At 68.4% G+C, this 110801-nt stretch carries 112 protein-coding genes and 2 riboswitches (1 of these 114 only partly in view); of the genes, 79 read left to right on the forward strand and 33 right to left on the reverse strand.

The genetic code is table 11. The annotated features are described in order from the left end of the window. Positions 1–705, forward strand: the 3' portion of a protein-coding gene (locus tag CBM2588_RS01785) for a type III pantothenate kinase (RefSeq protein ID WP_115679103.1). Its footprint begins 147 nt before the window's first position; 705 of the gene's 852 nt are visible here — the last part of the coding sequence; its start codon lies off the left edge, out of view; the stop codon is at positions 703–705. Between the two features lie 33 nt (positions 706–738). Beyond that, positions 739–951: a hypothetical protein gene (locus CBM2588_RS01790; protein WP_115679104.1), complete on the forward strand. Its 213-nt coding sequence runs from the start codon at positions 739–741 to the stop codon at positions 949–951. Between the two features lie 29 nt (positions 952–980). Here the strand turns inward: CBM2588_RS01790 and rfaE2 are convergent, their stop codons facing one another. The 7 genes from rfaE2 to CBM2588_RS01825 form a co-directional block, all read right to left on the reverse strand. Then, positions 981–1475 carry a D-glycero-beta-D-manno-heptose 1-phosphate adenylyltransferase gene (rfaE2, locus tag CBM2588_RS01795; protein WP_115681360.1) on the reverse strand — a complete coding sequence of 165 codons (495 nt, stop codon included), beginning with the start codon at positions 1473–1475 and terminating at the stop codon, positions 981–983. A gap of 349 nt (positions 1476–1824) precedes the next feature. Further along, positions 1825–2688, reverse strand: a complete 864-nt coding sequence (locus CBM2588_RS01800; protein ID WP_115679105.1) for a ferritin-like domain-containing protein — start codon at positions 2686–2688, stop codon at positions 1825–1827. A gap of 202 nt (positions 2689–2890) precedes the next feature. Next, a complete protein-coding gene (locus CBM2588_RS01805) occupies positions 2891–4168 on the reverse strand; it encodes a patatin-like phospholipase family protein (RefSeq protein WP_115679106.1) in 1278 nt (425 codons plus the stop codon). 31 nt (positions 4169–4199) lie between these two features. Continuing rightward, positions 4200–5048 (reverse strand): PhaM family polyhydroxyalkanoate granule multifunctional regulatory protein, encoded by an 849-nt coding sequence (locus CBM2588_RS01810; protein WP_115679107.1) that lies wholly within the window; start codon positions 5046–5048, stop codon positions 4200–4202. Positions 5049–5113: 65 nt separating this feature from the next. Next, positions 5114–5947 (reverse strand): enoyl-CoA hydratase/isomerase family protein, encoded by an 834-nt coding sequence (locus CBM2588_RS01815; protein WP_115679108.1) that lies wholly within the window; start codon positions 5945–5947, stop codon positions 5114–5116. A gap of 117 nt (positions 5948–6064) precedes the next feature. After that, positions 6065–7045: a fumarylacetoacetate hydrolase family protein gene (locus CBM2588_RS01820; protein ID WP_115679109.1), complete on the reverse strand. Its 981-nt coding sequence runs from the start codon at positions 7043–7045 to the stop codon at positions 6065–6067. 86 nt (positions 7046–7131) lie between these two features. Next, complete coding sequence (locus CBM2588_RS01825; RefSeq protein ID WP_115679110.1) at positions 7132–8130, reverse strand: Bug family tripartite tricarboxylate transporter substrate binding protein; 999 nt, start codon at positions 8128–8130, stop codon at positions 7132–7134. A 180-nt stretch (positions 8131–8310) separates the two neighbouring features. Here CBM2588_RS01825 and CBM2588_RS01830 point away from each other — a divergent pair, with 180 nt between their 5' ends. The 4 genes from CBM2588_RS01830 (at position 8311) to CBM2588_RS01845 (ending at position 11600) form a co-directional block, all read left to right on the forward strand. Then, entirely contained in the window at positions 8311–9144 is an 834-nt protein-coding gene (locus tag CBM2588_RS01830; protein WP_062796236.1) for an IclR family transcriptional regulator, read from the forward strand. Positions 9145–9202: 58 nt separating this feature from the next. Beyond that, positions 9203–10207 (forward strand): DUF3108 domain-containing protein, encoded by a 1005-nt coding sequence (locus CBM2588_RS01835; RefSeq protein ID WP_231942088.1) that lies wholly within the window; start codon positions 9203–9205, stop codon positions 10205–10207. A gap of 65 nt (positions 10208–10272) precedes the next feature. Next, positions 10273–11115, forward strand: coding sequence for an alpha/beta fold hydrolase (locus tag CBM2588_RS01840; protein ID WP_115679111.1), 843 nt, complete (start codon positions 10273–10275; stop codon positions 11113–11115). Between the two features lie 227 nt (positions 11116–11342). Next, complete coding sequence (locus tag CBM2588_RS01845; protein ID WP_012351433.1) at positions 11343–11600, forward strand: BTH_I0359 family protein; 258 nt, start codon at positions 11343–11345, stop codon at positions 11598–11600. Positions 11601–11702: 102 nt separating this feature from the next. Here CBM2588_RS01845 and CBM2588_RS01850 read toward each other — a convergent pair whose 3' ends face one another. After that, positions 11703–12095 (reverse strand): rhodanese-like domain-containing protein, encoded by a 393-nt coding sequence (locus CBM2588_RS01850; RefSeq protein WP_018006652.1) that lies wholly within the window; start codon positions 12093–12095, stop codon positions 11703–11705. Between the two features lie 210 nt (positions 12096–12305). Between CBM2588_RS01850 and CBM2588_RS01855 the strand changes: the two genes are divergently transcribed. The 5 genes from CBM2588_RS01855 (at position 12306) to CBM2588_RS01875 (ending at position 18263) form a co-directional block, all read left to right on the forward strand. After that, positions 12306–13367: a homocysteine S-methyltransferase family protein gene (locus CBM2588_RS01855; protein ID WP_115679112.1), complete on the forward strand. Its 1062-nt coding sequence runs from the start codon at positions 12306–12308 to the stop codon at positions 13365–13367. 18 nt (positions 13368–13385) lie between these two features. Further along, a complete protein-coding gene (metH, locus tag CBM2588_RS01860) occupies positions 13386–16133 on the forward strand; it encodes a methionine synthase (protein WP_115679113.1) in 2748 nt (915 codons plus the stop codon). 262 nt (positions 16134–16395) lie between these two features. Beyond that, positions 16396–16857, forward strand: coding sequence for a hypothetical protein (locus CBM2588_RS01865; protein WP_115679114.1), 462 nt, complete (start codon positions 16396–16398; stop codon positions 16855–16857). Positions 16858–17167: 310 nt separating this feature from the next. Continuing rightward, complete coding sequence (locus CBM2588_RS01870; protein WP_018006648.1) at positions 17168–17800, forward strand: response regulator; 633 nt, start codon at positions 17168–17170, stop codon at positions 17798–17800. Between the two features lie 55 nt (positions 17801–17855). Further along, a complete protein-coding gene (locus tag CBM2588_RS01875; RefSeq protein WP_018006647.1) occupies positions 17856–18263 on the forward strand; it encodes a response regulator in 408 nt (135 codons plus the stop codon). 4 nt (positions 18264–18267) lie between these two features. On the opposite strand, the gene CBM2588_RS01880 is transcribed toward CBM2588_RS01875, so the two are convergent. Then, the gene (locus CBM2588_RS01880) at positions 18268–19671 is read right to left on the reverse strand and encodes a sensor histidine kinase (protein ID WP_115679115.1); all 1404 of its coding nucleotides are present in this window, start codon (positions 19669–19671) and stop codon (positions 18268–18270) included. Positions 19672–20012: 341 nt separating this feature from the next. On the opposite strand from CBM2588_RS01880, the gene CBM2588_RS01885 reads away from it, so the two are divergent. Then, positions 20013–20180, forward strand: a complete 168-nt coding sequence (locus CBM2588_RS01885) for a DUF1328 domain-containing protein (RefSeq protein WP_010812883.1) — start codon at positions 20013–20015, stop codon at positions 20178–20180. A gap of 53 nt (positions 20181–20233) precedes the next feature. After that, a complete protein-coding gene (locus CBM2588_RS01890) occupies positions 20234–20662 on the forward strand; it encodes a DUF883 family protein (RefSeq protein WP_111520520.1) in 429 nt (142 codons plus the stop codon). A 196-nt stretch (positions 20663–20858) separates the two neighbouring features. Here CBM2588_RS01890 and CBM2588_RS01895 read toward each other — a convergent pair whose 3' ends face one another. Next, the gene (locus CBM2588_RS01895) at positions 20859–21179 is read right to left on the reverse strand and encodes a DUF1840 domain-containing protein (RefSeq protein WP_115679116.1); all 321 of its coding nucleotides are present in this window, start codon (positions 21177–21179) and stop codon (positions 20859–20861) included. A 277-nt stretch (positions 21180–21456) separates the two neighbouring features. Here CBM2588_RS01895 and argS point away from each other — a divergent pair, with 277 nt between their 5' ends. The 5 genes from argS (at position 21457) to CBM2588_RS01920 (ending at position 26573) form a co-directional block, all read left to right on the forward strand. Beyond that, positions 21457–23253 carry an arginine--tRNA ligase gene (argS, locus tag CBM2588_RS01900; RefSeq protein ID WP_115679117.1) on the forward strand — a complete coding sequence of 599 codons (1797 nt, stop codon included), beginning with the start codon at positions 21457–21459 and terminating at the stop codon, positions 23251–23253. A gap of 78 nt (positions 23254–23331) precedes the next feature. Beyond that, positions 23332–24057 carry an SPOR domain-containing protein gene (locus CBM2588_RS01905; protein WP_115679118.1) on the forward strand — a complete coding sequence of 242 codons (726 nt, stop codon included), beginning with the start codon at positions 23332–23334 and terminating at the stop codon, positions 24055–24057. A 137-nt stretch (positions 24058–24194) separates the two neighbouring features. Next, entirely contained in the window at positions 24195–24830 is a 636-nt protein-coding gene (locus CBM2588_RS01910) for a thiol:disulfide interchange protein DsbA/DsbL (RefSeq protein ID WP_115679119.1), read from the forward strand. Between the two features lie 101 nt (positions 24831–24931). Beyond that, the gene (locus CBM2588_RS01915; protein WP_115679120.1) at positions 24932–25738 is read left to right on the forward strand and encodes an SDR family oxidoreductase; all 807 of its coding nucleotides are present in this window, start codon (positions 24932–24934) and stop codon (positions 25736–25738) included. Position 25739: 1 nt separating this feature from the next. Further along, positions 25740–26573 carry a helical backbone metal receptor gene (locus CBM2588_RS01920; RefSeq protein WP_115679121.1) on the forward strand — a complete coding sequence of 278 codons (834 nt, stop codon included), beginning with the start codon at positions 25740–25742 and terminating at the stop codon, positions 26571–26573. 5 nt (positions 26574–26578) lie between these two features. Here CBM2588_RS01920 and CBM2588_RS01925 read toward each other — a convergent pair whose 3' ends face one another. Continuing rightward, positions 26579–27655, reverse strand: a complete 1077-nt coding sequence (locus CBM2588_RS01925) for an MBL fold metallo-hydrolase (protein WP_115679122.1) — start codon at positions 27653–27655, stop codon at positions 26579–26581. A gap of 209 nt (positions 27656–27864) precedes the next feature. On the opposite strand from CBM2588_RS01925, the gene CBM2588_RS01930 reads away from it, so the two are divergent. The 26 genes from CBM2588_RS01930 (at position 27865) to CBM2588_RS02055 (ending at position 53104) form a co-directional block, all read left to right on the forward strand. After that, positions 27865–28305, forward strand: coding sequence for a MerR family transcriptional regulator (locus CBM2588_RS01930; protein ID WP_115679123.1), 441 nt, complete (start codon positions 27865–27867; stop codon positions 28303–28305). Positions 28306–28428: 123 nt separating this feature from the next. Beyond that, positions 28429–28905 (forward strand): PaaI family thioesterase, encoded by a 477-nt coding sequence (locus CBM2588_RS01935; protein ID WP_115679124.1) that lies wholly within the window; start codon positions 28429–28431, stop codon positions 28903–28905. Between the two features lie 59 nt (positions 28906–28964). Further along, complete coding sequence (locus CBM2588_RS01940; RefSeq protein WP_025585460.1) at positions 28965–30146, forward strand: isovaleryl-CoA dehydrogenase; 1182 nt, start codon at positions 28965–28967, stop codon at positions 30144–30146. Between the two features lie 122 nt (positions 30147–30268). Beyond that, positions 30269–32092 carry a bifunctional isocitrate dehydrogenase kinase/phosphatase gene (gene aceK, locus CBM2588_RS01945; protein ID WP_115679125.1) on the forward strand — a complete coding sequence of 608 codons (1824 nt, stop codon included), beginning with the start codon at positions 30269–30271 and terminating at the stop codon, positions 32090–32092. Then, on the forward strand, positions 32089–32760 hold the full coding sequence (gene can / locus CBM2588_RS01950; RefSeq protein WP_115679126.1) for a carbonate dehydratase: 672 nt from the start codon (positions 32089–32091) through the stop codon (positions 32758–32760). The genes aceK and can overlap by 4 nt, the downstream gene beginning before the upstream one ends. A 173-nt stretch (positions 32761–32933) precedes the next feature. Then, positions 32934–34112, forward strand: coding sequence for an acetyl-CoA C-acetyltransferase (locus CBM2588_RS01955; RefSeq protein WP_115679127.1), 1179 nt, complete (start codon positions 32934–32936; stop codon positions 34110–34112). Between the two features lie 129 nt (positions 34113–34241). Further along, positions 34242–34922 carry an SDR family oxidoreductase gene (locus CBM2588_RS01960; RefSeq protein WP_115679128.1) on the forward strand — a complete coding sequence of 227 codons (681 nt, stop codon included), beginning with the start codon at positions 34242–34244 and terminating at the stop codon, positions 34920–34922. 31 nt (positions 34923–34953) lie between these two features. Then, positions 34954–36084: an acyl-CoA dehydrogenase family protein gene (locus tag CBM2588_RS01965; protein WP_115679129.1), complete on the forward strand. Its 1131-nt coding sequence runs from the start codon at positions 34954–34956 to the stop codon at positions 36082–36084. A 94-nt stretch (positions 36085–36178) separates the two neighbouring features. Then, the gene (locus CBM2588_RS01970) at positions 36179–36835 is read left to right on the forward strand and encodes a 2-hydroxychromene-2-carboxylate isomerase (RefSeq protein WP_115679130.1); all 657 of its coding nucleotides are present in this window, start codon (positions 36179–36181) and stop codon (positions 36833–36835) included. After that, positions 36832–37518, forward strand: coding sequence for an HAD family hydrolase (locus CBM2588_RS01975; protein WP_115663316.1), 687 nt, complete (start codon positions 36832–36834; stop codon positions 37516–37518). Before CBM2588_RS01970 ends, CBM2588_RS01975 begins: the two co-directional genes overlap by 4 nt. After that, a complete protein-coding gene (locus CBM2588_RS01980; RefSeq protein WP_115679131.1) occupies positions 37515–37952 on the forward strand; it encodes a YchJ family protein in 438 nt (145 codons plus the stop codon). The genes CBM2588_RS01975 and CBM2588_RS01980 overlap by 4 nt, the downstream gene beginning before the upstream one ends. After that, positions 37949–38626 (forward strand): glutathione S-transferase family protein, encoded by a 678-nt coding sequence (locus tag CBM2588_RS01985; RefSeq protein ID WP_115679132.1) that lies wholly within the window; start codon positions 37949–37951, stop codon positions 38624–38626. Before CBM2588_RS01980 ends, CBM2588_RS01985 begins: the two co-directional genes overlap by 4 nt. 61 nt (positions 38627–38687) lie before the next feature. Beyond that, positions 38688–40295, forward strand: coding sequence for a carboxyl transferase domain-containing protein (locus tag CBM2588_RS01990; RefSeq protein WP_115679133.1), 1608 nt, complete (start codon positions 38688–38690; stop codon positions 40293–40295). Positions 40296–40335: 40 nt separating this feature from the next. Continuing rightward, complete coding sequence (locus CBM2588_RS01995; protein ID WP_115679134.1) at positions 40336–41232, forward strand: dienelactone hydrolase family protein; 897 nt, start codon at positions 40336–40338, stop codon at positions 41230–41232. Positions 41233–41284: 52 nt separating this feature from the next. Then, positions 41285–42073, forward strand: a complete 789-nt coding sequence (locus CBM2588_RS02000) for an enoyl-CoA hydratase/isomerase family protein (protein WP_115679135.1) — start codon at positions 41285–41287, stop codon at positions 42071–42073. Between the two features lie 240 nt (positions 42074–42313). Further along, positions 42314–43714, forward strand: a complete 1401-nt coding sequence (gene bioA, locus CBM2588_RS02005; RefSeq protein WP_115679136.1) for an adenosylmethionine--8-amino-7-oxononanoate transaminase — start codon at positions 42314–42316, stop codon at positions 43712–43714. Beyond that, complete coding sequence (bioF, locus tag CBM2588_RS02010; RefSeq protein WP_115679137.1) at positions 43704–44918, forward strand: 8-amino-7-oxononanoate synthase; 1215 nt, start codon at positions 43704–43706, stop codon at positions 44916–44918. The genes bioA and bioF overlap by 11 nt, the downstream gene beginning before the upstream one ends. Further along, positions 44915–45670, forward strand: a complete 756-nt coding sequence (gene bioD, locus CBM2588_RS02015) for a dethiobiotin synthase (RefSeq protein ID WP_115679138.1) — start codon at positions 44915–44917, stop codon at positions 45668–45670. Before bioF ends, bioD begins: the two co-directional genes overlap by 4 nt. A gap of 18 nt (positions 45671–45688) precedes the next feature. Then, the gene (gene bioB / locus CBM2588_RS02020; RefSeq protein WP_092318330.1) at positions 45689–46711 is read left to right on the forward strand and encodes a biotin synthase BioB; all 1023 of its coding nucleotides are present in this window, start codon (positions 45689–45691) and stop codon (positions 46709–46711) included. Positions 46712–46782: 71 nt separating this feature from the next. Then, positions 46783–48813, forward strand: a complete 2031-nt coding sequence (locus CBM2588_RS02025; protein WP_115679139.1) for an acetyl/propionyl/methylcrotonyl-CoA carboxylase subunit alpha — start codon at positions 46783–46785, stop codon at positions 48811–48813. A gap of 190 nt (positions 48814–49003) precedes the next feature. Next, the gene (locus CBM2588_RS02030) at positions 49004–49945 is read left to right on the forward strand and encodes a 2-hydroxyacid dehydrogenase (RefSeq protein ID WP_115679140.1); all 942 of its coding nucleotides are present in this window, start codon (positions 49004–49006) and stop codon (positions 49943–49945) included. A 49-nt stretch (positions 49946–49994) separates the two neighbouring features. After that, positions 49995–50930 carry a hydroxymethylglutaryl-CoA lyase gene (locus tag CBM2588_RS02035; RefSeq protein WP_115679141.1) on the forward strand — a complete coding sequence of 312 codons (936 nt, stop codon included), beginning with the start codon at positions 49995–49997 and terminating at the stop codon, positions 50928–50930. A 25-nt stretch (positions 50931–50955) separates the two neighbouring features. Continuing rightward, on the forward strand, positions 50956–51468 hold the full coding sequence (locus tag CBM2588_RS02040; protein ID WP_115679142.1) for a YbaK/EbsC family protein: 513 nt from the start codon (positions 50956–50958) through the stop codon (positions 51466–51468). Further along, positions 51465–51893, forward strand: a complete 429-nt coding sequence (locus CBM2588_RS02045; protein WP_115679143.1) for a thioesterase family protein — start codon at positions 51465–51467, stop codon at positions 51891–51893. The genes CBM2588_RS02040 and CBM2588_RS02045 overlap by 4 nt, the downstream gene beginning before the upstream one ends. A 21-nt stretch (positions 51894–51914) precedes the next feature. Beyond that, entirely contained in the window at positions 51915–52178 is a 264-nt protein-coding gene (locus CBM2588_RS02050; protein ID WP_115681362.1) for a DUF1289 domain-containing protein, read from the forward strand. Further along, positions 52148–53104 (forward strand): MBL fold metallo-hydrolase, encoded by a 957-nt coding sequence (locus CBM2588_RS02055; RefSeq protein ID WP_115679144.1) that lies wholly within the window; start codon positions 52148–52150, stop codon positions 53102–53104. The genes CBM2588_RS02050 and CBM2588_RS02055 overlap by 31 nt, the downstream gene beginning before the upstream one ends. 118 nt (positions 53105–53222) lie before the next feature. On the opposite strand, the gene CBM2588_RS02060 is transcribed toward CBM2588_RS02055, so the two are convergent. The 6 genes from CBM2588_RS02060 to CBM2588_RS02085 form a co-directional block, all read right to left on the reverse strand. Then, the gene (locus CBM2588_RS02060; RefSeq protein ID WP_115679145.1) at positions 53223–55418 is read right to left on the reverse strand and encodes a TonB-dependent receptor; all 2196 of its coding nucleotides are present in this window, start codon (positions 55416–55418) and stop codon (positions 53223–53225) included. Positions 55419–55577: 159 nt separating this feature from the next. Beyond that, on the reverse strand, positions 55578–55979 hold the full coding sequence (locus tag CBM2588_RS02065; protein ID WP_115679146.1) for a hypothetical protein: 402 nt from the start codon (positions 55977–55979) through the stop codon (positions 55578–55580). Continuing rightward, positions 55969–57252, reverse strand: coding sequence for a GTP-binding protein (locus CBM2588_RS02070; protein WP_115679147.1), 1284 nt, complete (start codon positions 57250–57252; stop codon positions 55969–55971). The genes CBM2588_RS02065 and CBM2588_RS02070 overlap by 11 nt, the downstream gene beginning before the upstream one ends. Before the next feature lie 235 nt (positions 57253–57487). Continuing rightward, positions 57488–57907: an RNA polymerase-binding protein DksA gene (gene dksA / locus CBM2588_RS02075; protein ID WP_010813282.1), complete on the reverse strand. Its 420-nt coding sequence runs from the start codon at positions 57905–57907 to the stop codon at positions 57488–57490. 610 nt (positions 57908–58517) lie between these two features. Further along, on the reverse strand, positions 58518–59609 hold the full coding sequence (locus CBM2588_RS02080) for a CobW family GTP-binding protein (protein ID WP_115679148.1): 1092 nt from the start codon (positions 59607–59609) through the stop codon (positions 58518–58520). Between the two features lie 28 nt (positions 59610–59637). Beyond that, on the reverse strand, positions 59638–60159 hold the full coding sequence (locus CBM2588_RS02085; protein WP_115679149.1) for a Fur family transcriptional regulator: 522 nt from the start codon (positions 60157–60159) through the stop codon (positions 59638–59640). 105 nt (positions 60160–60264) lie between these two features. Here CBM2588_RS02085 and CBM2588_RS02090 point away from each other — a divergent pair, with 105 nt between their 5' ends. From CBM2588_RS02090 to CBM2588_RS02110, 5 genes are all read left to right on the forward strand, one after another. Beyond that, positions 60265–61164, forward strand: a complete 900-nt coding sequence (locus CBM2588_RS02090; RefSeq protein ID WP_115679150.1) for an alpha/beta fold hydrolase — start codon at positions 60265–60267, stop codon at positions 61162–61164. 290 nt (positions 61165–61454) lie between these two features. Next, positions 61455–62441 carry a tripartite tricarboxylate transporter substrate-binding protein gene (locus CBM2588_RS02095; protein ID WP_115679151.1) on the forward strand — a complete coding sequence of 329 codons (987 nt, stop codon included), beginning with the start codon at positions 61455–61457 and terminating at the stop codon, positions 62439–62441. A gap of 222 nt (positions 62442–62663) precedes the next feature. Beyond that, complete coding sequence (gene hslV / locus CBM2588_RS02100) at positions 62664–63200, forward strand: ATP-dependent protease subunit HslV (RefSeq protein ID WP_012351483.1); 537 nt, start codon at positions 62664–62666, stop codon at positions 63198–63200. A gap of 65 nt (positions 63201–63265) precedes the next feature. Further along, positions 63266–64597, forward strand: coding sequence for an ATP-dependent protease ATPase subunit HslU (gene hslU, locus CBM2588_RS02105; RefSeq protein WP_012351484.1), 1332 nt, complete (start codon positions 63266–63268; stop codon positions 64595–64597). Positions 64598–64836: 239 nt separating this feature from the next. Next, a complete protein-coding gene (locus tag CBM2588_RS02110; protein ID WP_115679152.1) occupies positions 64837–65130 on the forward strand; it encodes a hypothetical protein in 294 nt (97 codons plus the stop codon). A 77-nt stretch (positions 65131–65207) separates the two neighbouring features. On the opposite strand, the gene CBM2588_RS02115 is transcribed toward CBM2588_RS02110, so the two are convergent. After that, positions 65208–65819, reverse strand: a complete 612-nt coding sequence (locus tag CBM2588_RS02115; protein ID WP_115679153.1) for a response regulator transcription factor — start codon at positions 65817–65819, stop codon at positions 65208–65210. Next, the gene (locus CBM2588_RS02120) at positions 65816–67210 is read right to left on the reverse strand and encodes an ATP-binding protein (RefSeq protein ID WP_115679154.1); all 1395 of its coding nucleotides are present in this window, start codon (positions 67208–67210) and stop codon (positions 65816–65818) included. The genes CBM2588_RS02115 and CBM2588_RS02120 overlap by 4 nt, the downstream gene beginning before the upstream one ends. Positions 67211–67396: 186 nt before the next feature. Between CBM2588_RS02120 and CBM2588_RS02125 the strand changes: the two genes are divergently transcribed. Further along, on the forward strand, positions 67397–67879 hold the full coding sequence (locus tag CBM2588_RS02125) for a copper chaperone PCu(A)C (RefSeq protein ID WP_115679155.1): 483 nt from the start codon (positions 67397–67399) through the stop codon (positions 67877–67879). A gap of 25 nt (positions 67880–67904) precedes the next feature. On the opposite strand, the gene CBM2588_RS02130 is transcribed toward CBM2588_RS02125, so the two are convergent. Next, positions 67905–68840, reverse strand: coding sequence for a LysR family transcriptional regulator (locus CBM2588_RS02130; protein ID WP_115679156.1), 936 nt, complete (start codon positions 68838–68840; stop codon positions 67905–67907). A 93-nt stretch (positions 68841–68933) separates the two neighbouring features. Here CBM2588_RS02130 and CBM2588_RS02135 point away from each other — a divergent pair, with 93 nt between their 5' ends. Further along, positions 68934–69488, forward strand: coding sequence for a DMT family transporter (locus tag CBM2588_RS02135; protein ID WP_115681363.1), 555 nt, complete (start codon positions 68934–68936; stop codon positions 69486–69488). Here the strand turns inward: CBM2588_RS02135 and CBM2588_RS02140 are convergent. Continuing rightward, positions 69437–69688, reverse strand: a complete 252-nt coding sequence (locus CBM2588_RS02140) for a cysteine-rich CWC family protein (protein ID WP_115679157.1) — start codon at positions 69686–69688, stop codon at positions 69437–69439. The two genes, CBM2588_RS02135 and CBM2588_RS02140, sit on opposite strands and share 52 nt — an antisense overlap. 370 nt (positions 69689–70058) lie before the next feature. On the opposite strand from CBM2588_RS02140, the gene argB reads away from it, so the two are divergent. From argB to metW, 5 genes are all read left to right on the forward strand, one after another. Next, positions 70059–70976, forward strand: coding sequence for an acetylglutamate kinase (gene argB, locus CBM2588_RS02145; protein ID WP_039008462.1), 918 nt, complete (start codon positions 70059–70061; stop codon positions 70974–70976). 72 nt (positions 70977–71048) lie between these two features. Next, positions 71049–71999, forward strand: a complete 951-nt coding sequence (locus CBM2588_RS02150; RefSeq protein WP_115681364.1) for a pyrimidine 5'-nucleotidase — start codon at positions 71049–71051, stop codon at positions 71997–71999. After that, complete coding sequence (gene slmA / locus CBM2588_RS02155) at positions 71996–72658, forward strand: nucleoid occlusion factor SlmA (RefSeq protein WP_115679158.1); 663 nt, start codon at positions 71996–71998, stop codon at positions 72656–72658. Before CBM2588_RS02150 ends, slmA begins: the two co-directional genes overlap by 4 nt. Before the next feature lie 276 nt (positions 72659–72934). After that, the gene (metX, locus tag CBM2588_RS02160; RefSeq protein ID WP_115679159.1) at positions 72935–74116 is read left to right on the forward strand and encodes a homoserine O-succinyltransferase MetX; all 1182 of its coding nucleotides are present in this window, start codon (positions 72935–72937) and stop codon (positions 74114–74116) included. After that, the gene (gene metW / locus CBM2588_RS02165) at positions 74113–74724 is read left to right on the forward strand and encodes a methionine biosynthesis protein MetW (protein WP_115679160.1); all 612 of its coding nucleotides are present in this window, start codon (positions 74113–74115) and stop codon (positions 74722–74724) included. Before metX ends, metW begins: the two co-directional genes overlap by 4 nt. 22 nt (positions 74725–74746) lie before the next feature. Here the strand turns inward: metW and CBM2588_RS02170 are convergent, their stop codons facing one another. Continuing rightward, entirely contained in the window at positions 74747–75175 is a 429-nt protein-coding gene (locus CBM2588_RS02170; RefSeq protein ID WP_115679161.1) for a VOC family protein, read from the reverse strand. An 86-nt stretch (positions 75176–75261) separates the two neighbouring features. Here CBM2588_RS02170 and CBM2588_RS02175 point away from each other — a divergent pair, with 86 nt between their 5' ends. Beyond that, complete coding sequence (locus tag CBM2588_RS02175) at positions 75262–75828, forward strand: TetR/AcrR family transcriptional regulator (protein ID WP_115679162.1); 567 nt, start codon at positions 75262–75264, stop codon at positions 75826–75828. 22 nt (positions 75829–75850) lie between these two features. On the opposite strand, the gene CBM2588_RS02180 is transcribed toward CBM2588_RS02175, so the two are convergent. Then, the gene (locus CBM2588_RS02180; protein ID WP_115679163.1) at positions 75851–76765 is read right to left on the reverse strand and encodes a LysR family transcriptional regulator; all 915 of its coding nucleotides are present in this window, start codon (positions 76763–76765) and stop codon (positions 75851–75853) included. A 111-nt stretch (positions 76766–76876) separates the two neighbouring features. Here CBM2588_RS02180 and CBM2588_RS02185 point away from each other — a divergent pair, with 111 nt between their 5' ends. Then, entirely contained in the window at positions 76877–77764 is an 888-nt protein-coding gene (locus CBM2588_RS02185; protein ID WP_115679164.1) for a DMT family transporter, read from the forward strand. Between the two features lie 113 nt (positions 77765–77877). Then, on the forward strand, positions 77878–78726 hold the full coding sequence (locus tag CBM2588_RS02190) for an acyl-CoA thioesterase (protein ID WP_115679165.1): 849 nt from the start codon (positions 77878–77880) through the stop codon (positions 78724–78726). Between the two features lie 11 nt (positions 78727–78737). Here the strand turns inward: CBM2588_RS02190 and CBM2588_RS02195 are convergent, their stop codons facing one another. Continuing rightward, positions 78738–79997, reverse strand: coding sequence for a muropeptide transporter (locus CBM2588_RS02195; RefSeq protein ID WP_115679166.1), 1260 nt, complete (start codon positions 79995–79997; stop codon positions 78738–78740). Between the two features lie 99 nt (positions 79998–80096). Here CBM2588_RS02195 and CBM2588_RS02200 point away from each other — a divergent pair, with 99 nt between their 5' ends. After that, positions 80097–81074, forward strand: a complete 978-nt coding sequence (locus CBM2588_RS02200) for a M48 family metallopeptidase (protein WP_115679167.1) — start codon at positions 80097–80099, stop codon at positions 81072–81074. A gap of 94 nt (positions 81075–81168) precedes the next feature. Then, entirely contained in the window at positions 81169–83238 is a 2070-nt protein-coding gene (locus tag CBM2588_RS02205) for a S8 family peptidase (RefSeq protein WP_115679168.1), read from the forward strand. A gap of 68 nt (positions 83239–83306) precedes the next feature. Here the strand turns inward: CBM2588_RS02205 and argC are convergent, their stop codons facing one another. Further along, a complete protein-coding gene (gene argC, locus CBM2588_RS02210; RefSeq protein WP_115679169.1) occupies positions 83307–84254 on the reverse strand; it encodes an N-acetyl-gamma-glutamyl-phosphate reductase in 948 nt (315 codons plus the stop codon). 247 nt (positions 84255–84501) lie between these two features. Between argC and CBM2588_RS31455 the strand changes: the two genes are divergently transcribed. Genes CBM2588_RS31455 through CBM2588_RS02220 form a run of 3 tightly spaced genes read left to right on the forward strand, consistent with a single transcriptional unit; the run spans position 84502 to position 85158 of the window. Beyond that, positions 84502–84621, forward strand: a complete 120-nt coding sequence (locus tag CBM2588_RS31455) for a type II toxin-antitoxin system MqsR family toxin (RefSeq protein ID WP_306437245.1) — start codon at positions 84502–84504, stop codon at positions 84619–84621. Between the two features lie 10 nt (positions 84622–84631). Beyond that, positions 84632–84733: a type II toxin-antitoxin system MqsR family toxin gene (locus CBM2588_RS31460; protein ID WP_306437235.1), complete on the forward strand. Its 102-nt coding sequence runs from the start codon at positions 84632–84634 to the stop codon at positions 84731–84733. 26 nt (positions 84734–84759) lie between these two features. Further along, positions 84760–85158, forward strand: coding sequence for a type II toxin-antitoxin system MqsA family antitoxin (locus CBM2588_RS02220; protein WP_115679170.1), 399 nt, complete (start codon positions 84760–84762; stop codon positions 85156–85158). Positions 85159–85166: 8 nt separating this feature from the next. On the opposite strand, the gene CBM2588_RS02225 is transcribed toward CBM2588_RS02220, so the two are convergent. Beyond that, positions 85167–85943: an exodeoxyribonuclease III gene (locus tag CBM2588_RS02225; protein ID WP_115679171.1), complete on the reverse strand. Its 777-nt coding sequence runs from the start codon at positions 85941–85943 to the stop codon at positions 85167–85169. A gap of 27 nt (positions 85944–85970) precedes the next feature. Here CBM2588_RS02225 and pyrE point away from each other — a divergent pair, with 27 nt between their 5' ends. Further along, the gene (gene pyrE, locus CBM2588_RS02230; protein ID WP_172582592.1) at positions 85971–86666 is read left to right on the forward strand and encodes an orotate phosphoribosyltransferase; all 696 of its coding nucleotides are present in this window, start codon (positions 85971–85973) and stop codon (positions 86664–86666) included. 90 nt (positions 86667–86756) lie between these two features. Then, positions 86757–88064, forward strand: coding sequence for a patatin-like phospholipase family protein (locus CBM2588_RS02235; RefSeq protein WP_115679172.1), 1308 nt, complete (start codon positions 86757–86759; stop codon positions 88062–88064). A 19-nt stretch (positions 88065–88083) separates the two neighbouring features. Here CBM2588_RS02235 and CBM2588_RS02240 read toward each other — a convergent pair whose 3' ends face one another. From CBM2588_RS02240 to CBM2588_RS02255, 4 genes are all read right to left on the reverse strand, one after another. Then, on the reverse strand, positions 88084–88893 hold the full coding sequence (locus CBM2588_RS02240) for a polyphosphate kinase 2 family protein (RefSeq protein ID WP_115679173.1): 810 nt from the start codon (positions 88891–88893) through the stop codon (positions 88084–88086). Between the two features lie 96 nt (positions 88894–88989). Further along, entirely contained in the window at positions 88990–89856 is an 867-nt protein-coding gene (gene dapF, locus CBM2588_RS02245; protein ID WP_115679174.1) for a diaminopimelate epimerase, read from the reverse strand. Positions 89857–89908: 52 nt separating this feature from the next. Further along, positions 89909–90802 (reverse strand): lipid A biosynthesis lauroyl acyltransferase, encoded by an 894-nt coding sequence (locus CBM2588_RS02250; RefSeq protein WP_115679175.1) that lies wholly within the window; start codon positions 90800–90802, stop codon positions 89909–89911. Next, entirely contained in the window at positions 90799–91713 is a 915-nt protein-coding gene (locus CBM2588_RS02255) for a lysophospholipid acyltransferase family protein (protein WP_115679176.1), read from the reverse strand. Before CBM2588_RS02255 ends, CBM2588_RS02250 begins: the two co-directional genes overlap by 4 nt. A 277-nt stretch (positions 91714–91990) precedes the next feature. Between CBM2588_RS02255 and metK the strand changes: the two genes are divergently transcribed. Both metK and CBM2588_RS02265 read left to right on the forward strand, forming a co-directional pair. Continuing rightward, a complete protein-coding gene (gene metK, locus CBM2588_RS02260) occupies positions 91991–93154 on the forward strand; it encodes a methionine adenosyltransferase (protein WP_115679177.1) in 1164 nt (387 codons plus the stop codon). A 204-nt stretch (positions 93155–93358) separates the two neighbouring features. After that, positions 93359–94300 (forward strand): Kdo hydroxylase family protein, encoded by a 942-nt coding sequence (locus CBM2588_RS02265; RefSeq protein ID WP_115679178.1) that lies wholly within the window; start codon positions 93359–93361, stop codon positions 94298–94300. 22 nt (positions 94301–94322) lie between these two features. Here the strand turns inward: CBM2588_RS02265 and CBM2588_RS02270 are convergent, their stop codons facing one another. Further along, positions 94323–95687, reverse strand: coding sequence for a coniferyl aldehyde dehydrogenase (locus tag CBM2588_RS02270; protein WP_439897438.1), 1365 nt, complete (start codon positions 95685–95687; stop codon positions 94323–94325). A 317-nt stretch (positions 95688–96004) separates the two neighbouring features. Between CBM2588_RS02270 and CBM2588_RS02275 the strand changes: the two genes are divergently transcribed. After that, a complete protein-coding gene (locus CBM2588_RS02275; RefSeq protein WP_115679180.1) occupies positions 96005–97684 on the forward strand; it encodes a GMC family oxidoreductase in 1680 nt (559 codons plus the stop codon). Here CBM2588_RS02275 and CBM2588_RS02280 read toward each other — a convergent pair. Further along, the gene (locus CBM2588_RS02280) at positions 97681–99351 is read right to left on the reverse strand and encodes an acyl-CoA dehydrogenase family protein (protein WP_115679181.1); all 1671 of its coding nucleotides are present in this window, start codon (positions 99349–99351) and stop codon (positions 97681–97683) included. The genes CBM2588_RS02275 and CBM2588_RS02280 overlap by 4 nt on opposite strands. A gap of 201 nt (positions 99352–99552) precedes the next feature. Beyond that, positions 99553–99654: riboswitch (TPP riboswitch) on the forward strand. Positions 99655–99754: 100 nt separating this feature from the next. Between CBM2588_RS02280 and thiC the strand changes: the two genes are divergently transcribed. From thiC to CBM2588_RS02325, 9 genes are all read left to right on the forward strand, one after another. Then, positions 99755–101635 carry a phosphomethylpyrimidine synthase ThiC gene (thiC, locus tag CBM2588_RS02285; protein WP_115679182.1) on the forward strand — a complete coding sequence of 627 codons (1881 nt, stop codon included), beginning with the start codon at positions 99755–99757 and terminating at the stop codon, positions 101633–101635. A 156-nt stretch (positions 101636–101791) separates the two neighbouring features. Beyond that, a complete protein-coding gene (locus CBM2588_RS02290) occupies positions 101792–102982 on the forward strand; it encodes an FAD-dependent oxidoreductase (RefSeq protein ID WP_115679183.1) in 1191 nt (396 codons plus the stop codon). A gap of 12 nt (positions 102983–102994) precedes the next feature. Further along, the gene (gene thiS / locus CBM2588_RS02295) at positions 102995–103192 is read left to right on the forward strand and encodes a sulfur carrier protein ThiS (protein ID WP_012351522.1); all 198 of its coding nucleotides are present in this window, start codon (positions 102995–102997) and stop codon (positions 103190–103192) included. A gap of 3 nt (positions 103193–103195) precedes the next feature. Next, positions 103196–104029, forward strand: coding sequence for a thiazole synthase (locus tag CBM2588_RS02300; protein ID WP_115679184.1), 834 nt, complete (start codon positions 103196–103198; stop codon positions 104027–104029). Next, on the forward strand, positions 104026–105159 hold the full coding sequence (locus tag CBM2588_RS02305) for a thiamine phosphate synthase (RefSeq protein WP_115679185.1): 1134 nt from the start codon (positions 104026–104028) through the stop codon (positions 105157–105159). The genes CBM2588_RS02300 and CBM2588_RS02305 overlap by 4 nt, the downstream gene beginning before the upstream one ends. Positions 105160–105166: 7 nt before the next feature. Next, positions 105167–105685 carry a GNAT family N-acetyltransferase gene (locus CBM2588_RS02310; protein ID WP_115679186.1) on the forward strand — a complete coding sequence of 173 codons (519 nt, stop codon included), beginning with the start codon at positions 105167–105169 and terminating at the stop codon, positions 105683–105685. A gap of 52 nt (positions 105686–105737) precedes the next feature. After that, positions 105738–105962, forward strand: coding sequence for a type II toxin-antitoxin system RelB family antitoxin (gene relB, locus CBM2588_RS02315; RefSeq protein ID WP_115679187.1), 225 nt, complete (start codon positions 105738–105740; stop codon positions 105960–105962). Next, positions 105946–106215 carry a type II toxin-antitoxin system RelE family toxin gene (locus tag CBM2588_RS02320; RefSeq protein WP_115679188.1) on the forward strand — a complete coding sequence of 90 codons (270 nt, stop codon included), beginning with the start codon at positions 105946–105948 and terminating at the stop codon, positions 106213–106215. The genes relB and CBM2588_RS02320 overlap by 17 nt, the downstream gene beginning before the upstream one ends. A gap of 101 nt (positions 106216–106316) precedes the next feature. After that, the gene (locus CBM2588_RS02325; protein ID WP_115679189.1) at positions 106317–106766 is read left to right on the forward strand and encodes a PaaI family thioesterase; all 450 of its coding nucleotides are present in this window, start codon (positions 106317–106319) and stop codon (positions 106764–106766) included. Between the two features lie 19 nt (positions 106767–106785). Here CBM2588_RS02325 and thiD read toward each other — a convergent pair whose 3' ends face one another. Then, complete coding sequence (thiD, locus tag CBM2588_RS02330; protein ID WP_172583547.1) at positions 106786–107622, reverse strand: bifunctional hydroxymethylpyrimidine kinase/phosphomethylpyrimidine kinase; 837 nt, start codon at positions 107620–107622, stop codon at positions 106786–106788. 1190 nt (positions 107623–108812) lie between these two features. On the opposite strand from thiD, the gene ltrA reads away from it, so the two are divergent. Then, a complete protein-coding gene (gene ltrA / locus CBM2588_RS02335) occupies positions 108813–110537 on the forward strand; it encodes a group II intron reverse transcriptase/maturase (RefSeq protein WP_115679191.1) in 1725 nt (574 codons plus the stop codon). A 69-nt stretch (positions 110538–110606) separates the two neighbouring features. Beyond that, positions 110607–110721: riboswitch (S-adenosyl-L-homocysteine riboswitch) on the forward strand. Positions 110722–110801: the final 80 nt, after the last annotated feature.

Consider the following 110801-nt stretch of genomic DNA (forward strand, 5'->3'; position numbering starts at 1 on the left):
GACGGCGCGCTGCGAACCCTGGCCACCGAACTGCGCGCACTGTGCGCCAGCGGGCCGATGCCGTCGGTGTGGATCAGCAACGTGGCCGGGCCGGTGATTGCCACCGCCGTCGATGCCGCGCTGGCCGACGCCTTCGGCGGCTGCGCGCCGGTGCAATGGGTACGCAGCGCCGCCGCGCATGGCGACCTTGCCAACGGCTATCGCGAACCGACCCAATTGGGCGTCGACCGCTGGGTCGGCGCCATCGGCGCGCACCGCTGGCTGCCGCGCGAAACATTGCTGGTGGTCACCGCCGGTACCGCCACCACGCTCGATATCGTCACCGTCACAGAGGCTGGCCACGCGCGCTTCGAAGGCGGGCTGATCCTGCCGGGGCTGGCGCTGATGCTGGGCACGCTGGCGCGCAATACCGCGCAGCTGCCGGCGCTGGATGTGGGCGAGGCCGGCAGCGTGGCGGGCGCGCAGCGGCGCTGGGCCGACAACACCCACGACGCCATTGCCGCCGGCTGCCTGGCGGCGCAGGCCGGCGCCATCGAGCGCACCTGGCGCGCGCTGGGCGCGCGCGGCGACGCGTCGCGTCCGCCGCGCTGCCTGCTGTCCGGCGGGGCCCGCGGCGCACTGGCCGGGGCGCTCGCGGTGCCGTTCGAGATGCACGATAATCTGGTGCTGCTCGGCCTGCATGCGATGGCCATGGCCGATGCGTGACGACGCTAAGTCCCCACCTCCATCCGATTCCCCATGATCACCCGCTCCCTGCGCATCGCATTGCTGTTGCTGCTGTTCGCCAACGCCGTGCTGCTGGCCGCGGTGCTGGGCGCGTTCGGCGCGCAGCCGCTGTCGGGCTGGTTCGAATCGCCGCGCGAACCGCACCGGCTGGAGCAGCAGGTGCGGGGCGAGCGCATGCGCCTGCAACCGCCGCCGGTCACGCCGGCCTCGGCGCCGGGCGCTTAGTGCGGGCCAAATAATGCAGGCGCGGCGGCTCAGCCGGCCTGGCGCACCTTGGTCAGCAGCTTGGTGGTCGAGCGGTCGTGCAGGAAGGGGATGGCATAGGCCTGGCCACCCCAGCTGCGCACCAGCCGGGTTTCTTCGAGCGTATCGATATCGTAGTCGCCGCCCTTGACGTAGATGTCGGGGCGCACCAGGCGGATCAGCTCCACCGGGGTCTGTTCGCGGAACATCGCCACCAGGTCGACCGACGCCAGCGCGGCCAGCAGCGCCATGCGGTCCGACTCATGGTTGAGCGGGCGGTCGTCGCCCTTGCCCAGCATCCTCACCGAGGCATCGCTGTTGACGCCGACCACCAGGCTCGCGCCCAGCGCGCGCGCCTGCGCCAGGTAGGTGGCATGACCGCGATGCAGGATGTCGAAGACGCCGTTGGTAAACACCAGCGGGCGCGGCAGCGCGGCGATGCGCGCGGCCAGCGCGGCGGTGTCGTCGGCGGGAGTCAGCTTGGATTCGAAGGCGGGTACGGACATGGATCGGGACATGGGATAGGTGGAGGCCGGCACCGTGGCGCAGCCGGCGCGCTTGCCCGAATGGTACCCGTTCTTGCGCGCCGCCCTGGCTGGCGCCATCGCGTGACGGCACTGGCCCGCGGTCCGGCAGCGATGTAGTAACCGGCTACTACCTGCGCGGCGGCTGGCGCGCTTATCATCCGCGGCACCGTATTTCCGGGAACAGGAAAACGGCGTTGCACCCTAGCCGCGAGGGCCGGACGATCCGGCGCGCCGCGGGCCGCATTTGTCGGGAATGCGTGAAGGTAAAACAGCAAGAAAAAAAAGTGCCCCGCTTCGGCGGGGCATTTTCTTGTCCGGACCGGGCCGCTCAGGCTTGCGCGGGGCGGGCCGCGCCGGCGCCTTGCAGGCTGGCGTTCAGCTCCTTGCGGTAGCGGTTCAGGTCCTGCACGCTTTCAAAGGTACGTTCGAACAGCAGCGACATGTTGTGCAGGATCCGTTCGATGACCTTCTTCTCCCAGCCTTCGTCGAAGCGGATCTGCTCGTCGAGCCATTTCTCGAGCCAGTCGGGGTCCGGCAGGCGCGACTGCACCGTGTCGTTGGGGAACAGCGCCTTGTTGACGTGCAGGTTGGTCGGGTGCAGCGGCTTCTCGGTGCGGCGCGCCGAGGCCATCAGCACGCCGATCTTGGCGAAGGCCGCGCGCGCGCTGTCGCCGAACTGCGCCAGGTACTTCTTCATGTAGCGCAGGTAGGCGCCGCCGTGGCGGGCTTCGTCCTGCGACAGGGTGCGGTAGATATGCTTGATCACCGGCTCGGTGTGCCATTCGGCGGCACGGCGGTACCAGTGGTTCAGGCGGATCTCGCCGCAGAAATGCAGCATCAGCGTTTCCAGCGGCGGCGCCGGGTCGAACTCGAAGCGCACCGCGTGCAGTTCTTCCTCGGTCGGCACCAGGTCCGGGCGGAAGCGGCGCAGGTACTCCATCAGCACCAGCGAATGCTTCTGTTCCTCGAAGAACCAGATGCTCATGAACGCCGAAAAGTCAGAGTCGTGGCGGTTGTCGCGCAGGAACATCTCGGTCGCGGGCAGGGCGGACCATTCCGTGATCGCATTCATGCGAATGGTCTTGGCCTGGTCGTCCGTCAGCATGCTGGCGTCGAAGGTCTCCCAGGGGATGTCCTTGTCCATGTGCCAGCGGACGGCTTCCAACGATTTGAACAGTTCGGGGTAGAGCATGGTAAGCCTTTGAAATTACGGGCAGATTCTACCAGATGCGAATTATTCTCTTCTCTCCTTTTTTAGGCCGGAGCGGGGCAAATATGCAACGCCCGGCGGGGTTCGCAGGCGCCTTCTGCATTTTTCCGGGCGATCAGCGCCGCGGCGGCGCGTCAAAGTGCCAGCGCGGGCGCCTCTGCGACCGTCATGTGACGGCGGCAACTCAGGGAGAGACTGCCTGCTCGGCCGCGTGGTCGTCCGTGCCGGGCGCGGCTGGCGCTGTGCCCGGCACGATGCCGTAAAGGAAGGCTGCCAGCTCGTCGGCCTGGGCTTCGGCGTCGCGCTCGCCCAGCGCGATCAGCGCCTGCGTGAAGGCCGGCTCGAACAGCAGGTAGCTGGCGAATGCGGCGCCGCGCGCCTCGGTGCCGCCCAGCGGCGCCAGCAGCGCGCGCACGGTGCGCGGCAACTGCTTCTGGTGCTCGGCGGCGATGGCCTCGATCGGCTCGCTGGGCGCCACCGTCATCACCTGCACCGGGCGCCAGCCCTCGCGGTCGCCGGCCACCTCGGGCATGCGCGCCAGCAGCCGGTTGATATGCAGCAGCCGCTCCAGGTCGGTGTTCAGCCCGTCGAGGAAGATGCTGGCCAGCGCCTGTCCGCCCACCTGCGCCAGCGACGGATAGCCGCCGCCCGGCATGGTGTCGAACCAGCCCGAGCGCTGGCGCGAGGCCGCGCCGATCGCCAGGATGCGCGACGCGCCCAGGTGGATCGCCGGCGACAGCGGCGACATCTGGCGCATGGTGCCGTCGCCGAACCACTCGTGGTGCCCATCGAGTTCCAGCGGCATGGCCGGGAACAGGAACGGGATCGATGACGAGGCCAGCAGGTGGTCCACCGTGATCTGCGCCGGCACCGCGATGCGCTGGCTGCGGTGCCACGGATGGATGCGGTGGTGCGACTGGTAGAAGGTCACGTGGCGCCCGGTGCTGTACGACAGCGCCGTGACCGCGAACGCCTGCAGCGCGCCGCTGTCGAGGCTGGCCTGCACCCGCGCGGGCTCGAACAGCTCGCCCAGCATGCTGCCCAGCGGCGTGTTGTCGAACAGCGCGCGCGGCGCGCGCCGCTGCGTGGCCCAGCCCAGCGCCAGCGTCGACAGCCAGCGCGCCCCCGACACGCCCACGCGCAGCACATCGGTGCGGTAGACCTCGTCGGCATGGATGCTGTGCCAGAGCGCGCCCAGGCTCTGCGCGGCGGCTTCGAAGTCGCCGGCATGGATGGCCAGCCCCGCGCCGTTGATGGCCCCGGCCGAGGTGCCGGCGAGGATGCCGAACGGCAGCGCGGCCTGCGCCTTGCCATGGCGCGCGGCGATGCGCGCCACGCCGTTGAGCACGCCGGCCTGGTAGGCGGCGCGCGCGCCGCCGCCCATCAGGATCAGCGCGGTGGCGGCGGGGTTGGGCGTGGAAGCGGGCGCCGCCGGGGGCAGCGGCAGGGAATCGCGATGCATGGGTGGATGGTGGCGCCGGGCGGCGGCAGGCTCAGTTGGTGACGCTGCCGCCGGCGCCGTTGGTGCTGCCGTTGCCGTTGCCGCTGCCGTTGCTACCACGGCCACTCTCGGCCTCCCGCGCCGGCATGGTCTTGGCCGGCTTCTTGGCAGCCGCTTTCTTCGCCGGCGCCTGCTTTGCCGGTGCCTTCTTCGCCGGTGTCTTCTTCGCGGCAGGGCTGGCGGTACCCGCCGAAGCCGTCTTGCCGGCTGCCGCGGTCTTCGCTTTCTCTGCGCCGGACTGGGTGGTGCCGGCTGGCGTGGCGGCGCCGGCGGCGCCAAAGCCGCCAATGCCGAACGGCACCATGCTGGCCGCCGCGGCGCTGCTGGCAATCTGGTTGAACTGCTGTTGCAGCATGTCCCACCACAGCGCGGCATTGGGCGCCGGAGCGGCATCGGCGTCGCCGGCGGCCGCCTGCGACGGCTCGGCGGCAGGCGGCTCGGGGTGCGCGGCGCTGCCCGTGTCCGCGCTGGTACCGGCGCCGGTATCCGCGCCGGTGCGTTGCGGCGCCTCGGCGCTGGGGGCGTTGGCGGCGCGCGCGACGTTTTCCATCGCCGATTGCATGGCCTCGGGCGACAGCGCGTTGCCGAAGGTCTGCAGCGCCACCAGCGTGGCGCGCTGCACTTCCAGTCCCTGGATGGTGGTGCGCAGCAGGTTGGTATTGAGCTGCAGCCAGCTTTCCACCGCCTTCAGGTCGGCGATGCGCTTGTCGAGGTCTTCCAGGTCCATCGGCGGCGTCATCGCCTGCAGGCCGGGCATCAGGCTGGCGGGGATGCCCGCGCCGCCCCATAGCCGGCGCATGAAGTCGAAGCCGTTGGTGAAATCGGGAATCTGTCCGAACATGGTCGCGCGCTCCGTGTGCGGCGCAGCCCGGTGCCCGGACCTCCGGGAGCGCGGCTGCGTCGTCGTTACCTGAACTGAGGCGGCCGCTTTTCGCGCAGGCTCGCCATGCCTTCGTGCACGTCGGGGCCGGCAAAACCCATGAATTCGAGCGCCAGCGAGGTATCGAAAGCGGGGCCGGCCATGCGCAGCCAGTTGTTGAGGGCGTACTTGGTCCAGCGGATCGCGCTCTGCGACCCCGCCGCCAGCCGGTTGGCCACCTCGAAGGCGCGCGCCACCAGTTCGTCCTCATCCACCGCCAGCGAGACCAGGCCGATCCGCTCGGCTTCTTCGCCGCTGACCGACTCGCACAGCATCAGATAGTACTTGGCCTTGGCCATTCCGCACAGCAGCGGCCACACGATCGCGGCATGGTCGCCCGCGGCCACGCCCAGCCGGGTATGGCCGTCGACGATGCGCGCGGTCTTCGCCGCGATCGAGATATCGGCCAGCAGGCCCGCCACCAGCCCGGCGCCGACGGCCGGGCCGTGCATCGCCGAGACCACCGGCTTGTCGCAGTTGATGACGTTGTAGACCAGGTCGCGCGCCTCGTGCCAGACGCGGGTGCGGGTGTCGAAGTCGTTGGCCATGTCCTCGACCAGCGCCAGGTCGCCGCCGGCGGAGAAGCCCTTGCCTTCGCCGCGGATCAGCGCCACGCGCACCTCGGGGTCGGCGGAGACGTCGCGCCAGATCTCGGCCAGCTCGCGGTGCATGTTGGCGTCGGCGGTGGCCAGCTTCTGGTTGGCCGACTGGGCCGCGCCCATGACGATTTCCAGGATCGGGCCGTGGCGGCGCAGGGTCAGCGCGCGATAGCGCTCGTAGCGCGGGGACAGGGCGGCGGTGTCAGCGGAGGAAGCGTTCATGGGGGCCTTTTCAGTGGACGCCAGGGCGGGCGCCGGAAGCAGGTTAATTTACCAACCGATCGGTCGGTTAATTATATGCAAATCCGGCGCGCGGTTGCGCCCCCGGCCCGCCGGTCCTCAGGCGGCGGCCACCAGCTGGTCGATCGCGCCGAATACCGAATGACCCTGCGCGTCGAACATCTCGATCTTGACCGCGTCGCCGAACTTCATGAATTCGGTCACCGGCTTGCCTTCGTCGATGGTCTCGAGCATGCGCTTCTCGGCGATGCAGCAGTACCCCTTCTTGCGGTCGACATTGGAGATCGTGCCCGAGCCGACGATGCTGCCGGCGCGCACGTTGCGGGTCTTGCAGATATGCGCGATCAGCTGGCCGAAGTCGAACACCATGTCGGTGCCGCAGTCGGGCTGGCCCACCTTCTTGCTGTTCCAGTGCACCGTCATCGGCAGGTGCACCTTGCGCTCGCGCCAGGCCTCGCCCAGTTCGTCGGGGGTCACCGCCACCGGCGAGAACGCCGTCGCCGGTTTGCTCTGGAGGAAGCCGAAGCCCTTGCCCAGTTCGGCCGGGATCAGGTTGCGCAGCGAGACGTCGTTGGCAAGCATCACCAGCCGGATGGCCTCGCCGGCCTGCTCCGGGGTGGCGCCCATCCTCACGTCGCCGGTGATCACCGCCACCTCGGCCTCGAAGTCGATGCCGAAGGCCTCGCTGGCGCAGACGATGTCGTCATGCGGGCCCAGGAAATCGTCGGAGCCGCCCTGGTACATCAGCGGGTCGGTCCAGAACTCGGGCGGCATCTCGGCGCCGCGCGCCTTGCGCACCAGCTCGACGTGGTTGACGTAGGCCGAGCCGTCGGCCCACTGGTAGGCGCGCGGCAGCGGCGCCATGCAGTCCTTCGGCGCGAACGGGAACGGATGCCGTGCGCGGCCGCCGTTGAGCGCGTCGTACAGGTCCTGCAGCTGCGGTGCGTAGAACTGCCAGTCGTCGAGCACGGTCTGCAGCTTGCCGGCGATGTCGGTGGCGAAGTGCGCGGTCTTCAGGTCGCGCGACACGACCACCAGCTGGCCGTCGCGCGAACCGTCCTTCAGGGTTGCGAGTTTCATGGGATGCGGTAGGGATCGAGGGCGCCTGCCGGGCAGGCGCGGTGGGCGCTAGTATGGGCGCTAGTCTAACGCGGCGCGCGCGCCGCTCAGTCGACCGTGATGCCCTTGGCCTTGATCAGCTTGCCCCAGCGCTCGGCCTCGGCGCGTGCATAGCTGGCGAATTCCTCGGGCGTGCTCGAGACCGCTTCGACGCCCACGCCTTCCAGCTTCTTCTGCACCTCGGGCGTCTTCAGCGCCTTGACCAGCTCGGCGTTCAGCCGCGCGACCACGGCCTTGGGCGTGCCGGCCGGCGCCACCATGCCTTGCCAGGCGTAGGCCTCGAAGCCGGCCACGCCGCCTTCGGCGACGGTCGGCACACTCGGCAGCACGGAGAGGCGCCTGGGCGTGGCCACGCCCAGCGCGCGCAGCTTGCCGGCCTGAACGTTCTGCTGGCCCGAGGCCAGGTCCAGGAACATCAGGTCGACCTGGCCCGCGAGCAGGTCCTGCACCGCGGGCGCGGCGCCCTTGTAGGGCACGTGCGTCATCTTGACCCGGGTCTGGTCCATGAACAGTTCCATCGCCAGATGGTGCGGGCTGCCGGCGCCCGGCGAGGCAAAATTGACCTTGCCCGGATTCTTCTGCGCATAGTCGATCGCTTCCTTGAGCGTGCGCGCGGGGAAGTTCGGGTTGGCTACCAGCACCAGCGGGAAGCGCGCCAGCTGGCCGATATGGACGAAGTCCTTGTCGGCGTTGTACGGCAGCTTCTTGTACAGCGACGGATTGGCGGCCAGCGTGGCGGTATCGGCGGTCAGCACGGTGTAGCCGTCGGGCCTGGCATGCGCCACCGCATCGGCGCCGACGATGGTGGCGGCGCCGGGCCGGTTGTCGATCACCACCTGCTTGCCCAGCGCCGGCGAGATCGCCTGGGCCACGGTGCGCGCGACCACATCGGTGCCGCCGCCGGCGGGGTAGGGCACCACCCAGCGGATCGGCTGCGACGGCCAGCTGTCGGCGCGCGCGGGTGCGCTCGCGGTGCACAGCAGGGCCAGCAGGGGAACGGCGCCGAGGGCGGCAAGGACGGGGCGGAAGTAGCCAGGGGGGCGCATCGGTGGTCTCCATGGTAAAACGGGGCCCGGCTCGGCGGGCGGCACGTGCGCCGCGCCGGACAGGTCTGTGGCGAAGAAAGTCTACCGAGCGCTTAAAAATTGGTAAATCGATTTCGCTATAGTAAATTTACCTAGGATTTTTCCCTCCCCCAGCCAGCAAGCACAGGCCCTGCCACCCGCATGTCAGAGATCGAAGAAGAAGACGCCAAGCTGCGTTCCGGCATCCAGTCCATCGAGGTGGGCTTCAGGCTGCTGCAGGCGCTCGCGGCATCGCCGCGCGCGATGATGCTGCGCGACCTGGCCGCCGCAGCAGACATGAACCCCGCCAAGGCCCATCGCTATCTGGTCAGCTTCATGCGGCTGGGCGCGGTGGCGCAGGACCCCGTCAGCGGGCGCTATGACCTGGGGCCGTTCGCGCTGCAGCTGGGGCTGGCCGGGCTGAACCGTCTCGACCCGGTCAAGAAGGCGCGGCCGATCCTGTCGCAGCTGCGCGACGAGCTGGACCTGACCGCCGGCATCGCGGTGTGGGGCAACCACGGTCCCACGGTGGTGCACTGGGAGGAATCCAGCCACCCGGTCACGGTCAGCCTGCGCCTGGGTGACGTGATGCCGATGCTCAACTCCGCCACCGGCCGGCTCTACGGTGCCTATCTGCCGCGCAAGCAGACCCTGCCGCTGATCGAGCGCGAGCTGGGCGCGCGCGGCCATGACGGCGTGCCCGACATGCCGCGCACGCTGGCCGACTACGATGCGATCTGCGCCGAGGTGCGCGCGCACGGCGCCGCGCGCACGCTCGGCGGCGTGCTGCCGGGCATCAATGCGTTCTCGATGCCGGTGTTCGACGCCAACGGCCATCTCGCCATGGGGCTGATCGTGCTGGGCGCGCAGAGCATATTCGATGCAGAATGGGGCGGTACGATGGATCGCCGTGTACGCGCCATCGCCCAACAGCTCTCATCGGAACTCGGCTACCTTGGTGCCGCCACGCCGGCCGGACAAACCGGCCCCGCCTGAACCTGACGCCCGGCGCGGCGCGGATTCCCGCGTCTGGCGCCGGCGCCGCTGGATCTTTGTGATTGCGCTGGTGCTGCTGGTCCACCTGCTGGCGGTGGTGGGCCTGGTGCGCATGCCCGGGCCGCTGATCCCGGTCGATGTCAGCGATACCCCCACGCTGGAAGCCGTGCTGCTGCCGCCGCCGGCGCCGCCAGCCCCACCCAAGCCAAGACCGATCGCGCGCGCGCCGCGCCCGCAGCCCAAGCCCGCGGCACCGCAGCCTGAACCGGAAGTTCCCGCACCCGAGCCGGCGCCACCGCTCGCCACCAGCCCGCAGGGCGCTACCGAGATGGCCGCCGGCAGCGGCGGCGAAGGCAGCGCGGCCGCGCCCGCAGCCGCCGCCGCGCCGGCCCCGTCCGGCGGCCCGCAGGGCGGTGTCAACGGCGTGCGCTACAGCGCGCCCCCATCGGCGACCATGCATTACGCCAGCTTCGTCAACGGCGTGCAGAACCCGGACGGCCTGATCCGCTGGGAGCAGGACGGCGGCCGCTACCGCCTGGCGGTCGAGACCCGGGTGCTGTGGTTCCGCTTTGCCTTCCAGAGCAGCGGCGCGCTGGCCGAGCAGGGGCTGTTGCCGGAACGCTACGAGGAGCGCCGCCGCAACAAGGTCGAGGCCTCGCGCATCGACACCGCGGCCGGCACCGTGGCCTTTGCCTCGGGCGCGCAGGCGCCGTTTCCGCCCGGCGCCCAGGACCGCTTCAGCGTCTTCCTGCAACTGGTGGGGCTGGTGCGCGGCAATCCCCAGCGCTATGCCACGCCCGGTGTGACCGAAGCGTTCCAGGTGGCCGACACCCGGGATGTGGAGCCGATGCAAGTGCAGTATGTTGGAGAGGTCGAGGTCGACACCGGCCAGGGCGTGGTGCGCGCCAAGCACTTTGTGCGGCTGCCGCGCCGCGCCAACGACCGGCGCCGCGTCGAGGTCTGGCTGGCGCAGTCGCTGGGCTGGATGCCGGTGCGGTTGCGCCAGACCGAGCCCGACGGCACCCAGATCGACCTGGTGTACCGCGGCAGGGAAGGACCGTAGCGCCGCCGGTTCGCGCCGCCGGTCCGACCATATCCACGCAGGCTTGACCGAAAGGAGACCCAGCCATGACCGTTGCCACGCCGCCCACCGAAACCCGCCGCATCCATGCCGACGGCGCCGACCTGCACGTGCGCCTCGACGGCGCCGACGGGCCCTGGGTGATCATGACCCATGCCCTGGCGGCCGACCATACCCTGTGGGACCTCACCGCCAGGCACCTGGCCGGCCGCTACCGCGTGGTGCGCCCGGACCTGCGCGGCCATGGCGCCAGCGATGCCCCGCTCGGCCCCTACACCATGACGCGCCTGGCCGACGACGTGGTGGCCGTGATGGACGCGCTGCAAATTCCGCAGGCGCACTTCTGCGGCATCTCGGTCGGCGGCATGATCGGGCAGAGCATGGGGCTGCGCCATCCGGAGCGGCTGCTGTCGCTGACGCTGGTTGCGACCAACAGCCAGACGCCGATGGAAGCCCACCCGATGTGGCACAACCGCATCGGCCAGGCCGAGGCCCACGGCATGGCGGGACTCGCCGATGCCACCCTCGGGCGCTGGCTGACGCCGGCGTTCCATGCGTCCCATCCGGACGAAGTGTTGCGTATCCGCGACATGTTGGTGGCGACTCCGGTACGTGGATACGTGGGTGTGGCCGAGGCCATCATGGCTTTCGACCTGGCGGGCGCGCTTTCCCGCATCCATTGTCCTACGCTGGTAGTAGCGGGCGAGCAGGACCAGGGCGCCACCGTGGCGATGGCACAAAGCATTGCCGCGGCGATCCCCGGGTCACGGCTCGAAGTGGTGCCGCAAGCGGCGCACCTGGTGCACGTGGAGCAGCCGGAACGCTTCCACGCCGCGCTGGACGCCTTCCTGGGGAGCGCCGCATGCGGGGGCCAGTGCGACGTTCCGTGACAAGCAACACACTGATGTTCCAGGCTCAAGAAACTTGTTGCATTGGCCGATGCCCAATTCATGTAAGGCAGAAAATCGTGGCAACGTGGTGACAGGCACTCAATAACTTGATTTCCCGCCGGTCACCCCAAGTTTGGAGGTAAAGCCGCGGCGCCCCCCTCATGGCAACAACTGAGGCAAGAACCACAAGGGCGAGCCGCCCATCCATGACGCCCAGGAGGTGTGCCATGCAAATGATCTACAACAGCGACAACTACTGCATCGTCGAGTTCGGTGCGGATGTCGAGCAAGCGCCGCTCGAATTCGGCGGCTACGAAATCGTCGACAAGAACCTGAAGCGCGAGATTTTCCTCGGCGGCCAGCTCGCCGAAAGCTTCCGCGCCGACGTCAAGCGGCTGATCGAAAGCGAGCCGTCGGTGGAGGAGGTCGATGACTTCCTCGGCAAGTTCGACAACGTGATGACGCACCCGCTGGTGATGCACTGAGCGGCCACGCCGGGCCGGCGCCCCGAGCCGCCGCCCGCCCGGTTTCGCGACGAGGACCAAGCCCGCTTCGGCGGGCTTTTGCTTTCTTGCGGCCGCAATGGCTCAGTACTGTTCCCAGGGCAGCCCGTCGTGGCGCCAGCCGTTGAGCGTATTGCGGTGGCGCTCCGCGTCGAGGTCGCCCTCGAAGCCGTGCAGCACAAAGCGGACGTTGGAAAAACCCGCGCCCTCGAGCGCGCGGGCCGCGGCGGACGAGCGATTGCCGCTGCGGCAGATCAGCAGCACCGGCCGCGCCGAGGCCTGCCCGGCGAGCTTCTTCACCATCTGCACGAAATGCGGGTTGACCTCCCAGTCCGGGCCGTCGTTCCAGGGCACGTTGTGCGCGCCCTTGGGATGGCCGACGAACAGGTATTCCATTTCGCTGCGGCAGTCGATGAAGAGCGTCTCGGGCGATTGCGCCAGCAAGGCGTGGGCGTCGGTCGGGGACAGGTGTTGCATGGTCGGAAGAGGCAGTGAAGCGGCGCGGCGCAGGCCGCCGGACGGTGATGTTTACGCCTCTCAGTGTAGGCGCCGGAGCGTCCGGCAGGCAACCGACGGCGCCCGCAAGGCCTTGATACACCTGATAAAATCGCACCTCCTTGGCCGCCATCGGCCACCGCGGCCTACCGTCGAAGCTCCGCCGGCCCCGCCTTTCCAGAGTTCCCCGCCATGAGTGCCCCTGAATCCCGCGCGGCCGCACCGCGCCCCTACACCCGGGCTGCCGAGCTGCCCCGGCTGCTGCAAGAACGCATCCTGATCCTGGATGGCGCCATGGGCACCATGATCCAGCGCTACAAGCTGAGCGAGGCCGACTACCGCGGCGAGCGCTTCGCCGAACACAAGGTCGACGTCAAGGGCAACAACGAACTGCTGCTGCTGACGCGCCCGCAGGTCATCAGCGAGATCCACGAGCAGTACCTGGCCGCCGGCGCCGACCTGATCGAAACCAATACCTTCGGCGCCACGCGGGTGGCGCAGGAAGACTACAAGATGGCCGAGCTGGCCTACGAGATGAACGTCGAGGCCGCGCGCCTGGCGCGCGCTGCCTGCGACAAGTACAGCACGCCCGACAAGCCGCGCTTCGTCGCCGGCGCCTTCGGCCCCACGCCCAAGACCGCCAGCATCTCGCCGGATGTGAACGACCCCGGCGCGCGCAACGTCACCTTCGAGGAATTGCGCGAGTCGTACTACGAACAAGGCAAGGCACTGCTCGAAGGGGGCGCCGACGTGTTCCTGGTCGAGACCATCTTCGACACGCTCAACGCCAAGGCCGCGCTGTTCGCCATCGACCAGCTGTTCGAGGACACCGGCGAGCGCGTGCCGGTGATGATCTCCGGCACCGTGACCGATGCCTCGGGCCGGATCCTGTCCGGGCAGACCGTCGAGGCGTTCTGGAACAGCTTGCGCCATGCGCGGCCGGTGACCTTCGGCCTGAACTGCGCGCTGGGCGCGACGCTGATGCGCCCCTACATCGCCGAGCTGGCCAAGATCTGCGACGCCGCGGTGTCGTGCTACCCCAACGCGGGTTTGCCGAACCCGATGAGCGACACGGGTTTCGATGAAACCCCCGAGGTCACGTCGTCGCTGGTGGAAGAGTTCGCTGCCTCCGGGCTGGTGAACCTGGTGGGCGGCTGCTGCGGCACCACGCCCGAGCATATCGCCGCCATCGCCCAGCGCGTGGCCGACAAGAAACCCCGCAGCTGGCCCGGCCAGTATCGCGACGCCGCCTGAGCCCGAGAGCCTGACAACATGAGCGAGAACAAACTGCCCCCGCGCCCGATGCGCCTGTCCGGCCTGGAGCCCTTTACCATCGACGACGACACGCTGTTCGTCAACGTCGGCGAGCGCACCAACGTGACCGGCTCCAAGGCCTTCGCGCGCATGATCCTGAACGGCCAGTTCGACGAGGCGCTGGCGGTGGCGCGCCAGCAGGTCGAGAACGGCGCGCAGATCATCGACATCAACATGGACGAGGCCATGCTGGACTCGAAGGCCGCGATGGTTCGCTTCCTGAACCTGATCGCGTCCGAGCCCGACATCGCGCGCGTGCCGATCATGCTGGATTCGTCCAAGTGGGAGGTGATCGAGGCCGGCCTGCAATGCGTGCAGGGCAAGCCGGTGGTCAACTCGATCTCGCTGAAGGAAGGCGAGGAACAATTCCGCCACCACGCCGAGCTGATCCGCCGCTACGGTGCGGCCAGCGTGGTGATGGCCTTCGACGAGAAGGGCCAGGCCGATACCTTCGAACGCAAGACGGAGATCTGCAAGCGCAGCTACGACATCCTGGTCAATGAAGTCGGCTTCCCGCCGGAAGACATTATCTTCGACCCGAACATCTTCGCGGTCGCGACCGGCATCGAGGAACACAACAACTACGCGGTGGACTTCATCGAAGCCACGCGCTGGATCAAGCAGAACCTGCCCTACGCCAAGGTCAGCGGCGGCGTTTCCAACGTGTCGTTCTCGTTCCGCGGCAACGACGTGGTGCGCGAGGCGATCCACACCGTGTTCCTGTACCACGCGATCGGCGCGGGCATGGACATGGGCATCGTCAACGCCGGCCAGCTCGGCGTGTATGACCAGCTCGATCCCGAGTTGCGCGAGCGCGTGGAAGACGTGGTGCTGAACCGCCGCGAGGACTCCACCGACCGCCTGCTGGAAATCGCCGACCGCTACAAAGGCGGCGGCGCCAAGAAGGAAGAAAACCTGGCCTGGCGCGGCACGCCCGAGCAGCCGGTGCCGGTGGGCGAACGCCTGGCGCACGCGCTGGTGCATGGCATTACCACCTTCATCGTCGAAGACACCGAGGAAGTGCGGCAGCAGGTCGCCGCGCGCGGCGGCCGCCCGATCGAGGTGATCGAAGGCCCGCTGATGGACGGCATGAACATCGTCGGCGACCTGTTCGGCGCGGGCAAGATGTTCCTGCCGCAGGTGGTCAAGAGCGCGCGCGTGATGAAGCAGGCGGTGGCGCACCTGCTGCCCTTCATCGAGGAAGAAAAGCGCCTGCTGGCCGAGGCCGGCGGCGACGTCAAGGCGCGCGGCAAGATCGTGATCGCCACCGTCAAGGGCGACGTGCACGACATCGGCAAGAACATTGTCTCGGTGGTGCTCCAGTGCAATAACTTCGAAGTGGTCAACATGGGCGTGATGGTCCCGTGCAACGAGATCCTGGCCAAGGCCAAGGTCGAGGGCGCGGACATCGTCGGCCTGTCCGGGCTGATCACGCCGTCGCTGGAAGAAATGGCCTACGTCGCGTCCGAGATGCAGCGCGACGACTACTTCCGCGTGAAGAAGATCCCGCTGCTGATCGGCGGCGCCACCACCTCGCGCGTGCATACCGCGGTCAAGATCGCACCCAACTACGAAGGCCCGGTGGTGTACGTGCCGGATGCCTCGCGCTCGGTCAGCGTGGCGTCGAGCCTGCTGTCCGACGAAGGCGCGGCCCGGTACCTGGACGAGCTGAAGAGCGACTACGAGCGCATCCGCACCCAGCACGCCAACAAGAAGGCCACGCCGATGGTGACGCTGGCGCAGGCGCGCGCCAACAAGACGCCGATCGACTGGAGCGGCTACGTGCCGCCGAAGCCAAAGTTCATCGGCCGCCGCGTGTTCCGCAACTACGATCTGGCCGAGCTGGCCAACTACATCGACTGGGGCCCGTTCTTCCAGACCTGGGACCTCGCCGGCAAATTCCCCGACATCCTCAATGACGAGATCGTGGGGGAATCGGCGCGCAAGGTGTTCTCGGACGGCAAGGCCATGCTGTCGCGCCTGATCCAGGGCCGCTGGCTGAGCGCCAACGGCGTGATCGCGCTGCTGCCGGCCAACACCGTCAACGACGACGATATCGAGATCTACACCGACGAGAGCCGCAGCAAGGTCGCACTGACCTGGCACAACCTGCGCCAGCAGAGCGAGCGCCCGGTGGTCGACGGCGTGCGCCGCCCCAACCGCTGCCTGGCCGACTTCGTTGCACCGAAGGACAGCGGCATCGCCGACTATGTCGGCGTGTTTGCCGTGACCGCGGGCCTGGGCGTCGACAAGAAGGAGGCGCAGTTCGAGGCGGACCACGACGACTACAGCGCGATCATGCTCAAGGCGCTGGCCGACCGCCTGGCCGAGGGCTTCGCCGAATGCCTGCACGAGCGCGTGCGCAAGGACCTGTGGGGCTATGACGCCGCCGAGGCGCTGAGCAACGACGAGCTGATCGCCGAGAAGTACCGCGGCATCCGTCCCGCGCCGGGCTATCCGGCGTGCCCGGAGCACACCGTCAAGGGGCCGATGTTCGAGTTCCTCGACGCGGCCGAGATCGGCATGGGCATTACCGAGTCGCTGGCGATGACGCCGGCGGCCTCGGTCAGCGGCTTCTACCTGGCGCATCCCGAGTCGACCTACTTCACCATCGGCAAGATCGGCCAGGACCAGCTCGACGACATGGCGGCCCGCCGCCATGAGGACCGCGCCGCGCTGGCGCGCGCGCTCGCGCCCAACCTGTAACCGGGTGCGACGCCCGGGCGGCAGCGGCGGCGGCGATGCGCCGCCGCCAGCCCTTTGATGCAGCAGGAAAAGCGCAGCGAATGGCCCGCACGGCGCCGCCAGGGTGGCGTGCGGGCCGCCTCACAACTCCTTACAGTGCCTTTCAACTGCTCACAGACCGCCGCAGTCCGGCTCCCTAGACTGAGGGCTCGATACACGCAATCACCAGCGTGATCACCGCGGCGAATGTTTCGCCGTGGGGCATCCTGAAAGGAGTCTGTCCATGAAGAAACTGCTGCTCTCCCTGTCCGCACTGTCGATCGCCGCGGCTTCCTCGCTGGCCATGGCCCAGGGCACCGGCGCTGCCGTCGGCGCCAAGGCCGATGTCGGTGCCTCGGTGACCACGCCCGCGCCCGCCGCGGCGGCACAAGGTGGCCTGAACGCCGTCGGCGGCGCCGCCACGGGTGCCGCGGGCGCGGCCGAGAAGGGCCTGTCGACCGCCGGCGCGGCGACCGACAAGGGCCTGTCGGCAGCGGGCACGGCGGCTGACAAGGGCCTGTCGACCGCGGGCGCCGCCGTCGACAAGAGCGCCGGCACCGCCGCCGACGCCACCGGCTCGGCCAAGGCAGAGGCGGGCAGCAAGGCCAAGCATGGCAAGCACGCCGCCAAGTCGACCAAGAAGTCGAAGGCCGACGCGAACGTGGGCGTCAGCGCCGGCGCGGAGGCTGGCGCGAAAGCGCAGTAAGCACCCGGATAGTCGCTTGCAGTACTAGCCCCAGCCTCTACCGGTGCATGGCCGCGCCGGGCTCCCTCCAGGGAAGTTCACGGGCCTGACGCGCCGCAGCAAAGCGGGACGGATCCTATCCGTCCCGCTTTGCTTTTGCGGCTGCCGCGGCGTGCCCGCGGCTGGCCTTGCCGCCACGCCGCATTGTCAGCCTGACACCGACAGCCTGAGCGCGCGCGCGGCACTACAATGACAGCATCGCAAGCGGTTCCGCCTGCACCCGACGTGCACCGGGCCGAAGTGCTGGTCCGTTAAACCCGTGGAGCCCCACATGATCCGCGTCCTGATCGCCGACGACCACGAGATTGTGCGTGCCGGGCTGCGTCAGTTCATTTCCGAAGAACCCGATATCCAGGTGACCGGCGAGGCCGGCAGTGGCGACGAAGTCATGGCGCAGCTGCGCGATGCCGAGTTCGACGTGCTGGTGCTGGACATCTCGATGCCGGACCGCAACGGCATCGACGTGCTCAAGCTGATCCGCCAGCGCAAGCCCGACCTGCCGGTGCTGATCCTGTCGACATACCCGGAAGACCAGTACGCGATCAACCTGATCCGTGCGGGCGCCTCCGGTTATCTGACCAAGGAAAGCGCACCCGACGACCTGGTCAAGGCAATCCGCACGGTGGCGCAGGGGCGCCGCTACGTCAGCGCCACGGTGGCCGACCTGCTGATCGGCGGGCTCGACAAGCCGACCGAGCAGCCGGTGCACCAGATGCTGTCCGAGCGCGAGTTCCAGATCTTTTGCAAGCTTTCACGCGGGCAGTCGGTATCGGTGATCGCCGACGAGCTGTTCCTCAGCGTCAAGACCGTCAGCACCTACCGTTCGCGCATCCTGGAGAAAATGGGCATGAAGACCAACGCCGACCTGACCTACTACGCGATCAAGAACGGCCTGGTGGAATAGCAGTTCAATCGCGGCCCCGCGCGGGCCGCCCCGGAAGGGACCCGCAATACAAAATATGTCGGAGCAGGATTCGAACACTTCCTACCGGGCGCTGAACGTGCTGCTGATTGAAGATTCGGCGGTCCTGCGTGGCATGCTGCTCGAATACCTGAAGGATTTCCCGTTTATCGAGAACGTCGACTGGGCCGATACCGAAGCCCTGGCGCTGCGCCTGCTCGGCGCCGGCAAGTACGACGTCGCCATCGTCGACCTGCAGTTGCGCCAGGGTAACGGCATCAACGTGCTGCGCGCGATGCAGCGTGCCGGCACCGGCACCGTGCGCATCGTCTACACCAACCATGCCCAGCTCGAAATGTACCGGCGCCAGTGCGCCGAGGCGGGCGCCGACTATTTCTTCGACAAGTCCCTGGAGCTGGAGCAGGTGTTCCGCGTGATCGAGGAACACGCCGCGCCACAGGGCTGACGCATCAGGCGCGTGCCGGCTCGGGACTTTCGGGTTCTTCTGCGGGCGCCAGCACGGAGGTTGTCAACGGCACTTCGATGCGGATGCGCACGCCGGCATCCGGCGACGAATCGATCTGCATGCTGCCGCCCAGCGCCGTGACGCGCTGCTCCATCCCCAGCAAGCCGTGGTGCCCGGCCTGGTTGCCGGCGTCGAAGTCCGGCGGCAGGCCCTTGCCGTCGTCGCGCACGGTCAGCGTCAGCAGTTCGCCCTGGCACGCCAGCGACACCTCGACGTGCCGGGCCTCGGAGTACTTGCTGGCATTGGTCAGCGATTCCTGCACGATGCGGTACAGCGCGATCGCGGCTTCGTCGCGCAGCGCCGGCAGGTCTTCGGGCACGCTGACCTCGGTCTCCCAGTTATTGCGCGCGCCCACTTCCTCGACCAGTTGAGTGACCGCCGCGCGCAGGCCCAGGTTGAGCAACACGGTGGGGCGCAGGTCCTCGATCAGGCGGCGCTTGATCTGGATGCCCTGGTCCACGTGCAGCATCACGCGCGTCAGGCGCTCGGCGGCCATCGGCTGGTCCGCCTGTACCTTGCGGCGCACCCAGTGCAGGTCCAGCTTGATCGCCGTCAGGATCGCGCCCAGCTCGTCATGCAGTTCGCGCGCGAGCCGGGTCTTCTCGTCTTCGGTCACGCGCTGCAGGTGGCCCGCCAGCGCCGACAGCTGGCGCGTACGCGCGCGCACCTTGCGGTCCAGCCGCACGCTTTCCTCTTCCAGCTGCGTGCGCACCGCCTCGGCCATCGCCAGCCGCTTGGCGTGGCCGATGCCGACCGCCATCAGCAGGATGATGTTGATCGCCGTGAGCAGGCCGATGCCGTAGCGCGACAGCTGCACGTCGTTCTCGGCGCCCTCGAGCCGGTGCGACACCGCGCCGGCCTCGCGCGCCTGCAGCTGGTCGAGCCCGCGGCGCGCGTTGTCCATGGTCTGCTTGCCGTAGTCGGTGCGGATCAGGTCCAGCGCCACTTCCAGGTCGCGCTTGCCGTACACCAGCGTCAGCGCCATCTCGTTGAGCTTGCTGTTGACCAGCTTGGAGGTGTCGCCGAACTGCTTCAGGCCTTCCGGGTCATTGGCGTAGCCCGCGCGGATCTGCGCCATCAGCTCGGCGATGCGCGGCAGCGCCTTGTAGTACGGCTCCAGGTAGCTTTCCTTGCCGGTCAGCAGGAAGCCGCGCTGGCCGGCCTCGGCATTGACCAGCTCGCCGTTGAGCGCGGCCAGCTCGGTCTGCAGGCGCTGCGAGCGGATCACGTCGGTATAGCTTTCACGCAGGCGGATATTGCCGGTTTCCGACGCCACCAGCACCGCCAGGGTCAGCAGGATGCCGCCCGCCAGCAACAGCGTGTGAGGGAGAAATGACTGCTTGAACATGGGGCAATTCCTATCGAGAAGGCGCGCTCGCCCGCCGCGGCGCCAAGGGAGGGCCCATGGAATCACATCGACCGCCATGGGTCAACCCGCCGCCGGTTTTAGAGTCGCACTTTGCGCCGGCGCCGCAGCCTCATTGCGTGCACGGCAAGCGCTGCGCGAAGCCCGCGTGGCGCGCGGCAGGCGTTGTAGGACTTGGCTGACAGTGGAATCGGCTGCCTGTCGGTATTGGCACGAAGCGTGTCTTTCTACGATGAGGCTATGAGCTTGCACCCGTTGGCGCAAGCCTCACATGGGCCCAGCCAGTGCGCCTGGCCTGGTCCGAAATCTTCGGGAGCCTAGCCATGCTGCAATATGCACTCGTATTTTTCGTCATCGCCCTGATCGCCGCCATTTTCGGCTTCGGCGGGATTGCCGCCGGCGCCGTGGAAATCGCCAAGATCCTGTTTTTCATCTTCCTGGTCGTGGCGCTGGTCGCCGCGGTGATGGGACTCGTTCGCAGGGGACGATAACGCCGGCGCAAGCCGGCATCAAGCCCTCGTCGACCCGAACCTGAGGAGACCGTATGCTGACGCAGAACCCTAAAGTCCGTAAGGAACTGAACCACCTGTCCGACAGTGCCGACAGTGCGATCCGCCATATCAAGCATGCCGCGCGCGATACGCGCGAGGCGGCGGCGCCGGTGTCCAGCGAAGTCAAGTCGCTGATCTCGCAGCTCGAGCACACCATCCAGGTGCTGGCGCGCGAGGGCTCCGCCGAGAGCCTGCAGGCGGGCCACCGCCTGCGCGAGCGCGCCAGCGACATGGCGCATCGCCTGCGCGCCCAGACCGCTGACGGCATGATGCGCGCCCGCGAACGCGTGGATGGCGCGGTGGTGCAGGCCCAGCACCGCGTGGCCGAATCCCCGCTGAAGGCGGTGGCGATCGCCGCCGCGGTCGGCGCGGTGATCGGTCTGCTGCTGGCCAACGGCCGGCACCATGCCGATGAGGAATAGCCGCGCGGATTCAGCAGACAAGACCTGACGCGGAGACCCGGCTGGCGCGCCAGCCGGGCTCCGCCGGAATTCCCCCCTTTCCGGAACCCTCGTCCGGAAGCCCGGTCGCCAGTTGTGGTGCCGGGTGTTTTTTTATCCGCGGAAAGCGCAGCACCGGCGCGGCGCCGCTCGGCGTCCGCCGGCCGGCAGGTATCGCTCAGACCCCCCAGAGGACATTGGCCCCTTCGCGCTGCGAGGCACGCAGCATGTCGAGGAACGGATAGGCACGCTGCCCCAGGTGCAGTGGTTCTTCTTCGTCTTCGCCGGCATCGGGTTGGGTCTCGACCGCAGTGTCGGCAGGATGGGCGCGCGCATCGGCCACGGCTGCCTCGAGCTTGTGGATCGCGTGCGGCAGTTCTTCGACGGTGATCACCCCCCGTTCCCCGAGATGCTTGCCGATGATGCCCAGGAGCGTCACGGCCAGATCCTTCATCATGATCAGGTCCTGCGCGGCGTGGGATTTGAAGGTGATCAGCATGATGGTTTTTCCTTTCACGGAGAACGGTGGGCGGCGTCCCCGGGGCGGGATGCCGCGCCGGTTCGGGCACGGTCTGGCGCGGCCGCCGGAGCGGATTGTGGTCCGTGGCCGTCCTTGCGCATGATGTCAGCATAGCACCTGATAAAATTGCGCGTTTCCGATTCCCATGCCTGTCACGCGGCGCGGCGTTGATTCGCCGTCACTTGCCGTGGTCGTGGCGCCGGCGCGGCCCGCGGGGCCTGCGCCTGAATACCAGCCCACAGGGCTTCCGACATCCATGCTGCCTGTTCAGACCTCCAATCTTGCCGCCGCGTTCACCGATGCCGTGCGCGCGCTCGCCCCGGCCGATGCCACCTTGCCCGCGGTCACCTTCGAGCGGCCCAAGGTGGCCGCCCATGGCGACCTCGCCTGCAATGTCGCGATGCAGGTCGCGCGCGCGCTCAAGAGCAATCCGCGCGAGCTGGCGCAGCGCATCGTCGCCGCGGTGCAGGCCGACGCGCGCGCGCAGGACCTGGTCGCGACCATGGAGATCGCCGGCCCCGGCTTCATCAACCTGCGCCTGACGCCGGCGGCCAAGGCCGAGGTGTTGCGCGCGGTGCTGAACCAGGGCGACCACTACGGCGCGCGCGAGCGCGGCGTGCACGGCCAGGTGCTGGTGGAGTTCGTCTCGGCCAACCCGACCGGTCCGCTGCACGTCGGCCACGGCCGCCAGGCGGCGCTGGGCGATGCGCTCGCCAACCTGCTGTCGTGGCAGGGCTGGCACGTGCACCGCGAGTTCTACTACAACGACGCCGGCGTGCAGATCCAGACCCTGGCGCTGTCGGTGCAGGCGCGCGCGCGCGGCCTGAAGCCGGGCGATGCCAGCTGGCCGGAAGCCGCCTACAACGGCGACTATATCGCCGATATCGCCGCAGACTTCCTCGCCGGCAAGACCGTCAGCGCCTCCGACGGCGAGCCGGTGACCGCGTCGGGCAACGTCGACGACATCGACTCGATCCGCAAGTTCGCCGTGACCTATCTGCGCAACGAGCAGGACATCGACCTGCAGGCCTTCGGCGTCAAGTTCGACCGCTACTACCTGGAGTCGTCGCTGTACAGCGACGGGCGCGTCGACGCCGCGGTGCAGTCGCTGATCGGTAAAGGCAAGACCTACGAGAGCGAGGGCGCGCTGTGGCTGCGCACCACCGACGACGGCGACGACAAGGACCGCGTGATGAAGAAGAGCGACGGCACCTATACCTACTTCGTGCCGGACGTGGCCTACCACACCACCAAGTGGGAGCGCGGCTTCACCAAGGTCATCAACGTGCAGGGCAGCGACCACCACGGCACCATCGCGCGCGTGCGCGCCGGCCTGCAGGGCCTGGACATCGGCATCCCGCAGGGCTATCCCGACTACGTGCTGCACAAGATGGTGACAGTGATGAAGAACGGCGAGGAGGTCAAGATCTCCAAGCGCGCCGGCTCCTACGTCACCGTGCGCGACCTGATCGAATGGTCCAACGGCCAGGATGACACCTGCGAGACCATCCGCGGCTGCCTGGAGCAGGGCGTGGCCGACTGGCCTGCGCACTTTACCCGCGGCCGCGACGCGGTGCGCTTCTTCCTGCTGTCGCGCAAGGCCGATACCGAGTTCGTGTTCGATGTCGACCTGGCGCTCAAGCAGAGCGACGAGAACCCGGTGTACTACGTCCAGTACGCCCATGCCCGCATCTGCTCGATCTTCGAGTCGTGGGGCGGGGCGGACTGGGAAGCGCGCCTGCCCGAGCTGGCCGGCGCCGACCTGGCCGCCGTGACCGGCGCCGAGGCCAGCGCCCAGGCGCTGGCGCTGGGACAGCGCCTGGCCGAGTTCCCGGACATGCTGTCGGCCGCCGCGTCGGAACTGGCGCCGCACGCGGTGGCGTTCTACCTGCGCGACCTGGCCGGCGACTTCCACGCCTTCTACAACGCCGACCGCGTGCTGGTCGACGACGAAGCCGTGAAGCGTGCCCGCCTGGCGCTGCTGGCCGCCACGCGCCAGGTGCTGCGCAACGGCCTGGCGGTGATCGGCGTGTCCGCCCCGCGCCGCATGTAAGCGCGCAGCCGGCGCCCGGCCCGGTGCGGCCGGCGGCGGCACTGGCTCTATAATCCCGGCATCACCGAAGAGGACTTCATGCAACAGCAACGCAAGCGCGAGTCGCGCAATGTCCGCCGCAGCCAGCAGCGCGGCGGTACGTTCCTGGGCCTGGTGCTCGGTCTGATCGTCGGGCTGGCCATCGCCGTGGTGGTCGCCCTGTACATCACCAAGTCGCCGACGCCGTTCCAGCAGAAACACGCCCCCCGGCCGAGCGAGCCCGGCAACGTCACCAGCCAGCTGCCGGCCCCGGCCCAGCGCGCCGACGAAGGCCCGAGCGACCCGAACAAGCCGCTGTGGAGCAAGACCCCGGCCAAGCCGGTGGGCCAGGCGCCGGAGCCCGAGCCCAAGCAGAACGGCCAGCCGCCGGTGGCGACCCGCCCGGCGGAGAAGCCGCTCGACAAGCCGCTGGACAAGCCCGTCGAGAAGCCGGCTGACAGGCCGGCTGACAAGCCGCTCGCGACCAAGCCCGCCGAGAAGCCGGTGTCCGACCCGATCGCCGAGATCGCGCAGGCCGACGCGCACAAGGTGGGCTACCTGCTGCAGGTGGGCGCGTTCCGCTCGTCGGACGATGCCGACCGCCAGAAGGCCAACCTGGCGATGCAGGGCTTCGAGGCCCGCATTACCGAGCGTGACGTCAACGGGGTCAAGATGTACCGGGTGCGCCTGGGGCCGTTCAACCGCATCGAAGACATGAACAAGGCACGCGACCGGCTGCAGTCGTCCGGTTTCGAGGCCTCGGTGATCCGCTTTACCAAGCAGTAGGCGGCGCCGCTTAATACCCGGTAACCGCCGCAACACCGCAGCAACAGGTTCCCGCCAGATGCGGCGGGCGCACCGATGAACCGGGTGCCGCCGCCGCTGTCATACGCTCATCGTCCAAACCGCAAGGCCGTTCTCAAATGAAAAAACTCGCCGCACTGTTCGCCATGTTCGCCGCCGTGGGCGGCCTGCTGATGTCCGCCCCGTCGCAGGCGGCACCCACCGAAGGCAAGGAGTACCAGGTCCTGAAGACGCCCCAGCCGGTCGCGGCGGGCAAGATCGAGGTGACCGAGTTCTTCTGGTATGGCTGCCCGCACTGCTATGACTTCGAGCCCGACCTGGAAGCCTGGGTCAAGAAGCAGGGCGGCAATGTGGTGTTCAAGCGCGTGCCGGTCGCGTTCCGCGACGACCTGCTGCCGCACACCAAGATCTTCTACGCGCTGGAAGCCATCGGCAAGCTCGACGCCATGCACAACAAGGTCTTCAGCGCCATCCACGTGGACCGCAAGCGCCTGACCGACACCAACGAGATCGCCGATTTCATGGCCAAGAACGGCGTCGACCGCAAGGCCTTCGTGGATGCGTACAACTCGTTCACGGTGACCACCAACGCGCAGCGCGCCAACAAGATCGCCGACGCCTACAAGATCGACGGCGTGCCGACCGTGGTGGTGCAGGGCAAGTACGTGACCTCGCCGTCGATCGCCGGCAACAAGCAGGGCGCGGTGCAGACCATGGATTACCTGGTGGAGCAGATCAAGGCGAAGAAGCTTTGATTGGCTGAAGGTTTGCTCCCAGGCAGGGGGCAAGGACCTGTGGCAAGCCAAACGGCTGGTATCCTGTACCAGCCGTTTTTTTATTCAGAGTTTCCGCCCTCATGCGTCCCCTCAAAGTCTTCCTCACCGGCGCCTCCAGCGGCCTGGGCCAGGCGCTCGCGCGCGAATACGCCGCGCAGGGCGCCATCCTTGGCCTGGTGGCGCGGCGCGAGGACGCGTTGCGCCAGTTCGTGGCCACCTTGCCCAACCCGGGGGCGGTGCGCATCTATGGCGCCGACGTGCGCGACGCCGACGCAATGGCACGGGCGGCGGAAGACTTCGTCGGCCAGTTCGGCTGCCCGGATGTGGTGATCGCCAATGCCGGGGTCTCGGTCGGCACCGTCGCCAGCGAGCGCGAGGACCTGGACGCCTTCCGCCAGGTGATGGAAACCAACTGGTTCGGCGTGCTGACCACCTTCCAGCCCTTCCTGCATGCGATGCAGGCGCGCGAGCCCGGCCACTTCGGACGGCGCGGCACGCTGGTGGGCATTGCCAGCGTGGCCGGCGTGCGCGGGCTGCCGGGGGCCGGGGCCTACAGCGCTTCCAAGTCGGCGGTGATCAAGCTGCTCGAAAGCCTGCGGCTGGAGCAGCGCCGGCACGGCATCCGCGTGGTTACGATCGCGCCCGGCTATATCCGCACGCCGATGACCGCGCACAACCCTTACCGCATGCCGTTCCTGACCGATGCCGACGTGTTTGCGCGCAAGGCCGTGCGTGTGATCGCGGCGGGCCGGCGCTTCCGCGTGATCCCGTGGCCGATGGGCGTGGTGGCGGCGCTGCTGCATGTGATGCCGCGCTGGCTGTACGACGCGCTCGCCGCGGGCGCGCCGCGCAAGCCCCGCCGTGCCGACGCACCCCGGGAGCCCTGAGATGTGGCGCGACGCCATCGGCCAGCAGCATGCCGCCGCCACCGGCGTGGTGCGGATCGCCTCGCTGGTGCCGTCGGTGACCGAGCTTTTGTTCGCGCTCGGGCTGGCGCGGCAGATGGTGGCGCGCACCGGCTTCTGCATCCACCCGCAACCGGCGGTGCGCGCCGTGCCCAAGGTGGGCGGCACCAAGGACGTCAACGTGGCGCGGCTGCGCGAGCTGGCGCCCACGCATGTAGTGGTCAATATCGACGAGAACCGGCGCGAGACCGTGGATGAGATCCGCGGCTTCGTGCCCAACGTGATCGTCACCCATCCGTGCGCGCCCGAGGACAACCTCGGGCTGTACCGGCTGCTGGGCGGCATCTTCGGCTGCCATGCCGAGGCCGAGTCGCTGTGCGCGGCGCTGCAGGCGCAGCTGGATGCGATCCGCGTGCGGCCGTGGCCGGCGCGCCGCGTGCTGTACGCGATCTGGCAGGACCCGTGGATGACGGTGTCGCGCGACACCTATATCAGCCGCATGCTGGCGCTGGCCAACTGGCAGACCTGGCCTGGCGGCACGGATACCATGCAGGCCTGCGAAGGCGGCGACTGCAGCCGCCCCAATGCGCCCGGCGAGCGCTATCCGACTTTCCGCTGGAGCGACGCGCTGGTGCGCGAGCTCGACCTGGTGTTGCTGTCGACCGAGCCCTACCGCTTTACCGAAGACCACGCCGACGCGCTCGAGCGCCAGCTGGGCAAACCGGTGCTGCTGGTCGACGGCGAGATGCTGTCGTGGTACGGCAGCCGCGCCGTCGACGGGGTGCGCTACCTGGCGGCGCTGGCGGCCGCCAACTGACGCGCTCAAGCGGCGCGGAAGCGGATCACGCCGTCGTCGCCGGTTGCGCGCACCAGCTCGCCGCGGTGCCACAGGCAGTGCAGGTGGGCCAGCGACTCGCCCATGGCGAAGGTCATCTGGTGGATGTCGAACTGGCGCTTGAAGATCACGCTGACGATGTCGTGCGCGCTGCAGGGTTTCTCGCGGCACGCCTCCAGCGTTTCGGCGAGGCGGTCGGCATGGTGTTCGCGCAGCTGCATGATGCGGGTATGCAGGTTGCGGAACGGACGGCCGTGCGACGGCAGGATCAGCACGTCCTGCGGCAGCGGCTCGTACTTGCCGAGCGAGTCCAGGTAGAGCTGCAGCGAATTGGCCTCGGGCTCCATGTCGAACACGCTGACATTGGTCGAGATGCGCGGCAGCACCATGTCGCCGGAGATCAGCACATTGGTGGCGGCGTTATGCAGCGCCACGTGCTCGGGCGAATGGCCGAAGCCGGTGATCACGCGCCAGCCGGAGGTCGCCGCGTCGGTGCCGATGCGCACCGTGTCGCCTTCCATCAGGCGGCGATATTGGGTCGGCAGGTCGGGCACCAGCGACGGGTAGTAGGTCTTGCGCGCGCGCAGCTTTTCCTGGCTGTCGGGATCGGTCAGGCCGTGCAGCGCGAAATGCGCGGCGGCCGCCTCGCCGCCGGCGCTGGAGCCGGCCCCGGTGCCGCTGCCCATCACCCGCGCGCTCATGTAGTCGCCCAGGCTCATCCACAGGCGCACGTCGAAACGCCGGCACAGCCAGTGCGCCAGGCCGACGTGGTCGGGGTGGCTGTGCGTGACCAGCACGCGCACCACCGGCAGGCCTTCCAGCTCGTTGGCGAAGATGGTTTCCCAGTGCGCCTTGATGGTGTCGTTGGTGATGCCGCAGTCGACGATGGTCCAGCCCTCGCGTCCGTCCAGGCGGTCGCGCAGCAGCCACAGGTTGATATGGTCGAGCGCGAACGGCAGCGGCATGCGCAGCCAGTAGACGCCGGGCGCGACTTCCTGCTTGGTGCCGGGCGCCGGCATGGTATCGCCGAACGGGTATTGGAGCTGGTGTTCGAGTGCGTTCATGAGGAGTCTCGTGGTCGAAGCCTGGCGGCGGGGCGCGGGCTTTCTCGTTCTGCCGGCACGTCCCCATGGTGCGCGAGGGGGCCGTGCAAGCACCGGTTGCCAGCCGATCTGGTTGACGCTAACGTAAACGTCAATCATACGGTTCGTTTCCATCTTAAGCGAAAACTTGACTTCGCAACGAACGACCGTTCACTTTCTTTGGTCAGGCCATGTCAGCGACGCCAGCGGCGGCTTCCGCCACCTACACCATTACCGATCTCGCGCGTGAGTTCGACGTCACGCCGCGTGCCATCCGCTTCTACGAGGACCAGGGCCTGCTATCGCCCCAGCGCGAAGGGCCGGGCGGACGCAAGCGGATCTACAACGGCCGTGAGCGGACCCGGCTCAAGCTGACGCTGCGCGGCAAGAGGTTGGGGCTTACTCTCAACGAGATCCGCGAGATCCTTGATCTGTATGAATCGCCGCGCGATACCGCGCCGCAACTGGACCGGTTCCTGGTCGCGCTCGCCGCCCACCGCCGTACGCTCGAGCGCCAGATGGAAGACCTGCAGGCGCAGCTGGCCGAGATCGACCAGCACGAGCGCCAGTGCAGGGCCTTGCTAGCGGCGCAGAGCGGCGACGATGCGCAGGACAAGACCCATGCCGCCTGAGCGGCACTTGTGCACGCTTCGGTGCGATCCGGCATTGACGTTTACGTAAACGTAAATAGAATAGCCGGACAGCGCGTTGGCCGTGCGCTGTCCGTCCAGACAGGCCCCACACCGGAATCCGCCATGACCGCCTCCATCGCCCATGCCGTGCCCGCTGAACCGGAACCGCTGTCCCCCGCGCGGGCCGACGCCATTGCCACCAGCTTCTCCCGCCAGGGGCTGATGCGCACCTTCGGCGCCGAGCTGGCGCGCGTGCAGCGCGGCGAGGTCGAGCTGGCGATGCCGTGGTCCGAGGGCGTGACCCAGCAGCACGGCTTTTTCCATGGCGGCGTGGTCGGCGCGCTGGCCGACAGCGCTTGCGGCTATGCCGCGCTGACGCTGGTTGGCGAAGAGGAGGCGGGCCTGACCGCCGAGTACAAGATCAACCTGCTGTCCCCCGCCCAGGGCGAACGCCTGGTGGCGGTGGGGCGGGTGCTCAAGCCCGGGCGCACGCTGATCGTGGCGCAGGGCGATGTCTACGTCGAGCAGGAAGGCCGCCGCAAGCCGGTGGCGACCATGCTGATGACGCTGTGCGTGGTCAAAACGCTGGGCCACGTCTGAACCGATCGATCCGGCAACCCCGGAACCACCCGACACACCGATTCCAACAGGAGACCATCATGACTGAATTGCCAGGCCTGAAATTCGATCTGGGCGAAGACATCGAAATGCTGCGCGGCGCCGTGCGCGACTGGGCCCAGGCCGAACTGGCCCCGCGCGCCGGCGAGATCGACCGCACCGACCAGTTCCCGATGGACGCCTGGAAGAAGATGGGCGACCTCGGCGTGCTCGGCATTACCGTGGCCGAGGAATACGGCGGCGCCAACATGGGCTACCTGGCCCACATGATTGCGATGGAGGAAATCAGCCGCGCCTCGGCCTCGGTAGGGCTGTCGTACGGCGCGCATTCCAACCTGTGCGTGAACCAGATCCACCGCAACGGCACGGCCGCGCAGAAGGCGAAGTACTTGCCGAAGCTGGTGTCGGGCGAATGGATCGGCGCGCTGGCGATGAGCGAGCCCAACGCCGGCTCTGACGTGGTCAGCATGAAGCTGCGCGCGCAGCTGAAGGGCGACCGCTACGTGCTGAACGGCACCAAGATGTGGATCACCAACGGCCCGGACTGCGACGTGCTGGTGGTCTACGCCAAGACCGAGCCCGAGCTGGGCGCGCGCGGCATGACCGCCTTTATCGTCGAGAAGGGCATGAAGGGCTTCTCGGTGGCGCAGAAGCTGGACAAGCTGGGCATGCGCGGTTCGCACACCGGCGAGCTGGTGTTCGAGGACGTGGAAGTGCCGGTCGAGAACATCCTGGGTGCCGAGAATGGCGGCGCGAAAGTGCTGATGAGCGGCCTGGACTACGAGCGCGCGGTGCTGTCGGGCGGCCCGGTCGGCATCATGCAGGCGTGCATGGACGTGGTCACGCCGTATATCCACGACCGCAAGCAGTTCGGCCAGAGCATCGGCGAATTCCAGCTGATCCAGGGCAAGGTGGCCGACATGTACACCACGCTGCAGGCGGCGCGCAGCTACCTGTACACGGTCGGCAAGAACCTCGACGCGCTCGGCAGCGACCACGTGCGCCAGGTGCGCAAGGACTGCGCCGCGGTGATCCTGTACACCGCGGAAAAGGCGACCTGGATGGCGGGCGAGACCGTGCAGATCCTGGGCGGCAACGGCTATATCAACGAGTACCCGGCCGGGCGCCTGTGGCGCGACGCCAAGCTGTACGAGATCGGCGCCGGCACCTCGGAGATCCGCCGCATGCTGATTGGGCGCGAGCTGTTCGCGGAAACGATGTAACGGAGCGCGGGGACGCCGGAATCACCTCCGGCATCCCCGGACATCCGGGGCCCTGGCCCCGAACCCATTTACAATCTCACTACCCGTCGCAAGACCGTCAAGCAGTCGTCCCCCGTCGACCCATGTCCCACTTCCCCAAACTGCTCTCCTCGCAGATTGCCTACGATGTGGCGAGAACGATGCTCGACGGGTTCGACAAGCACTACCGCCTGTTCCGCGAGGTCAGCCACCAGGCCAAGCTGAAGTTCGAGGCCGGCGACTGGCACGGGCTGCAGCAGATCCAGCGCGACCGCATCGCGTTCTACAACGAGCGCGTGCGCGAATCCAGCGTGATCCTGGAAGACGAGTACGACGCCGAGAACATCGAGGACGAGATCTGGCAGCAGATCAAGCTGCACTACATCGGGCTGCTGACCAACCACCACCAGCCCGAGCTGGCCGAGACCTTCTTCAACTCGGTCTGCACGCGCATCCTGCACCGCTCGTACTTCAACAACGACTTTATCTTCGTGCGCCCGGCGATCTCGACCGAGTACATCGAGAACGAGGAATCGCCGACGCGCCCGACCTTCCGCGCCTACTACCCGGGCAGCCGCGACGGCATGGCCGCGTGCTTCGAGCGCATCGTCCACAACTTCCAGCTGGAGCGCCCGTTCGAGGACCTGCAGCGCGACATCGGCTACGTGGTGCGCGCCGTCGGCGAGCATTTCGGCGACTTCCGCATCGCGCCGAATTTCCAGATCCATACGCTGTCGTCGCTGTTCTTCCGCAACAAGTCGGCCTTCATCATCGGCCGCATCCTGAACGGCGACCGCACCTTCCCGCTGGCGATCCCGATCGTGCACGGCCCTTCGGGCAAGCTGGTGCTCGACACCGTGCTGCTGAAGAAAGAGCAACTGCTGATCCTGTTCTCGTTCACGCACTCCTACTTCATGGTCGACATGGAGATCCCGTCGGCCTACGTGACCTTCCTGCGCGACATCATGCCGCGCAAGCCGCGCGCGGAAATCTATACCTCGCTGGGCTTGCAGAAGCAGGGCAAGAACCTGTTCTACCGCGATTTCCTGCACCACCTGCAGCATTCGTCGGACAAGTTCATCGTCGCGCCCGGCATCCGCGGGCTGGTGATGCTGGTGTTCACGCTGCCGTCGTACCCGTACGTGTTCAAGGTGATCCGGGACTTTTTCCCGGCGCCCAAGGAAACCACGCGCGAACTGGTCAAGTCGAAGTACCAGCTGGTCAAGCAGCACGACCGCGTCGGCCGCATGGCCGATACGCTGGAATACTCCGACGTGGCCTTCCCGCTGTCGCGCTTCGACGATGCGCTGGTGCGCGAGTTCGAGCAGCACGCGCCGTCGATGATCGAATACCAGCGCGCCAAGGACGGCGGCGAAGAGATCGTGGTACGCCACGTCTATATCGAGCGCCGCATGACGCCGCTGAACATCTACCTGCAGGAAGGCTCCGACGCGCAGGTCGAGCACGGCGTGATCGAATACGGCAACGCGATCAAGGAGCTGATCGCCGCGAACATCTTCCCGGGCGACATGCTGTACAAGAACTTCGGCGTCACGCGCCACGGCCGCGTGGTGTTCTACGACTACGACGAGATCGAGTACCTGACCGACTGCAACATCCGCCACGTGCCGCAGCCGCGCAACGAGGAAGAGGAGATGTCGGGCGAAGTCTGGTACACCGTGCGTCCGCACGACATCTTTCCCGAGACCTTCCGCACCTTCCTGCTGGGCGATGCGCGCGTCGGCGCGGCGTTCCTGCGGCACCATGCGGATTTTTTTGACCCTGCCATGTGGCAGAGCCACAAGGACCGGCTGCTGGCCGGACATGTCCATGACTTTTTTGCCTATCACCCTGCCGAGCGATTCATCAACCGCTACGGCGCTGTCCCTGAACTGCCTGCCGCCGACCCTGCAAGGAGAGTCGCATGAATGACGCCATCGCCCAGCTGTTCCGCAACAACCGCGACTGGGTCGACCGCGTCAATGCGGAAGACCCCGCCTTCTTCACCCGGCTGGCCAACCAGCAGGCGCCGGAATACCTGTGGATCGGCTGCTCCGATTCGCGCGTGCCGGCCAACCAGATCCTGGGGCTGGCGCCGGGCGAGGTGTTCGTCCACCGCAATATCGCCAACGTGATCGCGCACAGCGACCTGAACGCGCTGTCGGTGATCCAGTTCGCGGTGGAAGTGCTCAAGGTGCGCCATATCACGGTGGTGGGCCACTACGGCTGCGGCGGCGTCAAGGTCGCGCTCAAGCGCGAGCGCATCGGCCTCGCCGACAACTGGCTGCGCCATGTGCGCGACGTGGCCGACAAGCACGAGTCCTACCTCGGCACCATCCTGCGCGAGGAAGACGCCCATACCCGGCTGTGCGAGCTCAACGTGATCGAGCAGGTCAACAACGTGTGCCAGACCACCGTGATCCAGGACGCCTGGGCCCGCGGCCAGGTCATCACCGTGCACGGCTGGATCTACGGCGTGTCCGACGGCCTGCTGCGCGACCTCGGCATGGCCGCCAGCAACAACGACGAGCTGCACGAGCAGCTGGCCGCGGCCTACCGCCAGTACGGCGAGCCGCCGCAGGCGTCGATTCGCTGAACTGAAGCTCTCATGCCATACAACTTAATGATGGCGCCAAAAACTTCGTCGTCCCCGCGAAGGCGGGGACCCAGCGACTTTGTCCCCGAAGGGGACGTGAAAGACGCTGGATTCCCGCTTTCGCGGCAATGACGGTGGTGATTTACGTTGCACACAAAGCCAGGAGACCCGACATGGAAGAGATCGTCATCGTTTCAGCCGCGCGCACGCCGATGGCTGCGTTCCAGGGCGAATTCGCCAGCGTCACCGCGCCGCAGCTTGGCGCCGCCGCCATCCGCGCGGCGGTCGAGCGTGCCGGCCTGAAGCCCGAGCAGGTCGAAGAAGTGGTGTTCGGCTGCGTGCTGCCCGCCGGCCAGGGCCAGGCGCCGGCACGCCAGGCCGCGCTGGGCGCGGGCTTGCCGCTGAGCGTGGGCTGCACCACCGTCAACAAGGTGTGCGGCTCGGGCATGCGCGCGGCCATGACCGTCTATGACGGCCTGGTCGCGGGCTCGTTCGACGTCGCCATTGCCGGCGGCATGGAGAGCATGACCAACGCGCCGTACCTGATCCCGAAGGGCCGCGGCGGTTATCGCATCGGCCACGGCATGATCTACGACCACATGATGCTGGACGGCCTGGAAGACGCCTACGACAAGGGCCGCGCCATGGGCACCTTCGGCGAGGACTGCGCCGCCAAGTACGGCTTCACGCGCCAGCAGCAGGACGAATTCGCGATGGAAAGCGTGCGCCGCGCGCAGCAGGCCACCGAGAACGGCGATTTCCGCTGGGAGATCGCGCCGGTGACGGTATCGGGCAAGGGCGGCGACACGGTGATCGATACCGACGAAGGCCCGCGCCGCATCAAGCTCGACAAGATCCCGTCGCTCAAGCCTGCGTTTGCCAAGGACGGCACCATCACCGCCGCCTCGTCGTCATCGATCAACGACGGCGCCTCGGCGCTGGTGATGATGCGCGCCTCCACCGCGAAAGCGCTGGGCCTGCAGCCGATCGCCCGCATGCTGGGCCACACCACCCATGCGCAGGCGCCGGGCTGGTTCACCACCGCGCCGGTGGAGGCCATCGCCAAGCTGTACCGCAAGCTGGACTGGAACACCGACAGCGTCGACCTGTTCGAGATCAACGAGGCCTTTGCGGTGGTGCCGATGGCCGCCATGCACGACCTCAAGATCCCGCGCGACAAGGTCAACATCCACGGCGGCGCCTGCGCGCTGGGCCACCCGATCGGCGCCTCGGGCGCGCGCATCATGACCACGCTGATCGGCGCGCTGCGCAAGACCGGCGGCAAGCGCGGCGTGGCGAGCCTGTGCATCGGTGGCGGTGAAGCAACGGCGGTGGGGATCGAGATCCTGTAACGCGGGCTCCGCTCACCGCTTGTTTTCCCCCTCTCCCGCAAGCGGGAGAGGGAGTAAGACCAAGGCAGTTTGCTGAACCCGCAGCCGGCGTTACCGGACGCCGGCCAGTTCCAGAAAGGAGGCCCACCCTTGCCAACCGCCCTGATCCTCGGTGCCTCGCGCGGCATCGGCCTTGAATTCGTGCGCCAGTACCGTGCCGACGGCTGGCGCGTCATCGCGGCGGCGCGCACGCCCGAAGGCGTCGGTGCCCTGCAGGCGCTGGGCGCCGAGGCGCACCAGGCCGACCTGTCCGATGCCGGCGCGGTGGCAGGCCTGGGCTGGAAGCTCGATGGCGAGGCGCTCGACGTGGCGGTCTACAACGCCGGGGTGATGGGGCCGCGCACCGAAAGCGCGCAGCCGGTCACGCCGCCGGAGTTCGACCGCGTCATGCATGTCAACGTGCTCGGGCCGATGATGGCGCTGCCCTTGCTGCTGCCCTATGTCGAGGCCGGGCAGTCCGGTCATGGCGGGGTGCTGGCGGTGCTGTCCTCGCGCATGGGCAGCATCGGCGCGATGGAGCACAGCACCAGCTGGCTGTACCGCGTCAGCAAGGCGGGCGCCAACGCCGCGCTGCGCGCGGTGGCGCTGGATGCGCGTCACGCCACCTGTGTCGCCCTGCACCCGGGCTGGGTCAAGACCGACATGGGCGGCCAGGAAGCCGACCTGACCGTGCAGCAGAGCGTCAAGGGCATGCGCCAGGTGCTGGCCAGCGTCAAGCGGCGCGACAACGGCACCTTCCACAACTACGACGGCACGCCCATCCCCTGGTAAGGGCGCCCGCACACCTGAACCCAGAACCGACATGCTGCTGACCCCCGAACAGGAAATGATCCGCGACGCCGTGCGGCAGTTCGCGCAGGAAGTGATCGCGCCGCAGGCCGCGCAATGGGACCGCGACAAGACCTTTCCCAAGGACGTGCACCGCGAGCTGGCGGCGCTGGGCGCCTACGGCGTGGCGGTGCCGGAGCAGTATGGCGGCGCCGGCCTCGATTACCTGTCGCTGGCGCTGATCCTGGAAGAGATCGCGGCCGGCGACGGCGGCACCTCCACCGTCATCAGCGTCAACAACTGCCCGGTATGCAGCATGCTGATGTCGTTCGCCAGCGAGGCGCAGAAGCAGCAGTGGCTAGTGCCGCTGGCGCGCGGCCAGATGCTGGGCGCGTTCTGCCTGACCGAGCCGCACGTGGGCTCCGATGCCGCGGCGCTGCGCACCACGGCTGTCCGCGACGGCGACCACTACGTGCTCAACGGCGTCAAGCAGTTCATCACCAGCGGCCAGAACGCCGACGTGGCGATCGTGCTGGCGGTGACCGACAAGGCTGCCGGCAAGCGCGGCATCAGCGCCTTCATCGTGCCGACCTCGACCCCCGGCTACGTGGTGGCGCGGCTCGAGGACAAGCTCGGCCAGCATTCCTCTGACACCGCGCAGATCCTGTTCGAGGATTGCCGCGTGCCGGCCGCCAACCTGCTCGGCGACGAGGGCGGCGGCTACAAGATGGCGCTGTCGGGGCTGGAGGGCGGCCGCATCGGCATCGCCTCGCAGAGCATCGGCATGGCGCGCGCCGCGTTTGAAGCGGCCCTTGCGTATGCCAAGGAACGCGAGAGTTTCGGCCAGCCGCTGTTCCAGCACCAGGCGGTGCAGTTCCGCCTGGCCGAGATGGCCACCCGCATCGACGTCGCGCGCCAGATGGTGTGGCACGCCGCCGCGCTGCGCGATGCCGGCCGCCCGTGCCTGAAGGAAGCGGCGATGGCCAAGCTGTTCGCCAGCGAGATGGCCGAGCGGGTCTGCTCCGACGCGATCCAGGTGTTCGGCGGCTACGGCTATGTCAGCGACTTTCCGGTCGAGCGCATCTACCGCGACGTGCGCGTGTGCCAGATCTACGAGGGCACCAGCGACATCCAGAAGATCCTGATCGCGCGCGCGCTGGCCTAGCGCCGCCATTTGCGCGTACGATGGGCAGGCGTGCCGCGCCGGCGTCACGTCTTCCCGCATCCGGACCTGCCACCACAAGAATAGGGCCCCCGACATGACCGCAGCGATCGACTTCTACTTTGATTTCTCTTCGCCGTACGGCTACTTCGCCAGCACCCGTATCGACGACCTGGCGCAGAAGTACGGGCGCAACGTCGCCTGGCATCCGATCCTGCTGGGCGTGGTGTTCAAGACCACCGGCGCGTCGCCGCTGCCGCAGCTGCCGCTCAAGGGCGACTACAGCTGGCGCGACTTCGAGCGCACCGCGCGCTTCCACGGCATCGACTACAAGCGCCCCACGCATTTCCCGCTGCCGACCACGCATGCCGCGCGCGCCATGCTGTGGCTGCAGAACCATCACGGCGACGACCTGGCCGCGGCCTTCGCCAGGTCGGTGTACCGCGCGCTGTTCGTCGACGACATCAACATCGCCGAGCCGGCCGAGATCATGAAGCTGGCCGAGCCGCTGGGCGTGGACGTGCAGGCGCTCGATGCCGGCGCCACCAGCTACCAGATCAAGGACCAGCTCAAGGCCGAGATCGAGGTGGCGATGGCCAAGGGCGTGTTCGGCTCGCCCTTCGTCATCGTCGACGGCGAGCCGTTCTGGGGCTTCGACCGCTTCGACCAGATCGAGGCCCACCTGAAGAGCCGCCGCCAGACCGAGCTCCGCGCCGTGCCCAACCCCGATACCAAGGAAAAGAAACCCGCATGACTGCAGCAACCCCCGGCCATTCCGGCCGCTTCGATTGTGTGATCTTCGATTGCGACGGCGTGCTCGTCGACAGCGAGCCCATCGTCAACCGCGTGCTCAACCAGATGCTGAACGAGCTCGGCATCGAGATCTCGCTGGAAGACTCCACGCGCCTGTTCCTGGGCCGCGCGGTGCGCGAAGAGCTCGACATGATCGAACGCATGCGCGGCGCGCCGCTGCCCGAGAACTGGCTGTCGACCTGGCTGGCGCGCCGCAACGCCGTGCTGGAAGAAGAGGTCGCGGCGGTGGCGCATGTGCGCGAGGCGATCCGCGCGGTCGCCGCCACCGGCATGCCGGTGTGCGTGGCGTCGGGCGCGGACCGCGTCAAGGTCAAGCTGCAGCTGACCAAGACCGGGCTGGTCGAGCTGTTCCAGCAGGACCAGCGCGAGCATATCTTCTCGGCCACCGAGGTGGCGCGCAGCAAGCCCGCGCCGGACGTGTACCTGCTGGCCGCTCGCACCATGGGCGTCGAGCCCGCGCGCTGCGCCGTGGTTGAAGACAGCCCGACTGGCGTGACCGCGGGCGTGGCGGCCGGCATGACGGTGTTCGGCTATGCCGCGCGCAACGACGCCGCGCAGCTGCGCGAGGCCGGCGCGCGCACCATCTTCACCGATATGCGCGAACTGCCGGAGCTGGTGGGATGACGGCGAAAGCGGCAGGCCGCCTGCCCAAGGCTGGACCGGTGCCGTGCCCGTGCGGCAGCGCGGACTATGCCGCCTGCTGCGGCCGCTTCCATCGTGGCGAGGCCCTGCCGCCCAATGCCGAGGCGCTGATGCGCTCGCGCTACAGCGCCTATGTGCTGAACGACATGGAATGGCTGCGCCAGACCTGGCATGCATCCACCTGCCCGGCCGACCTGGTGCCCGACACCGCGACGCGCTGGCTGGGCCTGGCGGTCAAGGCGCATGCGCAGCAGGACGACACGCATGCCGAAGTGGAATTCGTGGCGCGCTACAAGGTCGGCGGGCGCGCCTGGCGGCTGCATGAGCGCAGCCGCTTTGTGTGCGAGGCGCGCGCCCCGGGCGAGGCGCCGCGCTGGCTTTATGTGGATGGCGACATCATCGGGGAGAGACCATGAGCATCGACAAGCAGAACGAGCCCGAGTACCTGCTGTATTGCTTCGCCCAGTCCGGCAACGCCTACAAGGTGGCACAGCTGCTGGAAACCGTCGGCGTGCAGCGCGGCCAGTCGTTGTGGCGCGCGCGCTTCGTCGATTTCTTCAACGGCGAGACCCGCACCCCGGAATACCGCGCCATCAACGTGATGGGCGAGGTGCCGGTGCTGGAATTCGGCGGCCAGCGCCTGTCGCAGTCCGGCGCCATCCTCGAGACGCTGGCCGCGCGCCTGGATGCGTTCGTCCCGCGCAACGAAGCCGAGCGCGCCGAGGTGCTGCGCTGGCTGCTGTTCGACAACCACAAGTTCACCTCGTACACCGCCACCTACCGCTTCATGCGCACCTTCGCCAGGTCGCCCGACCCGGCCGTGCTGGAGTTCTTCCGCGCGCGCTGCGAAGGCGCGTGGAACGTACTGAACGCGCACCTGGACGGACGCGACTTCGTGCTGGGCGAGCGCGCCACCATCGCCGATTTCTCGCTGGCGGGCTACGTCTTCTTCGATGACGAGATCGGCGTGCACTGGCGCAAGGAATATCCGCATATCCACGCGTGGACCGAGCGCTTCCGCGCCTTGCCGGGCTGGAGGCATCCCTATGAGCTGATGCCCGGGCACCCGTTGCCCAAGGCAGCCGGCTGAGGCCGGCCGCGGCAGGACGGCGGCAGGCGGCGCACAACCCTATCTGGCAAGAGACTCCGAGATGCCCACGCTCGCAAGCAAACTGAACGCCCGCTCCGAATCCTTCAAGGCCAATGCCGAGTCCATGCGGGCGCTGGTGGCCGACCTCAAGGAAAAGATCGCCAAGCTGGCCGAAGGCGGCGGCGCGGCCGCGCGCGACAAGCACCTGGCGCGCGGCAAGCTGCTGCCGCGCGAACGCGTTCAGCAGCTGCTCGATCCCGGCACGCCGTTCCTCGAGCTGTCGCAGCTGGCCGCGTACGACATGTACGACGATGCCGCGCCCGGCGCCGGCATCATCACCGGCATCGGCCGCGTGGCCGGGCAGGAATGCGTGATCGTCTGCAACGACGCCACCGTCAAGGGCGGCACGTATTACCCGATGACGGTCAAGAAGCATGTGCGGGCGCAGGAGATCGCCGAGGAGAACCACCTGCCGTGCATCTACCTGGTCGATTCCGGCGGCGCCAACCTGCCCAACCAGGACGAGGTCTTCCCCGACCGCGACCACTTCGGCCGCATCTTCTACAACCAGGCCAACCTGTCCAAGCGCGGCATCCCGCAGATCGCGGTGGTGATGGGCTCGTGCACCGCGGGCGGCGCCTACGTGCCGGCGATGAGCGACGAGTCGATCATCGTCAAGAACCAGGGCACCATTTTCCTGGGCGGCCCGCCGCTGGTGAAGGCCGCCACCGGCGAGGAAGTCAGCGCGGAAGACCTCGGCGGCGCCGACGTGCATACGCGGCTGTCCGGCGTGGCCGACTATTTCGCGCAGAACGACCATCATGCGCTGAGCCTGGCGCGCAATATCGTGCAGCACCTGAACCGGCGCAAGCCGGACCAGATCCGCCTGCACGAGCCGGTCGAGCCGCTGTACCCGGTGGAAGAGCTGTATGGCGTGATCCCGACCGATACGCGCAAGCCGTACGACGTGCGCGAGGTGATCGCGCGCCTGGTCGACGGCTCCGAGTTCGACGAGTTCAAGGCCCGCTACGGCACCACGCTGGTGTGCGGCTTCGCGCGCATCTGGGGCTACCCGGTGGGCATCGTTGCCAACAACGGCATCCTGTTCTCGGAGTCGGCGCTCAAGGGCGCGCACTTTATCGAGCTGTGCTGCCAGCGCAAGATCCCGCTGGTGTTCCTGCAGAACATCACCGGCTTCATGGTGGGGCGCAAGTACGAGAACGAGGGCATCGCGCGCAACGGCGCCAAGATGGTGACCGCGGTGGCTACGGCGCAGGTGCCCAAGTTCACGGTGATCATCGGCGGCTCGTTCGGTGCCGGCAACTACGGCATGTGCGGGCGCGCGTATTCGCCGCGCTTTCTGTGGATGTGGCCGAACGCGCGCATCTCGGTGATGGGCGGCGAGCAGGCCGCGAGCGTGCTGGCGACGGTGCGCCGGGACGGCATCGAAGCGAAAGGCGGCCAGTGGAGCGCGCAGGAGGAAGACGCCTTCAAGCAGCCGATCCGCGACCAGTACGAGCACCAGGGCCATCCGTACTACGCCAGCGCGCGGCTGTGGGACGACGGCGTGATCGATCCCGCGCAGACCCGCACGGTGCTGGGGCTGGGCCTGTCGGCCAGCCTCAACGCGCCGATCGACGAGATGAAGTTCGGCGTGTTCCGCATGTAAGCATGTCAATCTGCGCCGACCTGATATTGCCTGACTGCTGATGCGCCGCACCGCCCGCCTGTTTCACCGCCTTGTCCTGGCCACGGCGCTTGCCGTGCTGGCGCCGCTGTGCGGCCATGCGCAGATGGCGGACGGCAACGGCCAGTCGGCGGCGCGCGTGCGCTTCCAGGAGCAGGTGGTGATGCTGCCCAAGGCCGCGATCCCGTCGCGCATCGACCTGGAAGCGACGGTGTTCAAGCCCGCCGGCGCGGGGCCGTTCCCGCTGGTGGTGATCAACCACGGCAAGGCGCCGGGGCGGCCCGGCATGCAGGGGCGCGCGCGCTTCCCGGCGCAGAGCGTGGAGTTCCTGCGCCGCGGCTACGTGGTGGTGCTGCCGATGCGGCAGGGCTTTGCGCGCTCGGGCGGTGCCTATATCGGCGGCAGCTGCGACATCGAGACCAACGGCATGATGCAGGCCGACGACGTCGTCGCCACGCTCGACTACATGGCGACGCAGCCCTATGTCGACATGGAACGCATCGTCGTGATCGGCCAGTCGCACGGCGGGCTGACCACCATGGCCTTCAGCACCATCGCCTATCCCGGCGTGCGCGGCGTGGTCAACTTTGCCGGCGGGCTGCGCAACCTGAACTGCCCCGACTGGGAAGAGCGCCTGGTCGATGCCTTCGCCGCCTATGGCAGCGCGGCGCGCTACCCCTCGCTGTGGGTCTATGGCGAGAACGACAGCTACTGGCCGGTGCCCTTGCCCGGCCGCATGTTCAACGCCTTCAAGGCGCGCGCCAGCGGGCCGGCCGCGCAGGCCCGGCTGGTCGACGTGGGCGAGTTCGGCGCCGACTCGCACCGCCTGTTCAGCGCGCGCGAAGGCATCCCGGTGTGGCTGCCGGAGGTGGGCGACTTCTTCCGCTCGCTGGGGCTGCCCTTCGATCCGGGCACCTGAGCCGCATCATCCCTATCCGCTATATGCGCCATATCCGCCAACGGAGCGAACCATGGAATTCACTGCCCTGACCGTCAATATCGCCAACCACGTCGCCACCGTCACGCTGAACCGGCCCGACGTGCGCAACGCCTTCAACGAGACCGTGATCGCCGAACTGACCGGCGCCTTCCGCGCGCTGGGCGACATGGACGAGGTACGCGCCATCGTGCTGGCCGGCAACGGCCCGGCCTTCTGCGCCGGCGCCGACCTGAACTGGATGAAGAAGATGGCGGGCTACTCCGACGACCAGAACCGCGCCGATGCGCTGACGCTGGCGCAGATGCTGCACACCATCTGGTCCTGTCCGCGCCCGGTGATTGCGCGCATCCAGGGCGACACCTATGCCGGCGGCATGGGCCTGGTGGCCGCGTGCGATATCGCGGTGGCGGCCGAGCACGCGCATTTCTGCCTGTCCGAGGCGCGCCTGGGCCTGCTGCCCGCCACCATCAGCCCGTACGTGATCCGCGCCATGGGCGAGCAGGCCGCGCGCCGCTATTTCATCACGGCCGAGCGCTTCGACGCGGCCGAGGCGCTGCGCCTGGGCCTGCTGCATGCGGTGGTGCCGGCCGAGGCGCTCGATGCCAAGGTCGCCGAACTGACGGCCGCGCTGGTGGCCAACAGCCCCAACGCCGTGCGCGAGAGCAAGCGGCTGGTGCAGGACATCGCCGGGCGCGTGATCGACAACGACCTGCTGGCGGATACGGCCGACCGCATCGCGAAGATCCGGGCGTCGGAAGAGGGGCGCGAAGGGGTGAAGTCGTTCCTGGAGAAGCGCACGCCGTCGTGGCGGCCGGCTTGAGTTCAAATAAAGGCGGCGCGCGATTGCGTGAAGATGGCGGCACGCTAGCCCCAAGCGCAGCGCTTCTTGCCGGCAACGTTCGCCAAATCCTGCCAAAGCTGCGCTAACGGGGAAAAGCCCGCGCGATTGCCAAGCCGCGGAAGTCGTCCCTACCATGACCCTCCCAATCCGCCCGCGACCCTCGCGCCGGCCGGCCCTGCCGGCAGCGCCGGCGCGGACGGCCAACCAAGGAGGGCTATCTTGGACCACCTGTCCCTTTCCCCAGGCAGCGGCGCGGCCGGCCTCGGCCAGCGCAGCCGCGCCGCTGTCTGGCACCCGTGCACGCGCCTTCGTCCTGACGACGACGCCGTGCCGCTGGCGATCGTGCGCGGCGAAGGCCCGTGGCTGCACGATGCCGACGGCCAGCGCTACTTCGACGCCACCAGTTCCTGGTGGGTCAACCTGTTCGGCCATGCCAACCCGCGCATCAACGCCGCGCTGGCGAGCCAGCTGGAGACGCTCGAGCACGTGATGCTCTCGGGCTGCACGCACGCGCCCGCGGTGGAGCTGGCCGAGCGCCTGTCGGCGCTGACCGGCGGCGCGCTGGGCCATGTCTTCTACGCCTCGGACGGCGCCTCGGCGGTCGAGATCGCGCTGAAGATGAGCTTCCACTACTGGCGCAACACCGGCCTGCCCGCCAAGCGCGAGTTCGTCTGCTTGCGCCACGGCTACCACGGCGAAACCGTGGGCGCGCTCGCCGTGACCGACGTGGAGATTTTCCGCGACGCCTACGACGCGCTGATCCGCCGCGCGCATGTGGTGATGTCGCCCGATGCGCGGCAGGCCCGGCGCGGCGAGTCCGCCGCCGACGTGGCGGCGCGCGCGCTGGCGGAGCTGGAGGCGCTGCTGCGCGAGCGCGCCGGCGCCATTGCCGCGCTGATCGTCGAGCCGCTGGTGCAGGGCGCCGCCGGCATGGCGATGCATGACCCGTCCTACCTGGATGGCGTGCGCGCGCTGTGCGACCGCTACCGCGTCCACCTGATCGCCGACGAGATCGCGGTGGGCTGCGGGCGCACCGGCACCTTCTTCGCGTGGGAGCAGTCGCGCGGCACCGAGGCGCCGCTGCCCGCGCATGCGTGGCCGGATTTCCTGTGCCTGTCCAAGGGCATCAGCGGCGGCTACCTGCCGCTGTCGCTGGTGCTGTCGCGCCCGGAGATCCAGCGCGCCTTCGTCGCCGACGAGCTGGCGCGCAGTTTCCTGCATTCGCACTCGTACACCGGCAACCCGCTTGCCTGCCGCGCGGCGCTGGCCACGTTGGACCTGTTCGCGCAGGACGATGTGCTGGCGCGCAACCGGGAGCGCGCGCAGTGGCTCGCCGACGGCATGGCCGCGCTGGCCGCCGACGCGCGCGTGCGCCATGTGCGCCAGCGTGGCCTGATCTGGGCCGCCGATGTTTGCGACGACGTTGCCGGCGCCGACTTTGCCGCGCGCTTCCACCATGCCGCGCGTGCGCGCGAGCTGCTGGTGCGCCCGATCGGCAATACGCTCTACGTGATGCCGCCCTACGTCTTCGACGCCGCGCAGGCACGCTGGCTGGGCGAACAGATGCTGGCCACGCTCGACGACGTGACCGCGGGCAAGGAGGTACGCCATGCTGCTTGAACAACTGAAGCAGGCCGCCGAACAGCGCCATGCGCTGGCACTGACGCGCCGCCGCCGCATCGCCCACACCGCCTGCGCGCCGCACCAGGCCGTGGGCGAGGACGGGACCGGGCCGGAGTCGCTGCTGACCTTCTGCAGCAACGACTACCTCGGCCTGGCCAGCCACCCGCAGGTCATCGCCGCGCTGGTGGAAGGCGCGCGGCGCTATGGCGCCGGCAGCGGCGCCTCGCACCTGGTCAGCGGCCATTCGCTCGCGCACGCGCAGCTGGAAGCCGAACTGGCACGCTGGTTCGCGCCGTACATCGCGCAGGCGCGCACGCTGTACTTCTGCACCGGCTACATGGCCAACATGGCGGTGCTGACCGCGCTCGGCGCGGCCGGGGCCACGCTGTTCTGCGAGTCGCTCAACCACGCGTCGCTGATCGACGGCGCACGGCTGGCGCGTGCCGACGTGCAGCGCTATCCGCATTGCGACAGCGCTGCGCTGGAGGCGCTGCTCGCGGCCAGCACCAGCGCCCGCAAGCTGATCGTCACCGACAGCGTATTCAGCATGGACGGCAACGTCGCGCCGCTGCGCCAGCTGCTGGCGCTGGCCGAGCGTTATGACGCGTGGATCGTCGTCGACGATGCGCACGGCTTCGGCGTGCTCGGCGAGCAGGGACATGGCGTGCTGGAGGCGCTCGGCCTGTCGTCCGAACGCTTCATCTACATCGGCACGCTCGGCAAGGCGGCCGGCGTGGCGGGCGCCTTTGTCGCCGCGCACGAAACCATCATCGAGCACCTGGTCAACACCGCGCGGCCGTATATCTACACCACCGCCGCGCCGCCCGCCGTCGCGCATGCGCTGCTGGCCAGCCTGGCCATCATCGAAGGCGACGAGGGCCGGCAGCGCCGGGCCCAACTGGCGCGCTGCATCGCGCTGCTGCGCGAGGGCCTGGCCCAGCTGGCCGCCATTGCGGGCTGGACCCTGGGCGACAGCCAGACCGCGGTGCAGCCGCTGATCGTCGGCGACAACGGGGCTGCGCTGGCGCTGTCGGCCACGCTGGAGGCCGACGGCATTCGCGTCGGCGCGATCCGTCCGCCGACCGTGCCGGAGGGCACCGCGCGGCTGCGCATCACGCTGTCGGCGGCGCACACTGAAGCCGACGTGCAGCGCCTGCTCGATGCGCTGGCTGCCGCGGTGGCGCAGCGGGAGGCCGCATGAGCCCGCACGCGCCCGTCCCGCCCATTGCACCGTTCGCCTGCTTTGTCACCGGCACCGATACCGGCATCGGCAAGACCCACGCCAGCGCCACGCTGCTGCATGCGCTCCATGCCGCCGGCTACCGCACCGCCGGCATGAAGCCGGTGGCCAGCGGCAGCGAATGGCGCGACGGCCACTGGCATAACGACGACGTGGCGCAGCTGCGCGCCGCCAGTTCGGTCGCGGTGCCGCTGGGCCAGACCTGCCCGTTCCTGCTGCGCACGCCATGCTCGCCGCACCTGGCCGCCGCGCAGGAAGGCGTGCGCATCACGCGCGCACCGATCCGCGCCGCCTTCGACGCGCTGCGCCGCCAGGCCGACGCCGTGGTGGTGGAGGGCGTGGGCGGCTTCAACGTGCCGCTCGACGCTGGCGCGGTGCGCTGGAACACCGCCGACCTCGCCGTGATGCTGAGCGTGCCGGTGGTGATGGTGGTCGGCATCCGGCTCGGCTGCCTGAACCATGCCGTGCTGACCGCCGAAGCCATCCGCGCGCGCGGCCTGCCGCTGGCCGGCTGGATCGCCAACCGGGTCGACCCGGACATGCTGCTGGCCGACGAGAACATCGCCACGCTGCGCGCATCGCTCGACGCGCCCTGCCTGGGCGAGCTGCCCTGGCAACTGGCGCCCGCCTCCGCCGCGGACCGGCTCGACCTCGCGCCGCTGTTGGCCGCCGCCACTCGTTACCAGGCCGAGGCCGCCGGCCTGGCTGCCTGAACAAAAATTCCATTGATCATGACCCAAGCCCACACCGTTACCACCATCTCCGCCGAATCGCTGCGCCAGACCGCGCGCCAGCATGCCTTGCCCGACGACGCCAAGTGGCGCGTCGATGACGTCGCCGCGCTGTTCGCGCTGCCGTTCAACGACCTGCTGTTCCGCGCCCAGCAGGTGCACCGCGAACACTTCGACGCCAACACCGTGCAGCTGTCGACGCTGCTGTCGATCAAGACCGGCGGCTGCGAAGAGGACTGCGGCTACTGCCCGCAGAGCGCGCACCACGACGCCGGCGTCAAGGCCGAGAAGCTGATGGCGCTGGAAGAAGTGCTGGACGCCGCGCGCGCGGCCAAGGCCAATGGCGCCACGCGCTTCTGCATGGGCGCCGCCTGGCGCAGCCCCAAGGACCGCCACCTGGAGCCGGTGATGGATATGGTGCGCGAAGTCAAGGCGATGGGGCTGGAGACCTGCGTCACGCTGGGCATGCTCAAGGCCGAGCAGGCGCAGCAGCTCAAGGAGGCGGGGCTGGACTACTACAACCACAACCTCGACACCTCGCCCGAGTTCTACGGCAAGATCATCACCACGCGCACTTACCAGGACCGGCTCGACACCATCGGCCACGTGCGCGACGCCGGCATCAACGTCTGCTGCGGCGGCATCGTCGGCATGGGCGAGTCGCGCGAGGCGCGCGCGGGCCTGATCGCGCAGCTGGCCAATATGGACCCGTATCCCGAATCGGTGCCGATCAACAACCTGGTGCAGGTCGAGGGCACGCCGCTGGCCGGCACCGAAGCGCTGGATCCGTTCGAGTTCGTCCGCACCATCGCGGTGGCGCGCATCACCATGCCGCAGGCGATGGTGCGCCTGTCCGCCGGCCGCGAGGCCATGGACGAAGCGCTGCAGGCGCTGTGCTTCATGGCCGGCGCCAATTCGATCTTCTACGGCGAAAAGCTGCTGACCACCGGCAACCCGCAGGCCGACCGCGACCGTGCGCTGCTGGCCCGCCTCGACATCCGCGCCGAGGGCTACGCGGGATGATGTGACAGGAAAGTGCCCGCTGGACGGCGCGCCGCCGTAATATCCCGGTTAGGGGATAACAAGGAGGGCGCATGTTCAACAAGATCCTGATCGCCAACCGCGGAGAAATCGCCTGCCGCGTGGCCGCCACCTGCCGCCGCCTGGGCATCCGCACCGTCGCGGTGTATTCCGATGCCGACGCCGAGGCGCGCCACGTTGCCTTCTGCGACGAGGCCGTGCATATCGGCGGCGCCGCCGCGCGCGACAGCTACCTGCGCGCCGACCATATCATCGAGATGGCGAAGGAGACCGGCGCCCAGGCCATCCACCCGGGCTACGGCTTCCTGTCCGAGAACGAGGCCTTCGCCGAGGCCTGCGCCGCGGCGGGGCTGGTCTTCATCGGCCCGCCTGCCTCCGCCATCCACGCGATGGGCAGCAAGAGCGCGGCCAAGCAGCTGATGGAAAAGGCGGCGGTGCCGCTGGTGCCGGGCTACCACGGCGAGGACCAGGACCCGGCGCTGCTGCGCCGCGAGGCCGACCGCATCGGCTACCCGGTGCTGCTCAAGGCCAGCGCGGGCGGCGGCGGCAAGGGCATGCGCGTGGTCGAGTCCGGCGACGGCTTCGAGGCCGCGCTGGCGTCGGTCAAGCGCGAGGCCAGCGCCAGCTTCGGCGACGACAAGGTGCTGGTGGAGAAGTACCTGACCCGTCCGCGCCATATCGAGATCCAGGTGTTTGCCGATACCCACGGCAACTGCGTCTACCTGTTCGAGCGCGACTGCTCGGTGCAGCGCCGCCACCAGAAGGTGCTGGAGGAAGCGCCGGCGCCGGGCATGACCGAGGAGCGCCGCCGCGCCATGGGCGAGGCGGCGGTGGCCGCGGCCAAGGCGGTTGGCTACGTCGGCGCCGGCACGGTGGAGTTCATCGCCGATTATTCCAACGGCGAGGACGGCTCGTTCTACTTCATGGAGATGAACACCCGCCTGCAGGTGGAGCACCCGGTGACCGAGATGATCACCGGCCAGGACCTGGTCGAATGGCAGCTGCGCGTCGCCGCCGGTGAGCCGCTGCCGCTGGCGCAGGAGCAACTGCGCATCGACGGCCATGCGCTGGAAGCACGCATCTACGCCGAGAATCCCGACAAGCAGTTCCTGCCGTCCACCGGCACGCTGCGCTTCCTGCGCACGCCGCCGGCGGTGCAGTTCATGCGCGGCGAGGATGCCCACGGCCCGGCCGGCGTGCGCATCGATGCCGGCGTGCGCGAGGGCGATACCATCAGCCCGTTCTACGACCCGATGATCGCCAAGCTGATCGTCTGGGGCAAGGACCGCGACGAGGCGCTGGCGCGCATGCGCCAGGCGCTGGCGGCCTATCACGTGGTGGGGCTGTCGACCAACGTGGCCTTCCTGCAGCGGCTGGTCAAGTCGGAGGCGTTCCGCACCGCCGATCTCGACACCGGGCTGATCGCGCGCAACGAGGCGGTCCTGTTCCCGCCGCCCGCGCCGGTCGGCATGGAGCTGATCGCGCTGGCAGTGGCGGCGCTGTTGTATCGCGAGGCGCGCGAATTGCGCATCGATGCCGCCGATCCGCACTCGCCGTGGACCCACGCCGGCGCGTGGCGGCTGAACGGCGGCGTGTCGCGCAGGCTGCGTTTCGGCTATGGCGAGCAGGTGCTCGACGTGAAGCTGGACAGCAATGCGCGTGGCAGCACCCTGATCTACGCCGACCAGGCCGCGCCCTTTGCCTATACCTGCCAGGCCGACGATCTTCGCGTCAACCTCGGCACGCGGCGCACGCACGGGCAGGTGCATGCCGATGGCGATACCTTCCACGTCTTCTACGCCGGGCGGCATGTGAGCCTGGCGTGGCTCGACCCGCTCGCCCACGCGGGGGAGACCGAAAGCGAGGGCGGCAAGCTGACCGCGCCGATGCCGGGCAAGGTCATTGCCGTGCTGGTCGAGGCCGGCAGCACGGTCACGCGCGGCGCGCCGCTGCTGGTGATGGAGGCGATGAAGATGGAGCACACCATCAGCGCGCCGGCCGACGGGGTGGTCAGCGAAATCCTCTACGACGTGGGCGAACAGGTGGCGGAAGGGGCCCAGTTGCTGGCGTTCGAACGGAACTAGGCAGGCAGCCAACGGCATCCGGCGGCGCGCGCCGCGTCACGGCGCGGCGCCGCTCATGACTTTGGGCGGCGCAGGCAAGGCATCCGCCGGTGCGGTCCCGCGCGCGCGACGCCGTGCTCCGCCATGCGCCCCCGCGGCGCATTCCTCTGCCAAAATAGCCCTTTGCACCACCAGAGTCGCTGGAGACATCATGAAGTTGCAGTTGTACGTTCCCGATGGCCGTTACGATCCCTGGATCGAAGGTTTTGCCCAGGCGCTGCCCGAAGCCACCTGCGTGACCTGGGACGACAGCCGCGGCGAATCCGCCGATTACGCCGTGGTCTGGCGCCCGCCGGTCGAGATGCTGCGCGGCCGCACCGACCTGAAGGCGGTGTTCAACCTGGGTGCCGGGGTCGATGGCATCCTGCGCCTGCGCGACGAAGATCCGCAGGCGCTGCCGGCCGGCGTGCCGATCGTGCGGCTGGACGACGCCGGCATGGCGGCGCAGATGGCCGAGTACGTCACCTCGGCCGTGCTGCGCTATTTCCGCCGGCTGGACGACTACGCCGCCCAGGCGCAGGCCGGCAAGTGGAAATTCCTCAAGCCGCACCGCCGCGCGGATTTCACCATCGGCGTGATGGGGGTCGGCACGCTCGGCACGCATATCGCCCGCACGCTGGCCGGCTTCGGCTTCCCGGTGCGCGGCTGGAGCCGCAGCGCGCGCGCCGTCGAGGGCGTGGTGGGGTTCCATGGCGATGCCGGCCGCGCGCCGTTCCTGGACGGCCTGCGCGTGCTGGTCAATGTGCTGCCGCTGACGCCGCAGACCGAGAGCATCCTGAACGGCGAACTGTTCGGCAAGCTGGCGCAGGGTGCCTACGTGATCAATGTCGCGCGCGGCCAGCACCTGGTCGAAGCCGACCTGCTCGCGGCGGTGCAGGCCGGCCAGGTCGCGGGCGCCACGCTGGACGTGTTCCGCACCGAGCCGCTGCCATCCGACCACCCGTTCTGGCAGGAGCCGCGCATCACCATTACCCCGCATATCTCGGCGCTGACGCTGCGCGAGGACAGCATCGCGCAGATCGCCGGCAAGATCCGCGCGCTGCGCGCCGGCCAGCCGATCGCTGGCGTGGTCGACCTGCAGCGCGGCTACTGACCCGCCATACCCGCCCCATACCCCACCGGATAAACGACAGGAGACAGCCATGACCATGCCTAACTACGTGAAGATCGTTGAAGTGGGCCCGCGCGACGGCCTGCAGAACGAGAAGGCAATGGTGCCGACGGACGTGAAGGTCGCGCTGATCAACCAGCTGACCGACGCCGGCTTCGTCAATATCGAGGCCGCCTCGTTCGTGTCGCCCAAATGGGTGCCGCAGATGGCCGACGGCGCCGACGTGATGGCGCGCATCCAGCGCCGCGCCGGCACGCTGTATTCGGCGCTGACGCCCAACATGAAAGGCTTCGAGGGCGCGATCGCGGCCGGCGCCGACGAGGTGGTGATCTTCGGCGCGGCCAGCGAGGCGTTCTCGCAGAAGAACATCAACTGCTCGATCGCCGAGTCGATCGCGCGCTTCGCGCCGGTAGCGGCGGCGGCCAAGGAGCAGGGCGTGCGCCTGCGCGGCAGCATCTCGTGCGCGCTCGGCTGCCCGTACCAGGGCGAGGTGCCGGTCAGCTCGGTGGTCGACGTGGTGCGGCGCATGCGCGAACTGGGCTGTGACGAGATCGACATCGCCGACACCATCGGCGTGGGCACGCCAGTGCGCGTGCAGGAAGTGATGCGCGCCGCGGCGGCGGAGTTTGCGCTGGACCGGATCTCCGGCCATTTCCACGACACCTACGGCCAGGCCCTGTCCAACATCCTGGCCAGCCTGGAAGTGGGCGTCGCGATCTTCCATGCCTCGGTCGCGGGCCTGGGCGGCTGCCCCTATGCCAAGGGCGCCACCGGCAACGTCGCCACCGAAGACGTGCTCTACATGCTGCATGGCATGGGCATCCACACCGGCATCGACCTGGAAGCGGTGGTGCGCGCCGGCGACTACATCTCGCAGGCGATCGGACGCGCCAACAGTTCGCGCGTGGGCCGCGCCCTGCTGACCAAATGGGCCGCCGCCAGCGACGCGGCGCCGGCCTGCGTGTAAAGCGCGGCGGCAAACAGGAGAACGCATGACGATGCCTGATGAAGCGCTGCCAGAGTCCGCGCAGCGCGTGGCCGAACTGCTGGCCGGTCTGGGCCACGACCGGCCCGTGGTGATGCTGCCGGCGACCGGCAGGACCTCGGCCGAGGCTGCCGCCGGGCTGGGCTGCAGCGTGGCCGAAATCGCCAAGTCCATCATTTTCCGCCGCGTCGCCGACGATGCGCCGGTGCTGGTGATCGCCAGCGGCAGCAACCGCGTCGACGAGGCCAAGGTGGCCGCGCGCGTGGGCGCGCTGGGCAAGGCCGACGCGCGCTTCGTGCGCGAGAAGACCGGCTATGCCATCGGCGGCGTCTGCCCGATCGGCCATGCGGTGGCGCCGGTGATGCTGCTGGACCAGGACCTGTTCCGCTATGACAGCCTGTGGGCCGCGGCCGGCCATCCGCACGCGGTGTTCAACCTGACCCCGCACCAGCTGCAACAGATGACCGGGGCCGAAGTGGCCGATGTCGCGCTCGCGGCCATGCCCGGAGCCGCGGCATGAGCCCGGACCTGCGCCCCGGCCTGGCGTTCACCTGGCAATACACGGTGCCGCCCAAGGCCACGGTGCCGCGCCTGTATGACGATATCGCGGGGTGCGCCGAGATGCCCGACGTGCTGGCCACCGGCTACCTGGTCGGCATCATGGAGTGCGCCTGTCTGCAGATGCTGCGCGAGCACCTGGACTGGCCGCGCGAGCAGTCGCTCGGCACGCTGGTCAGTTTCTCGCACCTGGCGCCGACGCCGCCGGGCATGACGGTAACGGTCAGGGGCGAGCTGGTCGAGGTGGACGGGCGCCGCCTGCGCTTCCAGCTGAGCGCGTGGGACGGCGAGGACAAGATCTCCGAGGGCGTGCACGAGCGCCACCTCATCGACGCCGGCCGCTTCAACCAGAAGGTCGCGGCCAAGGCCGCGCGCGCGGCGGCCTGAGTGGCGAGCGCGCGCAACGCCATGGCTACGATGCCCCGCTCGCCCGGTGCGCTCGCCGCGGAATTGGCCAGGCAGGCCGACGCCGCGATGCAAGCCACCCCGGTGCCGTCGCCGTGCCGCAACGTCTGCCGCATGGACCCGTCGAGCGGCTATTGCGAGGGCTGCCTGCGCACCATCGAAGAGATTGCCGGCTGGTCGTCGGCCGGCGACGAGGACAAGCGCCGCATCTGGGCGCAGCTGCCGCGGCGCGCCGCATGGCTGGCGGGCGAGGAGGCATCGTCGTGAGCGAAAGCACCGTGCCGCGCTTGCCGGCCACCATGCGCGTGTTCGAGCGTGGCTGGCTGTCGGCCAACAACATCCTGTTTGCGGAAGGCGACGATACCGCGCTGGTCGACACCGGCTACGTCACCCACGCGCCGCAGACGGTGGCGCTGGTGGCCTCGGCGCTGCAGGGCCGGCCGCTGGCACGCGTGATCAATACCCATCTGCACTCGGACCACTGCGGCGGCAATGCCGCGCTGCAGGCACGCTGGCAGCCGCGCACCGCGATCCCCGCGGCCGAGGCCGGGGCCGTGGCGGCGTGGGATACCGATGCGCTCAGCTACAAGGCCACCGGCCAGCAGTGCGACCGCTTTACCTTCGACAGCGTGCTCAACGACGGCGACACGCTGCGCCTGGGCGGCATCGACTGGCAGGTGGTGGCGGCCCCCGGCCATGACCCGCACGCGGTGATGCTGTTTGCGCCCGCCGAGCGCATCCTGATTTCTGGCGATGCGCTGTGGCAGAACGGTTTCGGCGTGATCTTTCCGGAACTGGAGGGCGAGAGCGGCTTCGCCGAACAGGCGGCCGTGCTGGCGCGCATCGCGCAGCTCGACGTGCGCGTGGTGATCCCCGGCCACGGCAGCGTGTTCACCGACGTCGCCGCGGCGGTCGAACGCGCGCAGGGACGCCTGGCGTACCTGAGCGCCGACCCGGCGCGCAATGCCGCGCATGCGGTCAAGGTGCTGGTGAAATTCAAGCTGCTGGAAGCGCAGCGGATGACGCTGGCGGCATTGGCCGCGTGGATGGAGGCGGCGCCGCTGATGGCCCACATGCGCGAGCGCTTTATGCCGGGGCAGCAGATGGCGGAGATCTGCGCGCAGACGGTGGGGGCGCTGGCGCGGGTGGGGGCGGCGCAGGTCGAGGGGGAGTGGGTGGTGAATCGGGATTGATTGCCCGCCGATGCCGCGCTTCATGGCGAGGGATCCGTCGCTCCTGCTGGTTTGCTCCCTCTCCCGCGCGCGGGAGAGGGAGCACACAAGCGGGATGCGTGGCCTCGCGGCAGGCCGGTCAGAACGACGTCCTGAACCCCACCTTCACACTCCTGCCCGCCAGCGGCGCGATATCCCGCAGGATCGATGCCGAGTTGCGCGCGTCCTGGTTGGTCAGGTTGTCGCCGCGCAGGTACACCAGCGTTTGCGTGCCCGCCACCTTGAACTTGTAGGTCAGCGCCAGGCTCAGCAGCGTGTAGGCATCGGTAGGCGTGTCGTTGGACGGCACGCGCGTCTGCTTGGCCGCGTAGGTGACATCGACGCGCGCGCCCCAGGGCCCGGCGCCATACACCAGCGCGCCGCCCAGGCGCAGCGGCGCCAGCCGCGGCAGTGGTTCGCCGGTGTCGCGGTTTTCGCCGCGCACGTAGTCGGCGCGTGCCTCGAAGTCCAGCGTGTCGCTGCTGGTCAGCATCTTCTGCAGCAGGCGCGTCTTGCCTTCGGCCTCGAAGCCGTACAGCGTCGCCGGCACGCCCAGGTACTGGAATTCGGGCAGCGCATCCGGGCTGCCGACCGCGACCACGTCGCCGGCCTCGTCGCGTGCGCGGCCGGTGGCGCTGAGCGCGAGGTAGTTGGCAAAGCGGCTGTAGTAGCCCGACACGCCGGCGCTGTGCGCGCCTGACTTGAAGCGCACGCCCAGGTCGATCGAGGTCGCGCGCTCCTTGTTGGCGTTGGGGTTGCCCACTTCCCAGGCGCCGGTGGCGACATGGGGGCCGTTGGCGTACAGCTCGTAGAAGGTCGGCGCGCGTTCCGTGTAGGACAGGTTGCTGGTCAGCGACCACGCCGGGTTCATCTTGTACAGCAGGCCGGCCGAGGCGCTGGTGGCGTTGAAGCTGCGGCTGGCGTCGGCGAAGCGGTCGTTGCCGTTGGCGCTGGCCTTGACGCTGCTGTGGTCGAGCCGGCCGCCGAAGTTCAGCTTCAGGTCGCCGCCGGCGGTCAGGGGCAGTTCCTCGAATACGAACAGCGCGGCATTGTCGGTGTTGGTGCTGGGCACGAAGGCCTCCTCGCCCAGCGCCGAGAAGTTGGTGTGGCCAAACTGCGTGCCGACCACGCCGGTCAGGTTGCCGATCTTGGCGTGCCGGGCCTCGAAGCGCGCATCCCAGCCGCGGTTCTTGAAGATCGTGCCGGTTTCGCCGTCCTCGATTTCGCGGTGCTCGTAGTCGGTGAAGCTGACCTTGCCCTTGACCGACTCGAGCCAGCCGCCGGTGTTGCCGGCCAGGTTGCGCGCCTCGCCTTCCAGCGCGAAGCGGTCCTGCTTCATCTTCAGCCGCACCGCGTCCTCGGCGGGCGTGCCGTAGTCGTTGCGGTAGGCGCTGTAGTTGGCGCCGAGGAAGCCATCGGCCCAGGTGTAGGAACCGCCCAGCGAGCCGCCCTGCTGGTCGGCGCTGGTATTGGGCAGGCGCCCGTAGGGCTCGGCCTCGCCTTCGGGCAGCGGCTCGGCGTTGCGCAGGCGGTCGCTGCGCGCGTAGCCGGGGATGCGCAGGTCGCTGGTCTTGCGCGCGAAGGCGTCGGCGTGGACGGCAAACTTGCCGTTGCCTGCCTCGATCAACGCGCTGGCGTTGCGGGCCTGGTCGCCGCCGGCGGTGGCGCTGGCATCGACCGCGCCACCTACGCCTTCGATCGGCTCCTTGGGGATGCGGTTGTCGATCACGTTGACCACGCCGCCGATGGCATTGCCGCCGTACATCAGCGCCGCCGGGCCGCGCACGACTTCGATGCGCTCGGCCACCAGCGGATCCACCGGCACGGCGTGGTCGTAAGACAGCGTGGACGCGTCGACCGTGGTGCCGCCGTTCTGCAGCACCTTGATGCGGTCGCCGTCGAGCCCGCGGATCACCGGCCGGCTGGCGTTGGGGCCGAAGTAGGTGGACGATACCCCGGGCAGCTTGTCGAGGGTCTCGCCCAGCGTGCTGGCCTGGCGCACCGCCAGCGCGTCGCCGCCCAGTGTGGAGACCGGCGCCACCATGTCGTTCAGGTCGCTGCCCAGCGGGTTGGCGGTGACCACGACTTCGCGCAGCGTGGCCCCGGCCGGGGTGGCTGGAGCGGCGGCGGGAGCGGCATCGGCGGCCGGCGCCGCGGCGGTTTGCGCGAGCGCGGCGGGCGCTGCGAAAGCGGCGGCCAGCGTGGCGGTCAGGGAGGCGGCAAGCGCCGCCAGCGGGGTCAGGCGCGGGGCGGCAGGCTGGGTGTAACGGCGGGCGGTGTAACGGTTCTTCGACATGGCGCGCGGAGCAATGCAGTGGCGATCGGCCCGGCTGGCACGGCGGCGTCCGGCCAGGCACGGCGCGCCCGCGAGGGGCGTGGCGGCGCGGCCGGAAGGGCGCGTGTTCAGCTCGGAATGCGTAAGACGGCGGGTGCGCGGCGCTGGCCGCGTCCCGGATCAGGCGAGGGCGATGGCCGGCGCCGGCGGCGCGCGCGACTGGAACGGATGAGAAGAGGGCAGGTCGGGCCAGCGCCAGGCCAGGCTGGCCGGCTTGACCGGCTTGCCGAAGGCAAGCTGCAACGGCGGCAGCTTGCCGCAATGCGTGTCGGCGACGGTGGCGCCATCGAACAGCACGCACGAGTGCCCGCTGAAGGCCTGCGCCAGCGGGTGCGGGTCAGTGTCGGACGCGGCGGTGGTGTCGGCAACCGCCGGGGCGCCAGCCGGTGCCAGCAGGCCGCCGTGGACGATACGGTGGGTCAGTCCGGCATGCTGGGCCAGCAGCAGGCACAGCGCCAGCCACAGCGCGGACCAGAGGCCCGGGCCGTGCGCGCGCAGGCGGGCGAACCAGTCAGTGCGCATGGGGATGGCGGCCCGGATGGCCGTGATCGTCGGCGGGATCGCCGCAGCCGCAGTCGTCGCCATGGCTGTGATCGTGGCCGTGATCGTGATCGTCGTCGAAATCATCGACCCAGGCCGGGAACGGGTCCGGATACGCGGCCCAGGCCTCCACCCCGGCGGCGATCTCGGCATCGCTCAGCAGGCAGGCGTCGAGACGGGCCTGGAGCGCGGCATGGTCCAGGTCCAGGCCGATCAGCACCAGTTCCTGGCGGCGGTCGCCGAATGGCGCCGGGGCGCCGCCGTCATGCATGTCGGCTTCGACTTCCGCGCGCTCGGCGGCGTCGGCCGGCCATTCGGCCGGGTCCAGCGCCGCCCACCAGGCGCCGGCGCCGCCATGGCGGCAGACGCCGCCGGACTGGTTCCAGTCGCCCGCGGTCTCCATGCGGCTCGCCAGCCAGAACAGGCCTTTGGAGCGCAGCACGCTGCCGTGCTCGCGCAGCCATTCGGTATGGATCAGGTTGGCGAAGCGTTGCGGGTGGAACGGGCGGCGGCGGCGGTAGACCAGCGTGGAGACGCCGCTGGCGGCGTCCGCCGCGGGCGCCTCGCCACGCAGCGCGGCGAGCCAGCCGGCGCCATCGGCGGCGGCTTCGAAATCAAAGCGGCCGGTGCCCTGCACGCGTCCGGGCGGCACCTTGCCGAAGCTGGCCTCGACGATGTCGGCGCGCGGGTTCAGCGCCTGCAGTGCTGCGCGCAGCCGCGCCAGCTCGGCGGCGCCGACGAGGTCGGCCTTGTTCAGCACGATCACGTCGCAGCCTTCGATCTGCGCCACCAGCACTTCGGCCACGGTGCGGTCGTCGTCCTGGTCGTGCGCCAGGCCACGGTCGGCGAGGAACTCGGCTTCGTTGAGGTCGCGCAGCACGGTGGCGGCATCGACCACGGTCACCAGCGTATCGGGCTGCACGGCCGCGTCGGGCCCCGCGCCATGCTCGGCCTCGAACAGGAAGCCTTCGGCGATCGCCAGCGGCTCGTCCAGGCCGTCGGCCTCGACCAGCAGCGCGTCGAAACGGCCCGTGGCGGCCAGCCTTGCGGCTTCGGCGAGCAGCGGCTCGCCCCACGGCAGCAGCGTGGCCTCGCAACCGGGCGGCACGGGCGCCAGTGCTTGCCCGTCCTGCGCGCCGCAGACCAGCACGCCGACACGCCCGCCGGCGCCATGCGCGAGCAGGTGGTTCAGCAGCGAGGTCTTGCCGGCGCCGGCAAAACCGGACAGCACGGTGACGGGCAGGCGATCAGCCATGGCAGCAGCAGGGAATGTGGAGGAGGCAACGCAGCGCGCAAAGGTCGCGGGCGCGTTGTTGCAACAAGGTTGCGAATTTACCAGAAAGGCCGCGGCGGCAACAGCCGGATGATTCTCAATGTCAGGCCGTGGTCCTGGCGCGACAAGGGCTGGTGCGCGGCCCAAAAAACAAACGGCCCGGATACCCGGGCCGTCATGTTGCGCAGGCTGCGCCGGCTGGCCGGCGCGCCGTGCTTCAGTCGCCGAACAGCTTCTGGCGCAGTTCGCGGCGTTGCTGCGCTTCCAGCGACAGCGTCGCGGTGGGGCGCGCCAGCAGGCGCGGCACGCCGATCGGCTCGCCGGTTTCTTCGCACCAGCCGTAGTCGCCGGACTCGATGCGCTGCAGCGACTGTTCGACCTTCTTCAGCAGCTTGCGCTCGCGGTCGCGCGTGCGCAGTTCCAGCGCGTGTTCTTCCTCGATGGTGGCGCGGTCGGCCGGGTCCGGCACGATCACGGTTTCGCGCAGGTGCTCCGTGGTCTGGTCAGCGTTCTTCAGGATTTCGTCGCGCAGCTGTTCAAGGCGGTGCTTGAAGAAGGCGAGCTGCGCTTCGTTCATGTAATCCTTGTCGCTCATCTTCAGGATTTCAGCTTCAGTCAGAAGTTTGTTGCTGCTCATGGTTGCTGCTGATTCTCTTGTTGATGCGGCCGGCGGCGTCTCAGTCCGCGCGGGTGCGCTGTCCGCGCGCTTGCGCGCCACGGTTGTTTCACTCTGGCTGGCTGCAGTCTTGCTGCTTCGCGGGCCTCCCTTCCTTGCGCCCGCTTCGGCGTTCGCCGTACTGCCGCGGGGAGCGGGCGCGGCCTTCACAGGCTGCGCCTTGAGCGTCTCTGCCGCTGCACTACCAGTCTTGCTGCGGCTTTCTTTGGTCTTCGTTGCGGCTGTCATGGGGACACCTCTCTCTCGCGTCAGTCAGTGACGGCGCGCGTCGGGGTACCCCAAGCGGAACAGGCGGTCTCCGCACGAAGCACTGCGACCGCACCTGCTGGCGGCCTGCCTCATGCTGACGACAACCGCCGCCCTGCAAGTCCACCGGCAAGCGGTGGACCGGACACCGGCGGCGGGAAAAAGGTGCGCCACCGGTATCAAATCCGGCCTATTGTACTTGAACAAATTTTTCGGAGATATGGGGAAAACCGGCTGGCGCTTCGGTATTTCCCCGGTACCCCGAACGGGGGGCAGCCGCGCGGCGGTGTCGGAAGGGATGCCGCCCATGGGACGGCAGGCGCACTCAGGCCAGGCAGTTCTCCAGGCCTTTGAGGATGGCGTCGCGGGGCAGGTCCACGCCGATGAACACCATGCGCGTGCCCGGGGTTTCGTCTTCCCACTTGGCACCGATGTCGCTGCCCATCAGCTGGTGAACGCCCTGGAACACCACTTTGCGGTCCACCCCCTCCATATATAGTACGCCCTTGTAGCGCAACAGTTTTTCCCCGTAAACCGCGAGGATTCCGGACAGGAATTCTTCCAGCTTGCCGTAGTGGAACGGCTTGTCGCTGCGGAACACGAACGACGCGATGCGGTCGGTGTGATGATGGTGGTGATGGTGGTCGTGCGCATGGCCGTGGGCGTGCCCATGGTCGTGGCCGTGATCATGGCCGCAGTCGGCGCCGCAATGCTCGCCGTGTTCGTGGTCATGGTCGTGGTCGTGATCGTGTTCCTCGGCGCGCAGGAATTCGGGGTCGATCTCGAGCTTGGCGTTCAGGTTGAAGCCGCGCAGGTCGAAGATGGTGTCGATCGGGGCCTCGCCGAAATTAACCAGGCGGATCGGCGCGCGCGGGTTCATATGCAGCAGGCGGTGGCGCAGCTCGGCCACGTCGCCTTCGCTGACCAGGTCGGACTTGGTGATGAAGATGGCATCGGCAAAGCCGACCTGGCGCTGCGCCTCTTCCTGCTGGTCCAGCTGCAGGTGGGCATGCTTGGCGTCGACCAGCGTGATCACTGCGTCTAGCAGGTAGCGCGAGGCGATTTCCTCGTCCATGAAAAAGGTCTGCGCCACCGGGCCCGGGTTGGCCACGCCGGTGGTCTCGATCACCACGCGGTCGAAGTCGATCTCGCCGGCGTCGCGGCGCGTCAGCAGCGTCGACAGCGCCTGCACCAGGTCACCGCGGATGGTGCAGCAGATGCAGCCGTTGCTCATCTGCACGATCTGCTCGCGGCCATCCTGTACCAGGATCTCGTTGTCGATGTTCTCTTCGCCGAACTCGTTCTCGATCACGGCGATCTTCATGCCGTGCTGCTCGTTCAGGATGCGCTTGAGCAGGGTGGTCTTGCCGCTGCCGAGGAAGCCGGTCAGGATCGTGACCGGAATCAGTTTGGACATTGTTGGTTCTCCGGGAAATGAGTGCCGGTCAGTGGGCGGTGCGCGAACGCTTGCCGCACTCGGCGCAGACGCCGTTCACGGTCAGTTCGACATGTTCGATGGCAAAGCCGCTGGGCACGCGCGGCGCGGCCGGCTGCGCCGGGGCGGCGGCATCGTCCAGGCAGAAGGTGCGGTCACAGCGGGTGCAGTGGAAATGGCTGTGCTGGCGATGCTCCTGCGCGCGCGCGGCCTCGTGCTCGACCAGGCTGAAGCGGAACACGCGGTCGTTGCCGGCGCGCTTCTGCGCCACGCCCTGGTCCACCAGCCAGTCCAGCACGCGGTAGACGGTGACGCGGTCGATGGTCTCGCCGGCCTCGGGCAGCCGGTCGATCACGGCCTGGTGCGTCAGCGCCTCGTCGCTGCCGATCAGGCACGCCAGGATGCACAGCCGCGGCTGGGTCACGCGCGCGCCCAGCCGGCGCAGGCGCTCATGGGCGGCCTCCAGGGCCGCCGGGGTCGGGATTGCCGGTTCCGGCGCCATGGCCGGCCGGTCCGGACTGGGACGGGTCATGGCCGGATTTAACCATAGCCCTACGGTTGTTGCAATTCAGTTGCGTCAGCCGCGACGGCGGATTGCGCCTATGATCGGCACAGGACCACCTGAGCGGAGACCCCCATGCTGAATGACGCGAGCGCGCTGCTGTTCCCGAATTTCGAACCGTTCCGGCAACAGGTCGGCGAGGTCGAGATCGCCGGGGTGCGGGGCGGCTCGGGGCCGCCGCTGCTGCTGCTGCACGGCCACCCGCAAAGCCACCTGATCTGGCACCGGGTGGCGCCCGCGCTGGCAGACCACTTCACCGTGATCGCCACCGACCTGCGCGGCTACGGCAGCAGTGCGGCGCCGCCCGGCAATGCCGGCCACGAGCGCTACAGCAAGCGCACCATGGCGCAGGACCAGGTGGCGCTGATGGCGGCCCTCGGTTTCCATCGCTTTGCGCTATGCGGCCATGACCGCGGCGCGCGCGTCTCGCACCGGCTCTGCCTGGACCACCCCGAGGCGGTCAGCCGCGCCATGCTGCTCGACATCGCGCCCACGCTGGCCATGTACGAGCGCACCAGCATGGCCTTTGCCGCGGCCTACTGGCACTGGTTCTTCCTGATCCAGCCGGCGCCGTTCCCCGAGACCCTGATCAATGCCGAGCCCGATTTCTATATCCAGAAGCTGATGGGCCTGCGTCACGCCGGCCTGGCGGCGTTCGCGCCCGACGCGATGGCCGCCTACACCGCGGCAATGCGCGACCCGGCGCGCGTGCACGCCATGTGCGAGGACTACCGCGCCGCCGCCACCATCGACCTCGAGCACGACCGCGCCGAGCGCGAGGCCGGGCGCCGCCTGGCGCTGCCGCTGCGCGTGCTGTGGGGCGAGCACGGCGTGGTGGCGCGCTGCTTCGAGCCGCTGGCGCTGTGGCAGGAGGTGGCCGCCGACGTAAGCGGGCGCGCGCTGCCCTGCGGCCATTACATCCCCGAGGAAGCCCCCGACCCGCTGCTGGAGGAAATGCTCGGTTTCTTCCGCTAGCCGGCGGCGGCTGTCGCGAAACGCGGACTTTGTGGGCGATTGCTGCCATAACTTTCCCGTTTCACGCCATATGCCGCGGATTGCAGGCGGGTTAGCCCCTATACCTGGGCATTGTCTGGTGTTGCTAACATCATCCTCGCCCTTGCGGTTTACGGCAGCGGCAGCGGCGCCAGCCGGTCACGGTGCAAACGCGGCGAGTGAGACCGCGCCAGAGTTCCCCGCGCGAGCAGGGCTCCAGCCGGCGGCAAGGCATTGCATGACGGGTATTGAAGGAACCAGGAGAAGAGAGCATGAAACGAGTGGCAAAGACGATCGCGGCCGCGCTGGCAATCGGCGCGATGGGCATGGCGGCAGGCGCGTACGCGCAGGAATTCCCGGGCGGCAAGCCGATTTCGGCCGTGGTGCCGTTCTCTGCGGGCGGCCCGACCGACAAGGTCTCGCGCGAGTTGACCGCGATCATGTCCAAGCACCTTGGCGCGACCATCGTGATCGAAAACCTGGGCGGCGCCGGTGGCACCATCGGCGCCAAGAAGGTGGCCCAGTCCAAGAACGACGGCCACACCGTGCTGATCCACCATATCGGCATGGCCACGGCCCCGGCGCTGTACCGCAACCTGGGCTTCGATCCGCTCAAGGACTTCGAGATGGTCGGCGAGATCGCCGACGTGCCGATGATCCTGGTCGGCAACAAGTCGCTGCCGCCAAACAGCTTCAAGGAACTGCTGCCGTACATCAAGGCCAACGCTGCCAAGTTGTCGCTGGCCAATGCCGGCATCGGTTCGGCCTCGCACCTGTGCGGGCTGCTGTTCCAGAGCGCGATCCAGACCGAGCTGACCACGGTGCCGTACAAGGGCGCGGCTCCGGCGCTGACGGATATCCTCGGCGGCCAGGTCAACCTGCTGTGCGACCAGACCACCAACCTGGCTGGCCACCTGAAGGCGCATTCGGTCAAGGCGTACGCCGCCATGCAGGCAAAACGCGTGGAAGCGTTCAAGGACGTCCCGACCGCGGCGGAGCAGGGCATGCCCAATGTGGAAGTCAAGGTCTGGCACGCCATGTACGCGCCCAAGGGCACGCCCAAGCCGGTGATCGACAAGCTGTCGGCCGCCCTGCAGAAGGCCGTGGCCGACCCGGCGTTCCGCGCCAAGATGGCCGAGCTGGGCGCCGAAGCGGTGCCGGCGCAGCGCGCCACGCCTGAATCGCTGCGCACCTACCTGAGCGCAGAGATCAACAAGTGGACCCCGGTGATCAAGAAGGCCGGCGTCTATGCGGATTGATCCGATGGAGTGATGCATGCGGCGCGCTGGCCTGCCGGCCGGTGCGTTGTGCCGAAGGGCCATGCCTTGCGCATGGCCCTTTTTGTTTGCGGGGCGGCGCGACCAGCGGTGGCGGGCATCCTATATTGGTCAGACTGCCGCCGCCGGCGAGGTGCGCGACAGGCCTTGAAACCGTGCCGGGGCGTCGCCAACTACGGTCCTGACATATTCACGGAAGCCACCATGGAACAGTATCACGGCACTACCATCGTCAGCGTCCGCCGCGGCAATCAGGTCGCGCTGGGCGGTGATGGTCAGGTCACGCTCGGCAATATCGTGATGAAGGGCACCGCGCGCAAGGTGCGCCGCATCTACAACGGCAAGGTGCTGGTCGGGTTTGCCGGCAGCACCGCCGACGCTTTCTCGCTGCTGGACCGCTTCGAGGCCAAGTTGGAGAAATACCAGGGCAACCTGACCCGCGCCGCAGTCGACCTCGCCAAGGACTGGCGCTCGGACCGCGCGCTGCGCCGGCTGGAGGCCATGCTGATCACCGCCGACCGCGACACCACGCTGGTCATCACCGGCAATGGCGACGTGCTGGACCCCGAGGGCGGCATCGCCGCGATCGGTTCGGGCGGCGCCTATGCGCAGTCGGCGGCCAAGGCGCTGATGGAAAACACCGAGATGGCGCCGAAGGACGTGGTCGAAAAAGCGCTGACCATCGCCGGCGAGCTCTGCATCTATACCAACACCAATTTCGTCATCGAGACGCTGGAATAAGCCGCTGGCACCAGCGGGGGCCGGCGTACGCCCCCCGCGCACCGCGCCCCAACTGAACGGATACCATGTCGCACACCATGACCCCGTCGGAAATCGTTTCCGAACTCGACAAGCACATCATCGGCCAGAACAAGGCCAAGAAGGCCGTGGCGGTGGCGCTGCGCAACCGCTGGCGCCGCCAGCAGGTGGCCGAGCCGCTGCGCCAGGAAATCACCCCCAAGAACATCCTGATGATCGGCCCGACCGGCGTCGGCAAGACCGAGATCGCACGGCGCCTGGCCAAGCTGGCCGACGCGCCCTTCATCAAGATCGAGGCGACCAAGTTCACCGAGGTGGGCTATGTCGGCCGCGACGTCGACACCATCGTGCGCGACCTCGCCGAGATGGCGATCAAGCAGACGCGCGAATCCGAGATGAAGAAGGTGCGCACCAAGGCCGAGGACGCCGCCGAGGACCGCCTGCTCGACGTGCTGCTGCCGCCGCCGCGCGATATCGGCTTCTCGCAGCCGGAAGAGAAGGATTCCAACACGCGCCAGGTGTTCCGCAAGAAGCTGCGCGAAGGCCAGCTCGACGACAAGGACATCGAGCTCGAGGTCTCCGCCGGCATGCCGAGCATGGACATCATGGGCCCGCCGGGCATGGAAGACATGACCGAGCAGATCCGCACCATGTTTGCCGGCCTGGGCCAGGGCAAGAAGGCGCGCCGCAAGATGAAGGTCAAGGAAGCGTTCAAGCTGCTGATCGACGAAGAGGCCGCCAAGCTGGTCAATGACGAGGAACTGAAGCACAAGGCCATCGCCAACGTCGAGCAGAACGGCATCGTGTTCCTGGACGAGATCGACAAGATCGCCAGCCGCAGCGATATCGGCGGCGGCGAAGTGTCGCGCCAGGGCGTGCAGCGCGACCTGCTGCCGCTGGTCGAGGGCACCACGGTCAACACCAAGTACGGCATGATCAAGACCGACCATATCCTGTTCATCGCCTCGGGCGCGTTCCACCTGTCCAAGCCGAGCGACCTGATCCCCGAGCTGCAAGGCCGCTTCCCGATCCGCGTGGAACTGGAATCGCTGTCGGTGCAGGACTTCGAGGCTATCCTGACGCAGACCGATGCCAGCCTGACCAAGCAATACCAGGCGCTGCTGAACACCGAGGAGGTCAACCTGGTGTTCGCGCCGGACGGCATCCGCCGGCTCGCCGAGATCGCGTTCTCGGTCAACGAGAAGGTCGAGAACATCGGCGCGCGCCGGCTCTACACGGTGATGGAGCGGCTGCTGGAGGATCTGTCGTTCCATGCCAGCAAGTCGTCCGGCGAGACCGTGACCATCGACGCCGCGTACGTCGAGGAACGCCTGGGCGACCTCGCCGGCAACGAGGACCTGTCGCGCTACGTGCTGTAAAGCCCGCGGCATGGCAAAACGAAAGGCGCACTGCGGTGCGCCTTTTTGAAAGGCGCACCGCAGTGCGCCTTTTTTCATGTCCGTGCGTTTCCACCTGCCACATCGCGGTAAGGCTCGTAAGCAATGGTAAGCCCGCTGGCCGGCGTGGCCGGGCGATGCGACCCTTGCGCACCTTGACGGTCGATTGACCGGTGCGGGAGCCACCGCATCCCCCTCAACCCACTGGCAGGAGAAATCACATGGTCCATTACAAGACCCGCCGGGTGGTGCTCGCCACGGGCGGCCTGCTGGCCGCGCTGGCCGCCGCAACGGCCTTCCTTTGCATCCGTCCGGCGATGCCGGCGGCCGAAGCCGCGCAATCGGGCACCCTGGGCGCGGCCGCCGCCGCGGCGGCAACGCTGGCGCTGGATTCGGGCGCGCTGTTCACGCTGGCGGACCGCCATGCCGGCGATGCCATGCGCATCGCCGACAGCGGTGCGCCGCCGGACGGTGCCGACGGCCTGGACTGGGACTACGTCCAGTTGCGCCTGTAGCGCGGCGCCATGCCACGCCATGCAAAAGGCCGCGCACGTGCGCGGCCTTTTGCATTGGGGAACCCCGTTCAGCGCCTTCAGCGTGATACCGGCCGCTTGCCCAGCTTGCGCTGCAAGGTGCGCCGGTGCATGTTCAGCGCGCGCGCCGTCGCGGAGATATTGCCGCCATGCTCGGCCAGCACGCGCTGGATATGTTCCCACTCCAGCCGCGCCACCGACAACGGCACCGGTTCTTCCAGCGCGGCCTGCGCCGCGTCTTCCGACACGCCCGCCATCAGCGCGGTCAGGATCGAATCGACATTGGCCGGCTTGGCCAGGTATTCATCGGCGCCTTGCTTGACCGCCGCCACCGCGGTGGCGATGCTGGCGTAGCCGGTCAGGATCAGGATGCGCGCGTCGGGCAGGGCCTGCCGCAGCGGCGCCACCAGCTGCAGCCCGGACTCGGCGGGCGCGGTGCTGCCGGCTTCGGGCGGCGGCTCCAGGTGCAGGTCCAGCGTGACGTAGGCAAAGTCGGTGCGCGCCGCCAGCGCCAGCGCGGTGCGGCCGTCGTGCGCCACCGCCACGGCATAGCCGCGGCGCGTCAGAGCGCGCGCCAGCGTGCCGGCAAAGACTTCGTCGTCGTCGATCACCAGGAAGGGCGTGCCGGCCGGTGCGGTGGCTTCGGGTACCGGGGTAAGGGGTTCGGTCATAACGCAGAAGGCATGGTGGCGGTGGCGGCCGCGGAGGTGGAAAGCGTGGAGAGCGCGGGCAGGCGCAGTTCGGCGACGGTGCCGCCGCCCGGGCGGTCATGCCAGGCGAGTTCGCCGCCCATCTGGCGGGCGGCGCTTTGCGCCAGGTACAGGCCGATGCCCTGGCCGCCATGCTGGCTGGCCACCGGGGTTTCGCCGAGCTGGCCGCGCAGCGCTTCGGGGATGCCGTCGCCGTGGTCGGCAACGCGGAACGACAGCCATGGCGCGGTATTGCCGGGGGCCATGGCGATCTGCAGCTGCAACGGCTGCGCGCCGCGGCTGGCGGCCTGCTGGCTGCGCGCGGCGTTGTCCAGCAGGATGGTCAGGATCTGGCCCACGCGCGCGGTTTCCACCGCCTGCGCGCCGGCGCCCGGCGTGGCCACGGCCTGCAGGCTGGCATTGGGATGGCGCAGCTGCCAGCGCTCGGCAAACGCCGGCAGCCAGCCGTCGATGCGCTGCGGCGCCAGCGTGGCCGGGTCTTCGCGCAGCCGCGCCAGGGTCGAGCGGCACAGCGCCAGCTGCTGCTCCATGGTCTGCAGGTCGGGCAGATAGCCGCTGATGGCGGCGGCGCCGCGGCCGGCGTCGGAGGCATCGGCGCGCAGCTCGCCGGCAATCACCGCCAGCGTCGCCAGCGGCGTGCCGATTTCATGCGCCACCGCGGCGGCCTGGCCGTTCAGGTCCTCGACGCGCGCTTCGCGCAGCAGCTGCTCGCGCGCCAGGTTCAGCTGCGCCTCGCGCTGGCGCAGCACGCCCGACAGGCGCGCCACGAACAGCGCGATCATCACCGCGCTGGCGACGAAGTTCAGCCACATGCCGGCCAGGTGGTAGGTCACCGCGTTGTCCGGGTTGTGCAGGTCCAGCGGCACGTACTCGATCAGCAGCACCGTGTAGCAGGCCAGCGCGTACAGCGACAGCGCAATCACCTGGCGCCACGGCAGGATGGCCGCGGCGATGGCCAGCCCCGGCAGGTAGAACGAGACGAACGGGTTGGTGGCGCCGCCGGTGTAGAACAGGATCGCCGACAGCGCGGTCAGGTCGACCAGCAGCTGGCCCATCAGCTCGGCCTCGCCGGGCGCGCTGTTGCGCCGCGTGTGCTGGCGCAGCCGCAGGCCGGTGAGCAGGTTGAACAGCGCCTGCAGCCCCAGCACCACCAGCAGCGGCGTGTAGGGCAGGCGGATGCCGGCAATCGGCTCGCACACCAGCACGGTCAGCGCCTGTCCGCCCAGCAGCGCCCAGCGCAGCCAGAACAGCCGGCGCAGCGTCACCTGGCCATGGCGTGCCGAACTGCCGGCCGGCAGGGGCGACAGGAACGGGAAGTCAGGCAGGCGGGTCACGGCTGGGGCGGTGCGCATGGCGCGAGTGTATCAATGCCGCCGCGGGGCGCCGGCGCGTGCGACACCTTGCCGCATTGGCGCGTTGCCGCGCCGGCTGCCAGACTGGCTGGTTGCGTTGTCGATCGCGCGTGCCGGGCGGCTACGGCGGGCTCGGGCATGGGCGGTCCCCGCATGGTCTAATGTCTGCTTTCAGGAGAGCCTTTGATGCAAGCCAAATTCCGCCCGGCCACGCTGGCCGCTACCTTTGCCCTGGCCGCCACGCTGGCATCGGGCGCCGCGCTGGCGCAGGTCGATGTCAGCAGCGCCTGGGTGCGCGGCACGGTGCCGACCCAGACCGCTTCGGGCGCCTTCATGGTGCTGCACGCGCACCAGGACGCAAAGCTGGTCGGCGTCTCGTCGCCGGTGGCGTCGGCCGAGCTGCACGAGATGAAGATGGAAGGCAACGTGATGCGCATGCGCCAGATCAAGTCGCTGGACCTGCCCAGGATGCAGAACGTCGAACTGAAGCCGGGCGGCTACCACGTGATGCTGATGGACCTGAAGGCCCAGCTCAAGCCCGGCGATACCGTGCCCATCACGCTGAAGATCGAGCAGGGCGGCAAGGTGATCGAGCAGAAAGTCACGGCCGAAGTGCGCAGCATGGTGCCGGGCGCCGCCAGCGGCGGCCACGGCGAGCACAAGCACTGACCGGCGGCCGGCCCGCGCCGGGGCGTCAGCCGCGCAGGCTGATCGGCTCGTCCGCTTCCGGGCTCGACGCCGCCGCCAGCACGCGCTCGCGCAGCCAGGCGTGGGCGGGATCGGCCTCGGTGCGCTGGTGCCAGATCATGCTGAAGGTGAAGTCGTCCAGCGCGAACGGCGGCGCGAACACGGCGTAGCGCGGATCGTCTTCCAGCGCGGCCAGGCTGCGCCGCGCGGTGGTCAGCACCAGGTTGGTCCCGGCGATCAGCGCCGGCGCCACGCTCCAGTGCGGCACCACGCAGGCGATCTTGCGCCGTCCCCCCAGCTTGGCCACGGCCGTGTCGATCGCGTCCATGCGTTCGCTGTGGGTGGCGACCAGCACGTGCGAGCGCGCCAGGTAGGCCACCTGGTCGAGCCGGCCGGTATCGCGCACGGTGGCGGCATCGACCGCGCAGGCATAGCTTTCGCGGAACAGCTCGGCGGACTGCACGCCTTCGGGCTGGTGGCTGAACACCCCCAGCGCCATGTCGATCTCGCCATCGGCCACCTGCGCGGTCATGCCCTCGCGGCTGGCCTGCGACACCACCAGGTCGATATTGGGCGCGGCCTTGCGCACCGCGCGCAGCAGCCGCGGCAGCACCACCAGCGCGCCGTAGTCGGACATCGCCAGCCGGAAGCTGCGCCGCGCGGTGGCCGGCTGGAAGCCGCTCGGCCCCAGCAGGATGCGCACCTGCGCCAGCGCCTCGGCCAGCGGCCCCGACAGCTCGTGCGCGCGCGCGCTCAGCACCAGCCCGCCCTTGCCGCGCACCAGGATCGGGTCGTCGAGCAGCTGCCGCAGCCGCCCGAGCGCATGGCTGACCGCCGGCTGGCTCAGGTGCAGCCGCAGCGCGGCGCGGGAGATATGGCGCTCCGCCAGCAGCGCTTCCAGCACCACCAGCAGGTTGAGGTCGATTCCGCGTAGGCTATTCATTCGGCGAATATTAAACGTACGAAAGCAGAATTGGAAATTCGCAAAGCGATATTTCAAACTGCTGGCATCGCATCTTGCCCTATGGAGCGCGCCATGTCAGGCACCCAGCTGTCGTTTTCGATCCCGGCATCGCTCTGGCTGCCGCTTGGCACCGCCGTGCTGGCCGGTGCCGCGATCCCGTTCCAGGCCGGGGCCAACGCCACGCTCGGGCGCATGCTTGGCCATCCGCTGTCGGCCACGCTGGTGTCGCTGCTGGTCAGCCTGCTGGCGCTGCTGCCGGTGCTGTGGCTGATGCGGGTGCCGCTGCCGTCGCCGGCGGCGCTGGCGCAGGCGCCGGCCTGGCTGTGGAGCGGCGGGGTGCTGGGGGTGTTCTATATCTCGGCCGCGCTGATCATGGCGCCCAGGCTGGGCGCCGCCGGCTTCATTGCCGCGGTGGTGGCCGGGCAGGTGCTGGCCGCGCTGCTGGTCGACCAGTTCGGCCTGGCCGGGTTTGCGGTGCGCGCGCTGACGCCGACGCGGGTGGCCGGCGCCGCGCTGATCGTGGCCGGGATGCTGGCGATGCAGTGGGACAGCGGCGCGGCCGTTGCGCCGGCGCGTCAGCCGGCCGCTGGATCGGGTACGGAAGCGGGTGCGGATTCCGGCGTCTGACCATCCCGCCGCGCCGCCAGGCACGCCGGACACAGGCAGTGCTGGCCCGGCACGATGTGCCGCGCCGGCAGCAGCGGCTGGCTGGCGCACCAGCACTCGGGCAGTCCTGCCACATAGCCGCAGACAAAGCCTGCGCCGCAGCGGCTGCAATGTTCGACCGGTCGCAACTGCCCGGTCAGCACCGCGGTGGCGTCGCTCATGGCCGCCTCCGCGGTGCTGGCGTCATGGACTGGATTCGGTCGGGCGAGCGAAAGGTGGCTGCTGACATGATGGCAAGTCTTGGGGAACACTGCGCCTCGGTGCAGGCCAAACGGCTGAGACGGCGGGCCGGGAAGCCGCGCGCTTGTTGCATCGACGGAACGCGCCGGTGCCCCGCAGGCCGCTTGCAGCCGCTTCGCCGTGCCCGGTTGGGCCGGCGCGCTTTCGCCCCGCGCGGTTTCTTGTAAAATCGGCGCCTGCCGTGGCCGGATGGCGCACTTTCGGGCGATCCCCGGGGGCGATCCGTCGGGCTTCCCCCCGGGGACGCGGCGGCTTAGCCATCATACCTGTTGATTCTCACGGATGTCCCCCATGAACGCCGACAACCCTGGGCCTGCCGCGACCGCGGTGGCCGCCATCGCTCCCGCACTGAAGGCCGAGATCCTCGCCGAGGCCCTGCCGTATATCCGCAAGTTCCACGGCAAGACCATCGTGGTCAAGTACGGCGGCAATGCCATGACCGAAGAGAAGCTCAAGCACGGCTTCGCGCGCGACGTGATCCTGCTCAAGCTGGTCGGCATGAACCCGGTCGTGGTGCACGGCGGCGGCCCGCAGATCGACGAGGCGTTGAAGAAGGTGGGCAAGGTCGGCACCTTCGTGCAGGGCATGCGCGTCACCGACGAAGAGACCATGGAAGTGGTCGAGTGGGTGCTGGGCGGTGAAGTCCAGCAGGACATCGTGATGCTGATCAACCAGTACGGCGGCCAGGCCGTCGGCCTGACCGGCAAGGACGGCGGCCTGATCCGCGCCAAGCGCCTGCAGATGCCCGACCGCGAGAACCCGGGCGCGTTCATCGACATCGGCTACGTCGGCGACATCGAGGCGATCAACCCGGCGGTGGTCAAGGCGCTGCAGGATGACGCCTTCATCCCGGTGATCTCGCCGATCGGCTTCTCCGACGACGGCCAGGCCTACAACATCAACGCCGACGTGGTCGCCGGCAAGATGGCCGAGATCCTCAAGGCCGAGAAGCTGGTGATGATGACCAACATCCCGGGCGTGATGGACAAGAAGGGCAACCTGCTGACCGACCTGTCCGCGCGCGAGATCGAAGAACTGTTCGCCGACGGCACCATCTCGGGCGGCATGCTGCCGAAGATTTCGTCGGCGCTGGACGCGGCCAAGAGCGGCGTGCATTCGGTACACATCATCGACGGCCGCATCGAGCATTCGCTGCTGCTGGAAATCCTGACCGAGCAGGCCTTCGGCACCATGATCCGCTCGCACTGAGCGGAGCCCCGCAGCGGCGCCGGCCACGGCCGGCCGCTCCGGCATATCCCACCACCTTCCGAGTTGCCCGGCGTGCCTTCCAGTCTTTCCTCACCGCGCCGTGTCCGCGCTCGCCTCCGCCGCCGTCCCGCGGGCGATACCTCGGGCGGCACGGTCTGGCTGTTCGATCTCGACAACACGCTGCACGATGCCTCGCACGCGATCTTCCCGGCGATCAACCGGCTGATGACCGCGTACGTGGCGCGCGTGCTCGGCTGCGACGAAGCCACCGCCAGCCGCGTGCGCGTGGACTACTGGCAGCGCTACGGCGCCACGCTGCTCGGCATGATCCGCCACCACGGCGTCGACCCGGCGGACTTCCTGCGCGCCGCGCATGAGTTCCCGGCGCTGGCCGAGATGGTACGGGTCCGGCGCGGCCTGGCCGCGCACCTGCTGCGCCTGCCCGGGCGCAAGATCCTGGTCACCAACGCGCCGCAGGACTATGCGCGCGCGGTGCTGGAGATCGCCGGCATTCGGCACTGCTTCGAGCGCGTGGTGGCGATCGAGCAGATGTGGGTGCACGGGCATCTGCGGCCCAAGCCGGACCGCCGCATGCTGCGCCGGCTGCTGGCGCAGGCCCGCATCGCGCCGCATCGCGCGGTGCTGGTCGAGGACACGGTGTCGCATCTCAAGCGCTACGCCGGCACCGGCATCCGCACCGCGTGGGTGACGGGCTACCTGCGCACGGTCGCGCCTTCACGACCGCACAGGGTGCCCGCCGCGCCCGCCGCCGCGCATGACGACGGCAGCCGCCGCGACGCCGCGGTGCGCTCGACGCTGCAGGCCGAGGACCGACGCCATGCCGGCCACGCCGTGCAGGAGCGCTCGGTGACGCTGGTGGCCGCCGAGACCCAGGCGCCGCAGGCGCAGCCCGACAACGTGCCGCGCGTGCGTGCGCGCGTGCCGAACCGGCCGGCCTATGTGGACATAAAAGTACAATCGATGCATCAACTCCAACGACGAATGCGGAGAACCGGGTCATGACGCAAAGCAACGGGCGCGAACCAGAGGCGGTCATCGCGGGCAGCGAGCCGGACGCCGACCAGCAGCGGGCGGCGCCGGCGCGCAAGCGTCCGCGCCCCGGCGAGCGCCGCGTGCAGATCCTGCAGACGCTGGCGACCATGCTGGAACACCCGCGCGGGGAGAAGATCACCACCGCGGCGCTGGCCGCGCGCCTGAGCGTGTCCGAGGCGGCGCTGTACCGGCATTTCGCCAGCAAGGCGCAGATGTACGAGGGGCTGATCGGCTTTATCGAGCAGACCGTGTTCGGCCTGATCAACCAGATCACCGACAAGGAAGAGCACGGCCTGCGCCAGGCGCATGCGATCGTGCGCATGCTGCTGTCGTTCGCGGAAAAGAACCCGGGCATGACGCGCGTGCTGACCGGCGAGGCCCTGGTGGGCGAGCACGAACGGCTGCAGGAGCGCATCAACCAGGTGGTGGACCGCATCGAGGCGTCGCTGCGCCAGTGCCTGAAGGTGGCGGTGACCCAGGCCGCGTTTCCGGCGGATGCCGATATTCCCGCGCGCGCCGCGCTGATCATGGCGGCGGTGCAGGGCCAGTGGCACCGCTATGCCAAGAGCGGTTTCCGCAAGTCACCGTCGGACCATGCCGACGCGCATCTGCGCGTGCTGCTGGGCTGAATGCAACCAGCCGGGCCGATTGCTCTATAATTGCCCGGTCGCGCCGATTTGATGACTGGCTTGCGGGCGCGCGGCAGCCACGGACAGGGTTCCGATGGCTCGCCACTATAAATGCGGCTAAAGAGGTTGGGTCGGCGCCCCATGCCACCACGGCAGTGGATGGCGCCGGCACGCGGAATCCCGCAGGGAATCCAGCGAATCCCGACTTGGCTGCGACGCTTGATACGCAAATGCCGGTCGGGTTTTTTTATGCCCGTTCGCCACGGGCCGGATTCCATGACTGATGTCGCCCTGCCGACCGCCGCGCCTGCCGCGTTCGACCTGCCGCCGGATTCGGTCGGCGTGGTCGCGCCGCAGCGCATGCACTTTGCCGAGCCGCTGAAGCTGCGCAACGGCTCGTCCATCGCCGGCTACGACCTGATGGTCGAGACCTACGGCACGCTCAATGCGGACCGCTCCAACGCGGTGCTGGTCTGCCACGCACTGAACGCCTCGCACCATGTCGCGGGCGTCTATGCCGAAGACCGGCGCAACGTGGGCTGGTGGGACAACATGGTCGGTCCCGGCAAGCCGCTCGATACCAACCGCTTCTTCGTCATCGGCATCAACAACCTGGGCTCGTGCTTCGGCTCGACCGGGCCGATGAGCCTGAACCCGGCCACCAGCGCACCCTATGGCGCGTCGTTCCCCGTGGTCACGGTGGAAGACTGGGTCAATGCGCAGGCGCGCGTGGCCGACGCGTTCGGCATCACGCAGTTCGCCGCGGTGATGGGCGGCAGCCTGGGCGGCATGCAGGCGGTGGCCTGGAGCCTGATGTACCCGGAGCGCCTGCGCCATTGCATCGTGATCGCCTCCACGCCCAAGCTGTCGGCGCAGAATATCGCCTTCAACGAAGTGGCGCGCAGCGCGATCCTGTCGGACCCGGATTTCCACGGCGGCAACTACTACGCGTACGGCGTCAAGCCCAAGCGTGGGCTGCGCGTGGCGCGCATGATCGGCCATATCACCTACCTGTCGGACGAGGACATGGCCGAGAAATTCGGCCGCGAGCTCAAGAGCGAGGACATCCGCTTTTCGTTCGATGTCGAGTTCCAGGTGGAAAGCTATTTGCGCTACCAGGGCGACAAGTTCGCCGAGTACTTCGACGCCAACACCTACCTGCTGATCACGCGCGCGCTCGATTATTTCGACCCGGCGCTGGCTTACGGCGGCGACCTGACACGCGCGATGGCGCAGACCCAGGCCAGCTTCCTGGTGGCCAGCTTCGGCACCGACTGGCGCTTCGCGCCCAGCCGCAGCCGCGAGCTGGTCAAGGCGCTGCTGGACAACAAGCGCCCGGTCTCGTACGCCGAGATCGACGCGCCGCACGGCCACGATGCCTTCCTGCTCGACGACCCGCGCTATCACAACCTGATGCGCGCCTACTACGACCGCATCGCGGAGGAGATCGGCGCATGAACGCCCTGGCCAATCCCAATATCCTGGCCCTGCGCCCCGACTTCCGCGCGATCGCGCGCTGGATCGAACCCAATTCCACCGTGCTCGACCTGGGCTGCGGCGATGGCAGCCTGCTGCGCGTGCTGCAGGACGAGCTCGAGGTGCAGGCCTACGGCATCGAGATCCGCGACGAAGGCGTGCTGGCCTGCGCGCAGAAGGGCGTGCATGTCATCCAGCAGAACCTGGAGGGCGGGCTGGCGCTGTTCGAGGACAAGAGCTTCGACACGGTGATCCTGTCGCAGACGCTGCAGACCATCCACAACACCGCGCAGGTGCTGCGCGACACGCTGCGGGTCGGGCGCGAGTGCATCGTCTCGTTCCCGAACTTCGGCTACTGGCCGCACCGCCTGTCGGTGTTCCGCGGGCGCATGCCGGTGTCGGAGTCGCTGCCTTACCAGTGGTACAACACGCCCAACGTGCGCGTGCTGACCATCAGCGACTTCGAGGCGCTGGCGCCCAAGGTCGGCCTGCGCGTGCTCGACCGCGTGGTGATGCACGAGGGCGTGACCGTCAACTGGGGCGTCAACTGGCGCGGCAGCCTGGCGGTGTACCGGGTCTGCGCGGCCTGAGCCGGTCGAGCGGGTTGCGCGCCTAGCCCGGCAGCGCGCCGGCCTGGTACTGCGCCGCGAATTCCGCCGACGGCGGGATAGGCTTGATGATGTCGATCAGCACGCCGTTGGGATCGGCGGTAATGAAGTGCCGCTGGCCGAAGGCTTCGTCGCGCAGTGGCTGCAGGATCGGCAGGCCCGCCGCGCGCAGCCGGTCATGGACCACATCCGCATCTTCCACCTCGAAGTTCAGCAGCAACCCTTGCGCGCGCTGGCCGCGGGCCGGCGGGGGGATGGTGTCGTGGGTGCCGTCGAGCACGGCGAGGCTGACTGACGGGTCATCCGCCAGTTGCAGGTGCACGTACCAGTCGCTGGCGAACAGGGCAGTAAAGCCGAAATGCTGTTGATAGAACGCGGCCGTCCCGGCCACGTCGGCAGTCATGATGACCGGGTAATAGCTGGTGACTTTCATGATGGCTTCCCTCGTCTCAAATACATGCAGCCTGTATGTAAATAGATATTAAGATACAGGCTGCATGTTTGCAAGGAATCCGAAGCGTGTCCCGAACCAACCGCGAGCGTACCGAAGCCACCCGCCAGGCGCTGACGGAGGCCGCGCGTGCCCTGTTCGTCAGCCGTGGCTACGGCGACACGTCGACGCCTGACGTCTGTGCCGCCGCCGGCATCACCCGCGGCGCGCTGTACCACCACTTTGCCGACAAGCGCGACCTGTTCCGCCATGTGCTGGCCGAAGAAGCCGCGGCCGTCGCCGCCGATATCGAAGCCGCCACGCCGGCGGGGCAAGACCCTGCTGGGGCATTGCTCAGCGGGGCGCAGGCGTATCTGCAGACAATGACGGTGCCCGGCCGCACCCGCCTGCTGCTAGTGGAGGGGCCGGCGGTGCTGGGATTGCGCGAGATGCTGGCCCTCGACGAAGCCAACGCCGCCCGCACCCTGCGCGAGGGGCTGGAGGCAGCGGGCGTCGATGCAGACGGCGTGGCGCCGCTGCTGTCGGCGGCGTTCGACCGCGCCGCGCTGGAGATCGAAGCCGGCGCCGATGCCGGCCGCGTGCGCGACGCGATGCTGTGGCTGCTGCGCCGGGTGCTGGGGCAGACCGGGGGCTAGCACTCCGTGCCCCAGCGGATCGTCACCGCGGCGCGTCGCCGGCGCTGCCCGCCAGGTGGTCGACAAAGGCCCGCACCTTGGGCGGAACATGCCGCGTCGGCGTGTACACCGCGTATGCCGTGCCGATGTAGGGCTCCAGGATGTCCCAGTCGCCCAGCACGGTGACCACACGCCCCCGCTCCAACGCATCGCCCAGCGAGAAATCCGGCACCAGCCCGATGCCGGCATCGCGCTCCACCATGCTCATGATCGCCAGGCTGTTGTTGAGCGTCAGCCGCGGCGGGATGCGGACCTCCACCTTGTCGCCGCCGGACTGGGGGCGCAGGGTCCAGCGCTCGCCGAAATTGCCGTAGCCCAGGTACAGGCAGCGCGCGGCCGGCAGGTCGGCCGGCGTGGCCGGCGCGCCGTGGCGTTCCAGATAAGCGGGCGAGGCCACCAGCCGGTAGCGCACCTCGCGCAGCGGCCGCGCCGCCAGGCCCGGGGCCAGTTCGCGCGCGATGCGCACGGCCACGTCCAGGCCCTCTTCCACCAGATCGACCATGCGGTCGGCCAGCGTCAGTTGCAGGTCCAGTCCCGGATACTTCGCCAGCAACGGCGGCAGCCGCGGCGCCAGCCAGGCTTGCCCGAACGACACCGGCGCGCTCACGCGCAGCACGCCGTGCGGCGCGCCGCCGTGCTCGCCGGCCAGCGCGGTGACCTCGCGCGCCGCGGCAGTCATGCGCGCGCACGCGGCGTAGACCGACTGGCCCAGCTCGGTCAGCGCGAACGCGCGCGTGGTCCGCTGCAGCAGGCTTGCACCGAGCCTGGCTTCGAGCCGGGAGACATGGCGGCTGACCGCCGACGGCGTCATGCCAAGGTCCTGTGCGGCGGCCGAGAAGCTCCCGCACTCGACCACGCGCGCGAACACCGACATCGCATTGAGTGGCGTATCAAGCATGCTTAACCCCTCGTTTTTGACCTGTAGTCAAATACTAATTGAGGTCTGGCTGCATTGTTGACTTTGAAGACGAGTGAAACAATGCTGGCATTAGCTAGACCGGAGTTCCTCATGCCTTCGCAACAACCCCAGCGCGGCGGCGCCTGGCGCATGGTGGCAGCCATGATGCTGTCGGGCACCATCGGCTGGTTCGTGGTAACCAGCGGCCAGCCGCCGCTGGATGTGGTGTTCTTCCGCTGCCTGTTCGGTGGCGCCGCGCTGCTGGGCGTGCTGACCTTGCAGCGCGGCTGGGTGCGCATGACCCGCGCCCAGGCCGGCTGGCTGGCGCTGGGCGGAATCACGCTGGTGCTCAACTGGCTGGCGCTGTTCTCGGCGTACGCGTACAGCGGCATCGCCATCGCCACGGTGGTCTACCACACCCAGCCGTTCTTCCTGCTGCTGCTGACGTCGGTGCTGCAGCGCGAGCCGTTCCCGTTCGCGCGGCTGCCATGGCTGCTGCTGGCCTTTGCCGGCGTCATGCTGATCACCGGGCTGGAGCACGGCGCGGGCGGCGCGTCGATGCTGGCCGGCATTGGCCTGGGACTGCTGGCGGCACTGCTGTACGCCGTGACCACGCTGGCCACGCGGCGGCTGCAGGCGATCCCGCCCGGCCAGATCGCCGGCCTGCAGATGGTGCTGGGCGTGCTGATGCTGGCACCGCTGGCGCATCCGGCGGCGGGCAGCTATGGCGGCGGCACCTGGGCGGCGCTGCTGGCGCTGGGGCTGGTGCACACCGGCGTGATGTACACGCTGCTGTATGGTGCCTTCCAGCGGCTGTCGGTGGTGTCCATTGCCACGCTGTCGTTCATCTATCCGCTGGTCGCGATCGTCATCGACGTGATGGTGTTCGGCGTAGTGCTGGGGCCGTTGCAGGTGGCCGGCATGGCGCTGGTGCTGCTCGGGGTGGTTGCCAACCAGCTCGGCTGGGCGCTGCCGTTGCGGCGGCGGGCGCAGGGATGAGGCCCAGGGCACGGCCAGCGGAAGGCCGCGCTTGACCGGAGCGCTGACTACGGTTAGTGTAGGCAGCTAAGCGAACGATCGTTCTATTCCAACGAGACCAGCCTGCTTCCGCCATGTCCACTGCGCCCCAGATCCACGCCGACGCTGCCGCAAGCCAGCTCCATCCCTTCGACGACGCGCTGGCGCTGGCGCCGGCCGGCGAACACCGCTTCCAGGGCCGCACCACGCCGGCGTACTGGAACATGATCGGGCCGTTCGGCGGCATCACGGCCGCCACGCTGCTGCAGGCGGCGCTGGACCATCCGCAGCGCCTGGGCGAGCCGGTTTCACTGACCGTCAACTTTGCCGGCCCGATCGCCGAGGGCCCGTTCGAGATCGAGGCGCGCCCGGTCCGCACCAATCGCTCGACCCAGCACTGGACCCTGGAACTGCGCCAGGGCGATGCCGTGACCACCACCGCCACCGCGATGTTCGCGGTGCGGCGCGACACCTGGGCCTGCGACGAAGCGGTGATGCCGGACGTGCCGGCCGCCGACGTGCTGCCGACCATGGGCGGGTTTGCGCCGGTGCGCTGGCTCAAGGCTTACGACATGCGGCCGGTGCGCGGCGCCAAGCCAACCGCGGAGGCCGGTACCGAGCACCCGGACAGCCTGACCCAGTTCTGGCTGCGCGACGCGCCGGCGCGCACGCCGGATTTCGCCGCGGTGGCGGCCTGGGCCGACAGCTTCTACCCGCGCATCTTCCTCAAGCGCGCGGGCTTCGTGCCGGCCGGCACGGTGTCGATGACCACGTATTTCCATGCCGACGCGGCCACGCTGGCCGCGCTGGGCGACAGCCATGTGCTCGCCAGCGCGCAGGCGCAGGTGTTCCGGCAAGGCTTTTTCGACCAGCGCGCGCAGCTGTGGAGCGCCGCGGGCGAGCTGATCGCCACGTCGCACCAGATCGTCTACTACAAGGAATAGGCCCGGCCCGCTCAGGCCACCGCTTCGCGCGCCTGAGCCTCGTAGCGGTGCACGGTGTGGCGCATCGCCCAGAGCAGCATCACGCCGGGCAGCGCCACCGCCACGGTGCCCAGATAGAACGGCGCCCAGCCCCAGGCTTCGACCATATAGCCCGACGTCGGCCCCACGTAGACCCGGCCCACCGACGCCAGCGCCGACAGCAGCGCATACTGCGTGGCCGAGAACGAGCGGTTGCACAGCGTCATCAGCAGCGCGACGAAGGCCGCCGTGCCCATGCCGCCGCACAGGTTCTCGACCGCGATGGTGGCGCCCATGGTCCACAGGTGCGGCGGGGTCACCGCCAGGATCCAGTAACCGAGGTTCGACACCGCCTGCAGCACGCCGAACAGCATCAGCGAGCGGTACAGGCCCAGGCGCACCATCAGCGTGCCGCCGAACAGCGCGCCGAGGATGGTCGCGGCCAGCCCCAGGGTCTTGTTGACGATGCCGACCTCACCGGCGGAGAAGCCGGCGCCGCGGATCAGGAAGGTTGTCGACAGGCTGCCGGCGAAGGCGTCGCCGAGCTTGTACAGCACGATCAGCAGCAGCAGCCACCAGGCCCCCGGGCGCGCGAAGAAGTCGCGCAGCGGGCCCACCACCGCCTCTTCCAGCGAGCGCGGCGCGCGCGCGGGCACGTCGGGCTCCGGCGCCCACAGCAGCGTGACGATGCCCACGCCCATCAGCGCCGCCATCAGCAGGTAGGTCTGTTGCCAGCCCAGCACGCGATCCGCCAGCCACAGTGCCAGGCCGCCCGAGACCAGCATCGCCAGCCGGTAGCCCAGCACCTTGACCGCCGCGCCGGCGCCGCGCTCCGCCGGGCGCAGCACGTCGGTGCTGTAGGCGTCGAAGACGATGTCCTGCGAGGCCGACAGGAACGCCACCAGCGTGGCCAGCGCCGCCAGCATCCACAGCGCCTGCTGCGGCGGGCAGAACGCCATGCCGGCGATGCCCAGCACCAGCCCGACCTGGGTCAGCAGCAGCCAGCCGCGCCGGCGCCCCATCAGCGGCGGGGTGTAGCGGTCCATCAGCGGCGCCCACAGGAACTTGAAGATATAGGCTTGGCCCACCAGCGAGAAAAAGCCGATGGTCTTGATGTCCAGCCCTTCGACCGTCATCCACGCCTGCAAGGTGCCCGAGGTCAGCGCCAGCGGCAGGCCGGAGGCGAAGCCCAGCATCAGCATGGCGCCGATGCGGCGGTTGCGGAAGATATCGAGATAGGTCTGGAAATTCATGGGTGGGGCAGCCGTGTGCCGCCCGTGCGGCTGCGCGGGCGCCGTGTATTATTGCACCACCTGTTTGCCCACTCTCCGATTGCGCCCAAGGAATCGCCCATGCGTCGCCGCCTGCAAGGTGTTCAGCGTCTCTATCGACAGCGTCGACTGCGGCTGGCCCGTGCGCTGGCGCTGGCCGCGGCCGTGCTGCCGCTCGGCTGGAGCGTGCCGGCGCCGGCGCAGCCGCAGGACGGCAGTGCCGGCGGCATCCGGCTGAATCCGGGCGGCTCCGCGGTGCGCAACATCGTGCCGGCCGAGGTGATCGAGCAGCAGGCCGTGCAGGAGTACGAGCAGCTCAAGCAGGAGGCCATCGCCAAGCGCGCGCTGGCTCCCGACAACCATCCGCAGCTGGTGCGCCTGCGTGCCATAGGCAAGCGGCTGCTGCCGCAGACCGCGCGCTGGAACGAGCGCGCGCGGCAATGGCAGTGGGAGATCAACCTGATCGGCTCGAAGCAGGTCAATGCGTTCTGCATGCCGGGCGGCAAGATAGCGGTCTATACCGGGCTGCTCGACCAGCTCAAGCTGACCGATGACGAAGTCGCCATGGTGATGGGGCACGAGATCGCGCACGCGCTGCAGGAGCATGCACGCGAGCGCGCCGCCAAATCCGAGATCACCAACCTCGGCGCCAACGTGATCTCGCAGCTGTTCGGCTTCGGCAACCTCGGCAATATGGCGCTGGGCACGGGCGCGCACCTGCTGACGCTGCGCTTTTCCCGCTCGGACGAGTCCGAGGCCGACCTGATCGGCATGGATGTGGCCGCGCGCGCCGGCTACGATCCGCGCGCGGCGGTGTCGCTGTGGCAGAAGATGGGCAAGGTCTCGCAGTCCGGCGCCGAATTCCTGTCGACCCATCCGTCCGGGCGCAGCCGCATCGCCGACCTGGAAAAGCACTTGCCCGAGGTGCTGCCGCTGTACGCGCGCGCGATCCACACCACGGTGGACAAGCTGCCGCCCTACCGCCCCAATATGACGGGGCTGGGCGATGCGCCGGTGGATGCCGGCGACGAGGACCGGCAAAAGCCGCTGAAGCGCTGAACGGCGTTGCGGCCCGCCGCGCCGCATTCCGCACAGCGCCTTGATGGCCTGAAGCCGGCGCCGGGAACAATGCGACAACCGCAGGGGGGCCCGCATGAGCCTGAACCGCATGAGCCCGTCGGAACGGCGGGCCGCGTATCTGCTGATCTTCGCCGGCTGCGAGGCCGAGCCCGACCGCTTCACCAGCGACCTGCCGGTCAGCTCCGAAGTCTGGTTGCTGTATGCGTCCGGCGAATCGTTCGAGGTGCCGCGCGGCCTGCTGCTGACCCCGCACCACGGCGCCGGCATCGCCGCGCTGCGTGCCGCGGTGCTGCGGCGCCTGCCCGCGCTGGCCGGGCCGGCAGCGGACCAAGCCGGCCCGCGCTTCCTTGCCGCCAATGAATCCCATCTGCTGGCGCAGATCGATTTCTTCGACATGCTGCGCCTGCTGCCGCTGACCGCCTGGTGGCAGCGCGAAGTGCGCGCGCCGATGGCCGGCATCAGGTGGACGCCCGCCGCGCGCCGCGCGCTGGCGCTGAGCCTGACCGGCGATGCGCTGGTGCGCTGGCTGGGCGAGTCGGTGCTGGCCCATGTCGGCAGCGAGGCGGCGCTGGCGCGCTTCAAGGACATCGGCTACACCGCGGCGCGTACCCGCTTCGGCGGTCTCGCCGCGCCGGCCGGGCAAGCGCTGGGGCGGCTGGTCAATGTGGCCGCGCAGTACGTCGCGCTGACGCTGCTGGGGCTGCGCGACGACAGCTTCCCGCCCGGGGGCCTGACGCGGCGCGTCACCCAGGCCAGCCGCCAGGTGCTGGAGACGCTGTGGGAGTGCCTGCGGGAGGACCATGTGGAAGGGCCAGCCACGCCGACAGCCGGCATGGCCGCCGGAGACGTCGCCGCTGCCGCCGCCATCTCGCCGCTATGGCGCATCTCGGCCAACCGGCCGGCCGAGCACGCCGTGTTCGCCTCGCGCAAGACCGTCAAGGCCGATGCGGCCATCCGCGTGTTCGATACCGGCGGGCAGGGCGTGCGCTGGGCCGTGATCGATTCCGGCATCGACGCGCGCCATCCGGCCTTCTTCGATCCGCTCAAGCTCGACGGGCCGCTGCCGGTGCGCGACGGGCTGATCGCGCCGCGCCTGTCGCGCGTGGTCAGGACGCTGGATTTCACGCGCCTGTCGGCGATCACCAGCGGCCGCCTGCCGCCCATGCCCAAGGGCAAGCGCGGACCCGGCGAGGCGGAACTGCGGCAGCGCATCGCCGCGATTGCCGAGGACCTGGCGCATGGCCGCATCATCGACTGGTCGGTGATCGAGCCCCTGCTTGAAATCAGCCACGATGACCCGGCGCAGTACGTTGCGCCGGGCGGCAGCCACGGCACGCATGTGGCGGGCATCATCGGCGCCGGCTGGCCGTCGTCGACCTACCTGGCGCGGCCAGACCCCATGCCGCTGCCGCCAGAGCTGATGGAGGCCGGCGATGTCAGCGGCATCTGCCCGCGCATCGAACTGCTCGACCTGCGCATTTTCGATGCGCAGGGCAGGGGCGACGAGTTCGGCATCCTGGGCGCGCTGCAGTATGTGCGCTGGCTCAACCAGAGCCGCGACCGGCAGTCGGTGCATGGCATCAACTTGAGCGTGGCGTTGCGCCACGACGTGCGCAGCTACGCCTGCGGCAGCACCCCGGTGTGCGTCGAGTGCGACCGCCTGGTGGCCAGCGGGGTGGTCGTGGTGGCCGCGGCCGGCAACTATGGCTACGACGAGGCCTTCGCCGCCGAGCACATGGGCGCCGGCTTCCGCGGCCAGACCATTACCGATCCCGGCAACGCACGGGCCGTGATCACGGTGGGCGCGACCCACCGCACCGATCCCTACCGCTTCGGCATTTCCTACTTTTCCAGCCATGGCCCCACCGGCGATGGCCGCATCAAGCCCGACCTGGTCGCGCCGGGGGAGAAGATCACCTCGACCGTGCCCGGCGGCACGCTGGCGTCGATGGATGGCACCAGCATGGCGGCACCCCATGTGTCCGGGGTCGCGGCGCTGCTGCTGTCGCGCAACAATGAACTGATGGGCCAGCCCGAGACCGTCAAGAGCATCCTGTGCGCCGCCGCCACGGACCTGGGGCGCGAGCGCGCCTTCCAGGGCGCCGGGCTGGTCGACGCGCTGCGCGCGCTGCAGCGGGTGTAGCCCGACGCCGCGGCGGGCAACAAAAAAGCCGGCAGTGCCGGCTTTTTGATGTGCGGGAATGGCTGGCCTCAGGCGCGCAGTCCGCTGGCCTCGTCGGCGCCCACATGCACGTTCATGCATTGCACCGCGGCGCCGGCCGCGCCCTTGCCCAGGTTGTCCAGGCGCGCCACCAGGTTCAGGCGCTCGGCATTGCCGAACACGAACAGGTCGACGCGGTTGGTGTCGTTGTTGGCCTGCACGTCGAAGAAACCGCCGTCGAGGTTGTCGGCGCTGTTGTACGGCATCACGCGCACGAACTGCTCGCCTTCATAGTGCTGGCGATAGATCTCGACGATCTGCTCGGGGCTGACCTTGCGCGCCAGCCGCTCGGCAAACACCGGCACCGTCACCGCCAGGCCCTTCAGGAAGTTGCCGACGATGGGGTTGAAGATCGGCGCCTGGGCCAGGCCGGCCTGCACGCGCATTTCCGGCAGGTGCTTGTGCTCCAGGCCGAGCGCGTAGGGACGCGGGCTGTTCAGCTTCGGGTTACCGCCGGCTTCGAACTCGGCAATCATCGACTTGCCGCCGCCGCTGTAGCCGGTCAGCGAGAACGCCGACAGCGGGTAGTCGGCCGGCAGCACGCCGGCATCCACCAGCGGGCGCACCGCCAGCACGAAGGCGCTGGCGTGGCAGCCCGGCACCGCGATGCGCTTGCTCGCGCGGATCTTGTCGCGCTGGCCGCGCGCCAGTTCGGGCAGGCCGTAGGCCCAGTTGTCGGCGGTGCGGAACGCGGTGCTGGCGTCGATCACGCAGGTGTTGGGGTTGGTTACCAGCGACACCGCCTCGCGCGAGGCCACGTCGGGCAGGCACAGGAAGGCGACGTCGGCGGCGTTCAGGAAGCGTGCTCGTTCGGCCGGGTCCTTGCGCTTGTCTTCGGCAATGCGCAGCAGTTCCACGTCGGCACGACCGGAAAGATAGTCAAGCAGCCGGAGACCGGTGGTGCCTTCCTGACCATCGACGAACACTTTGAAAACCATGGCTGACTCACTCAATGAAGTGCGGGGGAATGCTTTGGATATGAGAAATCTCCCCTGCCGGGCGCTGTGGGGAACCTGCATTGTAGCGGGGATGGGGGCCGATCGCAGGGGTTTGTACGGATTGGAATTATTGCGATTGGCACAGTTCAGAACTTGCTGGCGTTAACCAAATGGGTTAGTTTGCATGGAGAAGGGAACAGCGCATTACAGCCTGGCGGAAGTGCGTGCACTTCTCGAGGCGGGACGAATGAGGCTGACTCGTACTGCTTACGATGGAGCGAACCAGATGGGGCTGAATAAGCGAAGTGTGCGTGACATACTTCTGCAACTTGCCCCCCGGGACTTTTACAAGAGCATGAGCCTATGAGGATCACACGGTGTGGCAGGACGTCTATCGGCCTATCACACCGAATGGCGCCTTGTATGTGAAGCTCATAGTCACCGATGGCGTTTTGGTCGTTTCATTCAAATTCAGGTAGTTCGCAGAGCAAGGAGGAACGGTCAGATGAAGTGCCCGGAATGTGGCGGCGCCGAACTCGTGGATGGACTGCGAGACGTGCCCTATACATATCGTGGCGAGACCACGGTAATTCGCGATGTCAGGGGGGATTGGTGCCCGAGGTGCGGAGAAGGAGTCATGCCCATGCATGACGATTCACTGGGCGAAGCGATGCTCGCCTTTAACAAGCAAGTCAACGCCAAATACCTGGACCCCACCTTCATCACTGAGGTTCGCAAAAAGCTCCGCCTTGATCAGCGCGAGGCAGCCGAAATATTTGGCGGGGGCGTCAATGCATTTTCTCGGTATGAGACGGGGCGAACCATGCCGCCGCTGGCGCTGATCAAGCTGCTGAAAGTGCTGGACCGCCACCCCGAACTGCTAGCGGAAGTCCGGGCGGCCTGAAGCTATGGTCAGAGCGGAAAGTTATAGTCGATCGACAGCGGCGCGTGGTCGCTGAACTTCTCGTCCTTGTAGATCGAGCACAGCTGCGCCGTGTCCGCGATCTTCGGCGTGGCGAGGTGGTAGTCGATGCGCCAGCCCACGTTCTTCGCGTACGCCTGGCCACGGTTGCTCCACCAGGTGTACTGGTCCGGGCGCGGGTCCAGCTTGCGGAACACGTCGACATAGCCGTGCACGTCGAACAGCTCGCCGATCCAGGCTCGTTCCTCCGGCAGGAACCCTGAATTCTTCAGGTTGCCCTTCCAGTTCTTGATGTCGATTTCCTTGTGCGCGATGTTGACGTCGCCGCACAGCACGATTTCGCGGCCGCTCGCCTTCAGTTGCAGCAGGTGCGGCAGGAACGCTTCCATGAAGCGGAACTTGGCCAGCTGGCGTTCCTCGCCGCTCGAGCCGGACGGCACGTACACCGAAATCACCGCCAGATGCGGATACTGCACTTCCACATAGCGGCCCTCGCTGTCGAATTCGGTGTTGCCGAAGCCGGTGATGACCCGCTCGGGCTTGTGGCGCGTATAGAGGCCGACGCCGCTATAGCCCTTCTTCTCGGCGTAATGGAAAAAGCCGTGGTAACCGTGTGGCGTCAGGAACGCTTCCGTCATGTCGGCGGCCTGCGCCTTCAGTTCCTGCACACAGACCATGTCTGCGTCCTGCTTGCCCATCCAGTCGAAAAAGCCCTTCTTCGACGCGGAGCGGATGCCGTTGAGGTTGGCGCTGATAATCCGTAACATTCGGGGAAATTTTGAATTCAGAGAGAAATGATGACGCAGCAGAATCCGCCCGCGGCGACAGCCGGTACTGACCTTAGCCAGACCTTTATCCGCTTTGCGCTCGACGCGGGCGTGCTGTCGTTCGGCGAGTTCGTCACCAAGGCCGGCCGCAAGTCGCCTTACTTCTTCAATGCCGGCCTGTTCAACCAGGGCGGCATGCTGGGCCAGGTGGCGCAATTCTATGCGAAAACCCTGCTGGCCTCGGGCGTGCAATTCGACGTGCTGTTCGGGCCGGCGTACAAGGGCATCACCCTGGCGTCGGCGACGGCGGTGGCGCTGGCCGGCATGGGACGTGATGTCGGCTTCGCCTACAACCGCAAGGAAGCCAAGGACCACGGCGAAGGCGGCACGCTGGTGGGGGCCAAGCTGCAGGGCAAGGTGGTGATCGTAGACGACGTGATCTCCGCCGGCACCTCGGTGCGCGAATCGGTCAACCTGATCCGCGCCGCCGGTGCCGAGCCGGCCGCGGTGCTGATCGCGCTGGACCGCATGGAAAAGAGCGGCACCGCCGAGCAGGTCGGCACCCATTCGGCGGTGCAGGACGTGCAGCGCGAATTCGGCATCCCGGTGATCGCCATCGCCAGCCTGAAGGACCTGCTGGCCTATCTCGACGCCTCGCAGGATCCGGCGCTGGGCGCCTCGCGCGAGGCCGTGGCGGCCTATCGTCAGCGTTACGGCGTCTGAAACCGTTGAAGGAACCGGGCGCTGGCAGCCAGCGCCCGGGGCGTGGCCGGTAGGCACACGGCTGACTTTCGGACTGGGAGGGAGCGCGGCGTGGCGGCAAAGGAGCGGCAGGAACGGGCAGTGCGGCAGGCGGCAACGCCATCCCCAACGGCGGAGTCTGCCGGCAACGGCGATTCGCTGGCCGAGCGCGGCGCCCAGGTGCGGCCGCGCAAGCCGGTGCGCAAGGCGGCCAAGGCCCCGGACCGGCCGGCGCACGAGGCCTATGCCGTGCGCGCGCTGGTGCTGCAGGGCGGCGGCGCGCTGGGTGCCTACCAGGCCGGCGTGTACCAGGGCCTGGCCGACGGAGGCATCTTTCCCAACTGGGTCGCCGGCATTTCGATCGGTGCCTTGAACGCGGCCATCATCGCCGGCAATCCGCCGCAGCGCCGGGTCGAGCAGCTGCGGGCGTTCTGGGAGCACATCTGCGCGCAGCCGTGGCTGCCCAGCCTGTCGTACACCTGGTTTGCCGATGAAGCGGCAAGCTGGCCCGAGCCCATGCGGATCTGGTTCGACGGCCTGCACGCGGCGCGCGCCATGCTGGAGGGCCAGCGCGGCTTCTTCCAGCCGCGCAGCTGGGCGGCGCTGATGTCGCGCTACTCGGACCCGACCCATGCCAGCTTCTACGACACCAAGCCGCTGAAGGCCACGCTGGAGCGCTTTGCCGACTTCGACCTGATCAACCATCGCCCCGACCTGATGCGGGTCTCGGTGGGCGCGGTCAATGTGCGCACCGGCAACTTCGCCTACTTCGACAATACCCGCGACAAGCTCTGCGCCGAGCATTTCATGGCCTCGGGCGCGCTGCCGCCGGGGTTCCCGGCGGTGGAGATCGATGGCGAATACTACTGGGACGGCGGGCTGGTCTCGAACACGCCGCTGGCCGAGGTGCTGACGGCGCAGCCGCGGCGCGACGCGCTGATCTTCCAGGTGGACCTGTGGAGCGCGCGCGGCAAGCTGCCGCATGACCTGATCGACGTGGCCGAGCGCCAGAAGGACATCCAATATTCCAGCCGCACCCGGGCCATCACCGACTATATGCGCGAGCAGCAGAACCTGCGCCGCATGCTCAACGAGGTGATGGCGCTGGTGCCGCAGTCAAAGCGCGACAACGACTGGTACCGCCGTGCCGCGGAGCAGTCGTGCGATGCGCGCCGCAACGTGATCCAGCTGATCTACCGCGACAAGTCGTTCGAGAACCTGGCCAAGGACTACCAGTTCGGTCCGCTGACCATGCATGAGCACTGGACCAGCGGCTTGGAGGATATCCGCCAGACGCTGCGCCATCCGCAATGGCTGGCCATGCCCAGCCGCGAGCAGCCCTTCGTCACGCACGACGTGCATCGCGGCAACGGCGGCTGAGCACGCCGCGCGCGCCGGCTCAATCGACGTTGATCTTGGCCAGTTCCGGACGCGCCGGCGGATAAGCCGGCTTCAGGTCCTCGAAGACCTTGGTGATGATCTCGGCCACCATCAGGTTGCGGTGCGTCTTGGAATCGGCCGGCACCACGTACCAGGGGCAGTCGGGCGTGCTGGTCGCCATGATGGCCGCCTCGTAGGCATCCATGTAGGCCTTCCAGTGCTTGCGCTCGGCAAGGTCCTGGGTATCGAACTTCCAGTGCTTCTCCGGGTCCGCCAGCCGTGCCTCGAGCCGTGATTTCTGCTCGTCGCGCGAAATATGCAGGAAGCACTTGACGATGGTGGTGCCGGTCTCGGTCAGCATCGCCTCGAATTCGCGGATCTGGCGGTAGCGCCGTTCGCATTCGGCGGCGTCGATCCAGTCGTGCACGCGCGTGATCAGCACGTCTTCGTAGTGGCTGCGATTGAACACCACGATCTCGCCCGACTTCGGCACCTGCAGGTGGATGCGCCACAGGAAATCGCGCGCCAGCTCCTCGGGCGATGGCGCCTTGAAGCCCACCACGCGGATGCCCAGCGGATCGAAGCTGCGGAACACGCCGCGCACGGTGCCGTCCTTGCCGCTGGTATCCATGCCCTGGAGCACCACCAGCAGCTTGCGGCGGTGCTCGGCATAGAAGATGTCCTGCTGCGCGTCGAGGGCGTTGCTCAACTCGATGATGCGGGCCAGGTCTTCCTCTTTCTTGCCGCATGACAGCGGCTTGCTGCCCGGGTCGAAGTCGGCAAGGCGGAATCGCTTGCCCGAGGTGATGCGGAAATCGTCCAGCGGCATGGGCGCTCCATTCGCGATGATCTGCGGGATCAGGGAATCGGGCGCCCCGGGGACTGCGCTGCAGGGGAGGGAAAAAGGGGCGCGCAGCCCCTATGGTCAGGCCGGCAGGGCCGCCAGGTCAATGCTGCCTTCGAACACAGTGGTGGCCGGGCCGGTCATGCGCACGGGTTCGGCGTCGCCGTCCCAGGCAATGGTCAGCTCGCCGCCATGGGTGTGGACCCGCACCGGTGAATCCAGCAGGCCGCGCCGGATGCCGGCCACCACCGCCGCGCAGGCGCCGGTGCCGCAGGCCAAGGTTTCGCCGGCACCGCGCTCGAACACGCGCAGGCGGATGGCGTGGCGGTCCTCGACCTGCATGAAGCCGGCATTGACGCGGTTGGGGAAGGCCGGATGGTGCTCGATCACCGGGCCGTCCTGCAGCACCGGGAAGTTCTCGACATCGTCCACCAACTGCACCGCGTGCGGGTTGCCCATCGACACCGCCGAGATCCATTCGGTGCGGCCGTTGACCTCGAGGCCGTACAGCGTGTCGACGCCCTCGGCACGCGTCGGCAGGCCCGAGGCGAGGAACGGCACGCGCGCCGGTTCCAGCTCGGGCGCGCCCATGTCGACCGTGACCTGGCCATCGTCCTGCAGCGTCAGCGTGATCACGCCGTTCATGACCTCGACGCGCACCGAACGCTTGTCGGTCATGCCCTGCTCGGTGACAAAGCGCACGAAGCAGCGCGCGCCATTGCCGCAGTGCTCGACCTCGCTGCCATCGGCATTGACGATGCGGTAGCGGAAATCGACGTCCGGGCGCGTCGGCTTCTCGACGATCAGGATCTGGTCCGCGCCCACGCCGAAATGCCGGCTGGCCAGCGCGCGCCACTGGGCCGGGGTCAGGTCGATCTGCTGGTGGATGCCATCGAGCACGACAAAGTCGTTGCCCGCGCCATGCATCTTGGTGAACTTGAGTTTCATGGTGGGGATTGTAGCGGCGCGGCGCCGGACGTGCCGGCGCGCTCAGTAGCGCTCAGTAAATCTCGGGCTCGCCCGGCAGGCGGTGCTTGAAGCGCTTGTGGACCCAATAGTACTCAGGCACGCGCGGGCGGATGCAGTCCTCGAAGAAGGCATTCATGCGACGCGTGTCGTCGGTCACGCTGGCGCCCGGGTAGTGCTCCCACGCCGGCAGCACGCGCAGCACATAGCCCTGGTAGTCGGGCAGCATCTCGGTGTAGATCGGCACCACCCTGGCGCCGGTCAGGCGCGCCAGCCGCGAGACCGAGGTCAGCGTCAGCGCCTGCACGCCGAAGAACGGCACGAATTCCGAGTCGCGCTCGCCGAAGTCCATGTCGGCGATCAGCTGCAGCGCCTCGCCCTTCTTCAGGCAGCGCAGGATGTCGCGCGCGCTGTCGTTGCGCGAGATCATGTTGGCGCCGAAGCGCCCGCGTGCCTGCTTGAGGAAGCCGTCGAACAGCGCGTTCTTCTGCTTCGTGTAGAGCGATGCGCCGGAGCGGCCGACATGCTCGCGCAGGTGGATGGTGAGCCGGATCGCGCCGGCTTCGACGCCCGCCAGGTGCAGCGTCACCAGGATGTGCGGCGTGCCGTCGAGTCCGACCAGCCCGGCCTGGTCGTCGATCTGCACCCAGCGGCGCATCTGCGCCTCGCTGCCGGTCCAGAAGATGCCGCGCTCGGCAAAGCTGCGGAACAGCAGGCGGAAGCTCTGGCGCGACAGCGCGTCGATCTCGGCCTCGGTGCGGTCCGGGAAGCACAGGCGCAGGTTGGCCTGCACCACCTTGCGCCGCTCGCTCGGAATCCGGTACAGCAGGCTGCCCAGCGCCTCGCCGAAGCGCGCGACGAAGGGGTAGGGCAGTTTGCCCAGCACGGTCAGCAGGCCGATGCCGAGCCACGTGAACACACGGCTCATGAAATCGATCGATCCGTCGCCGGCTCGGAATCCGTGCCCTCGGTAGCCCGCGTGTCCGGGGTGCCGGGAGTGCCCGCTCCGGCGGGTTGCTTGTAGCGGTTGTAGCCCCACAGGTATTGCGTCGGGCACAGGCGCACCAGTTCCTCGATGGTGCGGTTGATGACCGCGGCGGCGTCGGCCGGATCGGCCGGCAGCATGCCGCCGTCCTCGATCACGCGCAGATGGCCGCGGTAGCCGGCGCCGCGCGGCAGCCGCTCGGCGAAGATCGCCACCACCGGCGCGCCGGTCAGCTGCTGCAGCCGGTGCACCAGCGCCATCGTATAAGCGGGCTTGCCGAAGAACGGCGCCCAGTTGCCTTCGCCGCCGCTGGGCACCTGATCGGGCAGGATGCCCACCGCCTGGCCGCGCTTGAGCGCCTTCACCAGCATGCGCACGCCGCGCGGCGTGGCCGGCGCCATGTGCATGTTGGGTCGGGTGCGCATCTTCTCGATCCAGTCGCGCAGCCACGGCTGGTGCGGCGGCTTGAACAGCGCGGTCACCGGGCGGTGCAGGGCGTGGGATTGCGGCAGCACCTCGAAGCAGCCCAGGTGCGGGGTCAGGATGATGATGCCCTTGCCGCGCGCCTGCAGGTTGGCCAGTTCGGGCCACAGGTGGTCGTCGAAGCCGTACAGCTTCGCGCCGATCCTGCGGCGGCTCCAGAAGTAGGGCATCTCGATGATCATGCGCCCGGCCGAGCGGGCGGCCTCGTCGATCATCGCCTCGGTGGCGTCGGGGAAGGCGAGCCTGAAGTTTTCCCGCAGGCGCTGGCCATAGCGGCCCGGCAGACGGGCGATCAGCAGGCCCAGCGCGCCGCCGGCGGCCTGCAGCAGCCGCAGCGGAAAACGGGAGATCAGCCAGAATAAAAAAGTCATCAGGCGTGGAAGAAGGGTCCAGGCAAGTCCGCCGCCGGGTCTGTGCCGGGATAGACGGGCAGGCAGGCGTTGGTCCGGCATGCCGGCAAGGTGTCGTACCGCACGCCTGTGGCGCTGCAACGACGCCTGCAGGCGCGTATAATAGCGTGTATCGCCGAGTTAACTGACAACTTGCGGGGCGATGCGGCTCTAACCGGGCTGCCTGAAATACCGCTAAAGCGTCGCCGCCATGAACCGAACAGGCTGGCACGCAATAGCCAACCTGGAGAATAAGTTCGTGGCAAACGACTTCCTTTTTACTTCGGAATCCGTCTCCGAAGGCCATCCCGACAAGGTCGCCGACCAGATTTCCGACGCCGTCCTGGACGCCATCCTGGCGCAGGACAAGTATGCGCGTGTGGCAGCTGAGACGCTTTGCAACACCGGTCTGGTGGTGCTCGCCGGGGAAATCACCACGACCGCCAACGTCGACTATATCCAGATCGCGCGCGACACCATCAAGCGCATCGGGTACGACAACACCGATTACGGCATCGACTACAAGGGCTGCGCCGTGCTGGTGGCCTATGACAAGCAGTCGCCGGATATCGCCCAGGGCGTCGACCGTGCCTCGGACGACTACCTGAACCAGGGCGCCGGCGACCAGGGCCTGATGTTCGGCTACGCCTGCGACGAAACCCCGGAACTGATGCCGTTCCCGATCTACTACGCGCACCGCCTGGTCGAGCGCCAGTCGCTGCTGCGCCGCGACGGCCGCCTGCCCTGGCTGCGCCCGGACGCCAAGTCGCAGGTCACGGTGCGCTATGTCGACGGCAAGCCGCACAGCGTGGACACCGTGGTGCTGTCGACCCAGCATTCGCCCGACATCACCCAGGCGCAGATCCGCGAGGCCGTGATCGAGGAGATCATCAAGCCGGTGCTGCCGGCCGAGATGCTCAAGGAAACCAAGTACCTGGTGAACCCGACCGGGCGCTTCGTGATCGGCGGGCCGCAGGGCGACTGCGGCCTGACCGGGCGCAAGATCATCGTCGACACCTACGGCGGCGCCTCGCCGCACGGCGGCGGCGCGTTCTCGGGCAAGGACCCGTCCAAGGTCGACCGCTCGGCCGCCTACGCCGCGCGCTACGTGGCCAAGAACGTGGTGGCCGCGGGCCTGGCGCGGCAGTGCCAGGTGCAGGTCAGCTACGCCATCGGCGTGGCGCGGCCGATCAACGTGACGGTCTATACCGAAGGCACCGGCAAGATCCCGGACGCCAAGATCGCGGAACTGGTGCAGGAGCATTTCGACCTGCGCCCGAAGGGCATCGTGCAGATGCTGGACCTGCTGCGTCCGATCTACGAGAAGACCGCGGCCTATGGCCACTTCGGCCGCGAAGAGCCGGAGTTCTCGTGGGAAGCCACCGACAAGGCGGCTGCGCTGCGCGCCGCGGCGGGCCTGTAAGCGCCGCCGCCCGCGTCAGTCGTCCTGACGGCAAGCCCCGCCGGTCCGCAAGGGCCCGCGGGGTTTTTTAACGCGGGTTTGATCCTGGACCAGTTGCCGCGTGACGCCGGCGCCACGGCCGGCGCTCGGAGTAAAATTCCGGCACGCCATGCCGCCGCCGCGGCGGCCACCCCCAAACACTGGTAACCGTTCCCAGAGGATGCCATGTCCGAAGCGCCTGTCCTTGCCCCGTCGTCCCTCGCCCGGCCTCCTGCCGCCGGCCAGCTCGACCTGATCCGTCCGCAGCCCTATACGGAGTGGGCGCCCGAGGTCAGCGCCGAAGCGCGCGCCACGCTGCGCCGCGAGCTGGAGCAAGGCGCGGTACTCTACTTCCCCAACCTGAAGTTCCAATTCCAGCCGGGCGAAGAGCGCTTCCTCGACGCCCGCTATTCCGACGGCAAGTCCAAGAACATCAATCTGCGCGCCGGCGACACCGCGGTGCGCGGCGCGCAGGGCACCGAGCAGGACCTGGCCGACCTCTACGCGCTGATCCGCCGCTACGCCGACAGCAGCGAGTCGCTGATCCGCACGCTGTTCCCGGAATACATTCCCCACATGACGCGCGCCGGCACCTCGCTGCGGCCCAGCGAGATCGCCGGGCGCCCGGTCAGCTGGCGCAAGGACGACACCCGCCTGCACGTCGATTCGTTCCCGTCCAACCCGATGCTGGGCAAGCGCCTGTTGCGCGTGTTCCACAATATCGACCCGGCCGCGCCGCGCGTGTGGCGCGTGGGCGAGCCGTTCGGCGACTTTGCGCAGAAGTTTGTGCCCAGGACGCACGGCATGTGGCCGGGGCAGGCGGCGCTGATGAAGCTGCTGCATATCACCAAGCGCCGCCGCTCCGAATACGACCACCGCATGCTGCAGCTGCATGACCTGGCCAAGGCCGACCTGGACTACCAGGCCAACGTGCCCCAGCAGGAATTCCACTTCCCGCCGGGTGCGACCTGGATCGTCTTCAGCGACCAGCTGCTGCACGCCGCCATGCGCGGGCGCGCGATGATGGAGCAGACCATCTACCTGGCGCCGCAGGCGATTTCGGACCACACCCATTCGCCGGAGGCGGTGCTGTCGCGCATGCTTGGACGGCCGATGCTGGTGTCGTGAGGCGCGGCCTGCGGGCCCGCACCTAACGCAGCAGCAGGCGCAGCATGGTGTCGAAGGTCTTGCCGTAAGGCGGCTTGAGCAGGCCGGCGCCGTTCAGGCTGGCCTGGTGGAACACCGGCTTCACCTTCGAGAAGGTGTCGAAGCCCGCCTGCCCGTGATACGCGCCCATGCCGCTGGCGCCGACGCCGCCGAACGGCAGGCCGTCCTGGGCGATATGGAACAGGGTGTCGTTCACGGTAACGCCGCCGGCGACGGTCTGCTTCATCACATGGCCGATGGCGCCGCGGTCGCGCTCGAACAGGTATAGCGCCAGCGGGCGCGGACGCGCGTTGATATAGTCCACCGCCTCGTCGAGGGTGCGGTAGGTGACCACCGGCAGCACCGGCCCGAAGATCTCCTCGCGCAGGGCGGTCACGCCCTCGGGCACGTCCAGCAGCAGCACCGGCGGCAAGCGCCGCGCCTGCGCATCCGGCTGCGCGTCGGACAGCGGCACCATGGTTGCGCCCTGGGCCGCGGCCTCGTCGACCAGCCCTGCCAGCCGCGCGAAATGCCGCGGGCTGATGATGCTGGTGTAGTCGGGATTGCGCGCCAGGTCGGGATAGAGCCGGCCGACGCAGCGGCGCGCCGCCTCCACTAGTGGCCCGCGCAGGTCTTCCGGCACCAGCACGTAATCCGGCGCGATGCAGGTCTGCCCCGCGTTCATCAGCTTGCCCACCAGGATGCGCTCCACGGCGCGCTCCAGGTCGGCGCCGGCGCCGATGATGGCGGGGGACTTGCCACCCAGCTCCAGCGTCACCGGCGTCAGGTTCGCGGCCGCCGCGCGCATCACATGGTGGCCCACCGCGGTCGAGCCCGTGAACAGCAGATGGTCGAACGGCAGCGCGGTGAAGGCGCTGGCCACTTCGGCATCGCCGTTGATCACCACGATCTCGTCCGGTGCGAAGTGCTGCGGCACCAGTTGCGCCAACAGCGCCGCGAAACGCGGCGTGTATTCCGACAGCTTGACCATGGCGCGGTTGCCTGCCGCCAGTGCGCCGGCGAGCGGGCCTGCGGTCAGGTACAGCGGATAGTTCCAGGGCACCACGATGCCCACCACGCCGAGCGGCTGCGGCACCAGGCGTGAGCGTCCGGGACGGAACCAGAACCCGGTGGGCGCGCGCCGCACGCGCATCCAGCGCTTGCCGTGGCGCAGGGCATCGTCGATGCCGGCCAGGCTGGGGAAAACCTCCAGCAGCGCGGTTTCCTGGCGGGGACGATTGGTGAAGTCGGCGTGGATTGCCGCGGCAATTTCGGCCTGGTTTTCGGTCACCAGGCGCCGCAGGCGCTGCAGGCGATCGGCGCGCACGGTCCAGGCGGGCAGCTGGTCGCGCCGCGAGGCGGCATGCATCGCGCCGAAGACGGACGACAGGTCGGGAATTTCTCGCACGGCTGCGCTCCTGGATTTGCGCACATTGGCGCACCATCGCGCAAGATAAGGCAGCGCGCCGGCCAAGACAATGGAAGCCTGCTACCAGAATGCCGATTCAAACGCCCGTCCGTCGCGCCCGTGCCTTTGGTTGCCGCAGCCCCGCTCCGGCCTTGAGCCAGCGCAGCCAGCGCCTACACTGAATCTCACGGCTTGCCATCCGCTGGACGGACAGGGCGCGCGCGCCGGCGCAGCCCGGCTCATGCATGCGCGCCGCCTGCGGACTCGCGGGGAGACAGATGGAAACCACCTATGACTACGTCATCGTCGGCGCGGGCTCGGCGGGCTGTGCGCTGGCGGGGCGCCTGGCCGACAGCGGCGACGACACCATCGCGCTGGTCGAGGCCGGGCACCACGACCACCATGTGCTGGTGCGCACACCCGCGGGCCTGGCGGCGCTGCTGCCGCGCGCGGGGGCGCGCAACTACGGCTTCCACACCGTGCCGCAGCCGGGCCTGAACGGCCGCCGCGGCTACCAGCCGCGCGGGCGCGGGCTGGGCGGCTGCTCGTCGGTCAACGCCATGATCTACACGCGCGGCCGGCCCGCGGACTACGATGCCTGGGCCGACGCCGGCTGCGATGGCTGGTCCTGGGACGATGTGCTGCCATACTTCCGCCGCGCCGAATGCAACGAGCGCCTGGCGGGCAGCGACGACGATCCGCTGCACGGCGGCAACGGCCCGCTGCATGTCAGCGACCTGCGCACGCCCAACCCGTTCGCCGAGCGCTTTATCGAGGCCGCGCAGCAGGCCGGCTATCCGCGCAACGACGATTTCAATGGCGAAGAGCAGGAGGGCATCGGCTGGTACCAGGTCACGCAGCACGCGGGCGAACGCTGGAATGCCGCGCGTGCGTACCTGCATGGCGGCAACCCGCGCGACCGCGCCTGCAACGGCGGCCGCGCGCGGCTGCGCGTGCTGACCGACACGCAGGCCCTGCGCATCGTGTTCGAAGGCCGCCACGCCGCCGGGGTGCTGGTACAGCGTGACGGCCGCCAGCAGCTGCTGCGCGCGCGTCGCGACGTGATCGTGTGCGCGGGCACGTTCGGCTCGCCGCAGCTGCTGATGGTCTCGGGGGTCGGGCCCGCCGCGCACCTGCGCGAGCACGGCATCGGCGTGGTCCATGACCTGCCCGGCGTGGGCGCCAACCTGCAAGACCATCTGGACGTGGTGCTGCACAAGCGCACCGCGGTGCCCGAGCTGTTCGGCGTGTCGTTCGGTGGCATCGCCAGGCTACTGTCCGAAATGCTGCGCTACCGGCGCGAGCGCGCCGGCATGATGTCGAGCAACTTCGCCGAGGCCGGCGGCTTCGTACGCAGCCACCCGGCGCTGCCCGAGCCCGACCTGCAGCTGCATTTCGTGGTCGGCCTGGCCGACGACCATATGCGCAAGCTGAATCTCGGCCATGGCTATTCCTGCCATGTCTGCCTGCTGCGCCCGCGCAGCCGCGGCGAGGTTCGCCTGGCCTCGGCCGATATCCGGCGCGCGCCGCTGATCGATCCGAACTACCTCGGCGACGCGCGCGACCTCGACGACCTGGTGGCAGGCGTGCGCATCGTGCGCAGCATCCTGGCGCAGCCGCAGCTGGCCTGCTTCGGCGGGCGCGAGCTCTATACGGCCGGACTGCGCGCCGATGGCAGCGACGATGCCGCCGTGCGCGAGCTGATCCGCGAGCGTGCCGACACCATCTACCACCCGGTCGGCACCTGCCGCATGGGCATGGATGCGATGGCGGTGGTCGACCCGCAACTGCGCGTGCGCGGCGTCGAAGGGCTGCGCGTGGTCGATGCCTCGGTGATGCCCACGCTGATCGGCGGCAACACCAATGCGCCCGCGATCATGATCGGCGAGCGCGCGCACGACCTGATCCGCTATGCGCCGCGGGTGATGCTGCGGGTGCTGGAGTCGATGGAGGCCTAGCCCTCGAAGCCGCGCGACGCCACCCGCCCGAGCGCGCCGGCATCCGCATCCAGCGTGCCGAACACGCGCCCGTGCTGGCGTCCGAGCCGGCTGGCGACGAACAGCTCCGCGTGCGCGGGATCGGCATGCGCCAGCATCAGCGCCGCCTGCGCGGTCAGCACCAGGCCCTGGGCGAAGCGGCGCGCATTGGCTTCGAGCTGGTCGGGGTTCTCGCGCAGCATCGCCTGCAGCGAGGCCAGTTCGGCGCGCACCGCGGGGTGGCCGCCGGCGCGGCGCGACAGGTCCTGCAGCAGCCGCGCGCCATCGTCCGGATTGCGCTGGAGCGCGCGCAGTAGGTCGAGGCACATGATGTTGCCCGAGCCTTCCCAGATCGAATTGACCGGCGCCTCGCGGTACAGCCGCGCCATCGGCCCCTCTTCGACATAGCCGTTGCCGCCCCAGACTTCCATCGCTTCGCCGGTGGCTTCGAGCGTGCGCTTGCACACCCAGAACTTGGCCGCGGGCGTGACCACGCGTTTCCATGCAGTGGCGAGCGGGTCGGGGTTGTCGCCCTCGGCCTGCGCGAAGGCCTGGCCCAGCTCCATCATCAGCAGCGTGGCGGCTTCGGATTCCAGCGCCAGGTCCGCCAGCACGTTGCGCATCAGCGGCTGGTCGCACAGCAGGCGGCCGAAGGCGCTGCGGTGGCGCGTGTGGTGCAGCGCCTGCACGTAGGCCGCGCGCAGGATCGCGGCGCTGCCGATCACGCAGTCCAGGCGCGTGCTGGTCGCCATCTCGATGATGGTCGGGATGCCACGGCCTTCCTCGCCGATCAGGATGCCGGTGGCGTCGCGGAACTCGACTTCGCTGCTGGCGTTGGAGCGGTTGCCGAGCTTGTCCTTGAGCCGCTGGATCTGCACCGCGTTGCGGCTGCCATCGTCGCGAAAGCGCGGCACGAAGAAGCACGACAGCGGACCGTCTTCTGCCCCCATGCGCGCGACCACCAGGTGCGCGTCGCACATCGGCGCGGAGAAGAACCACTTGTGCCCGGTCAGCGCGTATTCGGCGCCACGGCCTTCGCCACGCACGGCGCGCGCCACGGTGGTGTTGGCGCGCACGTCGGAGCCGCCTTGCTTCTCGGTCATGCCCATGCCGATCATGATCGCGGTCTTGTCGCGCCAGGGCAGGTCGCGCGCATCATGTTCGCTCGCATACAGGCGCGGCTCCAGCTCGGCGAACAGTGCGGCTTCCTTGCGCAGCACCGGAATGCTGGCAAAGGTCATGGTGGGCGGGCACAGCGAGCCCGATTCCACCTGAGCCTGCAGGAAGTACCCCGCGGTGCGCGCAGCCCAGGCGCCGGCGCGCGGTTGCGCGAACGGCAAGGCCTGCAGCTGCTGGCCGCGCAGCAGCCCCAGCAGCGCGTGCCAGCCCGGATGGAACTCGACCGTATCAATGCGCTCGCCGGTGCGGCTGTGCGTATGCAGCTCGGGCGCATGGCGGTTGGCGTCCGCGGCCCATTGCTGCACTTCCGGCTCGCCCAGGCGCGCGCCGAACTGCCGCAGCGCGTCGGCATGCCAGCCGCCGCCCAGGCGCTCCAGCGCTGCCCGCAGCAGGGGATCGCTGTCGAACAAGTTGTAGTGCGCGAGATCCGGCACCTGGTTGAAGACGCGATGGGTGGAAGCGTCGGTCATGATGTCTCCTCGAGCTGGGCTTGCCGTTTGCTTGCATGGTAGAGCACGCCGCGCCAGCATGAGTGCATGGTCGTGCGCTTATGGTCGATTTTTGCGATGCACCATGCGCGATTCGATACCTTTTTGCACAGCTGTGGCACCACCCACGGGGGGCAACTGGCACTGGCGCCCACCGGTGCTCTGTGCTTAAATTCACCCCGTTGGATGAAACAGGGGTGCCGTGCGGATGGGCCGCGCGGCTGAGAGAGTCCCTTCGAACCCGATCCGGTTAGTACCGGCGTGGGAAGTTTCAGCAAGACCAAGCCTCTTGTCCCTACGGGACTCGCCACCTCGGCCACAAGCCAGGCGGCGCTCACAGGGCTCCTGGTTTCGTCCACCCCGCAAGAGAGAGAGGACGACACCCATGGCCCGTACTGCCCCCGCTGCATCCTTCGAATCGCTCGAAAGCGATCTCGACCAGAAATTTGCCTACCCCGCTTCGAGCAAGACCTACCTGACCGGCAGCCGCCCGGATATCCGCGTGCCGCTGCGCACGATCCTGCAGACCTCCACGCGCACGGAAAAGGGCGAAATGCCCAATCCGCCGATTCCGGTCTACGACACCTCGGGCCCCTACAGCGACCCGGACGTGCATATCGACCTGAAGGCCGGCCTGCCTGCGCTGCGCGCCAAGTGGATCGACGAGCGCGGCGACACCGAAGTGCTGCCCGGCCTGTCGTCGGAATACGGCCGCGACCGTGCCAACGACCCGGCCACCGCGCACCTGCGCTTCGCCCAGCTGACCAATCCGCGCCGCGCCAAGGCCGGTGCCAACGTGTCGCAGATGCACTATGCGCGCAAGGGCATCATCACGCCCGAGATGGAATATGTGGCGCTGCGCGAGTCGCTGAACCTGCAGGCGCTGTACGACAAGCCCGAATACAAGGCGCTGCTGCGCCAGCACCCCGGCAACGCGCTGGGCGCCGGCCTGCCGCTGCGTCCGGAAGATATCACGCCGGAATTCGTGCGCCAGGAGATCGCCTCGGGCCGCGCCATCATTCCCGCCAACATCAACCACACCGAGCTGGAGCCGATGGCGATCGGGCGCAATTTCCGCGTCAAGATCAACGGCAACCTGGGCAATTCCGCCGTGACTTCGTCGCTGGCAGAGGAAGTGGAAAAGATGGTGTGGTCGATCCGCTGGGGCGCCGACACCATCATGGACCTGTCGACCGGCAAGCACATCCATGAAACCCGTGAATGGATCCTGCGCAACTCGCCGGTGCCCATCGGCACGGTGCCGATCTACCAGGCGCTGGACAAGACCGGCGGCATCGCCGAGGACCTGACCTGGGAGATGTTCCGCGACACGCTGATCGAGCAGGCGGAGCAGGGCGTGGACTACTTCACCATCCACGCCGGCGTGCTGCTGCGCTACGTGCCGCTGACCGCCGACCGCGTCACCGGCATCGTCTCGCGCGGTGGCTCGATCATGGCCAAGTGGTGCCTGGCGCATCACAAGGAGAACTTCCTGTACACGCACTTCGACGAGATCTGCGAGATCATGAAGGCCTACGACGTGTCGTTCAGCCTCGGCGACGGCCTGCGTCCGGGCTGCATCGCCGACTCCAACGACGAGGCCCAGTTCGGCGAGCTGCGCACGCTGGGCGAGCTCACCGCCAAGGCGTGGAAGCACGACGTGCAGGTGATGATCGAAGGCCCGGGCCACGTGCCGCTGCAGCGCATCCAGGCCAACATGGACGAAGAACTCAAGCATTGCTACGAGGCGCCGTTCTACACCCTGGGACCGCTGGTGACCGACATCGCCCCCGGCTACGACCACATCACGAGCGGCATCGGTGCGGCCAATATCGGCTGGATGGGCACGGCCATGCTGTGCTACGTCACGCCCAAGGAGCACCTGGGCCTGCCGGACAAGGAAGACGTGCGCGAAGGCATCATCACCTACAAGATCGCTGCCCACGCCGCGGACCTTGCCAAGGGCTGGCCGGGCGCGCAGCTGCGCGACAACGCGCTGTCCAAGGCACGCTTCGAGTTCCGCTGGGAAGACCAGTTCAACCTCGGCCTGGACCCGGAACGCGCGCGTTCGTACCACGATGCCACGCTGCCGGCCGAAGGCGCCAAGATCGCCCACTTCTGCTCGATGTGCGGGCCGAAGTTCTGCTCGATGAAGATCACGCAGGAAGTTCGCGACTACGCCGCATCGCTGCCCAAGGAAGCGCAGCAGGGCATGGAAGAAAAGTCGATCGAGTTCCTCAAGAAGGGCAGCAAGATCTACTCGTAAGGCAGTAGCTGAAAATCTGCCGAAGTTGCGGCAGGACGGGCATGGCCTCGCAAGCCATGCCCGCGCAAGATCCGCCGCCGCGCAGCGCCCCGCGCGGCGGCACCGATAACAAGGAGGCCGGACGCGGCCGCATGGCGCGCCCGGCACAACACCCTCATGACAGCAGTGCAGTCGTTTGACGTCGCCATCCTCGGGGCCGGCCTTGCCGGTCGCCTGGCCGCCTGGTTGCTGGTCCGCAGCGGCGCCCGCGTGGCGCTGGTGGAGCGGGCCGGCCCGGACGGCGCGGGCTCGGCCGCCTACGTGGCCGCGGCCATGCTGGCGCCGCTGGCCGAGTCGGCCATCGCCGAGCGCCGCATCGTCGACCTCGGCATCGCCAGCGTCGACCTGTGGCGCGCCTGGCTGGCCGAGTTGCCGGAGCCGGTCTTCTTCCAGGAAGACGGCACGCTGGTGGTCTGGCATGCGCGCGACCGCGCCGAGATGTCGCTGTTCACCAGCCGCATGCGCGCGGTGGCGCCGCCGGAGCTGGTGGCGCAACGGCTGCGCGCGCTCGACGGCAAGGGCGTGGGCGAGGTCGAGCCGGCGCTGGCGGGCCGCTTTCCGCAAGGGCTGCTGCTGGCCGGAGAAGGCCAGCTCGACAACCGCGGCGCGCTGCGCGCGCTGCTGTCGTGCGCGGTCAGCGAAGGCGTGCATTGCGTCTGGGAGGCGGGCGAGGTCGATGCCGGCTCGCTGTCGCAGCTCGGCATCCACGCCGACGTGGTGCTGGACTGCCGCGGCCTGGGCGCACGCAGCGCGTGGCCGGCGCAGCCGGGCGGCAGCCAGCCCGGACTGCGTGGGCTGCGCGGCGAAGTGGTGCGCGTGCATGCGCCCGACGTCAAGCTGCACCGCCCGGTGCGCCTGTTGCATCCGCGCTATCCGATCTATATCGCGCCCAAGCCCAACGACCTGTATGTGATCGGCGCGACCGAGCTGGAAAGCGAGGACGATTCGCCGATGAGCGTGCGTTCCGCGCTGGAGCTGCTGTCGGCGGCGCATTCGCTGCATCCGGCCTTCGGCGAGGCGCGCGTGCTGGAACTGAACGTGCAGCGCCGCCCCACGCGGCCCGACCACCTGCCGGCGATCCGCGTCGACCAGCGCGCGCGCGTGGTGCGCGTGAACGGCCTGTACCGCCACGGCTTCCTGATCGCCCCGGCGGTGACCGAGGCGGCGTGCGCGGTGGTGGGCGCGCTGCTCAAGGGCGATCCCGCCGCGCATGCCGTGCCTGCCGCGCTGCGCTGGCCCGGTATGATCGAGGCGGTGACCGAAGCGCCCGCGCCCACCATAGGCGCGCGCTCCGGCACGCTGCATTAATGCAAGACTGACATGGATATCCTGCTCAACGGCCGACCGCTCGCCCTTGCCGAATCCGCCACGCTGGCGGACGCGGTGAGCGCGGCGCAGATCGCGCCCCCCTTTGCCGCGGCGGTCAACGGCCAGTTCGTGCCGCGCGCCGCGCACGCCAACACCCCTCTTGCGGCCGGCGACCGCATCGACCTCGTGCAACCCGTGACGGGAGGCTGACCCATGACCTTCGAACCTTCCGCAACCCTGCGCGACCCGTTCGTGCTGTACGGCGAGTCGTTCGGCTCGCGCCTGCTGCTGGGCACCGCGCGCTATCCGTCGCCGGCCACGCTGGAAGCGGCCGTGCAGGCGTCGACCCCGGCCATGATCACGGTCGCGCTGCGCCGCCAGGGCGCGGTGGGCGATGGCGAGGGCGGCCAGGCGTTCTGGCAGATGCTCAAGGCGCTGAACGTGCCGGTGCTGCCCAACACCGCCGGCTGCTTCACCGCGCAGGAAGTCATCACCACCGCGATGATGGCGCGCGAGGTGTTCGAGACGCCGTGGATCAAGCTCGAGCTGATCGGCGACGACTACACCCTGCAGCCCGATACGCTCAATCTGCCGGCCGTGGCGGATACGCTGATCAAGGAGGGCTTCAAGGTGCTGCCGTACTGCACCGAGGACCTGGTGCTGTGCCGCCGCCTGCTCGACGTCGGCTGCCAGGCGCTGATGCCGTGGGCCGCGCCGATCGGCACCGGCCGCGGCGCGGTCAACCCGCACGCGATGCGCGTGCTGCGCGAGCGCCTGCCCGATACGCCGCTGATCGTCGATGCCGGCCTGGGCCTGCCGTCGCACGCGGCGCAGGTGCTGGAGTGGGGCTATGACGGCGTGCTGCTCAATACCGCGGTGGCGCAGGCTGCCTATCCGGTCGACATGGCGCGCGCCTTCGCGCAGGCCGTGGCCGCGGGCCGCACCGCCTACCTGGCCGGGCCGATGCCCGAGCGCGAAGTCGCGCAGGCCAGCACCCCGGTGGTCGGCATGCCGTTCTGGCACGCCGACACGGAGCAGCGCGCATGACCCGCCGCCCCGTGCACGCCCCCAGCGACGGCCCGCTGCGCCAGGCGGTGCTGGAACACTATGGCGATACCTTCGGCGTCGACGACAAGCCGTGGCAGGCCTGGCGCCTGCAAGACGCGCCGGCGCAGCCCGGTGCCCACGACGTGCTGCTGTCCGACGGCGAAGCCGATGCCGACACCATCGCGCGCGTTGCCGCCGCCGGCGCCACGCTGGTCGAGACCGACCGCGAAGGCGGCCAGTGGATCGACACCGTGCGCTCGCCGATGGGCACCTGGGTGTTCTCGGTCGCCGCGGATACCGACCAGCCGCATTCGCCGGCCTTCGTCGCGGTGCTGCTGGCCTGCCTGTCGCTGCATTTCCCGGCCCACGATGCGCTGTGCCTGGCGCGCGCCTGGGCGCCGGGCTCGGCCGACTGGCCATCCGATTTCGCGCGCTTCCCGCACGTGCGCCACGCCGCGCTGGTGGCGCCCGAGCAGACCGTGGCGCCGTTCGCTTCGTGCCCCGCGCTGGGCCTGTACGTGGTGGTGCCGGATGCCGAATGGATCGAGCGCCTGGCGCCGCTGAACGTACCCACGCTGCAGCTGCGCTTCAAGTCCGGCGACGCCGCCGCGGTGCGCGCCGAGATCGCGCGCGCGGCCAGGGCCATGCAGGGCTCGTCGTCGCGCCTGTTCATCAACGACCACTGGCAAGCGGCGCTCGACTACCACGCCGCCAACGGCGCGCACAGCGGCATCTACGGCATCCACCTCGGCCAGGAAGATCTCGACGACGCCGACCTCGACGCGATTCGTGCGTCCGGCTTGCGGCTGGGCGTGTCCACGCACGGTTACGCCGAGATGCTGCGCGTGGCCGCGATCCGCCCCAGCTACCTGGCGCTGGGCGCGATCTTCCCGACCACCACCAAGGTGATGCCGACCCAGCCGCAAGGCATGGGCCGCTTCCGTGCGTATGCGAAGCTGATGCAGCCGGTGATCCCGTCGCTGGTCGGCATCGGCGGCGTCAACGCGTCGAATATGCGCGAGGTGCTGGCCGTCGGCGTCGGCAGCGCCGCCGTGGTGCGCGCGGTCACCGAGGCCGACGACGTGCCGGCCGCGGTGGCCCGCCTCGTCAGCCTGTTCCCGGCCGGCTGAGCGCGCCGTGGCGCGAGCCGCCGCGGCCCCGCGCATCCGCCTCGCGGTGGCCGGCGACCTGCCGCGGCTGCCCGGGATCGAGCTGGCCGCGGCGGCACTGTTCCCCGATGCCGACCTGCCGGCGCTGCTGCGCCTGGTCACCACGCCCGATTCGGCGCTGATCGCCGCGCAGCGCGATTCGCGACTGTGGGTGGCCGAGCGCCACGGCGAACTGGCTGGCTTCGCGCTGGCCAGCCGCAACGGCGAATGCGCCTATCTCGATGAAATGGACGTTCATCCCGACCATGGCCGCCGCGGCATCGGGCGGGCGTTGGTTGAGGCGGTGCAGGGATGGGCGCGTGCGGGCGGGTTGCGCTCGCTCAACCTGACCACGTTCGCGCATTTGCCCTGGAATGCGCCGTTCTATGCCTCGCTCGGCTTCCGGCTATTGCGCGAGGACGAGCTATGTCCCCTGCTGGCCGATGCGCTGGCGGCGCAGCGAGCGGCGGGGTTGCGGCAGCGCGTGGCGATGCGACAGGTATTCTGACGGCGTGATTCATCGGAGCTATACTTGTATAGCAATCACTTTGGGGGCTGCCATGCTCGCCATCCGACTACCTGAAGACATCGAAGAGCGCCTGGAGGCCCTTGCCAAGCGCACCGGCCGCACCAAGACGTTTTATGCGCGTGAAGCCATCATGCAGCACCTGGACGACCTTGAAGACCTGTACCTGGCAGACAAGGTTGCCGCGCGCGTTCGCGCCGGCGAGGAATCCACGGTAACGCTGGATGAACTGGAGGCCCGGCTTGGCCTGGCGGATTGAAATCACGCAAACGGCAGAGAAACAACTCGCCAAACTGGACCGGCCGGTCGCCAGGCGGATTGTCACGTTCTTGCGCGAGCGCGTCGCGGCATCCGTCGACTCCCGCTCGCTTGGCGAAGCCCTGAAGGGCAGCGAGCTGGGCGAATACTGGAAATACCGGGTGGGCGACTGGCGCTTGATTTGCCAGATCGAAGACGCCCGTATCACGGTTGTGGTGCTACGCCTGGGGAATCGCAGAGACGTGTATCGCTAGCGTCAGGATTTGTGCGACATTCGCGCAACCGCCAAAACCGGGCGGCAGCCCGCCGCTATGATGTCGGGCAGCATTCCCCGCCAATCACCCCGCGTCCGACCATGTCCGCCCAGCCCCCTGAAATCATCCCCGCCGCTCCCGGCACGCCTGAAAAGCCCTATTTCGGCATTGACGTGCCGCTGATGCGGTATTTCGGCCTGCAGCCGGAGCTGATCGAAGAGGGCTACTGCCGCACGCGCCTGCCGGCGCACCCGCAGCTGGTGAACAGCCGCGGCGACGTGCACGGCGGCACGCTGATGGCGACGCTGGATTTCACCCTGAGCGGCGCCGCGCGCTCGCATGCGCCGACGGAAACCGGCGTGATCACCATCGACATGTCGACCCATTTCCTGGCCGCCGCGCGCGGCGAGCTGACGCTGGAAGCGCGCTGCCTGCGCCGCGGCGCGCGCATTGCGTTCTGCGAAGGGGAAGTGAAGGATGCCGACGGCAACGTCGTGTGCGTGGCGCGCGCCGCGTTCAAGCTGGTGCCGTTGTCCAGCGGCGGCAACTGAGCGCTGCCTGAGCCGCCGCTCAGCCCAGTGGGCGCGGCGCAAAGGCGTGATTCAGCGGGCCGTTGCCGCCGCCCAGCCGCAAGCCTGCGCCGGCCGCGATGGCCTGCGCCACATAGTCCAGCGCGGCGCCGACGGCCGCTTCCAGCGCATCGCCGCGCGCCAGCTGCGAGGCGATCGCCGCCGCCAGCGTGCAGCCGGTGCCGTGCAGGTTGCGGGTCTCGACGCGCGGGTGCGTGAACACGCGCACCGTGCCGTCCTTCAGCATCAGCATGTCGTCCAGCCCGCCGGCGAGGCCCGCCGCGCCATCGTCTTCCAGGTGGCCGCCCTTGAGCAGCACGGCCGGGCAGCCCATTGCGATCAGGTCGGCGGCGGCCTGTTCCATGTCGGCGCGGCGCGCGATCCTGCGGCCCAGCAGGTATGAGGCCTCGGGCAGGTTGGGCGTGACCAGCAGCGCGCGCGGGAACAGCAGCCGCACCATGGCCTGCGTGGTGGCGTCATCCGACAGCGTTGCGCCCGAGGTCGAGATCATCACCGGGTCCACCACCAGCTTGCCGATGCCATGCCGGTCCGCCGCCGCGGCCACGGCCTCGACGATGGCGGCGGTGCCCAGCATGCCGGTCTTGGCCGCGTCCACACCGATATCGACGGCCACCGCGTCGATCTGCGCGGCCACCATGTCGGCCGGGATCGCATGCACGCCGGTCACGCCCAGCGTGTTCTGCGCGGTGATCGCGGTGATCGCGCTCATGCCGAAGCACCCCAGCGCGGAAAAGGTCTTCAGGTCGGCCTGGATGCCGGCGCCGCCGCCGGAGTCGGAGCCGGCGATGGTCAGGGTACGGGGTGGCGTTGGGATCATCTGTGCGGAAATCAAGGAGGGCCGGTGCGCAAGGCCTCCGGGCACGCTACAATACCGCCACTCGTGCGACACGCACTCTCGTGTCCGGGTAGCTCCAACGTAAGGAGCATCGACCTATGTTGGGACAAGGTGGCGGCCTCGGCTGACACCGGCCAATCCCAACCATTTCTTGCTTAGACACGCCGAGCCGCAAGGTGAGGTAAGTCAATCGGTGCAATGCCTGCCGGATTTTCGGTAGGGATTGTAGCTTGCTTTTGCTGGTCAACAGCCAGCCATCGCCCAAGGCGGGGACGCTCGCCTTTGGGCGAATTCGCCTTGACACTTTCCCAGCGGGAAGGTGTCTGCGCTCGTCTCTGTTGCATAACTGCCACACGATTTAAACCGACCCATCGGGTCGGCATCGCGTCTTGGACCGACTGCAGCCATTGCGCTCGCACGTCGGTAAGCGCTCGCCCGTACGGGAGCACATAAGTAAGGACTGAGGCCCGGAGCGTAAGCTCTACGCGTTATGGTTCGGTCGAGCACGTCCGCGAGGGCGCCTTGATAGAGAACCCGCTATGCGACTAGCGGTAGCCTAGGGGGACATGCGTCACTGGTAACGGTGGGGTGTGAAGCTTCCCTGACAATGTAGCCCCCGTAAGGGTGCCAATGGATCGTGAGGTCCGTAGGCAGCAAACCGAAGCAGCATCGGTTGAGGAGCTAGGCTGGCTGGCATGGGCAACACATGTGAACTGCTGATAAACGTCGTGAGTATTACGGTGCCAAAGCTGATGATAGGCACTCACCAAAAGGTACGTGGCTGGATACTCCGCTGAGTGGTCGGAGTACGTCGTCGTTAAGCCACCGGCGAAGAGGCGGGCCCTAACCCAGTCGTGTAACGCGTGGGGAACGTGGTAAGCCCGTATGGCTGCCCGAGTGCAGTTTGACTCAGGCAGGCGAACCGCAAGGAACGCTGTCGGCTGTGCGGGTATGGGAGGTTGGAAAAAGCGAATGCCGGGTTGTAATGATCCGGATAGGGATTGAAACATCATCCCACGCGAAAGCGGGCAGACTTCCAACTGGTCTACTCGTCGCAAGACGACTGACTGAACTCGCTTGTTTAAACTTTTCTTCCCTTGTGGGACAACTTGTCCCGCAAGGGGCATGTTGTCTCTCGATGTTGGGGAGGATCCTCAAGATAGGAGGGCAGCATGGAAGCATTGATCCGCGAGGATGAATCTGCGCCTTCCGGCGTACCGCAGAAGTGGGGCGACATCGATTGGCGCCGCATAGAGCGGAACGTTCGAGTAATGCAGATTCGAATTGCGAAGGCAACACAGGAAGAGGATTGGCGTCGGGTGAAAGCCCTGCAAAGATCCTTGACCCGCTCGTTCTCCGCCAAGGCATCGGCGGTACGGCGAGTGACGATGAACCAAGGTGCGCGGACGGCGGGAGTCGATCGCGTAACGTGGGAAACGCCTGAAGTCCGGTGGGAAGCCATCGGGCAGTTGAAGCGCCGGGGGTACAGGCCACTGCCATTAAGGAGGGTCTACATTCCCAAAGCCAACGGTAAGAAGCGCCCCCTGGGCATTCCGACCATGTTGGACCGAGCCATGCAAGCGTTGTATCTGCTGGCGCTGGAACCGGTGTCCGAAGGAACGAGCGATCCGAACTCGTATGGGTTTCGGATCAATCGTTCTACTGCGGATGCCATGAGCCAGCTATTCGCCTCCCTATCCCAGAAGGTTTCGGCCCAATGGGTGCTGGAGGCGGATATCAAGGGGTGCTTTGACCATATCAGTCACGACTGGTTGGAGCGCAATGTCCCAATGGACAAAGCCATCCTTAGGAAATGGCTGAAAGCTGGCGTGGTATTTCAAGGCCAGTTTCAGGCGACCGACGCCGGAACACCTCAGGGGGGCATCATTTCCCCGACTCTGGCAAATGTGGCGCTGAACGGGTTGGAACAGCAACTGACCACCGCCCTCAAGGCGAAGTTAGGGGCCCACAACCTGCGAAGGCATAAGGTAAATGTTGTGCGTTATGCGGACGACTTCGTGATCACCGGTAACACACCGGAGGTCTTAGAATGCGAAGTGAAGCCGTGGGTGGAGCAGTTCCTCGCTGTCAGGGGGCTGACACTATCAACGGAGAAAACGCGGATCGTCAATATCGCCGAAGGCTTTGACTTCCTTGGGTGGAATTTCCGGAAGTACTCGGGGAAACTGCTCATCAAGCCGAGCAAGAAAAACGCGCAAGCGTTCTACCGCAAGGTCAAAGGAGTCATCAGTGCCAAGAAGGGAAGAAAGCAAGAAGATCTGATCCGACTGCTGAATCCGATGCTAAGGGGCTGGGCGCAATATCACAGTCCAGTGGTAGCGAAGGCAATGTTCACCAGAATGGAGCGCATGGTTTTTCAGGCTCTGTGGAGGTGGGCAAAGCGGCGACATCGAGGTAAGAACGCTGACTGGGTACGCAAGCGGTATTTCGTAACCATCGGCAATCGGAACTGGGTGTTTGGTACCACAACCGTGGATAAGAAGGGCAATCCCTTCTGGTTGGAGCTATACCCGCTCGCGGGTACGCCGATCAGGAGGCACGCGAAGGTCAAGGGGGAATTCAATCCTTTTGATCCGGTCTGGGAAATGTATGGCGAGAAATTGCGACAGGAGCGCATGCTGCAAAGCATGTCACACCGTAAGCAGTGGATCAGGCTGTATATGTCCCAGCGGGGTTTATGTGCGTTGTGTCAGTGCAAAATGACCAAAGAGACGGGGTGGGATGATCACCACATCGTGCCGCGCGTTCTTGGCGGTTCCGAGGCTCTAGGAAATCGAGTGCTGGTGCATCCGGGTTGCCATGTTCAAGTTCACCACCACGGCAGAACCGTTGTGAAGCCGGTGTTCGATTTATTCGATCACTTTGTTGAGGCTTGAGCCGTATGCGGGGAAACCCGCACGTACGGTTCTTAGGGGGGAGTGTCACCAGCGATGGTACACTCCTACCCTCCCGAGGAGCGTTGCAACGGATGGAGGCCCGCGAAGCACATCGCGCGGCCGGCGGCACAGCCGCCCCAGCTATCCGCCAGGCTCGGACTGTCTTCAACGGCGCTCGCTGATCCGTGGTCCGCACGGAAGCGAGTCGACCTATCCGCGTGCTTCGCATGTGCCCGAGCGCCATGCCCGGCCGCCAGATCCCCG

Source organism: Cupriavidus taiwanensis (assembly GCF_900250075.1).
GTDB classification, from domain to species: Bacteria; Pseudomonadota; Gammaproteobacteria; order Burkholderiales; family Burkholderiaceae; genus Cupriavidus; species Cupriavidus taiwanensis_C.

Coding starts and splice junctions, on each gene's coding strand:
- CBM2588_RS01855 (WP_115679112.1), top strand. CDS start 12,306: ATGAGTGCCCCTGAATCCCGCGCGGCCGCACCGCGCCCCTACACCCGG.
- CBM2588_RS01935 (WP_115679124.1), top strand. CDS start 28,429: ATGACCGCCTCCATCGCCCATGCCGTGCCCGCTGAACCGGAACCGCTG.
- CBM2588_RS01800 (WP_115679105.1), bottom strand. CDS start 2,688: ATGCTCTACCCCGAACTGTTCAAATCGTTGGAAGCCGTCCGCTGGCAC.
- CBM2588_RS02200 (WP_115679167.1), top strand. CDS start 80,097: ATGCGTCGCCGCCTGCAAGGTGTTCAGCGTCTCTATCGACAGCGTCGA.
- CBM2588_RS31455 (WP_306437245.1), top strand. CDS start 84,502: ATGAGGCTGACTCGTACTGCTTACGATGGAGCGAACCAGATGGGGCTG.
- bioB (WP_092318330.1), top strand. CDS start 45,689: ATGACCCAAGCCCACACCGTTACCACCATCTCCGCCGAATCGCTGCGC.
- CBM2588_RS02045 (WP_115679143.1), top strand. CDS start 51,465: ATGAGCCCGGACCTGCGCCCCGGCCTGGCGTTCACCTGGCAATACACG.
- CBM2588_RS02080 (WP_115679148.1), bottom strand. CDS start 59,609: ATGTCCAAACTGATTCCGGTCACGATCCTGACCGGCTTCCTCGGCAGC.
- CBM2588_RS02270 (WP_439897438.1), bottom strand. CDS start 95,687: ATGCATGCCGCCTCGCGGCGCGACCAGCTGCCCGCCTGGACCGTGCGC.
- CBM2588_RS02250 (WP_115679175.1), bottom strand. CDS start 90,802: ATGAGCCGTGTGTTCACGTGGCTCGGCATCGGCCTGCTGACCGTGCTG.
- relB (WP_115679187.1), top strand. CDS start 105,738: ATGCTCGCCATCCGACTACCTGAAGACATCGAAGAGCGCCTGGAGGCC.
- rfaE2 (WP_115681360.1), bottom strand. CDS start 1,475: ATGTCCGTACCCGCCTTCGAATCCAAGCTGACTCCCGCCGACGACACC.
- thiD (WP_172583547.1), bottom strand. CDS start 107,622: ATGATCCCAACGCCACCCCGTACCCTGACCATCGCCGGCTCCGACTCC.
- can (WP_115679126.1), top strand. CDS start 32,089: ATGAATGACGCCATCGCCCAGCTGTTCCGCAACAACCGCGACTGGGTC.
- CBM2588_RS01940 (WP_025585460.1), top strand. CDS start 28,965: ATGACTGAATTGCCAGGCCTGAAATTCGATCTGGGCGAAGACATCGAA.
- CBM2588_RS01865 (WP_115679114.1), top strand. CDS start 16,396: ATGAAGAAACTGCTGCTCTCCCTGTCCGCACTGTCGATCGCCGCGGCT.
- CBM2588_RS02000 (WP_115679135.1), top strand. CDS start 41,285: ATGGAATTCACTGCCCTGACCGTCAATATCGCCAACCACGTCGCCACC.
- CBM2588_RS02305 (WP_115679185.1), top strand. CDS start 104,026: ATGACCCGCCGCCCCGTGCACGCCCCCAGCGACGGCCCGCTGCGCCAG.
- metH (WP_115679113.1), top strand. CDS start 13,386: ATGAGCGAGAACAAACTGCCCCCGCGCCCGATGCGCCTGTCCGGCCTG.
- CBM2588_RS02035 (WP_115679141.1), top strand. CDS start 49,995: ATGACCATGCCTAACTACGTGAAGATCGTTGAAGTGGGCCCGCGCGAC.
- CBM2588_RS02120 (WP_115679154.1), bottom strand. CDS start 67,210: ATGCGCACCGCCCCAGCCGTGACCCGCCTGCCTGACTTCCCGTTCCTG.
- CBM2588_RS01985 (WP_115679132.1), top strand. CDS start 37,949: ATGAGCATCGACAAGCAGAACGAGCCCGAGTACCTGCTGTATTGCTTC.
- CBM2588_RS02325 (WP_115679189.1), top strand. CDS start 106,317: ATGTCCGCCCAGCCCCCTGAAATCATCCCCGCCGCTCCCGGCACGCCT.
- argC (WP_115679169.1), bottom strand. CDS start 84,254: ATGGTTTTCAAAGTGTTCGTCGATGGTCAGGAAGGCACCACCGGTCTC.
- CBM2588_RS01890 (WP_111520520.1), top strand. CDS start 20,234: ATGCTGACGCAGAACCCTAAAGTCCGTAAGGAACTGAACCACCTGTCC.
- CBM2588_RS02065 (WP_115679146.1), bottom strand. CDS start 55,979: ATGCGCACTGACTGGTTCGCCCGCCTGCGCGCGCACGGCCCGGGCCTC.
- CBM2588_RS02140 (WP_115679157.1), bottom strand. CDS start 69,688: ATGAGCGACGCCACCGCGGTGCTGACCGGGCAGTTGCGACCGGTCGAA.
- thiC (WP_115679182.1), top strand. CDS start 99,755: ATGGCCCGTACTGCCCCCGCTGCATCCTTCGAATCGCTCGAAAGCGAT.
- CBM2588_RS01970 (WP_115679130.1), top strand. CDS start 36,179: ATGACCGCAGCGATCGACTTCTACTTTGATTTCTCTTCGCCGTACGGC.
- CBM2588_RS01925 (WP_115679122.1), bottom strand. CDS start 27,655: ATGAACGCACTCGAACACCAGCTCCAATACCCGTTCGGCGATACCATG.
- argB (WP_039008462.1), top strand. CDS start 70,059: ATGAACGCCGACAACCCTGGGCCTGCCGCGACCGCGGTGGCCGCCATC.
- CBM2588_RS02135 (WP_115681363.1), top strand. CDS start 68,934: ATGTCAGGCACCCAGCTGTCGTTTTCGATCCCGGCATCGCTCTGGCTG.
- dapF (WP_115679174.1), bottom strand. CDS start 89,856: ATGAAACTCAAGTTCACCAAGATGCATGGCGCGGGCAACGACTTTGTC.
- CBM2588_RS02070 (WP_115679147.1), bottom strand. CDS start 57,252: ATGGCTGATCGCCTGCCCGTCACCGTGCTGTCCGGTTTTGCCGGCGCC.
- CBM2588_RS01905 (WP_115679118.1), top strand. CDS start 23,332: ATGCAACAGCAACGCAAGCGCGAGTCGCGCAATGTCCGCCGCAGCCAG.
- CBM2588_RS02030 (WP_115679140.1), top strand. CDS start 49,004: ATGAAGTTGCAGTTGTACGTTCCCGATGGCCGTTACGATCCCTGGATC.
- CBM2588_RS02205 (WP_115679168.1), top strand. CDS start 81,169: ATGAGCCTGAACCGCATGAGCCCGTCGGAACGGCGGGCCGCGTATCTG.
- pyrE (WP_172582592.1), top strand. CDS start 85,971: ATGATGACGCAGCAGAATCCGCCCGCGGCGACAGCCGGTACTGACCTT.
- CBM2588_RS02195 (WP_115679166.1), bottom strand. CDS start 79,997: ATGAATTTCCAGACCTATCTCGATATCTTCCGCAACCGCCGCATCGGC.
- CBM2588_RS01790 (WP_115679104.1), top strand. CDS start 739: ATGATCACCCGCTCCCTGCGCATCGCATTGCTGTTGCTGCTGTTCGCC.
- CBM2588_RS01995 (WP_115679134.1), top strand. CDS start 40,336: ATGCGCCGCACCGCCCGCCTGTTTCACCGCCTTGTCCTGGCCACGGCG.
- CBM2588_RS01990 (WP_115679133.1), top strand. CDS start 38,688: ATGCCCACGCTCGCAAGCAAACTGAACGCCCGCTCCGAATCCTTCAAG.
- thiS (WP_012351522.1), top strand. CDS start 102,995: ATGGATATCCTGCTCAACGGCCGACCGCTCGCCCTTGCCGAATCCGCC.
- slmA (WP_115679158.1), top strand. CDS start 71,996: ATGACGCAAAGCAACGGGCGCGAACCAGAGGCGGTCATCGCGGGCAGC.
- CBM2588_RS02090 (WP_115679150.1), top strand. CDS start 60,265: ATGCTGAATGACGCGAGCGCGCTGCTGTTCCCGAATTTCGAACCGTTC.
- CBM2588_RS02265 (WP_115679178.1), top strand. CDS start 93,359: ATGTCCGAAGCGCCTGTCCTTGCCCCGTCGTCCCTCGCCCGGCCTCCT.
- CBM2588_RS01920 (WP_115679121.1), top strand. CDS start 25,740: ATGTGGCGCGACGCCATCGGCCAGCAGCATGCCGCCGCCACCGGCGTG.
- CBM2588_RS02025 (WP_115679139.1), top strand. CDS start 46,783: ATGTTCAACAAGATCCTGATCGCCAACCGCGGAGAAATCGCCTGCCGC.
- dksA (WP_010813282.1), bottom strand. CDS start 57,907: ATGAGCAGCAACAAACTTCTGACTGAAGCTGAAATCCTGAAGATGAGC.
- CBM2588_RS02130 (WP_115679156.1), bottom strand. CDS start 68,840: ATGAATAGCCTACGCGGAATCGACCTCAACCTGCTGGTGGTGCTGGAA.
- argS (WP_115679117.1), top strand. CDS start 21,457: ATGCTGCCTGTTCAGACCTCCAATCTTGCCGCCGCGTTCACCGATGCC.
- CBM2588_RS01930 (WP_115679123.1), top strand. CDS start 27,865: ATGTCAGCGACGCCAGCGGCGGCTTCCGCCACCTACACCATTACCGAT.
- CBM2588_RS02095 (WP_115679151.1), top strand. CDS start 61,455: ATGAAACGAGTGGCAAAGACGATCGCGGCCGCGCTGGCAATCGGCGCG.
- CBM2588_RS02110 (WP_115679152.1), top strand. CDS start 64,837: ATGGTCCATTACAAGACCCGCCGGGTGGTGCTCGCCACGGGCGGCCTG.
- CBM2588_RS02225 (WP_115679171.1), bottom strand. CDS start 85,943: ATGTTACGGATTATCAGCGCCAACCTCAACGGCATCCGCTCCGCGTCG.
- CBM2588_RS02275 (WP_115679180.1), top strand. CDS start 96,005: ATGGAAACCACCTATGACTACGTCATCGTCGGCGCGGGCTCGGCGGGC.
- CBM2588_RS01875 (WP_018006647.1), top strand. CDS start 17,856: ATGTCGGAGCAGGATTCGAACACTTCCTACCGGGCGCTGAACGTGCTG.
- CBM2588_RS02050 (WP_115681362.1), top strand. CDS start 51,915: ATGGCTACGATGCCCCGCTCGCCCGGTGCGCTCGCCGCGGAATTGGCC.
- bioD (WP_115679138.1), top strand. CDS start 44,915: ATGAGCCCGCACGCGCCCGTCCCGCCCATTGCACCGTTCGCCTGCTTT.
- CBM2588_RS02185 (WP_115679164.1), top strand. CDS start 76,877: ATGCCTTCGCAACAACCCCAGCGCGGCGGCGCCTGGCGCATGGTGGCA.
- CBM2588_RS01825 (WP_115679110.1), bottom strand. CDS start 8,130: ATGCGCCCCCCTGGCTACTTCCGCCCCGTCCTTGCCGCCCTCGGCGCC.
- CBM2588_RS01815 (WP_115679108.1), bottom strand. CDS start 5,947: ATGAACGCTTCCTCCGCTGACACCGCCGCCCTGTCCCCGCGCTACGAG.
- CBM2588_RS01805 (WP_115679106.1), bottom strand. CDS start 4,168: ATGCATCGCGATTCCCTGCCGCTGCCCCCGGCGGCGCCCGCTTCCACG.
- metX (WP_115679159.1), top strand. CDS start 72,935: ATGACTGATGTCGCCCTGCCGACCGCCGCGCCTGCCGCGTTCGACCTG.
- aceK (WP_115679125.1), top strand. CDS start 30,269: ATGTCCCACTTCCCCAAACTGCTCTCCTCGCAGATTGCCTACGATGTG.
- CBM2588_RS01885 (WP_010812883.1), top strand. CDS start 20,013: ATGCTGCAATATGCACTCGTATTTTTCGTCATCGCCCTGATCGCCGCC.
- CBM2588_RS02060 (WP_115679145.1), bottom strand. CDS start 55,418: ATGTCGAAGAACCGTTACACCGCCCGCCGTTACACCCAGCCTGCCGCC.
- CBM2588_RS01980 (WP_115679131.1), top strand. CDS start 37,515: ATGACGGCGAAAGCGGCAGGCCGCCTGCCCAAGGCTGGACCGGTGCCG.
- CBM2588_RS01845 (WP_012351433.1), top strand. CDS start 11,343: ATGCAAATGATCTACAACAGCGACAACTACTGCATCGTCGAGTTCGGT.
- CBM2588_RS02055 (WP_115679144.1), top strand. CDS start 52,148: ATGGCTGGCGGGCGAGGAGGCATCGTCGTGAGCGAAAGCACCGTGCCG.
- CBM2588_RS02085 (WP_115679149.1), bottom strand. CDS start 60,159: ATGACCCGTCCCAGTCCGGACCGGCCGGCCATGGCGCCGGAACCGGCA.
- CBM2588_RS02180 (WP_115679163.1), bottom strand. CDS start 76,765: ATGCTTGATACGCCACTCAATGCGATGTCGGTGTTCGCGCGCGTGGTC.
- CBM2588_RS01840 (WP_115679111.1), top strand. CDS start 10,273: ATGACCGTTGCCACGCCGCCCACCGAAACCCGCCGCATCCATGCCGAC.
- CBM2588_RS02240 (WP_115679173.1), bottom strand. CDS start 88,893: ATGCCGCTGGACGATTTCCGCATCACCTCGGGCAAGCGATTCCGCCTT.
- CBM2588_RS01915 (WP_115679120.1), top strand. CDS start 24,932: ATGCGTCCCCTCAAAGTCTTCCTCACCGGCGCCTCCAGCGGCCTGGGC.
- CBM2588_RS01830 (WP_062796236.1), top strand. CDS start 8,311: ATGTCAGAGATCGAAGAAGAAGACGCCAAGCTGCGTTCCGGCATCCAG.
- CBM2588_RS01810 (WP_115679107.1), bottom strand. CDS start 5,048: ATGTTCGGACAGATTCCCGATTTCACCAACGGCTTCGACTTCATGCGC.
- CBM2588_RS02255 (WP_115679176.1), bottom strand. CDS start 91,713: ATGACTTTTTTATTCTGGCTGATCTCCCGTTTTCCGCTGCGGCTGCTG.
- CBM2588_RS01850 (WP_018006652.1), bottom strand. CDS start 12,095: ATGCAACACCTGTCCCCGACCGACGCCCACGCCTTGCTGGCGCAATCG.
- CBM2588_RS02040 (WP_115679142.1), top strand. CDS start 50,956: ATGACGATGCCTGATGAAGCGCTGCCAGAGTCCGCGCAGCGCGTGGCC.
- CBM2588_RS02280 (WP_115679181.1), bottom strand. CDS start 99,351: ATGACCGACGCTTCCACCCATCGCGTCTTCAACCAGGTGCCGGATCTC.
- CBM2588_RS02170 (WP_115679161.1), bottom strand. CDS start 75,175: ATGAAAGTCACCAGCTATTACCCGGTCATCATGACTGCCGACGTGGCC.
- CBM2588_RS01975 (WP_115663316.1), top strand. CDS start 36,832: ATGACTGCAGCAACCCCCGGCCATTCCGGCCGCTTCGATTGTGTGATC.
- CBM2588_RS02190 (WP_115679165.1), top strand. CDS start 77,878: ATGTCCACTGCGCCCCAGATCCACGCCGACGCTGCCGCAAGCCAGCTC.
- CBM2588_RS02125 (WP_115679155.1), top strand. CDS start 67,397: ATGCAAGCCAAATTCCGCCCGGCCACGCTGGCCGCTACCTTTGCCCTG.
- CBM2588_RS01880 (WP_115679115.1), bottom strand. CDS start 19,671: ATGTTCAAGCAGTCATTTCTCCCTCACACGCTGTTGCTGGCGGGCGGC.
- CBM2588_RS02290 (WP_115679183.1), top strand. CDS start 101,792: ATGACAGCAGTGCAGTCGTTTGACGTCGCCATCCTCGGGGCCGGCCTT.
- ltrA (WP_115679191.1), top strand. CDS start 108,813: ATGGAAGCATTGATCCGCGAGGATGAATCTGCGCCTTCCGGCGTACCG.
- CBM2588_RS02115 (WP_115679153.1), bottom strand. CDS start 65,819: ATGACCGAACCCCTTACCCCGGTACCCGAAGCCACCGCACCGGCCGGC.
- CBM2588_RS01965 (WP_115679129.1), top strand. CDS start 34,954: ATGCTGCTGACCCCCGAACAGGAAATGATCCGCGACGCCGTGCGGCAG.
- bioF (WP_115679137.1), top strand. CDS start 43,704: ATGCTGCTTGAACAACTGAAGCAGGCCGCCGAACAGCGCCATGCGCTG.
- hslU (WP_012351484.1), top strand. CDS start 63,266: ATGTCGCACACCATGACCCCGTCGGAAATCGTTTCCGAACTCGACAAG.
- CBM2588_RS01870 (WP_018006648.1), top strand. CDS start 17,168: ATGATCCGCGTCCTGATCGCCGACGACCACGAGATTGTGCGTGCCGGG.
- CBM2588_RS02300 (WP_115679184.1), top strand. CDS start 103,196: ATGACCTTCGAACCTTCCGCAACCCTGCGCGACCCGTTCGTGCTGTAC.
- CBM2588_RS01895 (WP_115679116.1), bottom strand. CDS start 21,179: ATGCTGATCACCTTCAAATCCCACGCCGCGCAGGACCTGATCATGATG.
- CBM2588_RS01820 (WP_115679109.1), bottom strand. CDS start 7,045: ATGAAACTCGCAACCCTGAAGGACGGTTCGCGCGACGGCCAGCTGGTG.
- CBM2588_RS02220 (WP_115679170.1), top strand. CDS start 84,760: ATGAAGTGCCCGGAATGTGGCGGCGCCGAACTCGTGGATGGACTGCGA.
- hslV (WP_012351483.1), top strand. CDS start 62,664: ATGGAACAGTATCACGGCACTACCATCGTCAGCGTCCGCCGCGGCAAT.
- metW (WP_115679160.1), top strand. CDS start 74,113: ATGAACGCCCTGGCCAATCCCAATATCCTGGCCCTGCGCCCCGACTTC.
- CBM2588_RS01910 (WP_115679119.1), top strand. CDS start 24,195: ATGAAAAAACTCGCCGCACTGTTCGCCATGTTCGCCGCCGTGGGCGGC.
- CBM2588_RS01955 (WP_115679127.1), top strand. CDS start 32,934: ATGGAAGAGATCGTCATCGTTTCAGCCGCGCGCACGCCGATGGCTGCG.